Source organism: Devosia sp., from assembly GCF_028290435.1.
Lineage (GTDB): Bacteria > Pseudomonadota > Alphaproteobacteria > Rhizobiales > Devosiaceae > Devosia.
The window spans coordinates 1-115343 of the sequence record NZ_JAQGJV010000018.1; the positions used below are offsets into that span (position 1 = coordinate 1).

At 63.5% G+C, this 115343-nt stretch carries 102 protein-coding genes, 2 pseudogenes and 2 riboswitches (1 of these 106 running past the window's edge); of the genes and pseudogenes, 50 read left to right on the plus strand and 54 right to left on the minus strand.

Annotation, left to right across the window (positions count from 1 at the left end):
* The 5 genes and pseudogenes from JWP26_RS05020 to JWP26_RS05040 form a co-directional block, all read left to right on the plus strand.
* Positions 1–321 (plus strand): annotated as a pseudogene (locus JWP26_RS05020) (spermidine/putrescine ABC transporter substrate-binding protein); the annotation flags it as partial.
* 21 nt (positions 322–342) lie between these two features.
* Entirely contained in the window at positions 343–1338 is a 996-nt protein-coding gene (locus tag JWP26_RS05025; RefSeq protein WP_299724331.1) for an ABC transporter ATP-binding protein, read from the plus strand.
* The gene (locus JWP26_RS05030) at positions 1335–2285 is read left to right on the plus strand and encodes an ABC transporter permease (RefSeq protein WP_299724333.1); all 951 of its coding nucleotides are present in this window, start codon (positions 1335–1337) and stop codon (positions 2283–2285) included. The genes JWP26_RS05025 and JWP26_RS05030 overlap by 4 nt, the downstream gene beginning before the upstream one ends.
* 209 nt (positions 2286–2494) lie before the next feature.
* Positions 2495–3304, plus strand: a complete 810-nt coding sequence (locus JWP26_RS05035; protein WP_299724335.1) for an ABC transporter permease — start codon at positions 2495–2497, stop codon at positions 3302–3304.
* A gap of 12 nt (positions 3305–3316) precedes the next feature.
* Positions 3317–4747, plus strand: a complete 1431-nt coding sequence (locus tag JWP26_RS05040; RefSeq protein ID WP_299724529.1) for a gamma-aminobutyraldehyde dehydrogenase — start codon at positions 3317–3319, stop codon at positions 4745–4747.
* Positions 4748–4990: 243 nt separating this feature from the next.
* Here JWP26_RS05040 and JWP26_RS05045 read toward each other — a convergent pair whose 3' ends face one another.
* The 9 genes from JWP26_RS05045 to JWP26_RS05085 form a co-directional block, all read right to left on the minus strand.
* A complete protein-coding gene (locus tag JWP26_RS05045) occupies positions 4991–5722 on the minus strand; it encodes a FadR/GntR family transcriptional regulator (protein ID WP_299724337.1) in 732 nt (243 codons plus the stop codon).
* Positions 5723–5800: 78 nt separating this feature from the next.
* Positions 5801–6997 (minus strand): aminotransferase class V-fold PLP-dependent enzyme, encoded by a 1197-nt coding sequence (locus JWP26_RS05050; protein WP_299724339.1) that lies wholly within the window; start codon positions 6995–6997, stop codon positions 5801–5803.
* A gap of 1 nt (position 6998) precedes the next feature.
* A complete protein-coding gene (locus JWP26_RS05055) occupies positions 6999–7895 on the minus strand; it encodes an ABC transporter permease (protein WP_299724341.1) in 897 nt (298 codons plus the stop codon).
* Positions 7892–8821: an ABC transporter permease gene (locus JWP26_RS05060; RefSeq protein ID WP_299724343.1), complete on the minus strand. Its 930-nt coding sequence runs from the start codon at positions 8819–8821 to the stop codon at positions 7892–7894. The genes JWP26_RS05055 and JWP26_RS05060 overlap by 4 nt, the downstream gene beginning before the upstream one ends.
* A complete protein-coding gene (locus JWP26_RS05065) occupies positions 8818–10584 on the minus strand; it encodes an ABC transporter ATP-binding protein (protein WP_299724346.1) in 1767 nt (588 codons plus the stop codon). The genes JWP26_RS05060 and JWP26_RS05065 overlap by 4 nt, the downstream gene beginning before the upstream one ends.
* 129 nt (positions 10585–10713) lie before the next feature.
* Positions 10714–12318 (minus strand): ABC transporter substrate-binding protein, encoded by a 1605-nt coding sequence (locus JWP26_RS05070; protein WP_299724348.1) that lies wholly within the window; start codon positions 12316–12318, stop codon positions 10714–10716.
* Between the two features lie 279 nt (positions 12319–12597).
* Positions 12598–13014, minus strand: a complete 417-nt coding sequence (locus JWP26_RS05075; RefSeq protein ID WP_299724350.1) for a curlin — start codon at positions 13012–13014, stop codon at positions 12598–12600.
* Positions 13015–13203: 189 nt separating this feature from the next.
* On the minus strand, positions 13204–13599 hold the full coding sequence (gene csgH / locus JWP26_RS05080; protein ID WP_299724352.1) for a curli-like amyloid fiber formation chaperone CsgH: 396 nt from the start codon (positions 13597–13599) through the stop codon (positions 13204–13206).
* An 86-nt stretch (positions 13600–13685) separates the two neighbouring features.
* Positions 13686–14120, minus strand: a complete 435-nt coding sequence (locus JWP26_RS05085; RefSeq protein WP_299724354.1) for a curlin — start codon at positions 14118–14120, stop codon at positions 13686–13688.
* Between the two features lie 379 nt (positions 14121–14499).
* Here JWP26_RS05085 and JWP26_RS05090 point away from each other — a divergent pair, with 379 nt between their 5' ends.
* Together JWP26_RS05090 and JWP26_RS05095 are read left to right on the plus strand one after the other, a co-directional pair.
* A complete protein-coding gene (locus tag JWP26_RS05090; protein ID WP_299724356.1) occupies positions 14500–14997 on the plus strand; it encodes a 2,4'-dihydroxyacetophenone dioxygenase family protein in 498 nt (165 codons plus the stop codon).
* 2 nt (positions 14998–14999) lie between these two features.
* On the plus strand, positions 15000–15758 hold the full coding sequence (locus JWP26_RS05095) for an SDR family NAD(P)-dependent oxidoreductase (RefSeq protein ID WP_299724358.1): 759 nt from the start codon (positions 15000–15002) through the stop codon (positions 15756–15758).
* Here the strand turns inward: JWP26_RS05095 and JWP26_RS05100 are convergent.
* From JWP26_RS05100 to JWP26_RS05145, 10 genes are all read right to left on the minus strand, one after another.
* Positions 15755–17377: an ABC-F family ATP-binding cassette domain-containing protein gene (locus JWP26_RS05100; protein ID WP_299724360.1), complete on the minus strand. Its 1623-nt coding sequence runs from the start codon at positions 17375–17377 to the stop codon at positions 15755–15757. The two genes, JWP26_RS05095 and JWP26_RS05100, sit on opposite strands and share 4 nt — an antisense overlap.
* 125 nt (positions 17378–17502) lie before the next feature.
* Positions 17503–18408 (minus strand): S1C family serine protease, encoded by a 906-nt coding sequence (locus JWP26_RS05105; RefSeq protein ID WP_299724362.1) that lies wholly within the window; start codon positions 18406–18408, stop codon positions 17503–17505.
* Between the two features lie 240 nt (positions 18409–18648).
* Positions 18649–20454 carry an allophanate hydrolase gene (atzF, locus tag JWP26_RS05110; protein WP_299724364.1) on the minus strand — a complete coding sequence of 602 codons (1806 nt, stop codon included), beginning with the start codon at positions 20452–20454 and terminating at the stop codon, positions 18649–18651.
* Between the two features lies 1 nt (position 20455).
* Entirely contained in the window at positions 20456–23989 is a 3534-nt protein-coding gene (uca, locus tag JWP26_RS05115) for an urea carboxylase (RefSeq protein ID WP_299724366.1), read from the minus strand.
* Positions 23990–24256: 267 nt separating this feature from the next.
* Positions 24257–24859 (minus strand): urea amidolyase associated protein UAAP2, encoded by a 603-nt coding sequence (locus JWP26_RS05120; protein WP_299724368.1) that lies wholly within the window; start codon positions 24857–24859, stop codon positions 24257–24259.
* Between the two features lie 11 nt (positions 24860–24870).
* Complete coding sequence (locus JWP26_RS05125) at positions 24871–25674, minus strand: urea amidolyase associated protein UAAP1 (protein WP_299724370.1); 804 nt, start codon at positions 25672–25674, stop codon at positions 24871–24873.
* Positions 25671–26498, minus strand: coding sequence for an ABC transporter ATP-binding protein (locus tag JWP26_RS05130; protein WP_299724372.1), 828 nt, complete (start codon positions 26496–26498; stop codon positions 25671–25673). The genes JWP26_RS05125 and JWP26_RS05130 overlap by 4 nt, the downstream gene beginning before the upstream one ends.
* On the minus strand, positions 26498–27313 hold the full coding sequence (locus tag JWP26_RS05135) for an ABC transporter permease (protein WP_299724531.1): 816 nt from the start codon (positions 27311–27313) through the stop codon (positions 26498–26500). Before JWP26_RS05135 ends, JWP26_RS05130 begins: the two co-directional genes overlap by 1 nt.
* Before the next feature lie 178 nt (positions 27314–27491).
* Positions 27492–28565: a putative urea ABC transporter substrate-binding protein gene (locus JWP26_RS05140; RefSeq protein WP_299724374.1), complete on the minus strand. Its 1074-nt coding sequence runs from the start codon at positions 28563–28565 to the stop codon at positions 27492–27494.
* Between the two features lie 72 nt (positions 28566–28637).
* Positions 28638–28746, minus strand: a riboswitch (guanidine-I (ykkC/yxkD leader).
* A 130-nt stretch (positions 28747–28876) separates the two neighbouring features.
* Entirely contained in the window at positions 28877–29764 is an 888-nt protein-coding gene (locus tag JWP26_RS05145) for an MBL fold metallo-hydrolase (protein WP_299724376.1), read from the minus strand.
* Between the two features lie 156 nt (positions 29765–29920).
* Positions 29921–30027, plus strand: a riboswitch (guanidine-I (ykkC/yxkD leader).
* Between the two features lie 70 nt (positions 30028–30097).
* Here JWP26_RS05145 and JWP26_RS05150 point away from each other — a divergent pair.
* From JWP26_RS05150 to JWP26_RS05170, 5 genes are all read left to right on the plus strand, one after another.
* Complete coding sequence (locus JWP26_RS05150; RefSeq protein ID WP_299724378.1) at positions 30098–31651, plus strand: ABC transporter substrate-binding protein; 1554 nt, start codon at positions 30098–30100, stop codon at positions 31649–31651.
* Positions 31652–31712: 61 nt separating this feature from the next.
* Positions 31713–32492, plus strand: a complete 780-nt coding sequence (locus JWP26_RS05155) for an N-acyl homoserine lactonase family protein (RefSeq protein ID WP_299724380.1) — start codon at positions 31713–31715, stop codon at positions 32490–32492.
* Positions 32485–34248, plus strand: coding sequence for an ABC transporter ATP-binding protein (locus JWP26_RS05160; RefSeq protein ID WP_299724382.1), 1764 nt, complete (start codon positions 32485–32487; stop codon positions 34246–34248). Before JWP26_RS05155 ends, JWP26_RS05160 begins: the two co-directional genes overlap by 8 nt.
* Complete coding sequence (locus JWP26_RS05165; RefSeq protein ID WP_299724384.1) at positions 34245–35099, plus strand: ABC transporter permease; 855 nt, start codon at positions 34245–34247, stop codon at positions 35097–35099. Before JWP26_RS05160 ends, JWP26_RS05165 begins: the two co-directional genes overlap by 4 nt.
* Before the next feature lie 2 nt (positions 35100–35101).
* Positions 35102–36091 (plus strand): ABC transporter permease, encoded by a 990-nt coding sequence (locus JWP26_RS05170; protein ID WP_299724386.1) that lies wholly within the window; start codon positions 35102–35104, stop codon positions 36089–36091.
* Here JWP26_RS05170 and JWP26_RS05175 read toward each other — a convergent pair.
* Entirely contained in the window at positions 36088–36774 is a 687-nt protein-coding gene (locus JWP26_RS05175) for a phosphoribosyltransferase (protein ID WP_367184075.1), read from the minus strand. The genes JWP26_RS05170 and JWP26_RS05175 overlap by 4 nt on opposite strands.
* 57 nt (positions 36775–36831) lie before the next feature.
* Between JWP26_RS05175 and JWP26_RS05180 the strand changes: the two genes are divergently transcribed.
* Positions 36832–38001 carry a M20 aminoacylase family protein gene (locus tag JWP26_RS05180; RefSeq protein WP_299724388.1) on the plus strand — a complete coding sequence of 390 codons (1170 nt, stop codon included), beginning with the start codon at positions 36832–36834 and terminating at the stop codon, positions 37999–38001.
* Between the two features lie 149 nt (positions 38002–38150).
* On the opposite strand, the gene JWP26_RS05185 is transcribed toward JWP26_RS05180, so the two are convergent.
* The 6 genes from JWP26_RS05185 to JWP26_RS05210 form a co-directional block, all read right to left on the minus strand.
* Positions 38151–39047: a nucleoside hydrolase gene (locus JWP26_RS05185; protein ID WP_299724390.1), complete on the minus strand. Its 897-nt coding sequence runs from the start codon at positions 39045–39047 to the stop codon at positions 38151–38153.
* The gene (locus tag JWP26_RS05190; RefSeq protein WP_299724392.1) at positions 39044–40369 is read right to left on the minus strand and encodes an amidohydrolase; all 1326 of its coding nucleotides are present in this window, start codon (positions 40367–40369) and stop codon (positions 39044–39046) included. Before JWP26_RS05190 ends, JWP26_RS05185 begins: the two co-directional genes overlap by 4 nt.
* Positions 40366–41421: an ABC transporter ATP-binding protein gene (locus JWP26_RS05195; protein ID WP_299724393.1), complete on the minus strand. Its 1056-nt coding sequence runs from the start codon at positions 41419–41421 to the stop codon at positions 40366–40368. The genes JWP26_RS05190 and JWP26_RS05195 overlap by 4 nt, the downstream gene beginning before the upstream one ends.
* Positions 41422–41430: 9 nt before the next feature.
* Entirely contained in the window at positions 41431–42222 is a 792-nt protein-coding gene (locus JWP26_RS05200; RefSeq protein WP_299724535.1) for an ABC transporter permease, read from the minus strand.
* Positions 42219–43043 carry an ABC transporter permease gene (locus JWP26_RS05205; protein ID WP_299724395.1) on the minus strand — a complete coding sequence of 275 codons (825 nt, stop codon included), beginning with the start codon at positions 43041–43043 and terminating at the stop codon, positions 42219–42221. Before JWP26_RS05205 ends, JWP26_RS05200 begins: the two co-directional genes overlap by 4 nt.
* A 199-nt stretch (positions 43044–43242) precedes the next feature.
* Positions 43243–44271 carry a PotD/PotF family extracellular solute-binding protein gene (locus JWP26_RS05210; protein ID WP_299724397.1) on the minus strand — a complete coding sequence of 343 codons (1029 nt, stop codon included), beginning with the start codon at positions 44269–44271 and terminating at the stop codon, positions 43243–43245.
* A 153-nt stretch (positions 44272–44424) separates the two neighbouring features.
* Here JWP26_RS05210 and JWP26_RS05215 point away from each other — a divergent pair, with 153 nt between their 5' ends.
* A complete protein-coding gene (locus tag JWP26_RS05215; RefSeq protein ID WP_299724399.1) occupies positions 44425–46293 on the plus strand; it encodes an adenine deaminase in 1869 nt (622 codons plus the stop codon).
* A gap of 225 nt (positions 46294–46518) precedes the next feature.
* Here JWP26_RS05215 and JWP26_RS05220 read toward each other — a convergent pair whose 3' ends face one another.
* The 6 genes from JWP26_RS05220 to JWP26_RS05245 all read right to left on the minus strand — a co-directional run bounded on the left by JWP26_RS05220 (position 46519) and on the right by JWP26_RS05245 (position 52584).
* Positions 46519–47115, minus strand: a complete 597-nt coding sequence (locus JWP26_RS05220; RefSeq protein ID WP_299724401.1) for an NAD(P)H-dependent oxidoreductase — start codon at positions 47113–47115, stop codon at positions 46519–46521.
* Positions 47115–48515, minus strand: a complete 1401-nt coding sequence (locus tag JWP26_RS05225; protein ID WP_299724403.1) for an FAD-binding oxidoreductase — start codon at positions 48513–48515, stop codon at positions 47115–47117. The genes JWP26_RS05220 and JWP26_RS05225 overlap by 1 nt, the downstream gene beginning before the upstream one ends.
* Positions 48512–49837 carry a cytosine deaminase gene (locus JWP26_RS05230; RefSeq protein WP_299724405.1) on the minus strand — a complete coding sequence of 442 codons (1326 nt, stop codon included), beginning with the start codon at positions 49835–49837 and terminating at the stop codon, positions 48512–48514. The genes JWP26_RS05225 and JWP26_RS05230 overlap by 4 nt, the downstream gene beginning before the upstream one ends.
* Before the next feature lie 2 nt (positions 49838–49839).
* Positions 49840–50631, minus strand: coding sequence for an ABC transporter permease (locus JWP26_RS05235; RefSeq protein ID WP_299724537.1), 792 nt, complete (start codon positions 50629–50631; stop codon positions 49840–49842).
* A 67-nt stretch (positions 50632–50698) separates the two neighbouring features.
* Positions 50699–51457: an ABC transporter ATP-binding protein gene (locus JWP26_RS05240; RefSeq protein WP_299724539.1), complete on the minus strand. Its 759-nt coding sequence runs from the start codon at positions 51455–51457 to the stop codon at positions 50699–50701.
* Between the two features lie 128 nt (positions 51458–51585).
* Entirely contained in the window at positions 51586–52584 is a 999-nt protein-coding gene (locus JWP26_RS05245; protein WP_299724540.1) for an ABC transporter substrate-binding protein, read from the minus strand.
* A 224-nt stretch (positions 52585–52808) separates the two neighbouring features.
* On the opposite strand from JWP26_RS05245, the gene JWP26_RS05250 reads away from it, so the two are divergent.
* Entirely contained in the window at positions 52809–53204 is a 396-nt protein-coding gene (locus tag JWP26_RS05250) for a RidA family protein (RefSeq protein WP_299724407.1), read from the plus strand.
* Positions 53201–53998, plus strand: a complete 798-nt coding sequence (locus tag JWP26_RS05255) for a creatininase family protein (RefSeq protein ID WP_299724542.1) — start codon at positions 53201–53203, stop codon at positions 53996–53998. The genes JWP26_RS05250 and JWP26_RS05255 overlap by 4 nt, the downstream gene beginning before the upstream one ends.
* Before the next feature lie 3 nt (positions 53999–54001).
* Here JWP26_RS05255 and JWP26_RS05260 read toward each other — a convergent pair whose 3' ends face one another.
* Positions 54002–54205, minus strand: a complete 204-nt coding sequence (locus JWP26_RS05260) for a hypothetical protein (RefSeq protein WP_299724409.1) — start codon at positions 54203–54205, stop codon at positions 54002–54004.
* A gap of 126 nt (positions 54206–54331) precedes the next feature.
* Between JWP26_RS05260 and JWP26_RS05265 the strand changes: the two genes are divergently transcribed.
* A complete protein-coding gene (locus tag JWP26_RS05265) occupies positions 54332–55363 on the plus strand; it encodes an Ldh family oxidoreductase (RefSeq protein WP_299724411.1) in 1032 nt (343 codons plus the stop codon).
* Between the two features lie 10 nt (positions 55364–55373).
* Here the strand turns inward: JWP26_RS05265 and JWP26_RS05270 are convergent, their stop codons facing one another.
* From JWP26_RS05270 to JWP26_RS05290, 5 genes are all read right to left on the minus strand, one after another.
* Positions 55374–56681 (minus strand): alpha/beta fold hydrolase, encoded by a 1308-nt coding sequence (locus tag JWP26_RS05270; RefSeq protein WP_299724413.1) that lies wholly within the window; start codon positions 56679–56681, stop codon positions 55374–55376.
* Between the two features lie 8 nt (positions 56682–56689).
* On the minus strand, positions 56690–57643 hold the full coding sequence (locus JWP26_RS05275) for an ABC transporter permease (protein ID WP_299724415.1): 954 nt from the start codon (positions 57641–57643) through the stop codon (positions 56690–56692).
* Positions 57640–58581 carry an ABC transporter permease gene (locus JWP26_RS05280; RefSeq protein WP_299724417.1) on the minus strand — a complete coding sequence of 314 codons (942 nt, stop codon included), beginning with the start codon at positions 58579–58581 and terminating at the stop codon, positions 57640–57642. Before JWP26_RS05280 ends, JWP26_RS05275 begins: the two co-directional genes overlap by 4 nt.
* On the minus strand, positions 58578–60422 hold the full coding sequence (locus tag JWP26_RS05285; protein ID WP_299724419.1) for an ABC transporter ATP-binding protein: 1845 nt from the start codon (positions 60420–60422) through the stop codon (positions 58578–58580). Before JWP26_RS05285 ends, JWP26_RS05280 begins: the two co-directional genes overlap by 4 nt.
* Before the next feature lie 84 nt (positions 60423–60506).
* Entirely contained in the window at positions 60507–62252 is a 1746-nt protein-coding gene (locus JWP26_RS05290; protein ID WP_299724421.1) for an ABC transporter substrate-binding protein, read from the minus strand.
* Between the two features lie 241 nt (positions 62253–62493).
* On the opposite strand from JWP26_RS05290, the gene JWP26_RS05295 reads away from it, so the two are divergent.
* Positions 62494–63408: a dihydrodipicolinate synthase family protein gene (locus JWP26_RS05295; RefSeq protein ID WP_299724423.1), complete on the plus strand. Its 915-nt coding sequence runs from the start codon at positions 62494–62496 to the stop codon at positions 63406–63408.
* Between the two features lie 62 nt (positions 63409–63470).
* On the opposite strand, the gene JWP26_RS05300 is transcribed toward JWP26_RS05295, so the two are convergent.
* Together JWP26_RS05300 and JWP26_RS05305 are read right to left on the minus strand one after the other, a co-directional pair.
* Positions 63471–64700 (minus strand): FAD-binding oxidoreductase, encoded by a 1230-nt coding sequence (locus tag JWP26_RS05300; protein WP_299724425.1) that lies wholly within the window; start codon positions 64698–64700, stop codon positions 63471–63473.
* Positions 64701–64712: 12 nt separating this feature from the next.
* The gene (locus tag JWP26_RS05305) at positions 64713–65426 is read right to left on the minus strand and encodes a GntR family transcriptional regulator (RefSeq protein ID WP_299724427.1); all 714 of its coding nucleotides are present in this window, start codon (positions 65424–65426) and stop codon (positions 64713–64715) included.
* A 218-nt stretch (positions 65427–65644) separates the two neighbouring features.
* Here JWP26_RS05305 and JWP26_RS05310 point away from each other — a divergent pair, with 218 nt between their 5' ends.
* Positions 65645–67462, plus strand: a complete 1818-nt coding sequence (locus JWP26_RS05310; RefSeq protein ID WP_299724429.1) for an aminopeptidase P family protein — start codon at positions 65645–65647, stop codon at positions 67460–67462.
* Between the two features lie 29 nt (positions 67463–67491).
* The gene (locus JWP26_RS05315; protein WP_299724431.1) at positions 67492–68526 is read left to right on the plus strand and encodes a proline racemase family protein; all 1035 of its coding nucleotides are present in this window, start codon (positions 67492–67494) and stop codon (positions 68524–68526) included.
* A 14-nt stretch (positions 68527–68540) separates the two neighbouring features.
* Here JWP26_RS05315 and JWP26_RS05320 read toward each other — a convergent pair whose 3' ends face one another.
* The 6 genes from JWP26_RS05320 to JWP26_RS05345 all read right to left on the minus strand — a co-directional run bounded on the left by JWP26_RS05320 (position 68541) and on the right by JWP26_RS05345 (position 73690).
* Entirely contained in the window at positions 68541–69581 is a 1041-nt protein-coding gene (locus JWP26_RS05320) for a proline racemase family protein (protein WP_299724433.1), read from the minus strand.
* Positions 69581–70693, minus strand: coding sequence for a cis-3-hydroxy-L-proline dehydratase (locus tag JWP26_RS05325; protein ID WP_299724435.1), 1113 nt, complete (start codon positions 70691–70693; stop codon positions 69581–69583). The genes JWP26_RS05320 and JWP26_RS05325 overlap by 1 nt, the downstream gene beginning before the upstream one ends.
* Before the next feature lie 35 nt (positions 70694–70728).
* A complete protein-coding gene (locus JWP26_RS05330; RefSeq protein ID WP_299724437.1) occupies positions 70729–71451 on the minus strand; it encodes an amino acid ABC transporter ATP-binding protein in 723 nt (240 codons plus the stop codon).
* Entirely contained in the window at positions 71444–72097 is a 654-nt protein-coding gene (locus tag JWP26_RS05335; protein ID WP_299724439.1) for an amino acid ABC transporter permease, read from the minus strand. Before JWP26_RS05335 ends, JWP26_RS05330 begins: the two co-directional genes overlap by 8 nt.
* Before the next feature lie 10 nt (positions 72098–72107).
* On the minus strand, positions 72108–72773 hold the full coding sequence (locus JWP26_RS05340; protein WP_299724441.1) for an amino acid ABC transporter permease: 666 nt from the start codon (positions 72771–72773) through the stop codon (positions 72108–72110).
* A gap of 101 nt (positions 72774–72874) precedes the next feature.
* Complete coding sequence (locus JWP26_RS05345; protein WP_299724443.1) at positions 72875–73690, minus strand: transporter substrate-binding domain-containing protein; 816 nt, start codon at positions 73688–73690, stop codon at positions 72875–72877.
* Positions 73691–73983: 293 nt separating this feature from the next.
* Here JWP26_RS05345 and JWP26_RS05350 point away from each other — a divergent pair, with 293 nt between their 5' ends.
* Complete coding sequence (locus tag JWP26_RS05350) at positions 73984–74658, plus strand: GntR family transcriptional regulator (RefSeq protein WP_299724445.1); 675 nt, start codon at positions 73984–73986, stop codon at positions 74656–74658.
* Between the two features lie 45 nt (positions 74659–74703).
* Here the strand turns inward: JWP26_RS05350 and JWP26_RS05355 are convergent, their stop codons facing one another.
* Complete coding sequence (locus JWP26_RS05355) at positions 74704–76437, minus strand: CocE/NonD family hydrolase (protein ID WP_299724447.1); 1734 nt, start codon at positions 76435–76437, stop codon at positions 74704–74706.
* Between the two features lie 139 nt (positions 76438–76576).
* On the opposite strand from JWP26_RS05355, the gene JWP26_RS05360 reads away from it, so the two are divergent.
* The gene (locus tag JWP26_RS05360; RefSeq protein WP_299724449.1) at positions 76577–77197 is read left to right on the plus strand and encodes a TetR family transcriptional regulator; all 621 of its coding nucleotides are present in this window, start codon (positions 76577–76579) and stop codon (positions 77195–77197) included.
* 13 nt (positions 77198–77210) lie between these two features.
* Here JWP26_RS05360 and JWP26_RS05365 read toward each other — a convergent pair whose 3' ends face one another.
* Positions 77211–79199 carry an alpha/beta hydrolase gene (locus tag JWP26_RS05365; protein WP_299724451.1) on the minus strand — a complete coding sequence of 663 codons (1989 nt, stop codon included), beginning with the start codon at positions 79197–79199 and terminating at the stop codon, positions 77211–77213.
* 374 nt (positions 79200–79573) lie between these two features.
* Here JWP26_RS05365 and JWP26_RS05370 point away from each other — a divergent pair, with 374 nt between their 5' ends.
* From JWP26_RS05370 to JWP26_RS05375, 3 genes are read left to right on the plus strand one after another with little or no spacing between them, the layout of a single operon-like run.
* Positions 79574–80542, plus strand: a complete 969-nt coding sequence (locus JWP26_RS05370; RefSeq protein WP_299724453.1) for an SH3 domain-containing protein — start codon at positions 79574–79576, stop codon at positions 80540–80542.
* Positions 80539–80799 (plus strand): Orn/Lys/Arg decarboxylase N-terminal domain-containing protein, encoded by a 261-nt coding sequence (locus JWP26_RS22400; protein WP_367184074.1) that lies wholly within the window; start codon positions 80539–80541, stop codon positions 80797–80799. The genes JWP26_RS05370 and JWP26_RS22400 overlap by 4 nt, the downstream gene beginning before the upstream one ends.
* Positions 80784–81230, plus strand: a complete 447-nt coding sequence (locus JWP26_RS05375) for a hypothetical protein (RefSeq protein ID WP_299724455.1) — start codon at positions 80784–80786, stop codon at positions 81228–81230. Before JWP26_RS22400 ends, JWP26_RS05375 begins: the two co-directional genes overlap by 16 nt.
* 36 nt (positions 81231–81266) lie before the next feature.
* On the opposite strand, the gene JWP26_RS05380 is transcribed toward JWP26_RS05375, so the two are convergent.
* Positions 81267–82025, minus strand: a complete 759-nt coding sequence (locus JWP26_RS05380; protein ID WP_299724457.1) for a sugar phosphate isomerase/epimerase — start codon at positions 82023–82025, stop codon at positions 81267–81269.
* Between the two features lie 11 nt (positions 82026–82036).
* Positions 82037–83203, minus strand: a complete 1167-nt coding sequence (locus JWP26_RS05385) for a Gfo/Idh/MocA family oxidoreductase (RefSeq protein ID WP_299724459.1) — start codon at positions 83201–83203, stop codon at positions 82037–82039.
* Between the two features lie 238 nt (positions 83204–83441).
* Between JWP26_RS05385 and JWP26_RS05390 the strand changes: the two genes are divergently transcribed.
* From JWP26_RS05390 to JWP26_RS05420, 7 genes are all read left to right on the plus strand, one after another.
* Complete coding sequence (locus JWP26_RS05390) at positions 83442–84755, plus strand: extracellular solute-binding protein (RefSeq protein ID WP_299724461.1); 1314 nt, start codon at positions 83442–83444, stop codon at positions 84753–84755.
* Between the two features lie 80 nt (positions 84756–84835).
* Positions 84836–85741, plus strand: a complete 906-nt coding sequence (locus JWP26_RS05395; RefSeq protein WP_299724463.1) for a carbohydrate ABC transporter permease — start codon at positions 84836–84838, stop codon at positions 85739–85741.
* Entirely contained in the window at positions 85741–86622 is an 882-nt protein-coding gene (locus JWP26_RS05400) for a carbohydrate ABC transporter permease (protein ID WP_299724465.1), read from the plus strand. Before JWP26_RS05395 ends, JWP26_RS05400 begins: the two co-directional genes overlap by 1 nt.
* Before the next feature lie 25 nt (positions 86623–86647).
* Positions 86648–87718 (plus strand): ABC transporter ATP-binding protein, encoded by a 1071-nt coding sequence (locus JWP26_RS05405; protein WP_299724467.1) that lies wholly within the window; start codon positions 86648–86650, stop codon positions 87716–87718.
* A 117-nt stretch (positions 87719–87835) separates the two neighbouring features.
* The gene (locus JWP26_RS05410; protein WP_299724469.1) at positions 87836–89221 is read left to right on the plus strand and encodes a substrate-binding domain-containing protein; all 1386 of its coding nucleotides are present in this window, start codon (positions 87836–87838) and stop codon (positions 89219–89221) included.
* A complete protein-coding gene (locus tag JWP26_RS05415; protein WP_299724471.1) occupies positions 89221–89757 on the plus strand; it encodes a helix-turn-helix domain-containing protein in 537 nt (178 codons plus the stop codon). Before JWP26_RS05410 ends, JWP26_RS05415 begins: the two co-directional genes overlap by 1 nt.
* Before the next feature lie 106 nt (positions 89758–89863).
* The gene (locus JWP26_RS05420; RefSeq protein WP_299724473.1) at positions 89864–90427 is read left to right on the plus strand and encodes a cupin domain-containing protein; all 564 of its coding nucleotides are present in this window, start codon (positions 89864–89866) and stop codon (positions 90425–90427) included.
* Between the two features lie 40 nt (positions 90428–90467).
* On the opposite strand, the gene JWP26_RS05425 is transcribed toward JWP26_RS05420, so the two are convergent.
* Positions 90468–91568: an FAD-binding oxidoreductase gene (locus tag JWP26_RS05425; RefSeq protein ID WP_299724475.1), complete on the minus strand. Its 1101-nt coding sequence runs from the start codon at positions 91566–91568 to the stop codon at positions 90468–90470.
* 204 nt (positions 91569–91772) lie between these two features.
* On the opposite strand from JWP26_RS05425, the gene JWP26_RS05430 reads away from it, so the two are divergent.
* From JWP26_RS05430 to JWP26_RS05460, 7 genes are all read left to right on the plus strand, one after another.
* The gene (locus JWP26_RS05430; protein WP_299724477.1) at positions 91773–92801 is read left to right on the plus strand and encodes an MsnO8 family LLM class oxidoreductase; all 1029 of its coding nucleotides are present in this window, start codon (positions 91773–91775) and stop codon (positions 92799–92801) included.
* Positions 92798–94129 (plus strand): LLM class flavin-dependent oxidoreductase, encoded by a 1332-nt coding sequence (locus JWP26_RS05435; RefSeq protein ID WP_299724479.1) that lies wholly within the window; start codon positions 92798–92800, stop codon positions 94127–94129. The genes JWP26_RS05430 and JWP26_RS05435 overlap by 4 nt, the downstream gene beginning before the upstream one ends.
* Positions 94129–95346 (plus strand): M20 aminoacylase family protein, encoded by a 1218-nt coding sequence (locus tag JWP26_RS05440; RefSeq protein WP_299724481.1) that lies wholly within the window; start codon positions 94129–94131, stop codon positions 95344–95346. Before JWP26_RS05435 ends, JWP26_RS05440 begins: the two co-directional genes overlap by 1 nt.
* A 1-nt stretch (position 95347) precedes the next feature.
* Entirely contained in the window at positions 95348–95878 is a 531-nt protein-coding gene (locus tag JWP26_RS05445) for a GNAT family N-acetyltransferase (protein WP_299724483.1), read from the plus strand.
* 130 nt (positions 95879–96008) lie between these two features.
* The gene (locus JWP26_RS05450; RefSeq protein ID WP_299724485.1) at positions 96009–97808 is read left to right on the plus strand and encodes an amino acid ABC transporter permease/ATP-binding protein; all 1800 of its coding nucleotides are present in this window, start codon (positions 96009–96011) and stop codon (positions 97806–97808) included.
* Positions 97809–97937: 129 nt separating this feature from the next.
* On the plus strand, positions 97938–98870 hold the full coding sequence (locus JWP26_RS05455; protein WP_299724487.1) for an ABC transporter substrate-binding protein: 933 nt from the start codon (positions 97938–97940) through the stop codon (positions 98868–98870).
* Positions 98871–98956: 86 nt separating this feature from the next.
* Complete coding sequence (locus JWP26_RS05460) at positions 98957–99298, plus strand: DUF3088 domain-containing protein (RefSeq protein ID WP_299724489.1); 342 nt, start codon at positions 98957–98959, stop codon at positions 99296–99298.
* A gap of 49 nt (positions 99299–99347) precedes the next feature.
* Here the strand turns inward: JWP26_RS05460 and JWP26_RS05465 are convergent, their stop codons facing one another.
* Positions 99348–100550 (minus strand): MFS transporter, encoded by a 1203-nt coding sequence (locus tag JWP26_RS05465; RefSeq protein WP_299724491.1) that lies wholly within the window; start codon positions 100548–100550, stop codon positions 99348–99350.
* 119 nt (positions 100551–100669) lie between these two features.
* On the opposite strand from JWP26_RS05465, the pseudogene JWP26_RS05470 reads away from it, so the two are divergent.
* From JWP26_RS05470 to JWP26_RS05480, 3 genes and pseudogenes are all read left to right on the plus strand, one after another.
* Positions 100670–100786: pseudogene (locus JWP26_RS05470) on the plus strand (hypothetical protein); the annotation flags it as partial.
* A gap of 140 nt (positions 100787–100926) precedes the next feature.
* Positions 100927–101118, plus strand: coding sequence for an SUMF1/EgtB/PvdO family nonheme iron enzyme (locus JWP26_RS05475; RefSeq protein WP_299724544.1), 192 nt, complete (start codon positions 100927–100929; stop codon positions 101116–101118).
* A gap of 36 nt (positions 101119–101154) precedes the next feature.
* Positions 101155–103008 (plus strand): chloride channel protein, encoded by a 1854-nt coding sequence (locus tag JWP26_RS05480; RefSeq protein WP_299724493.1) that lies wholly within the window; start codon positions 101155–101157, stop codon positions 103006–103008.
* A gap of 55 nt (positions 103009–103063) precedes the next feature.
* On the opposite strand, the gene JWP26_RS05485 is transcribed toward JWP26_RS05480, so the two are convergent.
* Positions 103064–104458, minus strand: a complete 1395-nt coding sequence (locus tag JWP26_RS05485) for an FGGY family carbohydrate kinase (RefSeq protein WP_299724495.1) — start codon at positions 104456–104458, stop codon at positions 103064–103066.
* 42 nt (positions 104459–104500) lie between these two features.
* Complete coding sequence (locus JWP26_RS05490) at positions 104501–105286, minus strand: DeoR/GlpR family DNA-binding transcription regulator (RefSeq protein WP_299724497.1); 786 nt, start codon at positions 105284–105286, stop codon at positions 104501–104503.
* A 56-nt stretch (positions 105287–105342) separates the two neighbouring features.
* Between JWP26_RS05490 and JWP26_RS05495 the strand changes: the two genes are divergently transcribed.
* The 8 genes from JWP26_RS05495 to JWP26_RS05530 all read left to right on the plus strand — a co-directional run.
* Complete coding sequence (locus JWP26_RS05495) at positions 105343–106737, plus strand: NAD(P)/FAD-dependent oxidoreductase (RefSeq protein ID WP_299724499.1); 1395 nt, start codon at positions 105343–105345, stop codon at positions 106735–106737.
* Positions 106734–107951 (plus strand): FAD-dependent oxidoreductase, encoded by a 1218-nt coding sequence (locus tag JWP26_RS05500; RefSeq protein WP_299724501.1) that lies wholly within the window; start codon positions 106734–106736, stop codon positions 107949–107951. Before JWP26_RS05495 ends, JWP26_RS05500 begins: the two co-directional genes overlap by 4 nt.
* Positions 107952–107983: 32 nt before the next feature.
* Positions 107984–109261 (plus strand): ester cyclase, encoded by a 1278-nt coding sequence (locus JWP26_RS05505; protein ID WP_299724503.1) that lies wholly within the window; start codon positions 107984–107986, stop codon positions 109259–109261.
* Between the two features lie 331 nt (positions 109262–109592).
* Positions 109593–110831 (plus strand): ABC transporter substrate-binding protein, encoded by a 1239-nt coding sequence (locus JWP26_RS05510; RefSeq protein WP_299724505.1) that lies wholly within the window; start codon positions 109593–109595, stop codon positions 110829–110831.
* 90 nt (positions 110832–110921) lie between these two features.
* Positions 110922–111953: a carbohydrate ABC transporter permease gene (locus JWP26_RS05515; RefSeq protein WP_299724507.1), complete on the plus strand. Its 1032-nt coding sequence runs from the start codon at positions 110922–110924 to the stop codon at positions 111951–111953.
* Between the two features lies 1 nt (position 111954).
* Positions 111955–112839: a carbohydrate ABC transporter permease gene (locus JWP26_RS05520; protein WP_299724509.1), complete on the plus strand. Its 885-nt coding sequence runs from the start codon at positions 111955–111957 to the stop codon at positions 112837–112839.
* A gap of 3 nt (positions 112840–112842) precedes the next feature.
* On the plus strand, positions 112843–113904 hold the full coding sequence (locus JWP26_RS05525; RefSeq protein WP_299724511.1) for an ABC transporter ATP-binding protein: 1062 nt from the start codon (positions 112843–112845) through the stop codon (positions 113902–113904).
* Positions 113905–113913: 9 nt separating this feature from the next.
* Positions 113914–115343, plus strand: the 5' portion of a protein-coding gene (locus JWP26_RS05530; protein WP_299724513.1) for an amidase. The gene runs 148 nt beyond the window's last position; 1430 of the gene's 1578 nt are visible here — the first part of the coding sequence; its start codon is at positions 113914–113916; its stop codon lies off the right edge, out of view.

Consider the following 115343-nt stretch of genomic DNA (forward strand, 5'->3'; position numbering starts at 1 on the left):
GAAGGCGCCACCGGTTGGGCCGACACCACCATGCTCGCGGCTGACGCAGCGCATCCCAATTGCGCCTATGCGTGGATGGAGCACTCGCTCGACCCGAAAGTACAGGGCGACGTCGCCGCTTGGTTCGGTTCGGTCCCCACCGTCCCCGCCGCCTGCACCGCCAGCGAACTTCTCGGCGAAACCGGCTGCGCCACCAATGGCTTCGACAATTTCGACAAGATCAAATTCTGGAAGACTCCGACAGCACAATGCGAAGGGGGCGAGCAATGCGTGCCCTATTCGCGCTGGGTTTCGGACTACATCGCCGTCATGGGCAGCTGACGGCGGTCGGAGGGAGATAGCATGACTTCAGCCGTCTCCCTCCAGCAGGTTTCGCGCCATTTCGGCGCCGTCCGCGCCATGGACAGCGTCGATCTGGAGATCGCACCCGGCGAGTTCTTCGCCATGCTCGGGCCCTCGGGCTCGGGCAAGACCACGTGCCTGCGGGTGATCGCGGGCTTCGAGCAACCGACCTCCGGCCACATCGAAATCTTCGGCGAAACCGCCGAGGGCGTGCCGCCCTATCGGCGCAATGTGAATACCGTGTTCCAGGACTATGCGCTGTTCCCGCACCTCAATGTGCTCGACAACGTCGCCTATTCGCTGATGCTGCGAAAGGTCGACAAGGTCGATCGCCACCGCCAGGCCGAAGACGCATTGGCCTTGGTCAAGCTCTCCGGCTACGGCACCCGCCGCCCCGGCCAGCTCTCGGGTGGCCAGCGCCAGCGCGTAGCGCTCGCCCGCGCCATCGTCAATCGGCCCAAAGTGCTGCTGCTCGACGAACCCCTCGGCGCGCTCGATCTCAAGCTGCGTGAACGCATGCAGGATGAGCTCAAAAGCCTGCAGCGCTCGCTCGGCATCACCTTCATTTTCGTCACCCATGATCAAGGCGAAGCCCTGTCCATGGCGGATCGGGTCGCGGTGTTCAGCGACGGCAAGGTCATGCAGGTCGGCACGCCCGAGGACATCTACAACCACCCCAATTCGCGCTTCGTCGCCGATTTTGTCGGCTCGTCCAATGTGCTGCCGCCCGATTTCACCGCCGCCATTACCGGTCAGCGCGCCTGGGCGAGCCTGCGCCCCGAAGCGATCCGCATTACGCCCTCCGATGGCGCGGCGATGCAGGGCCGGGTGGTCGCCCGCAGTTTCATGGGCTCGACCGTGCGGCTGGGCCTTGACGTCAATGGCGTATCGCTGCACGCCGTCGTCCCAGCCTCGACCAACACCACCGCTATCGGCGATACGGTCGGCGTCGCTTTTGCCCCCGAAGCCCTCCACCTGATGGGGCGCGAAGCATGACCGCGCTCGAAGGCGGCGCCATCCTGCCCCGCCGCGGCGGCATCTTCGGCGCCCTGTCCGATGCGTTCTGGCGTCATCCGAAACTGCTGGTCTTTCTGATGCTGACGCCGCCTGTCCTCTGGCTTGGCATCATCTATCTCGGCTCGCTCCTCGCGCTATTGCTGCAGAGCTTCTACTCGCTCGACGAATTCTCGGGCCTCGTCGTGCCCGAATTCACGCTCAGCACCTATGCCCAACTGTTCCGGCCATCGAACTTCGACATCATCGTCCGGACCGTGCTGATGGCAGCGGTGGTGACCATTGCCTCAGGCGTCGTCGCCTTCCCCATCGCCTATATGGCGGCGCGTTATGCCAAGGGAAAATGGAAGGCCCTGTTCTATCTCGGCGTCATGCTGCCGCTCTGGTCGAGCTATTTGGTCAAGGTCTATGCCTGGAAGCTGATCCTCGCCAAGGAGGGCATCCTTAACTGGGTCTTCGAAGGTCTCCACCTGACGCCGCTGCTCGATGCCTTCCTCGCCATCCCCGTTATTGGCGGCAATTCGCTCTCGGTGAGTTACACCGGCACCTTCTTGGTCTTCCTCTATATCTGGCTGCCCTACATGATCCTGCCGACGCAGGCGGCGCTGGAGCGCGTCCCCGTCAACCTGATCGACGCCTCGGGCGATCTCGGCGCCACCCCCAGTCAAACCTTCTGGCACGTCATCTTCCCGCTGGCTTTGCCCGGCCTCGTCGCCGGCTCCATCTTCACCTTTTCGCTGACCTTGGGCGATTACATCATCCCCAACATCGTCGGCTCCTCCCGCCAGATTATCGGCCAGGCCGTCTACGCCCAGCAGGGCAGCGCGGGAAATATACCATTGGCAGCGGCATTCACGGTCGTCCCCATTGTCATCATGGGGCTCTATCTGTGGATGGCCAAACGCCTGGGAGCGTTCAATGCGCTCTAGGATCATCACCGCGCTTTTCCTCTCCCCATCGGGCAGAGGTCGGCCCGCAGGGCCGGATGAGGGGGAATCTATCCGCAAGCTCAAGCGTCTTGGGCTGTCCACAACACCCCCTCATCCGGCGCTACGCGCCACCTTCTCCCCGATGGGGAGAAGAATAAGAGCCATCTGCGCCGGCCTCTCCCCCCAGGGAGAGGTGAAGGGAGACAACCATGTCCCCTGACACCCGCGCCCCCTGGCCCCTCAAACTCGCCGCCGCTGCCGGCCTCGCCTTCCTGCTCGTGCCACTCCTCATCATCTTCATCTACGCCTTTACCACCGAGGAACGCAGCTTCGCCTGGCCGCCGCCGGGGCTGACGCTGAAATGGTTTGCCGTCGCCTGGGGCCGCACCGACCTGTGGAGCGCACTGACCCTGTCGGTGCAGGTCGGCCTGATCTCAACCTTTATCGCCCTCATCCTCGGCACCCTCTGCGCCGCCGCCGTGTCGCAAACCCAGTTCTTCGGCCGCGAAACCATTTCCCTGCTGGTCATCCTGCCCATTGCACTGCCCGGCATCATCACCGGCATGGCGCTGCGCTCAGCCTTCTCCATCGCCGAAATCCCGTTTTCCTTCTGGACCATCGTGCTTGGCCACGCCACGTTCTGCGTCGTCGTGGTCTACAACAATGCCGTCGCCCGTTTCCGCCGCACGTCCGGCTCGCTGATCGAAGCCTCGATGGATCTCGGCGCCGACGGCTTCCAGACCTTCCGCCACATCATCTTGCCCAATATCGGAACGGCGCTGCTCGCGGGCGGCATGCTGGCCTTCGCGCTCAGTTTCGACGAGGTCATCGTCACCACCTTCACCGCCGGGCAGCAGCAGACCCTGCCGCTCTGGATGCTCGAAGAGCTGATCCGGCCGCGCCAGCGTCCCGTCACCAATGTCGTCGCCATGGTCGTGGTGCTGGTCACCACTTTGCCCATGCTCCTGGCATTCTATCTGACCCGCGACGGCGACCAGATCGCCGGCAGCGGCAAATAAGAGGAGGCTATCCTGGATACCAATATGCTGATCGGCTCATCCTTTGAGGCTGGCACGGAAGCCGAGGAACACATCCTCAATCCCAAGACCGGCGAAGATATCTTGCTGCTGCCCGAAGCCTCGCTCGGCCAGATCGATGCCGCCGTCAACGCCGCCGAACGGGCCTTCACATCCTGGTCGCGCACCACGCCCGGCCAGCGCTCCAATTATCTCCTCAAAATCGCCGACGCCATCGAGCGCGATGCCTTGGGCTTCGCCACGCTTGAAGCCCTCAATTGCGGCAAGCCCATCAATGCCGTCATCAATGACGAAATTCCCGCCATCGTCGATTGCTACCGCTTCTTCGCCGGCGCCGTCCGCTCGATGACCGGCACCGTTGCCGGCGAATACCTGCCCGGCCACACCTCGATGATCCGCCGCGATCCGGTCGGCATTATCGGCTCCATCGCGCCGTGGAATTATCCGCTGATGATGATGGCCTGGAAGCTCGCGCCCGCTTTGGCCGGCGGCAATACCGTTGTCTTCAAGCCCTCCGAACAGACCCCGCTCAGCGCGCTCAAATTCGCGAGGCTCCTCGCCGATACCCTGCCCGAAGGCGTGGTCAATATCGTGCTCGGCCGCGGCGCTACCGTAGGCAATGCGCTGATCAACCACCCCAAGATCAACATGATCTCCATCACCGGCGATATCGGCACCGGCAAGAAGGTGATCGAAGCCGCCGCCAAATCGGTCAAGCGTACCCATCTCGAGCTGGGCGGCAAGGCCCCCGTCATCGTCTATGACGATGTCGACTTGGACAGCGTCGTCTCGGGCCTCCGCGCCTTCGGCTTCTACAATGCCGGCCAGGATTGCACGGCGGCCTGCCGCGTCTATGCCGGCGACAAGATTTACGACAAGCTTGTTGCCGACCTGACTTCGGCCGTCTCCACCATCACGCTCAACGATCCCGACGATACCAAAAACGAAATCGGCCCGCTCATCTCCGGCCGGCAACGCGACCGGGTGGCAAGCTTCGTCAACCGCGCCGCCGAATTGCCCAATATCGAAATCACCACCGGCGGCAAATCGACCGGCGATAAGGGCTTCTTCTTCCAGCCCACCGTGGTCGCCGGCGCTCTGCAATCCGACGAAATCGTCCGCCGCGAAGTCTTTGGCCCGGTGATTTCCATCACCCGCTTCAAGGAGCCGGAAGACGCCGTCACCTGGGCCAATGACAGCGACTACGGCCTCGCCTCATCGGTCTGGACGCGCGACGTCAACAAGGCCATGGCAACCGCCGCGCGGCTTCGTTACGGCTGCACCTGGATCAACACCCACTTCATGCTGGTCAACGAAATGCCCCATGGTGGCCTGAAGCAGTCCGGCTACGGCAAGGACCTGTCAGGTTACGCGCTGGAGGATTACACAGTCGTGCGCCACGTGATGATCAATCACGGCGGGTAGGGGGTCTTGAGGCCACCAGGATCACCCCCTCCCAACCTCCCCCATCAAGGGGGAGGTGTCTGCCGGTGGGTTGAACTGGATCGAGTTCCAAGAGTGGAGAGACACCTCCCCCTTGATGGGGGAGGAGGGAGGGGGTGCTCGGAGCCACAATGTTGGACTGGGCCGCACCCCTCACCCGGCGCTACGCGCCGACCTCTCCCCTGAGGGGCGAGGTGATCCGGTGCCCATTCGCCGTCGAGGTGATTAAACGCCCGAGAGCCCGCCCCCCACGATCGCCTTCACTTCATCCTCGACCGTATCGAGGATCGCATTGATTGCCGCCACCGACCCTTCGACATCCTCCGCCACGATCGCATCCGCCAGCGTGCGGTGGATCGGGAAGGACTCCAACCCGAACGCATCCGCGCCAAACGGCGAATCCCCGCCGCGTTCCAGCGCATGATCGAGATTGGCCAAAATCTGCCCATACATCGGATTGCCCGAGGCATCGTAGATCGCGCCATGAAACGCGTGATCCGCCTTGCGCCACGGCCGCCCGGCATCCACCTCGATCAGCAGCAGCGTACACAGCCGTCCGATTTCCGCCCGCTGGCTGGGGTTCGCGGCAATTACCGCCTTGCGCACCACGTCGTTTTCCAGCGTCCGGCGCACTTCCATCAGCCGCAGTAGCGCTTCGCCCTCGAGCCGCACCATGGTTGGCACCAGCCCGCGCGACGTCTGCACCCGCGCCGTCAGATACGTCCCATCGCCCTGCCGGCGCTTGATGATGCCCAAGCCTTCCCAGCGATTCAGCGCCTCACGCATGGTCGACCGGCCAACGCCCAACGTCGCCGCCAACGACACTTCGGGCGGCAGGCGGTCGCCAATGGTCAGGCCGGCGCTTTCGATCATCGCCGCGAGCGCATCCAGCACCGCCACGCCACGCGTGCGGGTTTCCAGCGGCACGAGATAGCTGAGCGCTCCACCCTGGGTCACCGGCTCGAATCTCCTCTGCGTCGGCGGAAGCCAACGGCGGCACATTCATCATGTTTTTGGCGTCGTGTCAGCCCGGCACTAAGCCGAGCGGTCGGCGCTCTTGTTGAGGTTCAATAGAGTGCTCAGCGCCTCGATCAGCAAATCCATCTGGCCTTTGGAATTATAGCCCTGCACCGAGACGCGGGCGATGCAGCGGTCCTGCCATTTGAACACCGGAATTTCGATGCTGTACTGCTCGAGCAGGGCAATCTTGAGCCAATCCGTGTCGCAATCCGGAATTGGCATCGCCACCATTTGCGGCGCCGAAAATTCCGGGCTGCTCAGCGCCGGCAGTCCCGTAATGTCCGCCAGCCGCCTTGCCGTATCCTGCGCCAGCGCCTGGCAATGGGCCGACACGTCCCACCAGTCATTGTCGCGCCGATAATCCAGTGCCGCAGTCACGGCCAGCCAAGCCGAGGGGTCGCGCGTCCCCTGCATTTCGATCTCGTCGATGAACGGCGAATTGCCGAACGCGCCCTTGGCGCCGGGTTGCTTGGAGTCTGCCGTCCAGCCATGCGAGATTACTAGTGGATTGAGCAGGCCCTGCAGCTCCGGGCGCGCATAGAGAAACGCCGAACCCTTGGGCGCCATCATCCACTTGTGGCAATTGCCGGCATAAAAATCGGCGCCGATGGAATCCAAATCCAGTCTGATATGCCCGGGCGTATGCGCGCCGTCGATCACGCTCCAGATGCCCCGACGCCGCGCTTCGGTGATGGCCGGCTCGATCGGAAACAGCAAAGCCGTTGGCGAGGTGATATGACTAAGGAACAACACTTTGGTGCGCTCCGTCATGCCCGCAATGAGCATATCGGTGAACTGTTCTGCGGTGGTCAAGGGTAACGGAATGCTAACCACAACGACCTCTGCGCCTGTCTTGCGACACACATAGGCCCAGGTCTTTTCCAGCGCCGAATACTCGTGGTCGGTCGTCAGGATCTGGTCGCCCGGCTTGAGGTCGAGCGATTGCGCAACGATGTTCAGTCCCAGCGTCGCATTGGTCAGTCCGACGATATTGTCCGAGCTGGTGCCCAGTTCGTCGGCCAGCGCTACACGCGGGCCGCGCATATTCTCGGTCAGCTTGCGACCAAGGAATTCGACCGGTTGGCCCTCTAGTTCCAGCTGCCAGTTTTGATAGGCAGCGAACACCGGGCGCGGGCAGGCACCGAACGAGCCGTGATTGAGAAAGACGACATCCTCGCGAATGAGGAACTGCCGGGCTAGGTTTTCGGACAATTCAACGCCCTTTCAGGGTGGGATCGAGGGCATCGCGCAGCCCATCGCCGAACAGCGTGGTCGCGAGCACGGTGATGGCCAGCGCAGCAGTCGGAAAAACCGCCATGTGCCAGTAAAAGAACATGAAATTCAAACCGATGCTGATCATCTGCCCCCAGCTCGGCGTCGGCGGCGGCACCCCGATCCCAAGGAAACTCAGGCTCGCCTCCAGCATCATCGCCAAGGGAATCGCCAGCACGAACCCCACGATGATCGGCGAGATCGAATTGGGGATCAGATGCCGCCTGATGATGTACCACGGCGATGCCCCCAGCGCCTGCGCCGCCCGGACAAATTCCTTTTCCCGGAAGGATTTAACCTGCGCCCGCACCAGCAGGCACACATTGACCCAGCCGAACAGCGCCGCGATCAGCACGATGGTGAAAAACCCGCCATGCGTCAGCGTCGCCAGCAGCATCGCGGCCAAGAGAGGCGGCACCACCGAGAACAGCTCGATGACGCGCATGATGAACCAGTCCACCTTGCCGCCATAATAGCCCGCCAGCGCACCCAGCGGAATGCCGATGACAACACTAAACGCCGCCGCCGAAAAGCCGATCGTCAGCGACACCCGCGCCCCATAGACGATGCGGGTATAGAAATCGCGGCCCAGGTCATCGACGCCGAACCAGTGCTCGCCCGAGGGAAAGGCCAGCGCCTGCGTCAGATAGGCCTGAGCCTCCGGGCCGATCGGGGTGATCAGCGGCGCGAAGATCGCCATCAGGATCAGCACCAGCACGATCGCGCCCGCCACCAGCGCCGCCTTGTTGCCGGTAAAGCGGCGCCAGGCGAAATACAGGGGACTGCGCTGCCGGTACTTTGGCGCGATCACTGCGGGGATCAGTGTCTCGGCGGTCATGGCTTGCCTCCGGCGCGAATGCGCGGATTGAGCAGCGCATAGACGATGTCGGAGAACAGATAGGCCAGGCAATACATCATGGTAATCATCAGCATCAGCGCCATTTCCAGCGGATAATCGCGCTTTTCGATGCTGGACACGAAGTAGGCGCCCAGGCCCGGCACGCGGAACATCGCCTCGACAAAGATCGAGCCGGTGGCGGTGCCGATGAACATGGGCAGGAACACCGTGACCAGCGGAATCGCCGAATTGCGCAGCACGTGCTGGAATATAATCCGGCGTTCGCTCAGCCCCTTGGCGCGCAGTACCGTGACGAATGGCCGGTTGAGAGTATCGAGCATGGCCGAGCGGGTGTAGCGCGCGTAGGTCGCCAGCGGGATGGCCGCATAGGCGATGATCGGCAAAATCCAGCGCTCCGGCTTGCCCCAGCCGCTCGCCGGCAGCCAGTTGAGCCAGACCGCGAACACCAGGATCAACATCAGTGAGATGACGAAGACAGGAATGGTCAGCCCCAGCGTCGCGAAGGTCGAGGCGAGATAATCGATCCAGGTATTGCGGTTCAACGCCGCCGCCATGCCGAGCAGCACGCCCAGTGGCGCGCCGATCAAAACGCCGGCGCCACCTAGCACCAGGCTCGGCACCCAGGCACGTGACAACAGGCCAATAATGGTGTCGCCAGGGCTCTGATAAGGCACGCCGAAATCGAAATGCAGCACGCCCCACATATAGTTGAGGTATTGCACATGCAGCGGCTGATCGAGGCCCAGACGGGCCATCAGCTTGGCGCGGACGGCGTCCGATAGCGGCATATCATTGCCGTCGAAGGGGCCGCCGGGAATGGCGTGCATCATCATGAAAATGATGATCGAGACCACGATGAAGGTCACAGCGATCGATATCAGCCGACGCAGGATGAACATGATCATGTGGTCACCACCGCTTCCACGAGATGATTGGGCGCGATGCTCACCAGTTGCGGCGTGGCATTGGGCGCCATCCCGGTCTGGATCACCGTATAGCGCGGCGTCGCCGCCTCGATGTCTGTCGCCGAGAGGAACGTCCGCAGCCGCTTGTCGCGTGGATTGCTGGCCGGGATCGCGTCGAGCAAAGCCCGCGTATAGGGATGCTGCGGATTCTCGAAAATCTGTGCTGTCGGCGCCTGCTCCACCACGCGGCCGCGATACATCACCACCACCGTGTCGGTCAGGGTGCGCACAGTGCCGAGATCATGGCTGATGAACAACATGGAAAGCCCCATCTCGCGCTGCAATTGCTTGAGCAGCCCGATGATCTGCGCCTTTACGGTCACGTCCAGCGCCGAGGTCGGCTCGTCGGCCACAAGCACTGACGGCCCCAAGATCAGCGCCCGCGCAATCGCCACGCGCTGGCGCTGGCCGCCTGAGAGTTCATGGGGATAGCGCTGGCCGAAATTGCGGTCGAGCCCGACTTTTTCCAGCCAGTCCAGCGCCGTCTCGGTCTGCTGCTTACCCGGCGTGATGCCGTGAATATGCAACGGCTCGGCGACGATCTGCGCCAGCGTCATCATCGGATCGAGCGCCGAATAGCTGTCTTGGAATATGACCTGCATGCGGCGGCGAAAGCTCTTGAGCGCGGTCGGTTCCAGCGTCGAGATATCGCTGCCATCGACCAGGATTTGCCCACCGCTCGGCTCGGTCAGGCGTAGCGCCATCATGCCGGTCGTCGTCTTGCCGGAGCCCGACTCCCCGACGAGGCCAACGATCTTGTTGCGCGGCAGCACCAGGTCGACGGTGCGCACGGCACGGAAATCAGCATATTTGCGGGAGAAGCCCTGGCCCTGATGCACGCGGTAAGTCTTGGAGAGTCCGCGTAGTTCCAGAGCCGGTACGGCGGTCTCATCCGCCTCGGCGGCACTGTCCGGCTTGGTCGCGCCAGCCTTAAGGCTCGCCAGCAGCGTCTTGGTATAGGCGTGCTGAGGCGCGTCGAAAATGTCCTGTACCAGCCCTTCTTCCATCACCTCGCCGCCATACATGACCAGCACGCGATCGACCGTCTCGGCGATCACGCCGAGGTCATGGGTGATCATGATCAGCGCCATGCCGAACTCGGCCTGCACCTTCTTGATCAGCTGCAGGATCTGCGCCTGGATGGTCACGTCGAGCGCCGTCGTGGGCTCGTCGGCGATCAGCACTTTGGGCCGGCAACTCAGCGCCATGGCGATCATCGCGCGCTGCAGCATGCCGCCTGAAAGCTGGTGCGGATAATAGTGCAGCACGTCCTTGGCATTCTTGATTTCGACCCGCAGCAGCAACTGCTCGGCTTCCGCCCAGGCCTCGCGCTTGCTGGTCTTGCGATGAACCCGGATGGTTTCCACGATCTGATGCCCGATGCTGAACACCGGGTCGAACGCCGTCATCGGGTCCTGAAAAATCATTGCGGCGGAGCGGCCGCGCAATTGCGCCAGACCTTCTGCATCGGCATCGAGCACGTTGACGCCATCGAGGATCATGCTGTCGGCGCCGATCCTGGCATTGGCGCCGAGCAGGCGCAGCAACGCCATGCAGGTCACCGATTTGCCGGAGCCGGATTCGCCCACAATGCCCAGGCTTTCGCCCTCGTTGAGGTGGAAGCTGACGCCGCGGACCGCTGCGACACTCCCGCCATATTGGCTGAAGTCGACGGTCAGTCCGTTGATTTCGACAAGCTTCATAAGCAGGTTCCGGCGGAGCGTTTCCAGGAAAAGTGCCAAGCGGTTTTCCGGTTCGGAAACGCGACCAACAAGGACTCTTTCAGAGGCGCGCTTCCCGGGGAGGATCCGGGAAGCGCTTTCTTGGGTCGACTACTTCTTGGTCAGGTGGGTGAAGAAGTAGTGGGCCAGCCGGTCAAGCGGGGTGAAGCCCTGCTTGTTGGGTGTAGAGGCATCGCCGCCGAGCTGGTCGGACAGCACTGCGATGGTGATCGGATGCACCAACGGCACGATCGAGGCATTGTCGATCAACACCTGTTCAGCCTGGGCATAGAGCTTGAGGCGCTCTTCCCAGACCGGGTTGCTGTCGGCTTCTGCCACCAGCTTATCGTATGCAGGCACATGGTGGTCATGACGGCCGCCATTGTAGAAAATGCCGAAGAAGTTGGACGGATCGAGATAGTCGTATTCGTAGGGTGCGATGAAGATGTTGTTCTTCTTGTTCAGCAGCCCGTCCATCCAGTCCTTGGTCGGCAACACCTTGATGTTCATGGTGATGCCCAAAATGTCCTTGAACTGAGACTGAAGGTACTGGGCCATCGGCGGCACGATCGCCCCGTTATAGCCACCCTCGTCGCGATACCAGATCTCGATTTCGGGGAAGCCCTTGCCATCCGGGAAACCGGCATCGGCCATGAACTGCTTGGCCTTGGCGGGATCGAACACGGCTTCGGCCGCGATCTCGGCATTGTAGCCAGGATAGCCGGGCGCCAGGATCGAACCGGCCGGGATAGCGATGTCCTTGAGCACGGTCGACGTCAGCTCGTCGCGGTTGACGGCGTAGTAGAACGCCTTGCGCACATTGACGTCGTTGAACGGCGCCGAGTTCAGGTCGAACGAGATATAGGAGACCGCGAACACCGCATTCTTGCGAATGCCATCAGGATAACGCTGGGTCGCTACCGGCACCTGGCCGGTATTGAGGAACGAGTAATCGGCGTCGCCAGCGAGGAAGGCGGGCAGGCCGACTTCAGGCGCACCCAGGGTCGGATCGATTTCGATGCGATCGACTTCGGATTGCCATGGGCCCGTATAGGTCGGGTTCTTGACCAGCACGACCGAGTTGTTCGACTTCTCCCAGCTATCGAGCAGATAGGGGCCCGACGAGATCACAGTGTCGATATTGGTCGCCCAGTCATCGCCATACTTGTCGAACTGGTGCTTGGGCACCGGATACCACAGGCTGACCACGCTCGGCAGATAGGGCTTGGGCGCGCCGGTGGTGACTTCGATGGTCAGGTCATCGACCACTTTGAGGCCAAGCGTCGACACGTCGGCCTTGCCTTCGGTGACTTCCTTCCAGTTCTTGATGCCGCCGGCAAAATCCCAATACCAGTTGAAATCATAGCCAGTGGTGGCGGCGCGTTGCAGCGCGAAGACATAGTCTTCCGCCGTCAGCTTTTCGCCATCGCTCCACACCAGGCCCGGACGCAGGTGAAAGGTCCAGGTCAGCCCGTCCTCGGACTGGTCCCAGCTTTCGGCGCCAAGCGCGGTCAGCGTGAAGTCCTTGTCGAAGCTGGTCAGCGGTATCTGCAGCACTTCGGCATAGGTGGCACGCGCATAGACCGTCTTCATGTAGTCCATATAGGTGCCAGACGTGTTCTGGCCCGGCGCGACCAGCGTCGTCTGGGCCAGTGCCGGCACGGCCAGTCCGACCGCCAGCGCCAGCGCGCCCGCTATTTTGAGCAGTGCGTTCATTCAGCTCCCTCCTTGTTGCAAAGCCAATTCATTTGCGTCCCCTCGCAACATCCGGCGACGATAGTTTGCCGCCCGGCTGCGTTCCCCCAACAGGCACCGAAGTGTGTCAGATGACATATGTCTGACAAATATGGATGGGCTTAGCAAGCGCTTCACGGTGATCTCTGCACAATCAATGTGCCGATACGCGATACGATCAAGGAATGAGCACGATCCTCCGGGCAAAGCAAAACGGCGCCCCGAGGGACGCCGTCGCAAAATCTCGCGATATTGGCTCGATCAGAACCCGAACACGCCGGTAACGCTGGAGCCGTTATCACCATTCTGGACGCATTCGGCATCGGTGTTTTCGCCGAACTGGAACAGGCCGCAATTGTTGTTGTTGCCGTTCTGGTGAATGGTGCCGGTGTGGCCATTGCCTTCCTGGTACACCACGCCGCCATTGCCCGAGCCATTCTGGTCGACGCCGGCCGAGTTGCCATTGCCGTTCTGGCTGACATTGGCACCGTGTGCGTTCATGCCGTTGAAGATCGAGAACAGTTGCAAGCCCGTGCCGAGCGCCTGGGCTTCGTCCGGGTCGGTGGGGGTATAGCTGACGGAAACCTGCCCGTTGGCCATGGCCGGGGCAGCAAGGCCGAAAGCGCCCATGGTGAGGGCGAGGACGGCGACGATGGCGGTTTTGAAGGTCTTGGTCATAATGTCTCTCCTGGGTGCTTAGCGTTAGCGTTGATGCTGGTGTTCCAGCCGATGACCACACATTGGCACCCCCGGACTGAACCGATCTGGAGCGAGGCATTCAGACTTCGTTCACGGTTTTGGCGCGGCCCGTGGCAAAAAAAAGGGCCCCGGTTGCCCGGAGCCCATCGTCGGCGTTGAGATCACTATTCAGGTGCGGCTGGGAATGGTCTGCGAGCAATCCATGTCCATGCCATCGGCGGTGACCTTGAACATCACCTGGTAGGTCGCGCCCTCGTTGATCGAAACCTGGCCGAGCGTGACCGTCTCGTTGGCGGGCGCGGCGAAGGCGCCGCCCTGACTGATATTGGAATTGCCGCCGGGGCCGGAGCTGACCACCTGGAACTGATAGCTGCCGTTAACGGCAACATCGGAGGTGAAGGCGGCCTGCAACGCGATCATGCCGCCATTGCTAGTGGCATTGATGCCGCAGGTCGTGGGGTCTTGGCTTTTGGCCTGGCCGCTGCTGGCGGCGACGCTGACAAGCCCGAGACCAAGCAGGATCGGGACGGCGATAATGCGAAGGCGGGAATCGAAAATGCTCATCTGAGTCTCCTGTGTTCGGGTTGATGTGACTGAGGCCGGGAGGCGCTGTGTCCTCCCGGCCCCAAGAATTTCAAGTGGAGGCCGGATCAGGGGCAGGCCTGAACGAACGCTGCGACATTGCCCGAACCGGACTGGGCGACGTTGGCGGCGCAGTTGTTGCCGACCTGGACGCCAGCGGCGACGTTGCCATTGCCGTCCTGGGTCAGGATCGCGGTGTGGTTGGAGCCGAACTGGCCGACGCCAGCGGCGTTGTTGTCGCCGAGCTGATTGGTTTCGCCGTAGTTGTTGAACCCCTGCTGGCCGATGGCGCCGACATTGCCATTGCCGTTCTGGTGGCCGACGGCCTGGTTCCAGATGCCATCCTGGTGGACGCCGATGGTGTTGCCAGCGCCGATCTGCGCGCCGCCAGCGGCATTGCCCCAGCCGGCCTGGTTGATGAATACGTCATTGGCCATGGTCGGTGCTGCGGCGAAGGCGAGGACAGCGGCGACGGCGGCGGAAATAAGGAAGGTGCGGCTCATTTTGTCTCTCCTGTTGGGGTGCGGCCCGTGTGGCGCCGCTGTTTCGATGACCTGAGACTAGGCCCGCCCAAAGGAACCAGGACTGAACCCGGAGTTCAGAATCCGTTCACCCGATCATTATTTTTGAGGGCGGGCCGGTGGGCCCCTGACACGCAATCTGGCGCTAGATAAGCTCGCCCCGCCAAGCACTTGGCAGCCGCTCTGGCTAGCGGGAAGTCGCCTTCATTCCAGCGCCATGATCATGAAATCGGCCGAGCGCTCGCGGCTCGTGCCAAAATTTGTGCGCTGGCCCGCCATTCAAATGGAGGATGTGCGGTAAGACGGCTATATTGCCGGTGCGACGCCGGAAGCGTCAGCCAACGATAAGAGGAAACGCCGCATGTACCAGAACATGGCCGGATCGGCCCACCCCCTGGCGCCCAGCGAAATCGCAGTGCCGGCCATGCCCGAAGATGAGCGCGTCTGGGTGCCGCAAGCCGAAGGCGTGTGGTTTCGCCCGCTGATGCTCAATACTTTGGCGGGGCAGTGGTGCAATCTGCTGCGCGTGCGCCGCGCCGGTGTGCTGTCGCGCCATCTGCATCCCAATCCAGTGCATGGCTATGTCATCAAGGGCCGATGGTTCTACAAGGAACACGATTGGGTGGCGGAAACCGGCTCCTACGTGTTCGAGCCGCCCGGCGAGGTGCATACGCTGATGGTGCCCGAGGATTGCCCGGAGATGATCACCTTCTTCAACATCACCGGTTCGATGGTTTATCTCGACGAGAACAACAAGCATGTGGGCTATGAGGACGTGTTCACCAAGATCGACATGTGCCGCGCCCATTATGAAAAAGTGGGACTCGGTGGCGGTTACGTCGACCAGTTCGTGCGCTGATTATGACCGATAATCTCGATTATCAATGGGCTTCCGGCTGGTACGGCGGCAAGACCGTGTTGGTCACCGGCGGAACCTCCGGCATCGGCGCGGCCGTGTCGCGCGCTTTCCTGCGGGCTGGGGCCAAGGTCACGGCAGCCGGCGTAGCGCAGAGCGAGGCGGATGCCCTGGCGGGCGATGTCGATTTCGCAAGGGCCAGCCTCAAGCTGCTGGACGTGCGAGATGGCGAGGCGGTGAACGCCCTGATTGCCGGACTGCCATCGCTCGACATCCTCGTCAACTGTGCCGGCATCATCCGGCGTGGCGACGAACTCGATCCGGCCGTGTTCGAGCAGGTCATCGACGTCAACCTCAACGGCACCATGCGCTGCTGCTCGGCGGCCCGGCCGCTGCTGGCGCAATCCGGCAATGGCGCCATCGTCAACCTGGCCTCGATGCTGTCGATCTTTGGCGGCGGCCTGGTGCCGGGCTATTCCGCCAGCAAGGGCGGCATTTCGCAACTGACCAAGTCGCTGGCCATCGCCTATGCGCCCGATGCCATACGTGTCAACGCCGTGGCCCCCGGCTGGATCGCCACGCCGCTGACGCAGGCTCTGCGCGAGGATCCCGCCCGCTCCGACCCCATCCTGGCGCGCACCCCGCTCAAGCGCTGGGGCACCCCGGAGGACATCGCCAATGCGGTGCTGTACCTCTGCTCCCCGGTCGCTGCCTTCGTGACGGGTACTACGCTCGTCGTCGACGGTGGCTATTCGATCAGCTAGCTGCGCAGGCCGGGCGCTTCCTGCCCGGTGCTCTGCACATATTCGGTATAGCCGCCGCCATAAGTATGGATGCCCTCGGGCGTCAGTTCCAGCACACGATTAGAGAGCGCCGCGAGAAAGTGGCGGTCATGGCTGACGAACAGCATGGTCCCCTCGAACTGCGACAGCGCCTCGATCAGCATTTCCTTCGTGGCGATATCCAGATGGTTGGTCGGCTCGTCGAGGACCAAAAAGTTCGGGGGATCGAACAGCATGATCGCCATCACCAGCCGCGCCTTCTCGCCACCCGAAAGCACGCGACATTTCTTGTCGATGTCATCGCCCGTAAAGCCGAAACACCCGGCCAGCGCCCGCAGCGGAGCCTGGCCAGAGGCCGGAAAGCTGTCCTGCAACTGCTCGAACACAGTGCGGTCGCCATCCAGCACATCCATGGCGTGCTGGGCGAAATAGCCCATCTTGACGCTGGGCCCACGCGTCACCGAGCCCGTATCGGGATCGGCAGTTCCTGTCACCAGCTTGAGCAGGGTCGATTTGCCAGCGCCGTTGACGCCCATGATGCACCAGCGCTCGCGGCGGCGAACATGGAAGTTGAGATCGTCATAGATGGTGCGGCTACCATAGCTCTTGCCGACGCCCTTGAGCAGGGCAACGTCTTCGCCCGAACGCGGCGGCGTGCGGAATTCGAACTCCACCACCTGGCGGCGCTTGGGCGGTTCCACCTTGTCGATCTTGTCGAGCTTCTTGACCCGGCTCTGCACCTGCGCGGCATGGCTGGCGCGGGCCTTGAAGCGGGCGATGAAGTCCAGCTCCTTGGCCAGCATGGCCTGCTGGCGCTCGAACTGCGCCTGCTGGTTCTTTTCAGAAATGGCCCGTTGCTGCTGGTAAAACTCGTAATTGCCCGAATAGGTGGTGAGCGAGCCGGCGTCGATCTCGATGATCTTGGTGCAGATGCGATTCATGAACTCGCGGTCATGCGAGGTCATGAACAGTGCGCCGCCGTAATTCTGCAGGAAATCCTCCAGCCAGATCAGGCTTTCCAGATCCAGATGGTTGCTCGGCTCGTCGAGCAGCAGCGCATCGGGCCGCATCAGAAGAATGCGGGCCAAAGCCACGCGCATCTTCCAGCCGCCTGACAGCGCGCCGACATCGCCATCCATCATCTCTTGGCTGAAGCCCAGCCCGTCCAGCACTTCGCGGGCGCGACCATCCAGCGAATAGCCATCCAGTTCCTCGAACTGATGCTGCACTTCGCCATAGCGCTCGATGATGGCGTCCATGTCGTCGGCCTTGTCGGGGTCGCCCATATCGGCTTCGAGCGCCCGCATCTCCGTGATCAGCGCGCTGACCGGACCGGCGCCATCCATCACTTCCGCGACGACACTGCGCCCAGCCATTTCGCCCACATCCTGGCTGAAATAGCCAATGGTGACGCCGCGATCGACCGAGACCTGGCCCTCGTCGGGCTGCTCTTCACCGGTGATCATGCGGAACAGCGTGGTCTTGCCGGCGCCATTGGGGCCGACGAGACCGATCTTCTCGCCCTTCTGCAGGGCGGCGGAAGCATCGATGAAGACGATCTGCTTGCCGTTTTGCTTGCCGATGCTTTCGAGACGGATCATGTTTTTTAAACCTGACGAGAGAGATGGCCGCCCCCTGATCGGGAGGCGGCCATGAAACATGGTGTCCGTAAAGCATCCACGGCGCCTCGGCGCAAGCGCCGACGACGCGGCGCTGCTATGCCGGATTACTGCAGTTGCGGTTTGCGCAGGAAGCTGTTGCGATCGGCCGACTTGACGCGCAACCAGGATTCCCTGCCGTCGCGCACGATCCGCATCGGCACATCCGCACCGGCAGGGCCGCTCTTCCACACCTTGCGGTAGAAATCGGCCAAGCTGTCGATTTCCCCGTCCCCGATATCGGAGATCACGTCGCCCCGGCGCAGGCCTGCTTTCTCGGCCGGTCCATCCTCGGAAACGCTCATCACCACGACGTCGCCATTGCTTTCGGCGGAGAACACTCCAAGCCATGGACGCGGCGGCGTGCTGACCTGGCCGCGCTTCAGCATGTCGTCCAGAATGGGCGGCAACAGGTCGATCGGCACGATCATGTTGATGTCGGTCACCGCGCCATTGTGAACCATCTGTACCCGCAGCGAGCCAATGCCCAACAGCTTGCCATCGGCTCCCACCAGCGCCGCACCACCCCATGACGGATGCGCCGGCGCAATGAAGATCGCCTCGTCCAAGAGGTATTCCCAGTAGCCGGCAAATTCCTGCTTGGCCACGATCCGGGACTGCACCGAATTGCCGGTGCCATCGGTGAACGCCACGGCATCGCCCAAAGCCGCGTCGGCTGAACTGCCCAGCTCCAGCGCCGGCAGGTTGAGCTGGCCCAGCGTTTGCAGCAGGCCAAAGCCGGTTTCCTGATCATAGGCCATGACATGGGCGGGCAGTACCCGCTCGTCATGGGTTGTCAGCCAGACTTCCTCGGCCTCGGTGATGAGATAGCCAATGGTCAGCACAAGTCCGGTATCGCTGATGACGACGCCACTGCCCTCGCGCAAGGTGCCAAGACCTCCCGCCGTGAAGGCATCATCGGGAATGGTAGCGCGGACGGCCACGATGGACTGCAGCTTGGGATCGATAGTCATGCTCTGTCCTGCAAAAAGAGGCGGCGCGGGCCAGAGGTCGGCCGCTCGCCATACCCCATTCACGTATGAAACCAGATGGCAAACCACAAGCCCCGAGCGCTCAATGAGGCCATCGGCAGGCCTCATCCTCCACATGCGGATGCAATTAGCGCAGCCCGATCGCCTTGGCGCGCGCGATCAGACCCTGGACGATAAGGGCACGGCACTTTTTGAACCAGGTGAGCATTTTTATCTCCATGTTCAGGCGCGCGAGGCGACATAGGCGCGCCAGCCGCCGTGATGAGTGACTTCCTCGGCGCCCACCAAGGCGTAAGGTTCGCAGAGAAAGCCGGAGATCGCGCTGCCGTCGTCGAGCGTAATCTTGCCCACGCCCAGCGGTGCCGGAATGCGGGCAACAAACTGACCGAAGGCCGCGGGTGGCAACTCCCAAACTTCGACTGCCAGCCCTTCACCCGCAAAGCCGGGCTCGCGGACCATGCCCGGCTTGGGCGGCACCGTGCCGGGCAGGGCATAGAGCCGATAATCACCAGCCGTGCGGCAGCTTTTGATCAGGCGGCCACCGGGGCCGGTCAGCTCCTTGTTCAGCGGCATCCCGGTCAGGTGCGCACCGACCACGACGATGGGAACCAAACTGCTTGGTGCGGCTGGCACTTTGCTGGCTTCCGGCAGGGTCGCCGCCTTGTCGCGGCCCATGCCCCGCGCGGCGAGGCGATGCAGTGCGTCGGCCAGCGGCGCAAGCGCGTCATCGGTGAAGGCGGGAGCGATCAGCGTCACGCCGGCCGGCAGATGGTCCTCGCTATCGAAGCCCGCGGGAATGGCGATGGCGGCGCAATCGAGCAGGTTGACGAAATTGGTGTAGCGCCCGAAATGGCTGTTCTTGCGCACCGGATCGGCCAGCATCTCTTCGACCGTATAGGTGGTCGGCGAGGTCGGCAGCAGCAGCACATCGGCCTTCGCCCAGGTCGCCTCGGTCTTGCGACGCAACTCTTCCAGCCTGTACTTGCCGTTGAAAGCCTCGACGGCCGTCCTGCCTTTGGCGCCTTCGATGATGCCCCGCACCGTCGGATCGAAATCATCGGCATTGGTGGCGATGAAGCCCTCCACTGCTGCCAGCCGTTCGGCGACCCAGGGGCCGTCATAAAGCAGCGCAGCGGCCTCGCGGAACGGGGTATAGTCGAACGGCACGATGGTCGCGCCGAGGGAACGGATGTTCTCGATGGCCGCGTCATAGAGTTTTTCGACCTCTTCATTGCCGAAGAATTCGCGTTCCGCGCCGTCAAGCACCCCGACTCGCAGGCCGGTGGTGGGCAGCTCAGCCCAATTAGCACGGCGCGAGAACGGATCGGCGGCGTCGAACCCTTCAGCCACCTTGCGCACGGCAACGCCATCGCCCACCGTCGCTGCAAATATCGTGATGCAATCGACGCTGCGGCAGGCCGGCACCGTGCCGATATTGGACAACAGGCCCGGCGTCGGCTTGATGCCGACAAGGTTCTGGAACGCCGCCGGGACGCGGCCCGAGCCGGCCGTGTCCGTGCCCAGCGCGAAGGTGGCAAAACCTGCGGCGACGGTGACGCTCGAGCCGGAGCTGGAACCGCCCGACACATAGGCCGGATCGAACACCGAGCGCGGTGCGCCATGGGGTGAGCGCGTGCCGTTGAGGCCGGTGGCGAACTGGTCGAGATTGGTTTTGCCGATGACGATGGCGCCGGCCGCGCGCAGGCGAGCAACCACCGTTGCGTCGGCCTCGGGGCGGTACTCAAAGGCCGGGCAGGCGGCGGTGGTCGGCAGGCCGGCGACGTCGATATTATCTTTGACTGCGAAGGGGATACCCCAGAGCGGCAGGCTGTTAGGCTGCGGTGATTTTTCCATCAGCGACTTGGCGGCGGCGCGCAGATCGTAATCGCTGGTCGGGGTGATGAACACCGCCTTGTCGGGCCAGGCGGCGCGGCGCTCGATCACCACTTCGATGACGTCGAGCGGGGTCACGGTGCCAGCGGCGTACAGCGCCTTGAGGCTGGCGAGATCGAGAATGATTGGCAGCATGTTAAAGCTCCTCCAGCACGACGATGACATCGCCGGTTTTGACATTACGACCGGGTAAGGCACGGATATCGCGCACCTTTCCGGCGGCATGGGCGGTGACGGTGATTTCCATTTTCATGGATTCGATGATGGCGATGGCATCCCCCGCAGCGACCGGCGCGCCATCTTCGACGAGGATTTTCCAGATGTTCCCGGGAACGCTGCTGGCGACGCCGAAGCAGCCCGCAGGGACTTCGCTGACCTGCACGTCATTGCCGATATCGTCGGCGATAAAGCTATCGAGCCCCTGCTCCTTCCAGCGCTGTCGCTCGGCATCGAAGGCGGCTTGCTGGCCCGTTTTGAACGCCGTGATCGACTCGGCATTGGCCGCCAGATCGCGGGCATAGTCGCCATAGGAGAACTGGGTTTCCTCGATCTTGATCGGGTAGGCGCCATGCGGGAATGCTGCGCGGGCCTCGGTAAGCTCCTGATGATCAACGGGAAAAAACCGGATCTGGTCGAAGAAGTTTAGCAGCCACGGCTTGCCCGGCGTAAACTCCGGCGTCGAGCGCCAAGTGTTCCACACCTGGATGGTGCGGCCGACGAGCTGGTAGCCGCCCGGACCTTCCATGCCGTAGATGCACATATAGGCGCCGCCGATGCCCACGGCGTTTTCGGGTGTCCAGGTGCGGGCCGGATTGTACTTGGTCGTAACGAGGCGGTGGCGCGGGTCCATCGGGGTCGCGACCGGGGCGCCGAGATAGACATCGCCGAGGCCGAGCACGAGGTAACTGGCGTCAAAGACGATGCGCTTGACCGCCTCAGTGCTCTCTATGCCATTGATACGACGAATGAATTCGATGTTATCCGGCGCCCAGGGCGCATTGGGACGCACCAGTTCCTGATACTTCAGCATCGCCACCTTTGCGTCTGGATCATTCCACGATAGCGGAAGATGCACGATGCGGCTGGGCACCGTGACGGCCTCGGCAGGCGGCAGCGTGGCCTCGATTTCGGCCAGCAGGCCGAGGAGGCGCATGCGGGTCAACGTGGTGCCATCGTAGTGGATTTGCAGCGAGCGGATGCCTGGCGTGAGGTCGATAATGCCTTGTAAACGCGAGCTTTTTACGGCCTCCAGCAGCAGGTGAACGCGTAGGCGCAGCGCGATATCGAGTGACATCGAGCCGTATTCGACCAGGAGATTATCATCGCCCTGGCGGCGGTAGACCACTGGAACGGGGCCGGAACTGCTTTGGCCGACGATGGGTGAGCCCAAGTCCGATGGACGGCGGATGGCGGGGCCGGCGATGGGGTCGCCCTCGCGGGCTAAGGGATGGAAGCTGATGGTGTCGCCGGGCTTGAACTGGCCCATTTTCCATTGCTCGTCGCGAGCGATCACTGCGGGGCAAACGAAGCCGCCTAGGCTGGGGCCATCGGGACCGAGGATGATCGGCATGTCGCCAGTAAAGTCAATGGCGCCAACGGCATAGGCGTTGTCGTGCAGGTTTGAGGGATGCAATCCTGCCTCGCCGCCGTCGGTGCGCGCCCACTTCGGAGCGGGTCCGATGAGGCGAACGCCGGTGCGGGCGCTGTTGAAATGGACTTCGTAGTCGGTGGAGAACAGGGTCTCGATATCGCCGGGTTGGAAGAAGTCCGGGGCGCCATGCGGACCGTATAGAACACCCACCTCCCAATGGCGTGTGAGGGGGGCTGGTGAACCAGCATGCTGGATTTCTTGTTGCCTTTGGCGAGCGAGATGCAGCACTTGGCCCGCTTTCACGACGCCAGTGGCGTGACCGCCGAATTGGCCGAGCCCGAATGTGGCGCGCGAGCCGAGGACGACCGGCGCGGCGAAGCCTCCGGCGACGGCGAGGTAACTGCGCTGGCCGGGACCATCGATGGTGCCGATGGCGAGGACCTGGCCGGCCTTGATGGCGATGGCCGCGTCATGCGCCATGGGAACGCCGTCGAGCTTCATCGGCATTTTTGCGCCGGCGAGGGCGACGACCACATCGGCGTGGAACCGGAGGGTCGGGCCGGCCATGGTGAGTTCGAGCGCGGCGGTGAGGTCATTGTTGCCGACGAGGCGATTGGCGTGGCGGAAACTGTATTCGTCCATCGGACCGCTGGGCGGCACGCCGACATGCCAGAGGCCGAGGCGGCCGGGGAGTTCCTGAATGCTCGATTGCGCGCCGGGGGCGAGGACTTCGACCACATCGGGGATAAAGGCGAAGTCGCGCAAAGCGGTGGTCGCGACCTGGCCGCTGGCGAGCAGGTCGGAAGCGGCGATGGCGCGTAGATAGGCGAGGTTGGTCTCGATGCCGGTGATCGAGGTTTGTTTCAGCACCGCGCGGAGGTTGGCGATGGCGGTTGGCCGGTCGATGCCGGCGACGATGATCTTGGCCAGCATCGGGTCGTAGAACGGCGTGACCTCGGTGCCGGTTTCGATCCAGGTATCGACGCGGGCGTAGTCGGGGAATTTGACTTCGGTCAACAGGCCAGCGCTGGGCTGGAAATTGGCATGCGGGATTTCGGCGTAGACGCGGACCTCGATGGCGGCGCCATGGGGGATCAGCGGGCCGGCGGTGCCGATGACATCTTCGCCGGCGGCCTGGCGGATCATCCATTCGACGAGGTCGATGTTGAACACTGTCTCGGTGACCGGGTGTTCGACCTGGAGGCGGGTGTTGACCTCGAGGAAGTAGAAGTCCTCGCGGATGGGGTCGTAGATGAATTCGACGGTGCCGGCCGAGGCGTATTGAACCGCTGAGCCGAGATCGGTAGCGGCTTTGTGCAGGCGGGCACGAACGGTGTCGGACAGGCCCGGGGCGGGGGTTTCCTCGACCACTTTCTGGTTGCGGCGCTGGAGGGAACAGTCGCGCTCGCCCAGGGCGATGACGCGGCCCTTGCCGTCGCCGAAAATCTGCACTTCGACATGGCGAGCATCGGAGACGAAACGCTCGATATAGACGCGGGCGTCGCCGAAGCTGGCATTGGCGGTGCGCTGCACGCTGGCGAAGGCGGCGGCGAGGGCGGGGGAGTCGGCGCAAAGCTGCATGCCGATGCCGCCGCCACCGGCGGTGGATTTGAGCATGACGGGATAGCCAACGGTTTGCGCGGCGGTCAGGGCCTCTTCGGCGCTGGCGAGGAGGTCGGTACCGGGCAGCAGAGGGACGCCGCTGGCTTTGGCCAGCTCGCGGGCGGTGTGCTTGAGGCCGAAGGCTTTGATGTTGGCCGGGGTCGGTCCGACGAAGGCGATGCCCTCGGCGGCGAGGCGCTCGGCAAAGGCGATGTTCTCGCTGAGGAAGCCATAGCCGGGATGGACCGCTTCGGCGCCGGTGGCGCGGCAGGCGGCGATGACGGCGTCGACGTTGAGGTAGCTGTCGGTGGCTGGAGCCGGGCCAAGGCGAACGGCTTCGTCGGCGAGGGATACGGCCTTGGTGAAGCGGTCGGCGTCGGAATAGACGGCGACGGAGGCGATGCCCATGCGGCGCAGGGTTTTTATGATGCGCACGGCGATTTCGCCGCGGTTGGCGATGAGGACTTTGCTGAACATCAGAGGGCTCCCAAGCTCAGACGAGCACGGGGCCGTCTCCCTCCCCCTTGTGGGGAGGGATTAAGGGTGGGGGTATGGCGAGCATTGAGCGGGCGGAGAGAACCCCCACCCTTGGCGCTGCGCGCCGTCCCTCCCCACAAGGGGGAGGGAGACGATGGGGTCGCCGTCTGCGCTGAGCCGAAATACCGGGGCTCTCGACACCCCTCCCTAGCCCTCCCCGTCAAGGGGAGGGTGAACCCGGTGAATGGGGCTAGATCGAGCGAGAAATTATTCATTCGGCCCACCCGAGATCACGACGCGGATGGGGGTGGGGTTGAAGCCGTTGCAGGGGTTGTTGACCTGGGGGCAGTTGGAGATGACGCAGAGGACGTCCATTTCGGCGACGAGCTCGACGTGGTCGCCGGGGGCGGAGAGGCCGTCGACGATGGTCATTTGGCCGGAGGGCTGGATCGGCACGTTCATGAAGAAATTGATGTTGGGCACGATATCGCGCTTGCTCATGCCGTGCTTGGTGACTTCGAGGACGAAGTTGTCGCGGCAGGCGTGCAGGTATTTAGTGTCGTGGCCGAAGCGGACGGTGTTGCTTTCGCATGAACAGGCGCCGGCAGAGGTGTCGTGGCGACCGCAGCTGTCGGCGGTCACGGTCAGCATGACATTGCCCTCGTTGGACATGATCTTGGTGCCGATGCCCACATAGGCATTGCCCTGCACGCGCAGGGTATCCTGGCCGCTATAGCGTTCGGAAAAATCGTCGGCCTTATAGAACAGCGTATCGACGGCCTGCTGGCCCTCGCTGTCGATGATGCGGATGGTCTGGCCCTTGCGGACGATGCCGGACCAGGGCTTTTCGGCGGGGATGAGATGATCCATTTTGTGTCCCCTCAAACCAGTTGCATGGCGTTGTTTTCGAAGCCGCGAACGGCCTCGGCGGTGGCGGTGCGGCAAAGGTCGTCGGCCGCGGGCGCGGCGGCGCGGTAGCGGATGACCTCGACCGGCTGGGGTGCGTAATCCGGGTTCGGATCGAGTGGATGCGGGCAGTTGGAGAGGCCGATGATGAGGTCCATCTCGGCGCGCAGTTCGACATAGTCGCCGGCCATCCGCAGGTCTTCGCGCCAGACGAAGGTGCCGTCATCCAGCACTCGGACGGGGGCGAACAAGGTGAGGGCCGAGGGGATGTCGCGGCGGTCGAGGCCGAGCTTGGCCGCGACGAGGATGAAGTTGTCGCGGGTGTTGCGGGTGTCGCCGGCATATTTGGCGGCATTGGAGGCGCCGGTCGAGCCACCCACCAGGCCGTCATGAGCGGACGAGGCGGCTTCGGTGACCGAGAACATGACCCGGCCCATGTCGGAGAACAGCACGCGGCCTTTGGCGATGGCGGTGGTCCACTGCACCTTGACCGTATCGGGCAGGTTGAGGCGTTCGCTGGTATCGGCTTCGCTCCAGGCGATCATGGACAGGGCCGAAGGACCGCTAGTCTGGCTGAGGCGAATGGTGTCGCCGGCCTTGAGCGTGGTCGACCAGTACCAGCCGCCGGGAATGGTTTCGGCGTGGATCGGGTTGGCGATCGGCGCGGCCGGAATGGCGCTGGGGCCGGGCAGGGCCTTGGGGGCATTTTGCAGGCCCTTGCGCTGATGCTCCTCATAGCGCCCCCGGTCGGCGGCGATCTGCTCTTGGGTGCGGCTCATGGAACAATGTCTCCTTGTGGCGCCAGGTCGTCCTGGCCAAGTCCCAAGGCAATGACCGGGTCGTCCCGGTCGGGGGCAAAAATGCTCGGCTCGCCGGCAATGCGCGGCGGCCAGATATCGATGTCGCGGCTGAGCACGGCGCCGTAGCGCTCGCGTTCCTCCGGGCGGTCGCGGGGGCGCTCGAAGGCGATGACGCGGGTGCCGAGGGTAAAGGCCTCGCGCATGTCGTGGGTGACCATGACCACGGTGAGTTCGGTTTCGTGCCAGAGGCGCTTCATCAGCACGTGGATTTCGGCGCGAATGCCCGGATCGAGCGCGCCGAAGGGCTCGTCGAGCAGCAGCACTTTGGGCTTCATGATCAGCGCTTGGGCCAAAGCGAGGCGCTGCTGCATGCCGCCGGAGAGCTGGGCGGGATATTTGGTTTCGGAGCCGTTGAGGCCGACTTCGGCGATGAGCATCATGGCCTCGTCGATCGCGGCGCGGCGCTCGGCGCCGAACAAGCGGGCGGCCATGGGGGAGCGCTTGAACACCTTGCCGAGCAGCACATTGCCGAGCACGGTCAGGTGCGGAAACACCGAATAGCGCTGGAACACCACGCCGCGATCGGGGCCGGGTTCGGCGATCAGCGGTACGCCATCAAGGGTGATGACGCCCTGGCTGGGGGCTTCCTCGCCCAGCAGCATTTTGAGGAACGTCGTCTTGCCGCAGCCGGAGGGGCCGACCAGCGCCACGAAAGCGCGGGAAGCGATGGTGAGGGAGATTTTCTCCAGGACGATCTGGTCGCCATATTCCTTCCAGACCTTGTCGAGCACGATTTCGCTCATCAGCGTGCCTCCAGGTTGGACCAGGGGAAGACGGCGATGCGCAGGCGATCGAGCGCGAAATTGGTGATCGCGGCGAGCAGCGTTATCCACAGGACATAGGGGAAGATGATGTCCATGGAGAGGTAGCGGCGGACGAGGAAGATGCGGTAGCCGAGACCGGAATCCGACGAGATGGCTTCGGCGGCGATCAGGAACAGCCAGGCGGGGCCGAGCTGGAGGCGGAGGCAGGTGATCAGCCGGGGCAGCACTTGCGGCAGCACGACGCGCAGGGCGATCTGCCATGACGAGCCGCCCAGGGTTTCGGCCTTGATAGTCTGCTCGCGCGGCAGTTCGAGCACTTTGAGGGCGAGGTCGCGGATCATGGCGGGGGCGACGCCGATGACGATCAGGGTGATTTTCGAGGTTTCGCCGAGGCCGAGCACGATGAACAGGATAGGCAGCAGCGCCAGCGGCGGCACCATGGAAATGGTGGCGACGAAGGGGGCGAGCAGGGCGCGGACATAAGGCAGCATGCCGATGACCATGCCGAAGAACAGGGCGATCAGCGTGGAAATGCCGAGGGCGGAGAACAGGCGGACGAGGCTGGCGCCGGTATCGGACCACAGCAGATATTCGCCGGTGCGCGGATCGGGCTGGAACGCCATGCGGTTGACGGCGTCGGTGAGGGTTTGCAGCGCGGGAAGGAGCTTGTCGGCGGGGTTATCGGCCAGGCGCGCGGCCGAGGTGAAGCCATAGGCCACGATCAGCAGCACGAACGGCGCGAGCATCAGCGCGATCTGCGTGGCGCGGGTGGGCTTGGTGTTGATCCAGCGCATGGGCTTGTGTCGCTTGGTTGTGAAGATTTTGAGAGCCACGATCTGATCCCCTCCCCCTTGAGGGGAGGGTTAGGGTGGGGGGAGGCTTGGGCGGGAGTGGAGCGCCACTCGGGGGGAGGATTCCCCCCACCCCGGCCCTCCCCTCAAGGGGGAGGGGCGATGGAGCGGGATGGACCGGTTACAGTGACCCAGCCGCCGCTGCGGCCATATACTCATCGGTGAACCGCAGCTTTACGTTGGCGGAGTCGCCGAGCACTTTCCCATCGGGCAGTTCGATGCCGATGATGTCGGCGGAGGGGGCGCCGGAGCCGAGCAGCCCCTTGTCGAACAGGAACGTGCGGACCTTATCCATCGTCGTGGCCAGATCCGGAGACGACGTGAACGCCACGGCATCGGCCGGCTTGTCGAACAGCTTCGTCGCGGCGAGCTGGGCTTCGAAACCGGCTTGGTCGGTGCCGGAGGCGACGCCCATGGCGGTGCGGGCGGCGGCGCCTTCGGGCGTGTCCGCAGTCATGGCGGCCATGGTGTCGTACCAGATGCCGGCCAGCGCCTTGCCGAAGTTCGGGTTGTCCTTCAGCACATCGGTATTGGCGACCATCATGTCGATGATTTCGCCGGGGATCTTGGTGCTGTCGAACACATTGGTGGCGCCGGGCAGAGCCAGGATTTCCGAAACCATCGGGTTCCAGGTGACCATGGCGGTCACGTCGGCGGTCTGGAAGGCGCCGACCATGTCGGGGTCAGACGTATTGACGACGTTCACGTCGCGCTCGCTCATGCCGGCGCTTTCGAGCGCGCGGGCGAGGAGGTAATGGCTCACTGAGAATTCGACGAGGTTGACCGGCTGGCCCTTGATATCGGCGAGGCTGGTCTTGTCCTTGAGGATGACGGCGTCATTGCCGTTGGAGAAGTCGCCGATGATGACGGCGGTGGTGTCGACGCCGCCGGCGGCGGGGATGGACAGGCCGTCCATATTGGTCAGCGTCACCGCATCAAAGGCGCCGGCGGTATATTGGTTCATCGACTCGACGTAGTCGTTGAACTGGGTGACCTCGATGGTGATGCCGTATTTGTCGGCCCATTTCTTGACGATGCCGGTATCGCTGGCATAACCCCAGGGCATCCAGCCGACATAGATCGACCAGGCGACCTTGAAATCGGTCTTGGCCTGGGCTTGCGCCAGCGTGGTCATGCCGCCCGCGAGGGAAGCCGAAAGCGCCAGTGTGGCGGCGATTTTGGAAAGAAGGTGCATCTCAATTCCCCTTTGCGTGTCTCACAAAAAGGGATCGGCAGAAACCATCGCGCCAATCCCTTGGCTATCGAGGTCTCCCGGGCTTTTGTCCCGCCGTGCATCCGCGCGGATGTCTCCCGCGTGGTGGTAGCTCTCGGACCAGGCACGTTCAGCGAACGCCGGAACCCTAGCTCCTTACTCGGTTAGTACACAGCAAGAGCCGTGCCAGAGCGAAAAGCGCGCGGAATCAAGGGGTTGGAAATCGGGGAATGCCAAGGGTGGATAAAATATGGGCGCGTGACTGTGGTGGTGATGAGAATATAGGCAGCGACTCAGCCGGGCAAAGCCAGGACCGCTTCGACATTGTGGCGATGCACCGGCTCGTAGGCGCCGAAGTAGAATACGCCGCCGGTGGCGAGGACTTCGGCGGCGAAGTCGGTGAGGCTGAGGTTGGCAAGGTCCGGCTCCGCCTTCAGCCGTTGCAGCTTCTGGATGTATAGGCGGGTCGCGGTGATGAACTCGCGACTATAGCCGCCCGACTCGATCATTTCGACCGAGCCGTGATTGGGTAGGATGCGGGTAAAGTCCCAGCTTTCCATGCGCGTCAGGTCTTGCAGGTGGATCGACAGGCGATCGGCCTGGGTCACGTAGGTCACCGTGTCCTCGAGCGTATCTCCGGCCAGCAGCACGCCGAGCGCGGGGAGAAGCAGGACGGTCGCGTCGTGGCTGTGGATGTCGAGCAGCCGCAATTGGACGATGGTGTTGCCCACCCGCAGCTCTGTTTCTGCTTTGAAGATCGAATTGGGCATGATCAGGGGCTTGATCGGCGGATCGTTGTTTTCCAGCCAGTCCTTGTTGTCGACCAAGGCCTGGGCCGTGAGGGTATTGGCGATGATCTCGCAATCGGCGAACACGGCATTGCCGGCGACGTGGTCGGTGTGCCAGTGGCTCAGCACCACGCGCATGCTTGTGACGCCCTGTGCCTCCAGCGAGCGGCGGATGAATTGCGCATGGGGGATCGACATGTGAGTGTCGTAGACCAGAGCCTCATTGCCCTCGACGATCGCGTAGGAACACGTGCCCAGGGTAAAGGCGCCATCGTCGAGCCAGTTCGGGGCGGCAGAGTGGGCCCGAATGCCGGGAATGCGGCCGTCGTAAAATCCCACAATATTGGGATAGGGGCGCAGGATTTGCATCGTCGATCCGAGTTCGAAAGCCACGCTCTGTCCTTCCAGCCTAAAGTTTGTTCGGCTGCGTTTGATGCCTATATTTTGCCCATGGACCGCATCACTGCATAGACTTGCGGCACAAGTCAAACGGATCGGCGTTGATTCATAACGATAATTTTCTGGCACGAAGCTTGCAATTTAGCGGGTGAGTTTGGGGGCTAGGGTTCCGGTGGCATGCCACGTCTGGTCCGAGAGCTACCACCGGTTCGGGAGACATCCGGCCGGACACACGGCGGGAGAAAAGCCCGGGAGACCTCGTTAGCCAAGGGATTGGCTGCGTATGGTCCGTCACCAATCCCTTTTGAAATGCGAAAGGGATGTGACGTGCAAACCAATATCTTTGATCCGAAAGCTTCGATGCGCGGCGGCAAGCGCCTGCTGGGCCTGGCCGCTATGCTGCTGCTATCGGCGGCGCCGGTCCTGGCGCAGGAAACCCTGCGCATCCCCTATTTCACCGATATCGGCTCGTTCGACCCCGATAATGCCTTCGAGGTCGGGGCGCTCAGCGCCATCAACAACGTCTATGAGGGCCTGGTCGAATATAAGCCCGGCACCACCGAGATCGTCGGGTTGCTGGCGAAGTCCTGGGACGTGTCGCCCGATGGGCTGACCTATACGTTCCATCTGGTGACCGGCGCAAAATTCCATGACGGCACGCCGTTCAACGCCGATGCGGTGATCAACTCGTTCACCCGCCGCCGCGATAACGAGCTGGTGCTCAGCTACTTCCTCGCCAATGTCAAAGACATGCAGGCGCCGGACGAGGCCACGCTTGTGCTGACGCTGAACCAGCCCCAGCCCTCCTTGCTCGATGCCTTTTCCAGCCCATGGGGGCCTAAGGTGATCAGCCCGACGGCACTGGCCGAACATGGCGGCGACGATGTCGGCAAGACCTGGCTGAACGAGAATGCGGTGGGCACCGGCCCGTTCAAGCTGACCGAATTCAAGCGCGGCGAGGAATATACCCTGACGCGCAATGACGAGTACTGGGGCACCGAGCCCTTCTTCAGCGAAATCCAGATCCCGGTCATCGCCGATGTCGGCCAGCAGATTCTGCAATTGCAGGCCGACGAGATCGACGCCGTGCCCAACAATTATCCCTGGGCGCAATTGAGCGGCCTGCCGGCCGGCGTCGAAGTCACCGCAATGCCCAGCATGGCGCTGGTCGAGGCTTTCGTGAAGCCAGGCTCGCCACTGGATAATGCCGAAGTGCGCAAGGCGGTGCTGACCGCGATCAACCCGGCGCTTTGGGTCAAGGACGCTTTTGGCAAATACGCGACACCGGCCAAGTCGCTCTATCAAGTGACGATGCTTGATCCCAAGACGCCGGTGGCGTTCCCCTCCGACATGGAGGCCGCCAAGGCGTCGATCACGGCGGCTGGGCCGATCAAGCTGGTGCTGGGCTATTCCAGCGAAGAGGCCAAGAATGTTGGCCGCGTCGCCGACCTGATGATCGCGCAACTGGCGCTGATCGGCATCGAGGCGACTGTCAACGTGCTGCCCTCGGGTGCCGCCTATGCCATGAAGGGCGATGCCAGCGCGCCCGATCTCTATATCTCGCGCTCCAGCCCCGATGCGGCGCATCCGGAAAACCAGGCCACGGTGTTCTATACGGCCGGCGCACCGCTGAACTTCTATGGCGTGGAACTGCCTGCCGCCGATGCGCTGGTCAAGGAGGCCGGCACCAAGACCGATATCCCCGAACGCAATGCGCTCTATGAACAGGCCGGGCAGATGTATTTCGACGCGGGTTTCTTCATCCCGCTGGCCGATGTGCAGGACGTGGTGGTCAGCGCCGAAGGCCTGACCGATCTGGGGCTGCGCCCGGTGTTCCCACCCGGCAATATCGACTTCGCCACGGTCCACTGGGCCAATTGAGCCAGCCTGCCGCGCTGGTGGTTTCCAGCGCGGCACCACTCTCAACAAACAGGGCCGTTTCATGACCAGCGTTAAGCGACTTTTCGTGCTGCTGTGCGGCTTCGAAATCATTCCCAAGACCGTCTCGACCTATCAGATCGGCGCGCGGTTCATCATCTCGGTGCCGATCTCGGCCTATCTGCTGGACACCGATAGCGGCTGGGTGCTGTTTGATACCGGACTGGACGAAGCCAATCTGCGCGATCGCGACAAGCTCGATGCGCTCTATCTGTCCAAGGGCTGGGACCCGCAACCGGTGATCAAGCCGCACCATGAACTGGAGCGCCAGCTCAACGAGATCGGCATCGGCTTTGGCGATATCTCGACGGTGATCCTGTCGCATCTGCATGCCGACCATACCGGCCATATCAAGCACATGAAGCAGGCGAAATTCATCGTGGCGCAGCGCGAGTGGGATTTCGTCAAATCGGGTGAAGCGCCGTATTACTTCTTCGACTCCGACTACGATCTGCCGGGGCTGAACTGGGAATTCGTCAGCGGCGATACCCAGCTCATGGATGGGCTGACCATCATTGCCACGCCCGGCCATTCGCCGGGGCATCAGTCGCTGGTGCTCGAACTGCCCAACACCGGCCCAGTCGTAATCGCCGCCGATGTGGGCGACCTGATGATTAACTTCACCGACGAAATTCTCCCCGGCGGCATGACCGACCAGGCTGAGGCGCTGGCCTCGATCCGTCGCATCAATACGGTGGTGGCCGAAAAGCAGGCCATGCTGTTTTTGACGCACGATCCCGAACTGATCCAGCAGATCAAGCTGGCGCCTGAATACTATGACTGAGCCGGTTCTCACCATCAAAGACCTGTCCGTGGTGCTGAGCCGCGACGGGCGAGCCAATCGGGTGCTCGACGGCATCAGCTTCGATGTGGCGCCGGGCGAGATCATCGCGCTGGTGGGCGAAAGCGGCTCGGGTAAATCCACCATCGGGCTGACGCTGCAAGGGCTGCTGCCCAAGGAGAGCGAACCGAAAATATCGGGTTCGGTGCTGCTCGATGGCGTCGAGATCGTCGGTGCCAAGCCGGGCGTGTTGCGCGCGGCGCGGCGGCAATTGGTGCGGGCGGTGTCGCAGGACCCGATGGGTTCGCTCAACCCGACCATGACCATAGGCCGGCAAATGCGGGAATCTGGGGTGGGCGATATTGTCGATTGGCTGGGCCGTACCGGCCTGCCGGACCCCGAGCGCATTGCCGACTCGTTTCCCCATCGCCTGTCGGGCGGGCAGCGCCAGCGCGTCCTGATCGCCATGTCGATGATGACCGGGCCAAAGCTGCTGATCGCCGACGAGCCAACGACGGCGCTGGACGTGACCATCCAGGCGCAGATTCTCGACCTGCTGCGCAAGCTAGCGCGCGAACAGCAGACCGCCATTCTGTTTGTGACGCACGACCTGAGTGTTGCCGCCTCCTTGGCCGACCGGGTGCTGGTGCTTTATGCCGGGCGGGTCGCAGAAATCGGCGGCGTGCGGGATGTGATCCGCAATCCGGCCCATCCCTATTCGGCGGGCCTCCTCTCGGCGCGCTTCGATTTTACCTCCGACCGGCTGCGGCCGCTGCCGACGCTGCCTGTCGAGCGCTCGCGCCCGCGCGACGCCACTAATGCCTGTGCCTATGCGCATCGCTGCCCGATCGTGCAGGAGGATTGCACGACGATCCGTCCCGCACTGCGGACTGTGGGCAATCATTCGGGCGCAGCGGCGTGCCTCCATGCCGAGCAAACGCCGGCGGCCACCGACACCAGCCGCACTCGTCCGCTGTGGCCGGAATCGGTGGTGCAGCGCAGTGCCGTGGCGCTGGAGCTGTTCCAGATCAGCAAGGGCTTTGCCACTGGCGCCAAGAATTTTTGGGGCGTGCGGGCACCGCGGCCCGTGCTGAAATCGGTCGATCTCACTATTCGGCAGGGCGAGTGCGTGGCGCTGGTGGGCGAAAGCGGCTCGGGCAAATCCACCATCTTGCGCATTGCAGCGGGGCTGCTGAAGCCCGATAGCGGCGACGTTTCGCGGGTCGACAAGATCGCCCCGCAGGTGGTGTTTCAGGATGCCGTCGCCGCGCTGACGCCGTGGCTGAGCGTGGGCGAGCAGATCGGCGAACGGCTGCGCCCGCTTGGCCTGAGTGCCGAGGAAAGTCGCCGCCGGGTTGCCGAAGCGATGGAACTGGTGGGCCTCGATGTGGGGCTGATGCAGGCGCTGCCGTCCGAACTGTCGGGCGGGCAGTGCCAGCGCGCGGTGGTGGCGCGGGCCGTGGTGGTGCCGCCGAAACTGCTGCTCTGCGATGAGCCGATCAGCGCCATGGATGTGTCGCTGGCGGCCACGACGCTCAACCTTCTGGGTGACCTGCGGCGGCGGTTCGGTATGGCCATGCTGTTCGTCACCCACGATCTAGCGGCGGCGCGCATCATCGCCGACCGCATTGCCGTGTTGCAACATGGCGAACTGGTCGAGGATGGCGATCCCGATGCGCTGATCGCGGCGCCCAAGGCCGCCTATACGCGCGCGCTGATCGCCGCCATGCCCAGCCTGCACACGGAGCTGGCCCAATGACCGATATTGCTGTCGTACCGGCCCGTCACCGCTTCAACTGGGCCAACTTTTTCCGCCGCGTGGGCTGGCTTGAAACTGTGGGCATTGCCGGGGTCTTGCTGATTACGCTCGTGGCGCTGTTCGCGCCCTGGCTGACGCCGTTCGATCCGCAATTGCGCGTTGACGCGGCATATCTGCCGCCAACGATGGCGCACTGGTTCGGCACCGACGAGATCGGCCGCGACCTGTTTTCGCGGGTCATTCTGGGCGTGCAATATACCTGGCTGCCGGGGCTGGGCGTGATCGTCTTCAGCCTGGTGTTCGGCTCGATCATCGGTCTCGTCGCGGGGGCTGCGGGCGGGCGGATCGATATGGTGATCCAGCGGGTGATCGAGCTCTTCCTCGTGCTGCCCTCGACGCTGATCGCCCTGGCGGTGGTCGCGGCTTTGGGGCCGGGCCTGTTCAACACCATGATCGCCATCGCCATCTTCTGGTGGCCCTGGTATGCGCGGATTTCCCGCGATGAAATCCGCCGCCTCCAGACGCGCCCGCATGTCGAGGCGGCGCGCGTGGCGGGAGTGCGGGGACCGCGGCTGCTGCTGCGCTACCTGCTGCCGGGCGCCATTCCATCCTTGCTGGTCGCGGCCACACTCGATGTCGCCAATATCATCATGACCATGTCGCTGATGAGCTTTCTCGGGCTCGGCCAGCCGGCGCCTGCGCCAGAACTCGGGGCCATGACCTCGCGGGCGCTCGATAGCCTGACGGTCTATTGGTGGCTGCCCATCCTGCCGGCCGTGGTGATCTTTTTCATGTGCCTGCTCGCTAATCTGGCCGGTGACGGCATTCGCGCCGCGTTGCGGGGAGCTTGAGCATGTTGCCTTATCTCGCTAAGCGCTCCGTCAGCCTTGTCGTCGTGCTGCTGGCGATGAGCTTCATCGTCTTTTGCCTCCAAAGCATCATCCCGGCCGATCCGGCACGCGCCATTGCCGGACCCACGGCGCCGGCGGCGACCGTGGAGGTCGTGCGCCAGCAATTGGGGCTGGATGACCCTATGCTAGTCCAGTATGGCCGGTTCCTCAGCAATCTGGTGCATGGCGATCTCGGTACCTCGGTGCGCACCCGCCAGCCGATCGCCGAGGATGTGCGCAAGTACCTGCCGGCATCAGCCGAACTGGCACTGGTGGCGCTGGTGTTCGGCATCGCTCTGGCTGGGCTCTTGGCGCTGGTGCAGAACACCATGCAGAACTCGGGCTGGGTCAAGCTGGCCATCGTCGCGGCCGGCTCGACGCCGATATTTCTCAGCACATTGCTGCTGGTCTATTTCCTGTGGTTCCGGCTGGGCTGGCTGCCCGGTGCCGGCCGGCTGAGCATCAGGCGGTTTTCGGGGCCGACCGGGTTCAACCTGCTGGATGGGTTTCTGGTGGGGCGGCCCGAAGTCAGCCTGGATGCGCTGCTGCACCTGATCCTGCCGGCGCTGGCACTGGCACTGCCCATTGCGGTGGCGGTGGGGCGCAGCCTCAACGGCGCGCTGCATGACGTGATGAAACAGACCTATATCCGCACCGGGCGCGGCAAGGGGCTGAGCGAAACCGCCATCGTCCTGCGCCACGGCCTGCGCAATGCCGCCTCGGCGCCGCTGGCCATGATCGGCCTGCAGGTGGGGCTGCTGTTTGGCAATCTGCTGATCGTGGAGCGGGTGTTTTCGTGGCCGGGACTGGGGCTCTATACCGTGCAGGCCTTCGCCACCTCCGACCTGCCAGCGGTGCTCGGCGTGTCGCTGGTGTTCGGCACGTTCTACATTTTGATCAATATCGTGGTCGAGGTCAGCCAGTCGCTAGCGGACCCGCGCATTGGGCTTTAATCGGGCAGCCAGTGGCCGTTCGGTGTGCGTGCGAAACGCGGCGAGGCGATTGGGGCCACGATCTTGTCGCGATGGGCGGCGAGCGGGGTGTGCCAACGGGTGCCTTGCAGCATGGCGACGACGACGGCGACGGGGGTGATGCCGGCCTGAGCCAGAAGGGTCAGCACGGCCACTATCGAGGTGCCTGAACTGATCACGTCATCGACCACAACGACGCGCTTGTTTGCCAGGAGCGGCAGGCTGCGCGGATCGAGAAAGATGGTTTTCTGATGCGTTGGGCTGGTGATGGAGGACATCGGGGCGGAAAGCGCGTCGACGTACCAGAATTTGCGCGAGGTTCCCAAGGCCACCATGCGGGGATGGCCGAGGCGGCGGGCGACATTGTTGGCCAGCGGCAGGCCGAGCGTGGGGACGCCGATGATAACTTCGGGCGCGAGCGGCGCGATCAGTTCAGTCATCGCCTGCGACAGCGCATCCTCGACCGCGAAGCTGGCTTGGTTGACGATCAGCGAGGCGACGGCCTGCGTGCCATCGCCGGGCAGGACGCGCAGCGGCAGCAGCAATTGGCGGCCATCGGGGAGGCGGGTCGGATAGCTGTCGGTGAAACCATCGGCTGGGGCGCTGTCGTGGGTGTCGGTGGGATCGATGGTCTGCCAGAAGTGATGCGGTTCAAGCGGCGAAATGGGATGCGTCCTATGGTAGGGATTGGCGTGACTGGATTTTCAAGAGCTTAGCAACCGATGACGGCCCGAGACAACGACCCATTCGAGATCGATACCATGATCGCGCTGCGGCGCGACCTGCATACCCATCCCGAACTCGGTTTCGAGGAAGTGCGCACCAGCGATATCGTCGCGGCGCATTTGGCGGAAGCGGGGATCGAGGTGCATCGCGGGCTCGGCAAGACCGGAGTGGTGGGCACGCTGCGGGTGGGCGACGGCACGCGCGCGATCGCGTTGCGGGCGGACATGGATGCGCTGGCGATGCCGGAATTGTCCGACCTGCCGTACAAATCCGTGGTGGCCAACACCATGCATGCCTGCGGGCACGACGGGCATACGGTGATGCTGCTGGCGGCGGCGCGGCATCTCGCGCGGACGCGGTCGTTTTCGGGCACGGTGCATTTCGTGTTCCAGCCCGCCGAGGAAGGGCGCGGCGGCGCCAAGGCGATGATTGCCGATGGGCTGTTCGAGCAGTTCCCGGTCGATGCAGCCTATGGGTTGCACAATATGCCGGGGCTGGCGGTGGATGAAATGGCGGTGGTTGCGGGGCCGCAATTGGCGTCGTCTGATAGCTGGGAGGTGACGTTCCACGGCGTGGGCACGCATGGCGCCAAGCCGCATCTGGGGCGCGACGCGATGACGGCCGCGGCGCATTTCCTGTCCATGATCCACACCGTGGTGGCGCGGCGGGTCGATCCGCTGCAGCCGGCGGTGGTGAGTGCGTGTGCTATCACGGGCGGTGATTTCCGGGCGCTGAACGTGATCCCCGATGACGTGCGGATCGGAGGCACGGCGCGGGCCTATACGCCGGCGGTGCGCGACCAGCTTGAAGCTGAGATCGGACAATTGGCGCAGGGCGTAGCGGCGACGTTCGGGATTACCGCGGAGTATAGTTTCCTGCGACGCATTCCGCCGGTAGTGAACGATGTGGACGCAACGCGGCGGGCGCTGGCAGCGGCGCAGACGGCAACCGGGACGCGGCCAGTGGTGACCGATTTTCCGCCTTCGACGGCGGGGGATGACTTCGCGTTTTTCGGCGCAGCGGTGCCCGGGTGTTATGTGTGGCTGGGGAACGGAACGGCGGTCGATGGCGCGCTGCACCATAACTCGCGGTATGATTTCAATGATGAGGCGATTTTGACCGGGGCGAGGTTCTGGACGGCGTTGGTGGAGCAGGAGCTGGGGTGAGGCAGTCTTCACCTCTCCCTTGGGGGAGAGGTCGACGCGCAGCGTCGGGTGAGGGGGCCTTCCTCTCGCTCGACAACAAGACAAGGCCCCCTCACCCGGCCCGCAAGAGCGATCCGACCTCTCCCCCAGAGGGAGAGGTGAAGAAGGCGTCAGGCGAGCCCTTGCGCCAACAACCCCAGCACCCCTTCGACATCGACTCTCATGGCGATCTTGACCGATGCCATGCCGGCCACCAGCGCCCCAGCATCCGGCCCATCGCTTAAATCCACCGACACGTTCCGTGTTTCGATGCCAAACAATTCCGGCGCCAAAGCCAGCAGCATCACGCAGGGGTCGTGGAGGGGGCGGCTTTCGTGGCCGTCCTGGAAATAGGCGGAGATCAAATCGGCGGCGGCGTTGCCGGCAATGCCGGTGCGCAACGCCTGCACGAATTCCACACTGGCGCGGACTTTTCGGGTGACGTCGAGCGGGATCAGCGTGACGTCGAGGCCGCTTCGGAGCACGGCGTCGACGGCCTCGGGATCGCAGGCGAAATTGAACTCGGAATGGGGGCCAACATTGCCCTTGTCGTGCACCACGCCGCCCATGACGATCAGGCTGCCGATGCGACGGGCGGCGTCTGCGTGGTCGCGCAGCAAGAGCGCAATATTGGTGAGCGGGCCTAGCGCCAGGATATCGACGCTGCCGGCATGGTTGGCGCGAAGCTGTTCGGCCATCCAGAACGGCGCGTAGCCATGGGGTTTGGCGAGGGGCTCGGGCAGGACCACACCGCCCAGCCCGTCATTGCCGTGAATGCCGGCCTCCTCGATCCCCTTGCGGGCCAGCGGCGCGGCGGCCCCAGTGATGACCGGAATGCTTTCGCGATCGAGCAATGCCAGCAGGCGGCCGGCGTTTTTCGTGGTGATGTTGATGCCGATATTGCCCGCCACTGATGTCAGCCCCAGCACGTCGAAGCGACGGCTATTGAGCGCGAACAGGATGGCGACGGCGTCATCCAGTCCCGGATCGGTATCGATGATGACGCGGCGAGTGGATGGCGCACTCATTGGGGCGACGCGTCGATACGGGTCATTTCGGCCTTGAACTGATGGGCGATCTGCAATGCATCGCGCAGGGTTTTTTGCGGCTCGAGGGTTTGCACCTCGCCGTTCCGCAGCAGCCAGCGGCCGGCCACCATCGTGTCCGTCACGTCGGTCGGCAGGGCGGCGAAAACCAGCATGGCATAGGGATCGTAGATCGGATGCAGGCGCGGTGCGGTCAGGCTGATACGGATCAGGTCGGCCTGCTTGCCGGGTTCCAGCGAGCCGGTCTTGGCCTCAAGGCTGAGCACCTTGGCACCCTCAATGGTGGCCATGCGGATCACGGTGGCTGCCGGCAAGGGCAGGCGCGATTTGCCGCGCAGCTTCGCGAACATCGACATGGGCGCGAGCTGGGAAAATAGGTCCAGCGTATTGCCGCTCATCGGCCCGTCGGTGCCGATGCCGACGGGAACGCCGGCCTTGCGCAGCGACTCGATGCGCGGAATGCCGCGGCCGGCCTTGCCATTGGAGCGCGGATTGGTGGCGATGCGCACGTCGGCCTCGGCGATCAGCTCGATATCGCTGTCGCCCAAATGTAGGCAATGGGCGCCGACCAAGCCGGGTTTCAAGAGACCCGACTGCTTGACCAGCTCGGTCGAAGAGGCGCCGTAGGTCTCACGCGCCCACTTCACCTCCATGTCGCTCTCGGCCAGATGCATCTGCACCACGACATCGGGATGCGCGTCCGACCAGCGGGCGATCTGCCCCATCATCTTGATGCCGACCGAATAGGGCGCGTGCGGCGCGATCGAAGGGGTGACGAGAGGATGGCCGGAAAACTCATCGACCAGTTGTTCAACCCGCTCGAAGCCCTCATCGAAGGTGGCGTGGTCCGGGGCGTTGAAATCGGCTAGGGTCTGCCCGACCACGGCACGCATGCCGGTCTCGGCGGCAACGCGGCCAACTTCGGTTTCGAAATAATACATGTCGGCCACAGTGGTGACGCCGCCCTGGATCATCTCCAGTGCAGACAAAGCCGAGCCGGCGCGCACCATGTCGGGCGTCACATATTTGCGCTCGAGCGGCAGGATATAGCGATAGAGCCGGTCGTCGATATCCTCGGCCAGCCCACGGAATACCGACATGGCCATGTGGCAATGGGTATTGACCATGCCGGGCATGACGATATCGCCGCCGCAATCGACGATCTTGGCATCGGGGATAGTCGGTGGCGTGCCGGAGCCGAGCGCGGTGATCGTGGCGCCATCGATTTGCAGCCAGCCGGACTGGTGGGCGGACATGGCTGGGTCGATCGTGAGCAGCCAAGCGTTGGTGAGGAGGATAGTCATTCCGGTGCCAGGATCGTGCATTGCTCGGGGACCGGCACCAGCTTGGCGGTGGCGCCGATGTCGAGCGGGCGGGTCAGCGGGCCGTTGGCGGTCAAGTGCCCGGCAGGGGTGTCGCATTGATATTGATAGGCGCGGCCCAGATAGGTGCGCAGGCCGAGGGTGGCGGGGATGCCATCCGCGCCAGCCGTGACGGCGAGGCCATCGGCGCGGCAGGCAAGAGTGAAGTTGTCGGGGATGGCGCCGAACTGGTCTTGCGACAGGGTGAGGCGCACGCCGCCGGCGGCTTCGGCGGTCACGCCGGCGCCATCGCGGGCGGCGACGGTCATTGGGATCAGGTTTTCAAAGCCGACGAAGCGCGCGACGAAGGCATTGGCGGGGCGCTGATACAGCGTCTCGGGCGTATCGAGCTGCATGATGCGGCCGGCATGCATGATGGCGACGCGGTCGGAGATCGAAAAGGCTTCTTCCTGGTCATGGGTGACATAGACCGAGGTGGTGCCATTGGCGCGCTGGAGCTGGCGGATTTCCACCCGCATGTCGACGCGCAGCTTCGCATCGAGGTTGGAAAGGGGCTCATCGAACATCAGCAGCGGCGGCTCGATCACGAGCGCGCGGGCCAAGGCGACGCGCTGTTTCTGTCCGCCGGACAGCGCACCCGGCAGGCGATCGCCGAACGGGGCGAGACCGACGCGCTCCAGCATGGCATTGACGCGCTTGGTCTTGGCCTCGCCCGAAATGCCGCGCTGCTTGAGGCCAAAGCCGACATTGTCGGCGACCGACAAATGCGGGAATAGCGCATAGTTCTGGAACACGAGGCCAATATTGCGCTGATGCGGGGGTAAGCGGGTCAGGTCCTTGCCGCCCAGCTCGATCTTGCCCGAAGTCGGTTCGAGAAAGCCGGCGACCAGCCGCAGCGTCGTGGTCTTGCCACAGCCGCTGGCGCCGAGCAGGGACACCAGTTCGCCCTCGGCAACCTCGAGCGACAGGTCCTCGAGCACCTTGGTGGTGCCGTAATGCGCGGTGATTTTTTGGATCGAAAGAGCTTGGGTCACGGCGCTACTCTATTTGGCAAAAAAGGTCAGGCCCAGCGTCCGCTCGACGGCGGCCATGACGGCGACGGTCAGGCCCATCAGCAGCACCGAGACCGACGCCACGGTCGGATCGAAGAACTGTTCCATATGGGCCAGGATCTGGATGGGCAGGGTGGAAATGCCCGGCCCGGTCAAAAAGATCGAAATCGACACATCGTTGATCGAGGTGATGAAGGCCAGGATGAACGCAGCGATGACGCCGGAGCGCACGTTGGGAAGCAGGATGGTGAAGAAGGTTTTGAGCCGCGGCGAGCCCAGGCTGATCGCGGCTTCCTCGATGGAGAAATCGAAGGCCGCGAGCGAGGCGCTGATGACGCGTACGACATAGGGCAGCACCAGCAGCGAATGGCCCAGCACCAGCGACACGAAAATCGGCGCGTGGAATTGGGTGGCGACATTCTTGAGCAGCGAAAAGCCCAGCACCAGTTCGGGCACCAATACCGGCAGGATGAACAGCGTCGAGAGCCAGCCGGGCAATTGGATGCGGTAGCGGTTGAGGGCATAGGCGGCGGGCACGCCGACCAGCAGCGCAATGCCGGTGGAGAGGAACGCGATTTCGAGGCTGGTGACGATGGTGCGCCGGAAGGCCTCGATTTTGAAGATGTTCTCGAACCAGCGCAGGGACAGGCCTTGCGGCGGAAAGGTCAGATAACTGGTGTCGCTCAGCGCCGCGCCCAGCACGATGACCAGCGGGCCGACGAGGAAAATGAACACCAGCACGGTGAGGGCGATCAGGACGGGGTGGATATTGCGGGTCATCAGACGGCCATCGGGTTGAGGCGGCGGGCGACGCGGGTCATCAGGAGCACGATAGCGATGGTGATGACCACCATGATCGCCGCGATGGTGGAGGCCGAGACCCAGTCGAAGGTGACCATGGCCTGCTGATACATCAGCGTGCCCATGACCATCTGCGCCTCGCCGCCGAGCAATTGGGGGGTGGCGTAAGCGGTGAAGCTGCCGGTGAAGACGAGGACGGCGCCGACGATCAGGCCGGGCACGGCGAGGGGCAAAATGACCTGCATGAAGGTGGCCGTGGGTTTGGCGCCAAGCGAGGCCGAGGCCTGCAGCAGGTCATCGGGAATGGCTTCGAGCACGCCAACCAGGGTCAGCACCATCAGCGGCACGAACAGGTAGACCATGGCCGTGATCACGGCCCCCTGGGTGTAGAGCATGCTCAGCGGCTCGGAAATCAGGCCGGTGGAGAGCAATGCCGAGTTGAGAATGCCGTTTTTGCCCAGGATAATTAGCCAGGCGAAGGAGCGCACCACGACCCCGGTCAATAGCGGAAACACCGCCGCGACGATCAGGATGGACTTGAGCCAGCCGGGCGAGCGGGAGACCACATAGGCGGTGAGAAAGCCGATCACCAGCGATATGGCCGTCGTCGCCAGCGATATCTGGATGGTGCGCCACAAGACCGTACGGCGGAAGCCGCTGCCGAAGAAGGTGAGGTAGGGGGCGAACGGCCCCGCCGTGGTGGCGAAGGTTGTGACGATCGTGGCGAGGACGGGCAGGATGAGGAAAACCAGGACCAGGAGGGTCGCGGGAGTGCTCAAAGTCCAGCCGGCGAAGCGTTTCATAAAAGGGCCTTAAGTCATCGATGCGGCAGCGTTGAGTGGAGCAGAGCCCCTCCCCTTAAGGGGAGGGGTTGGGGTGGGGGGACATGGGTTGGAGTGGCGACTGCCGATCCCTAACCCGGTGGCGAGTTCCCCCCACCCTAGCCCTCCCCTCAAGGGGGAGGAGACCGTTCCGCGAATGCGGCGCGATCAGCGGCCTGTACTAGCCCCCGAACAGTTCATTCCACTTTTCGATCCAGCCAGCTTTGGCGGCGTTCATCTTGACATAGTCGACGCGCTGCAGGCCTTCGATCATCTCCGCGCCATAGGTCCAGATCGCGGCCTGTTCGGGGGTCAGTGTCACCGACTTGACAGCGGGGGCATCGACGCCTTCCTCGGCCAGCTTCTGCTGGATGGCGGGGGTCAAAAGGAAATTGATGAACTGGTAGGCCAGCTCCGGCTCAGGCGCGCCGGTCGGGATGTTGACCGTGTTGACGGTGGCGATGGCGCCCTCGCTGAGATCCGCCCACTTGGCGGTCGGTACGGCGGCCTGGATCTGGGCCAGGGTGAAGTCCTGGGCGATCGCGGTGGTGATTTCGCCGGTCGAGAACAGGTTGATCATCTCCGAGCCGGTATTGTAGTTTTTCACGATATTCGGCTTGAGATCGGCCAGCGCCTTGAAGGCCCCATCGGCGTCCGCATAGGCATCGACGCCGGCATGGTCGCCGGCCTTGATCACGGTCATCGGGCCGGCCGTGGTGGTGATGCCCGGCAGCGAGATCGAGGAGGCGAGATCGGCGCGCCACAGGTCGTTCCACGAGGTGATCGGGGTCGTGACCTTGGCGCTGTCATAGACGATGCCGACGCGGCCCAGCGTATAGGCCGGGCCGTAGCCGCCCTGCGGGTCCTTGGCGAGATCGTAAAGACCGGCCAGGTTCGGGATTTTGCTCGGATCGATCTTCTGGAACAGGCCGGCTTCGATACCGGTCTGGCTAAAACTGTCGGACAGATAAATGACGTCGACGCCTTCGCCATTGCGAATCTGCAGCTTGTTCAGCCGCTCGCCGGCATTGCCGGTTTCAAACACCACTTCGCAGCCGCACTGGGCCTTGAATGGCGCGATAAGCAGCGCATCGAGCTTTTCACCATTGAAGCCCCACCAGGAGATGGTCAGGGTCTTGGTTTGCGCAAAAGCGGGCGCGGCCATCAGCGCGGTAGCGGAGAGCGCCAGCGCGATTAGAATCTTCTTCATTGCGATTTCCTTTGCAGCCCGGCGGGCAGGCCAGGCGATGCGGATGACGACGGCTTCCCGACCCCCAGCCTATTTTTGTGGCGTCCCCCATTCAAGCCCAATAGTTGTGCTTTACAGTGCTACTAAAGCTCAAACCAAAGCCTGGATCACGCCATGACCGATGCCTTGCCCGCCGACCTGTTGATCACCGCCGATGACGAAGTGCGGATTCGCCAGCATCTGGCGCTGGTTGCGCTCGGTAAGGCCAAGGCGGACCGGTCATTGCGGGTCGGTCGGCTGCTGGATGTGCATGGGCGGCGATGGCACGAGGATCAGGAAATTGTCATCTCGGGCCGGCGAATCGCGTGGGTGGGGCCGGCCGGGGCCTATCCGGGCGAGGTCGGGGAGCGATTCGAGGAGCTGGCTCTCTCGGCCGTTCCGGGGTTCGGCGAAGTGCATAAGCATATCGAATCGAGCCACCTGACGCCTGAATGGGAGGCGGCGCTGGTGATGCCGCGCGGCTGCACCTGGGTGTGCGAGGCCAGCCACGAATTTTCCAACGTCAACGGGCCGAACAATCTCGAATTCTGGCTGACGGCGCGGCTGGCCGGCTCGCCGATGAAGATTTTTCCGCTGCCGGGCTCGGCCGTGCCGCCGACGGCTTATGAGTGGGGCGGCGGGCACTTTGGCTATGACGAGCAGAAAAGTTTCCTCAAGCAAAGCCTGATGGTGAGCGGGCTCGACGAGGTCATGGACTGGCCCGCCGTGTGGAACACGGAGAACCCATCCCACGAGCGGCTGTGGGGGATGATCCGCGCGACGTTCGAGCAGCGCGGCGTGGTCGAGGGCCATGCGGCGGGGATGCGGGGGATCGACGATATCAACGCCTTCGCCGCTGCCGGCATGGCGTCGGACCATGAGGCGTGGACGCTGGAGGAGGTCAAGGACAAGCTGCGGCGTGGACTGTTCATGGAAATCCGGCCGCATTCGCTGCCCGATATCGTCAAGGGATTGTTGGCCGAGGGCTTTGACGACTGGAGCCAGTTTGCGCTGTGCACCGACGACCGCTCCTGCACCGACACCCTCAAGCTGGGCGCCACCGACCACAATGTACGGCTGGCGATCGAGGCGGGGCTGGCGCCGGAAATCGCCATCCAATTGGTGACCATCAATCCGGCGCGGCATATGCGGCTCACGCCCTGGGTGGGCTCGATCGCGCCGGGGCGGTTTGCCGATATGGTGCTGCTGGATGATGTGGCTAGCCTGTCTATCGCCAAGGTGTGGGCCGATGGCGAACTAGCGTCGGAGGGGAAGAGTTTCCTCAAGCCGGTGCCCAAGATCGATTGGCCGGATTGGGCGACGAAGACGGTCAAAATCGACCGTGAGATGACCGCCGCCGACTTCGCCATCGCGGGGGAGCCGGGCCGAGAGACCATGCAGGCGGCGGTGCTGCGGCCATTCCACTGGGCCGATGATTTTATCACCATGGAACTGCCGGTGCGTGATGGGCAGATGCAGCGCGACGAGAGCCGCAATGTCACGAAGTTCGCCATCGTCGACCGGTTTTCGGGGGAGGGACAGACGTCAAAAATGTTCTGGCTCGGCACCGGGCCGCGCACGCCGGATACGGGGCTGGCGGCTTCGCTGGGGCATGACAAGCACAACATCTGGGCGGTGGGTTCCTCCGACGCAGCGATGGCGACGGCGGTGAATGCGCTACGCGACATCCAGGGCGGCTGGGCGCTGGTGCGCGAGGGCAAGCTGGTAGCCACGGTGCGCTACGAGGTTGGCGGGTTGATGAGCTGCCGGCCGGCTGAGGACTTGGATGCCGAAATGCAGGCGCTTTATGCCGAGGGAGCGAAAGTGGACTGGATGTTCGAGCCCACCTTCTCGCCGCGCTGGTGGCCGGGATTTCCCGAACGGCTGGCGTTCGCGACACTGACCTGTGCGCCATGGCGCTGGGTGCTGGTGGCGCCGTCCCCGTTGGCGCCGGAGGGGTTTGTGAATGTGGCGACGGGGGCGACGCATAGGATCGTGTGGTGAGAGCCGGACGGTATTCGCTGCAAATAGCGCGATGTCGGCGAGCCCCCACCCCGGCCCTCCCCCTTGAGGGGAGGGCCGGGGTGGGGGGAATTCGCGGCATGGCGAAATCCGTTTTTCAGCTCCACTCCCGCTGCGGCTTCCCCCCACCCTAGCCCCCCCCCTCAAGGGGGAGGGGACGGTGCGGTGGCTCTCGAACGGCTGTGAAAACCCGAAGGCTGATCGGGCCTAAAACCGTCCGATCTCCACCCGTACCTTCTCGATAAACCCCGCCAATTGCTCGGCCGTATTATTGTTCATGTCGTACAGCGCCAGGTATTTCGGCGGCTTTGGCGTGCGGAAGGTGACCCAGGCCCAGCGCCTCGCCAGCCGCCGCGGGGGATCGCCCATCACCATGGTGCGCCAGCGATTGCCGCCATAGGTGGTCACGAACGCGACTTTCTTGATGTGCTTGAGATTTGGCAGCAGCTTGCCGCGATCGCCGCCGCCTTCGAGGATGAAGGACACGCCGGGCAGGAACACCCGGTCGAAATAGCCCTTGAGAATGGCGGGGTAGCCGTAGTTCCAGACCGGGTGGACGAACACCAAAGCTTCGGCCGCCATCAGGCGATCGACATAGGGCTTGATTGCCGGGGTCAGATTGCCCGGTACCTCGTGATAATTGAGGCGTTCCTCGCGGCTGAGCGTAGCGCCAAAACCCTCGTCATAAAGGTTGAGCGCATCGACCTCGTGGCCATTGGCGGTCAGCGTCTCGACGACGGTGTTGAACAGCGTGCGGTTATAGCTGGTCTCGACCGGATGGGCATGAATGACATGGACCCGCATCAGGCGGCATTGACCGGATTGAGGCCGTCGAACAGCCAGGCCTTGCCGGCGTTGAAATCGAAATCCGGGTTTTCCCAGGCAATCATCTTGCCGGGATTGAGCATGCCCTTGGGATCGGCCTCCCGCTTGAAATCGAGCTGCTTGAGGTCGGTCTTTTTCATCCCGCCTTCCTCTAGCGTATAGCGGTGCGGATTGAACACGGCGCAGCCATTGTCCTCGTGGATCTTGACGATCTCGTCGAGCCGCGCCTCGGTGGTATAGCGCACCATGGGCAGGCCGGCGAAGGTCACCTGGCCATCCTGCCGGGTCATCTCGATATGCATCGGCAATTCATCGCCGAGCAGGGCGACGATCTTTTCGACATGCGCCAGCGTTGGATAGCGGGTTTGCAGATACGTGATGGTCGGATCGGACTTGAGCGCGCGCAAGGTGGTGTGGTTCCAGGCCAGCTCATAGATGGGGGGCAGACGCTTGAGTTCCTCGGGCGTGGCTTCGTCGGCGCGGTAGAGCATGTCGCCCCCGTGGTGGCCGACGAACAGCGTCATCGCCTCAAGCGCGACCGGCGCGACCATCAGCAGCACGACCGACTGGCCGTCTTTGATATAGGGCTTGTGCCGGTTGAAATAGGCCTCTGGGATCGGCGCGGCGCAGGGGGAAACTTCCTTGACCAGGAGACCATCCTGCAAGGCCACGGCCTCGCCGAAGCGGCAGGCGTCGATGAAGTCATCAAACCCCACCATCATGTCGATCCACTCATAGCTCGTGGTCAGCGGCATCTCGGCTTCGACGATGATGCCATTGGTGCCATAGGCGTGGGCGACCTTGAGAATGTCCTCGCCCTTGAGGTCGAGCTCGCGCGGGACTGCCTCGCAGGTGATGACCTTGAGACCCAGAATGCTGCCCAGGGCGCGCAAGCCGCCCCAGCGCACCGAGCCGACCCCGCCGGAACCGCCGGCGATAAAGCCGCCAAGGCTGGCCATGCGATAGGTCGAGGGATGGAAACGCAACTCGCCGCCAACGGCAGCCTTGGTCTGGTGGTCGATCTGTTCGAGAATGGCACCGGCCTGGGCGCGGACCCGGTCTCTCTTGATCTCGAGCACCTTGTCCATGTTCATCAGGTTCAGCATGGCGCCACCCGCTAGTGGCATGGCCTGGCCGTAATTGCCGGTGCCGGCGCCGCGCGGGGTGATGGCGACATTGTGCTTGTAGGCGGCGGCGAGGACGGTCTTGACCTCCTCGTTGGTGCGCGGCGACACGACGATTTCGGCGGTAACGTGGTCGAGCTTGGCCTTCAGAATCGGCGAATACCAGTAATGGTCGCGGCTGCGCTGTTGCACGATGCGGGGATGGTCTTCGACCGGAATATCGCCAAGGTCGGCGCGGAAGGCGGCAATGCTCATTGTGGGCGTCCCATCAAGTCGTCGAGTTCGCGATAGTCGGGCAGGGTGGTGTCGATCGGCATGCCTTTGCGGATGACGATGCGGTCGCTTTGCGGCCGGCTCATCAACTCGCTCCAGGCGCGGGCGCGGAAGATGACGAAATCGGCCGGTTCGCCAACGGCAATGCTGGCTTTATAGGCGAAGTCGCCATGAGTGGCCGGCGATGCGCCGACGGCTCGGACCCAGTCCCAGGCCTGGTCCTGCGGGTGATCGAACTGCAGGATGCGCGCGCCCTCGCGGAACACCTCGGCGCCGTCCAGGTCGCCATAGGCGTAGAAGGGGTCGCGCGTATTGTCGGAGGCGATGGCGACGGTGGCCCCGGCCGCCTTGAATTCGTTGAGCAGGGTGACCCCGCGCCGGATCGGCGTTCGCACCGCGCCATTGCCGTTTTCGCGATCCTGCAGGTAGATGTTGCACATCGGCAGGGACACGATGGCGATGCCGGCCTCGACCACCTTGTCGATGGTTGTTTTGACGGTCTGCTCGTCCTGCACGGTCAGCACGCAGCAATGGCCGGCCATGACCTTGCCCTTGAAGCCGGTCTCGATCACCGCCTCGGCCAGATGCAGTAGGGCATGGGCGGCGGGGTCTCCGGTTTCGTCGGTATGCAGGTCGAGATCGAGGCCAAGATTGCCGGCCTTTTCCACCACGGCCAGCATCGCCTGCTTGGCGCGGTCATAGACCGCAACGGAGCCGCCCAACAGGCCGCCAGAGGCTTTGACTTGCTGCGCGATGGTGTCGAGGGCAACCGGATCGAGCATGGTATCGGGGCCGATAATGGCCACAGCCTGCAGCTCGATGCGGTCGGCCCAGCGCTCGCGCATCTTCTCGAACAAAGCCCAGCTGATTTCATGCTGCGGCGGCGCCGAATCCAGGTGCGTGCGGATGGCCGCAGTGCCGTGGGCATAGGCACAGCGCAGGGCGAAATCCATGCGCCGCTCGACGTCCGAGGCGGCCCACAGGTTTTCGCGATCCGACTGCACGGCGAGCAGGGCGCCCAGCCAGGTGCCGTTCGGGTTTTCCTTGCGCGGCCAGATATGGCCTTTGTCCAGATGGGTATGGATATCGACGAAGGCCGGCAGCACCAGCCCGTCATCGCAATCATAGACGGTCCCGCCCACGGAGGCATCGATGCTGGGCTCGATGGCCGCGATGGCGCCATTGACCACCGAGATATCGAGCTTTTCGACCCGCCCGCCGGTCCCGCCCATGGCGGCGACCGGGATACGCGCATTCTTGAGCAGGAAGGTGCCGGTGGCGGAAAAGGAGGATTTGTCGGCCACGCTCAGTTCTCCCGCCGAATGGCGCTTTCGTGCCAGCGATGCAGCACCAGCCAGGAGACGAACGAGGTCAGCCCGTAAATAGCGATGCCGGTGCCGCATAACATGATCAAAGCCGCGAACATGCGCGGCAGATTGAGCCGATACTGGCTTTCCAGCAGCCGGAACGCCAGCCCCGAGCCTTGCCCGGCGGAGCCCGCGGCGAACTCAGCCACCACGGCGGCGATCAGAGACAATCCCCCGGCAATGCGCAGTCCGGCCATGAAGTAGGGCATCGAGGCTGGAATCTTGAGATAGAGCAGCGTCTGCCAGCCATTGGCGCCATAGAGCTCGAACAGGTTGAGCAGGTTATGATCGACGCTTTTGAGCCCCTGCACCATGTTGGAGAGGATGGGGAAGAAGGCCACGAGGAAAGCGCAGATCATCAGCGCGCTCTGGGTATCGGGCGCGTAGATCAGGATCAGCGGCGCGATGGCGATGATCGGGGTCACCTGCAGGATGACGGTGAACGGCGACAGCGCCAGCTCCAGCCATTTGGACTGCACGATGATGATGGCCAGCGTCACCCCGCCGACCAAAGCGATGGCCAGCGCCATGACGGTGATGCGCAGGGTCACCCAAAGCGCGGGCCACAGCGTCGATGAGTCGGTGAACAAAGCCACAGCGGCGTCACCCGGGCCGGGCAGGATATATTTGGGAATGCCATTGGCGGTGACGATCCATTGCCAAGCAGCGATGCCCAGTGCCAGCGCCACCAGCGGCACGACGACCTGCATGACTTTTTCATTGCTCGACATGCGCGGCAGCAGCACCGCCACAGCGCTGTCGGTGCCTTTTTCGGCACTGGCCTTGAGATCGGTCATGTCAGCTCTCCGCCGATTGAATGGCGCTCTGCAGCGCGTCCGACACCTTTTGGCAATTGGCGCGGTAGAATTCCGAGACCCGATAAGCGCCGTCGCGCACAGCCGGCTGAGCGATTTCGAGATCGGTGAACACCTGGCCCGGCCGTGCCCGCATCACCACGATCCGGCTCGACAGGTAGGCGGATTCATAGACCGAGTGCGTGACGAAGATCACGGTGATGCCGGTCTGCTGCCAGAGCGTCAGCACATCGTCGTTGAGCTTCTGGCGGGTGATTTCGTCGAGCGCCGCGAAGGGTTCGTCCATCAGCAACAGCTTTGGACGGGTGACCAGCGCCCGGGCGATGGAGACACGCATTTTCATGCCGCCGGACAACTCTCGCGGATAGGCGTCGGCAAAATCCGCCAGCCCGACGCTGGTCAGGTTTTCCATGACCTTGTCGCGCGCCTCGGCCTTGCGCACGCCGCGCAGTTTGAGCGGCAGGTGCACATTGCCGAATACCGTTTCCCACGGCATCAGCGTCGGCTCCTGGAACACGAAGCCGACATCGCCCTCGGGCAGGCCGTGCGAATTGATCTTGGAACTGGGCCAATCGATGCTGCCCGAACTGGCGGCGCCGAGGCCGGCAATGATGCGCAGGGCAGTGGACTTGCCGCAGCCCGAGGGGCCGAGCAGCGAGATGAACTCGCCACCGCGCACATCCAGCGACATGCCCTTGAGCGCCAGCGTGCCGTTGGAAAACACCTTGCTGACATTGTTCATGGCGACGACGAGGCGGCGCTGCGGGGTAACCGAAGACGGGGCTTCGGCAAGAGATAAATCGGTCACGAGCGAACCCACGTTAGGGCTGAACGGCGCGGACAGGATTGCCCGCGCCGATGGTCGTCGGGTTACTTGGCTGTTGCGAGGTCCATGCCGACGCCCTTGCAGACGAACTGGGTCGTATAGGCCTTGGAAATATCGATGCCGGCTTCGTAGACGCCCGCTTCCACCATGCTGTCGTAGAATTCCTTCCAGCGCGCGTCGGTCATGCAGCCAATGCCCTTGGTCTCGGCATCGCCGGAGACCACGATCCCGTATTCCTTCAACTTGGCGATGGAGTACTCGATCTGACCATCGGTCATTTCGGGATTGTCCTTCTTGATCAGGTCATTGGCGGCCTTGTTGTCGCCGTAGAGATAATTGTACCAGCCGATTTCCGTGGCATCGACGAAGCGCTGCACCAGGTCGGGGGTCTTTTCGACAATCTCCTGGCGCGTCTCGATGGTGGTGGAATAGGGTGCATAGCCGGCATCGGCGAGCAGGATAACCTGTGGCTCGGTGCCGGTCTGCTTGCCGATTTCATAGGGCTCGGAGGTCAGGTAGCCCTGCTGCACGGCCTTGGGATCGGCGATGAACGGGGCCGGATTGAAGGTATAGGGCTCGTACATCTCGTCCTTGAAGCCCGGGAATTTGGCCTTCATCCATGGCCAGTAACCGGCAAAGAAGCTGTCCTTGCCCATGATCAGCTTGCTGGCGCCGACCAGGCTGGCGACATCGGTGAAGCCGGCTTCGGGATGGGCCAGCAGAACCTGCGGGTCCTTCTGGAAGATGGCCGCGACGGTAATGCCGGGGATGCCCTGCTTGACGTCGTCGATGGTGGACATGCCGCCCATGTAGAAATCGATCTGGCCGGCGATCAGCAATTGCCCGTTCGGCGCCTGCGGCCCGCCTTGGCGGATGGTCACGTCGAGACCATACTTGGCATAGGTGCCGTCGGCGACGGCTTGGTAATAGCCGCCGTGTTCGGCCTGGGCGAGCCAGTTGGTGCCGAACGTCACCTTGTCCTGCGCGGCGGCGAGGCCAGTCAGGCTCCCCAAGACCAATGTGGTCGTGGCGGCCAGTGTCATGAACTTCATCTCGATCTCCAAAGCTCCGGACGTGCACCCGTCCGGTCGTGGTGAATTCTTGTGCGCCTATGAGGCATGCCCATTCTTTGCGTCATATCGGGGCCATGGAAAGCTAAAAATGCGGCATATGGAAATATTGCCTGCATTGGGTGCAAATCGTGCGCGACGGGCTTGCAATCGGTTTTAGTGCAGCTAACATTCCCGCCTCAAGGAACCCCACCCGCATGGCCACGTCGCTCGCTCCCCCTGATATTCATCCGCCCTTTGCCCCCTATAGCCACGGCATGAGCGTGCCCGCCGGGCAGCAGCTTGTGTTCGTCTCCGGCCAATTGGGGATCGATGCCCAAGGCGTTGTCCCGGTCGATTGTGCCGGGCAGGCGCGCATCTGTTTCGACAATATCGCGGCGGTGCTACGCGAGGCCGGACTGGGGCTGGAACACGTCGTGCGCATCAATGCCTATGTCACCGGCCGCGAGCATTTGAGCGCCTATATGGGCGTGCGCAATGGGCTGTTTGCCGAGCCGTATCCGGCCTCGACCTTGATGATCGTCAGCGGCTTTGCCCGGGCCGAGTTCGTCGTCGAGATCGAGGCAGTCGCCGCTGGTCCAATGAAGGAATAAACATGGCGCGCAAGATTTGGTGGACCGACTTTTCCGCGTCCGACTTCGAGGGCCTCGACCCCAACAAGACCATAGCCATCATGCCGATCGCGGCGGTGGAACAGCATGGCCCGCACCTGCCGGTGGGCACCGACACCATCATCAACCAGTCCATGCTGGACCTGCTGGTCACCAAAATTCCCGACACCATGGACGTGCGTATCCTGCCGGTGCAGGCGGTCGGCAAGTCTAACGAGCATATCTGGGCCAAGGGCACCATCAGCCACAAGGCCGGCAACTTGATCGACGCCTGGACGCAGATCGGGCTCGAAGTCGCCCGCGCCGGCATCAAGAAGATCGTCTTCGTCAATTCCCACGGCGGCAATGAAGAGATCATGGGCATCGTGGCGCGCGAGCTGCGCGTGCAGGCCGGCATGCTGGCCGTCAAGAGCGGCTGGCGGTTCACCCCGCCCGGCGTGCTGAGCGACCTCGAACGCCGCCACGGCATCCATGGCGGCGACGCCGAAACCTCCTTGATCCTGCATTTCCGGGCCGATCTGGTCGACATGTCCAAGGCGCAGAATTTCGTCTCCATCGCCGCCCGCGATGAGGCGGAGTTCAAATACCTCCGCCCCACAGGCGCCTTTGGCCACGTCTATGCTTGGATCGCCTCGGACATCAATCCGGGCGGCGCGGTGGGCGATGCGACCCTCGCCACGGTCGAAAAAGGCCGCATCATCGCCGAAGCCAATGCGGAGGGGATGCTGGAAGTCTTAGCCGAGGTCGAACGCATGCCGCTGCCTGGCACGCGCTAATCCTCATCGGCCCGAGGCGCTAGGCAGTTTGAAGACCTCGATAATGCGCATCATCGCGACCAGATGCGTGTTCTCGGCCGTCTTCGGCTCACGGCATTTCACATGGGTGACGACGGTGAACCGGGCGCCGTTGCGCTCGCCCGAAGCGGCGAATTCGAGCCGCTGCCACCGCTGTGAATATCGCGCCCAGGTTACCTGAAACTGCATGCTTCAGCTTTAGCCAGTCTCCCATCACCGATCAAGGCGATGACAATGGCTCGATGGGTACAGAGTTTGACTGAATGAGATGATTGTGCACAGTGTGTCGACAGTTTGTCGCAATGGAGTGCAGCCATGACCCACCCCGAACAAGAGCAGCGTCTTTCGCTAGCCGATATCGAGACCCTGGCTCGGGATGTGCTGCTTGCCAGCGGGGTTTCATTGGCCCATGCGGATGCGATCGCGCGCAATGTGACGGCGGCCGAGGCCGACGCGTGCCGCTCGCATGGCGTCTACCGTTTGCTCGGCTATGTGAGGGCGGTGGCCAGCGGCAAGGCCGACGGCGAGGCGGTGCCGGTCGTGACCCAGACATCGCCCGCCATCGTCAAGGTGGATGCGGGCCGGGGCTTCGCGCCGCTGGCCAATGAGCTGGCGCGGCCCGCCTTGGTCGCAGCGGCGCAATCATTGGGCATCGCCGTATTGGCCATCAACAATTGCTATCACAATTCGGCAATGTGGGTCGATCTGGAGCCACTGGCGGAGGTCGGCCTGGTGTCGATCGGCCTAACGGCGGGGCAGCGCAGCGTGGCGCCACATGGGGGCAGCAAGCCGGTGTTCGGCACCAACCCGTTCGCCTTTGGCTGGCCACGACCGGACGGCGAGCCTTTCGTGTTCGATTTTGCCACCAGCGCCGTGGCGCGGGGCGAAATCGAGCTGCATCAGCGCGCCGGCAAATCCATTCCCTTGGGCTGGGCCGTCGACGCGGAGGGCCGCCCGACGACCGATCCGGCGCTGGGGCTTGCGGGCGCCATGTTGCCGTTCGGGGGCCACAAAGGCACCGCACTGGCGCTGATGGTCGAGCTGCTGGCCGGGCCGATGATCGGCGATCTCACCAGCCAGGAATCGTTCGCCGAGGACGAAGGACGCGGCAGCCCGCCCCTGGGCGGTGAACTCATCATCGCTTTCGATCCGGTGCGGTTCCTGGGAGACGATGCCGCCGAGCACATGGCCCGGGCGGAGACGCTGTTCTCCAGCATTTCCCAGCAGGACGGCGTGCGCCTGCCGGGCGATCGCCGGCTGGCTGCTCGCGCGCAATCGGCGCGCGAGGGCGTGCTGGTACCCAAGCGTTTGTTTGACGAACTCCAGGCGATCCGAGCCCGCGGTTAGCTGGGCACGATCAGCTTGAGGCGAGGGGACCGCCGCTTTCGGCGACCATGCTGAGCAGCCGCTTGAACACATTGGCGCTCTGGCGGATGCCGTCATGCTCGAACTCATTGGTGATCCAATGGTTGAGGTTGCCCACCTTGCCGGCCGTCTCCAGCGACAGGCCCGCATCCACATACATGTCGTCGTGATAGATGATCGCGGCGACCGGAATATCGTTGGCGGCGAGTAGAGGCAGGTCGTAGAGCGGGCTGAATTCCGCACGCTGCGCCAGGGCTTCGGCCCCGGCCCGGAAGGGCCGTAGCGAACGGATGTCGTCGAGCATCCAGGGGAACATCATTTCGCCCGTAAACAGCAGGGGACGGGCCGTGGTGGCGAACTGGGGCAGCGTGTCGCGCACCCGCTGTGCCGCCCAGGCCGTTGCCCCGGCGCCTGCGCCGTAAATGCTCTCCTGCAGCACCATGAACAGCGGATTGCCGTCGTAACTGGTGGCGTGCATGACCTCGGCGAGGAAATGGTCGGACAGGCGATCGCGGCTCGGCGCGGCGAAGGCCTCATCGACCAGCCAGTGGATGTTTTCGAAGCCCGGCGCCATGCCGAAATCGATGCCCACGGTCTGCAGGCGTCTGACGGTGAGCAGGTCGCCATCAGGCAGGCGAACTTCATTGTTGTCGATGAAGTCGGCGAGGGCCGCGACGGTGGCTGTATCATCGGGGTAGCGCTTGTAATAGCGCCGGTTCTTGGCTTCGACGCGGGGATAGGTCAGCCGATAAACCGCTTCGGCCGATGGCGTGATGCTGGCAAGGCCGCCGGCGACATAGCAGGCGCCCAGGCCATCGGGCGCCTGGCTCAGATAGGTCATGGTCAGGAACCCGCCATAGCTCTGGCCCAGCGATTGCCAGCGCACGCCGTCGAACACGGTTTTGCGCAGGTGTTCGAAATCGGCAACGATGGAATCGGCGCGGAAATGGGCGAGGTAGTCTCCCGCCGCCTGCGGGTTGGCAAAGCCCGCCATGGTGGCGGCATCCACCGGCGTGCTGCGGCCGGTGCCGCGCTGGTCGGGCAGGATCACCCGGTGGGTCTTGAGCGCTTCGCCGAGCCAGGCCGGGCTGGTGGTCGTCGGCCGGGGCGACTTGCCGCCGGGGCCGCCTTGCAGGAACACCAGCAGGGGCAGCTTTTCATCCTTCTTGGTCGGATCGACCACCTCGCGAGCAAACAGCTTGATGGTCGGGCCGTCGCGGTCGCCAAACCAGTCCAGCGGCACATCGACGAGATGGTCGCGGATGTGGCGGCCGGGCATGGTGTATTGCGAGATGAGCATAGCTTCTCCTAGCGCACGCGCGGATCGAGCAGCACGTATAAAATGTCGACGATGATGTTGGAGAGGACGATGAAGAAGCCGCCCAGCAACACCACGCCGATGATGATCGGCCGGTCCTGGTTATTGACCGCCTGCACTGCCAGCGCGCCCACGCCCTGCAGGCCATAGACCTGCTCGATGACGATGGCGCCGCCCAGCAACAGGGCAATATCGGCGCCGAGCTGGGTCACCAGCGGCGTCAGGGTTGCGCGCAGGCCATGCTTGAACACGACCTTCGTCTCGGACAGGCCCTTGGCGCGGGCGGTGCGGATATAGTCCTCGCCCATCACCTCCAGCATCTGCCCGCGGGTCAGGCGCGCATAGACGGCGGCCGTGGTCAGCGCCAGCGTTGCCCAGGGCAGGGCCATATGCCAGGCCCAGATCGCTGGATTGGGCCAGAAGGCCTTGAAGCCGCCGGCAGGAAATAGCGTGAAGCCGGCCTGGCGCGGCAGGAAATAGAACACATAGAGCGACATCATCCCCAGCACGAAAGTGGGAAAGCTCAGCCCGATCAGGATGAACCCCTGTCCCAGCCGGTCGCGGAAGCCGCCGGGATGGCGCGCCGACATGATGCCGATGGGAATGCCGACCGCCAGCCAAAGGATGACGCCGCCGGCCACCAGCGACAGCGTGGCGGGCAGTCGGTTGGCGATCAGCGAGATGACAGGTTGCTGGTTGCGATAGGAAAAGCCTAGATCGCCGCGCACAGCCTTGCCGATAAAGTTGATATATTGCTCGTGGATAGGTCGATCGAGCCCCAGATTGGCGCGGATTTGGATCAGTTGCGCCTCGGTGGCCTTGTCGCCGGCCACCATGCGCGCCGGATCGCCGGGGGCGACGAAGAACAGGAAGAACACGAAGGTGCTGAGGACCAGAAGGATCAGTGCCGCAAAAGCGACGCGGCCGGCGAGAAAGCGGATCACGGTTTCGCTCCCTTCGGCTTGACGCGGATCGGCCGCGCCTTGGGATCGAGCGCGTCGCGCAAGCCATCGCCAAGGATGTTGAAAGAGAGCGTCGTGAACAACAGCGCCAGCCCCGGAAACAGCACCAGCCACCAGGCGACCAGATAGATCGAGTTGGCGCCCGCATCGGCCAACATGCCGCCCCAGCTCGGCGCCGGCGGCACGATGCCGAGACCGAGGAAGGACAGCGTGGCTTCGAACACGATGGAGCCGGGGATCATCATCGTGGTGTAGACAATGATGGGGACGCTGAGATTGGGCAGGATATCGACGATCATGATGGAGAGCGAGCCGGCGCCCAGCGAGCGGCTGGCCTGGACAAACTCGCGTTCCCGCAGCGATTTGACCTGGCCGCGAATGACGCGGCCCATCGTGGTCCAGCTAAAGAACACGATGACGCCGATGCTGAGTGACAGACTGGGCCCGAACACCGAGACCAACGCCAGCGCACACAGCAGGAAGGGCACGCTCATGATAAGGTCCATGGCGCGGCTGAGGACGGCATCGACCCACCCACCCAGGAAGCCGGCGAGCATGCCCACGGTAATCCCGATGAACGCGGCCAGAAGCGAAGCCACGACGCCCACCAGCAGCGAGACACGCGCGCCATAGGCCAGTCGCACCAAAACGTCGCGGCCCAATTGGTCGGTGCCGAGCCTGAATTCGGCGTTGGGCGCGACCGGCAGGCCGGTGGGCGAGAGGCCCGTCTGACGGAATTGCTCGATCGGGGAATGGCCGATCCAGGCCTCGACCAGCGGCGCCGCGGCGGCAAAGGCCACCAGCAGCACGATGAAGATGAAAGCGACCAGGCTCGCCCGATCGCGGATCAGGCGGCGCAGGGTCAGGTCGAGCGAGCTGCGCTGGACGACGGTGGGTGGGGTGGTTGCCGACGTGCTCATGCCGGAGCTCCCCAGATAGTTTCGACCAGTTGACGTGTGCCGCGGCCCTTTTGCGGTGGGGGCACCACCGAGGCGGCCAGCAGGGTGCGCGTATAGTCGTTTTGCGGATCGGTATAGATCGCCTCGGCCTCCGCCAGTTCGACGATCTTGCCCTTGTTCATGACGGCGATGCGGTCGCAGACCTGCCGCACTACGGCGAGGTCATGGGAAATGAACAGGTAGGTCAGGCCCAGCTCCTGCTGTAGCGAGCGCATCAGGTTGAGCACCTGCGCCTGGATCGAGACGTCGAGCGCCGAGACCGGCTCGTCGAAGATGATCAGCGCGGGATTGAGCGCCAATGCTCGAGCGATCCCGATGCGCTGGCGCTGCCCGCCGGAGAATTCGGAGGGAAACCGGTTATAGTGCTCCGGATTGAGCCCCACGGTCTCCATGAGGTCCTGCACCCGCCACTTGCGGTCGGCCCCGCTGGCCACTTGATGCAGGCGGAACGGATCGCCGATGATGGCGCCGACACGCCGCCTGGGATTGAGCGAACCGAATGGGTCCTGGAACACCAGTTGCACGCGCTTGCGCATCTCCTTCCAGCCGGCATGATCGAGGGTCGCCATATCCTTGCCATCGAGCAGCACGGAGCCGCTGGTGGCCGGGATCAGCCCGGCGATGACGCGCGCCAGCGTGGACTTGCCGCAACCGCTTTCGCCCACGAGACCAAGGGTTTCGCCGCGCCGCAACTCGATATCGATGCCCTTGAGCACCTCGTATTTGCCCGCCTTGCTGAAAAACCCACCGGTAGCAAAGCTCAACTCGACATTGTCCACCTTGAGCACGACCGGAGCCGTGGCGTCGGCATTGCGTCCACTGACCGCTGCACGTTCCGCGTGGATCGGCTCGACCGGCGCTTCGAGCCAGCAGAGGGATTCTACGCCGTCGCTGAACCGCCGAAGGGGCGGGCGCTGGGTTGCGCATTTCGGCATGGCATAGGCGCAGCGCACTGCGAAGGCGCAGCCCGCCGGCATGTGCAACAGGCTGGGCGGCCGGCCGGGAATGGCCACCAACTCTTCGCCGGCCGCATAATTGGATGGCGACGAGGCCAGCAGGCCCGCCGTATAGGGATGGCTGGGCGCGTGAAATACGGCGGCACTGGAGCCGAATTCCATGCGGTTGCCCGCATACATGACCATCACCTGGTCGGCCACGTTCGAGAGTAGCCCCAGGTCATGGGTGATCATCACGACCGTGGTGCCGAGTTCCTTGCGCATCTGGTCGAGCAGGGCGACGATCTGCGCCTGCACGGTGACGTCGAGCGCGGTCGTGGGTTCGTCGGCGATAATCAGCGGCGGATTGAGCACCAGCGCCATGGCGATCATCACGCGCTGGCGCATGCCGCCGGAATATTGGTGGGGAAAGCTGTCGAACCGTTCAGCCGCGTTGCCAATGCCGACCTTGGTCAGCATGTCGACGGCGCGAGCGCGCGCGGCCTGCGGGCTGACCTTTTCGTGGGCGTGGATGGCCTCGGTGATCTGGGCGCCGATACTGTAATAAGGATGCAGGCTCGAGAGCGGGTCCTGAAAGATCATACCGATCCGCGCGCCGCGCAATTTCTGCAATTGCCGCGGCGGCAGGGTCAGCAGGTTGCGGCCCTCGAAAATGACTTCGCCGGTGACATCGGCGAAGGGCAGAAGGCCCAGGATGGCCTGCATCATCACGCTCTTGCCGGAACCTGACTCGCCCGCAATGCCGAACAGGCCGCCGGCCTCGACGCTGAACGACACGTCCTGCACGGCGTGAATTGTTCCATCCTCGGTGGGGATGGAAACGCTGAGATGGCGCGCTTCGAGCACTGGCAAAACCGCACCGCTTTCTGCTGGAGGCAAATGAAAACGGCCCGAACCATGGATTGGTCCGGGCCGCGGGAGATTTATCGCTTAGCGCTGCAGCCAGACATTGGTCCAGTCGCCCTGTACGCCCAGGGAATACGGCTGGAAGTTCTGCACGGCCTCGCCATGATAGAGCACGATGAGGTTGGCGATGAGCGGCACCACCGGCGCATCGGCCATTACCAGTTCGTCGACCTGGCCCCAGAGCTTGCCGACTTCTTCGGCGGTCGGGGCATTGATGGCCTGGTCGGCCAGTTCATTGGCCTTGTCGTTGTTGTAGTCGGTGTAGTTGTAGGTCTGATGCGTGCCGTTGAAGGTGAACTGCGGCTGGAACACCGAGCGCGCAGCGCCGCCTGCCCAATCCGGAGTCCAGCCGACGGGCGCGATGTCCCACGTGCCGTCCTTGGTGTTGACCTGATTGGTCATAAACTTCGAATAATAGTCGGCCGGTGCAACCGGGGTGAGTTCCAGCGTGATGCCGGCCAGCGCCATCGAGGCCTGGATGGTCTGCGCGATGGTGGGCTCGATACCCTTGTTGCGGTAGGGCATTTTCAAGGTAATGCCGTTCGGATAGCCGGCTTCGGCCAAAAGGGCCTTGGCCTTCTCGATGTCGCCCTTGTCGCCCTCGGTGGGGTAGAGGTTGAACTCGTGATAGCCGAGCACGCCAACGCCAAAGATGCCGTTGACCGGCTTGGAGATTTCCGGGCCACCCTGTTGCTGCACCACGGCCGCCTTGTCGACGGCATAATTCAGCGCCTGGCGAACGCGGATATCCCGCAAGGCACCCTTGTTGTTGTCCGAGACGGTGTTGATGAAGATGAAGTTGGTATTGCCCGACGATACCGTCATCAGCTTCTCGTCGCCCTGCGCGCTGAGCAATTGCAGCACGGCGGGCGGGATGGTGACGTCATAGGTCATGTCGCCGTCGCCGGACTGCAATTGCTGCATGATGGCGTCGACCGGCAGGCCGAAGGTGAGCTGGATTTCGTCCACATAGGCCTTGCGCAGCGGATCAGTCTCGGCGACCCAGGCCGGGTTGCGTACGAGCTGCAGAGCGCTGTCCGGCGTATAGGCGGCCGGCGTATAGGGGCCGCTGGCGATGAAGTTGGTGCGGTAATCGGGGCTATCGGGCAGATAGTCGAGCGCCTCGATCGGCTCGGGCGACGAGGTGGGCAGCGACAGCATGAAGATGAAGTCGCCGGCCCGCTGGGTCAGCTTGATGACGATGGTTTCGTCATCCGGCGTTTCGATGCCGGCAATGTCGTTGCCTTCGATATAGGCCTTCATGGCTTCGACCGTCGGCTCGACCTTGGCGAACCCCTCGCAGAAGGCGGAGAGGCCAGTGATGAGGTCGGTATAGTAGGTGAGCGCTGCCGAACCCAAAGCCGGGTTGCACATGCGTTTGACGCCGCGCTCGAAGTCCGCCGAGGTAATCTGGCGCGGACCCGCTGGCGTGTTCCAATTGGCGCCCTGGCGCAGCTTGAACGTGTAGGTCAGCCCGTCATCGGTCGGCTGCGGCACTTCGGTGGCCAGATCGCCGGCGGGCGTTACGCGCACCAACTCGTCCGTCGAGGCCGCATATGAAATGAGCTGCCGCGTTGTCGCGCGCAGGAAATTGTTGGTCGTAACCAGCGCCGCGGACGTGGGATCGAAGTGGTCGAGATCTTCGGTGCCCAGAATGCGCAGCGTGCCGCCGGGCTGGCCTTCCTGTGCCTGAATGGCGGGAATACCGGCCAGAGCCGTCGTGGCAACCAGTGCCCCCACAAAGGCAAGTTTTTGGAATTTCCTGATCATGAACGCTCCCTCCGAGCAATTGCAGTCTCGTCGTTCTATCCGCCCGAGAGCGGCTGTGGTCGCATTGACACAAAACAAATCCTTGCTGTCAACCCATTTGTCGACAGTTTGGCGACAATGAAATAAGGTCATGAGGCTCACCAAAATCTCTCTGTGCAGAGATATGATTTTCTTGTCGACAAACTAAATACAAGACGCTAAACATGGCCTCAAACACACACCCTGCGGCATGGAGAATTTTATGAACAAGAGCGACTTCAAGGGCGTCCTCCCCGCGATCACCACCAAGATGACTGCCGACCAGGAAGTGGACCTCGCCGGCGTTCGGGCCGACGTGGCCTTTCAGATTGAAGCGGGCGTCGATGGCATCATCGTGTGTGGCTCGCTCGGCGAGGCATCCAGCCTGATTGCCAGCGAGAAGCTAGCGATCGCCAAGGCCGCGATCGAGGAAGCCGCCGGTCGCGTGCCCGTGCTGCTGACCATCGCTGAAGACTCCACCCGCGCCGGCGCGGCGCTGGCTGCCGAAGCCGAAAAGATCGGCATCAAGGGCCTGATGGTCCTGCCGGCAATGCGCTATCTGGCCGATGACCGCGAAGTCGTGGCCCACTATCGCGCCATCGCGGCGGCGTCGAGCCTGCCGATCATTGTCTACAACAATCCCCTGGCCTATGGCATCGACATCAGCGAAGCCATGCTCAAGGAAATGGCCGACGAGCCCAAATTCGTCGCCATCAAGGAATCCACCGGCGACACGCGTCGCATCAATGAGACCATCAAGGCTCTGGGCGACCGCTACCAGTTGCTGACCGGCGTCGACGACCTGGCGCTGGAAAGCCTGATCCTGGGCTGCAATGGCTGGATCGCCGGTCTCGTCGTGGCCTTCCCCAAGGAAACCGTCGCCATCTACAAGCTGGTGCAAGAGGGCCGCATTCCCGAAGCGCTGGAAATCTACCGCTGGTTCCTGCCGCTGCTGCACCTCGATATCGGGGCAAAGTTTGTGCACAATATCAAACTGGCCGAGCACATCGTGCGCGGCACCTCGCCCGTCATGCGTGCACCCCGGCTTGAGCTGGTGGGCGCCGAAGCCGCCCATATCCGCGCAGTGGTCGAGGACGGGCTCAAGAACCGTCCGAACCTGGCCAAGTACGGCTTCTAGTTTACGGATTTACGCATTCAAAGGGACGGCTTCGGCCGTCCCCTTTTTTCGTTTCGGCAGGTCTACTGGAAGCGCGCGATGGAGAGCGCCGTCGGGGTCGGGCTGGTTCCGCCAATGGCGTCGGCAACCAGGCGCGCGGTGACCGCGCTGAGCGTGAGCCCCAGATGCCCGTGCCCGAAGGCCAAGACGATCCGATTGTCGTCCGGATGCCGGTCGATGACGGGCAGCGAGTCGGGTGTGGACGGCCGACGACCCATCCACTCGACGCCGCCTTCGGGCAGGGACGGCACATAGCGCCGCATCTTCTCGCGCATCGCCTTGGCGCGGCCAAAATTGGGGCTGGTGGCCGGCTTTGCCAGTTCCACGGCGCCGCCGATGCGTAGGCCATCGATCAGTGGCGAGGCGATGAAGCCGTGATCGGCAAAGCCCACCGGCACGGCGAGATTCCAGCCTAGCCCCGTATAGGTGGTATTGTAGCCGCGCTCGGCTTCGAGCAGCACCCGCAATCCCATTCCCCGCACCAGCTCGCGCGACCAGACGCCAGCCGCGACCACGATCTTGTCGAACACCTGCTCATTCTGTCCCGCGACGCGCAGCGCAATCCCATCACTGCGCCGCTCGACGCCCGTGACCTTGCCGTCCACCAGGCGGCCGCGGCCCCGGACGAAATCCTGGTACTGGCGCAGCACCGTCAGTGGATTGGAGACCATCCAGTAGCCCGGCTGATGCATCGCGCCAAAGAATTGTCCCTCCAATTGCGGGACCATGTTGCGCGCCGTTTCGGTGGAGATGGCCTCATAGTCGTAGCCGAGAACCTGCTTGACGGACTGCGCTTCGCGTAGCGCACCATCGAGGCTGGCCTGGCTGTCATGCAGGGAGATAAAACCGGTCTGGCGCAGATGTCCCGCTATGCCGGCAATCCGGGCCAGCGCTTCGTGATCGGCCAGCGCGGTCTGCATCAGGCTCGTCAGGGCCAGCCGGGCGCGCGCCCCTCGGGCCGGGGTCGATGCGGCCAGAAAAGCCAGCAGCCATGGAGTCAGTGCCGGCAGGTCCTGCCACCGCAGGGTGAGCGGCCCCAGCGGATCGAGCAGCCATTTCGGCACTGCCGTGAGCATGCCGGGGCTCGCAATCGGCGCGATTTCGGGCAGGGCGATCAGCGCGGCATTGCCAGCCGAGGTCGGCAGGCCTGCCGGGTCGGCATCGAACACGGTGACCTCATGGCCATCCCCGATCAGCCAGGTGCCAATCGCCGCGCCGATAATCCCGGCACCTACAACGCCAATGCGAGCCATGCGGATGTCCTACTAGAGCTTGATGCCGGCGACGGTATCGCGCGCGATGTAGCTCTGGATCTGCCGCACGATCTGGGCCGCATGGGTTGCCGCCAGCGCGTCGGCCAGGTCGGCATCGCCGGCATCGATGGCCTGCACCATGCTGCCGTGTTCGTCGACATATTGGTGGGGCAGTCGATCATCGAACGACTGATAATAGATGCGCAGGATGCGGCGGCCCTCATCCAGCAACCGGGAGAACAGGTGGGTGAAATAGCTGTTGCCGCCGGCCTCGGCGATGGCGACGTGGAAATCGCGGTTGGCCTGGATCATGTCCAGCGCATCCCGGCGCATCACGGCGTCCGCATAGGCGGCCTCGAAGCTGCGGATGGCCACCAGATGTTCGGCGCGCCGGTTGACGGCGGCGGCGCGGGTGGTCACGCGATACATCAGCGTCAAGGCTTCGAAATAGACCGGCAATTGGGCGAAATCGATGGTCGCGACCACGGTGTTCCGGTTCGGCAGCGTCTTGGCTAGGCCCTCGGCCACGAGGCGCACCAGTGCTTCGCGAATGGGCGTGCGCGACATCTTGAACTGCTCGGACAGCGTCACTTCGTCGAGCGGGCTACCCGGCTCGATGGCCAGTTCCAGAATGGACTGGCGCAACTGCTGGTAGACCGTCTGCGCACCCGAGCCGCGGGTCCGATCGGGCTTGCCCGGCTGCTCGGCCTTCGTCGCTTTGTCCACTGCGTCTCGCGTTTTCACGTTGTGGTTCCCCAATCGGCACGGCCGCAATTGCGACCGAATTTGCTCGGCCGCCGCGCGCTTCGGCCCACCTCAATTACCCGTTCGAGCCCGCGCAGGCCAGCACATTGCAATTTCGATGTCGCTATGCAAGGTAGATGGTATTCAATTTGTCGACAAGATCGATTGAGCCACGAATCTTCAATTTCGGAAGTGTCCACATGTCGTCCAGTCCCGCCGCAATCGAGCCCGGTCAGCGTCTTGCCGCGTTGCGCGCCGCTCTCCACACCGCGGGGCTCGATGGCGTGATCATTCCCCGTTTCGACGCGTATCAGGGCGAGGTGGTTGCGCCCCACGATGAGCGGCTGGCCTATGTGACAGGCTTCACGGGATCGGCCGGGATAGCGCTGGTCACCGCCGACCGCGCAGTCGTGTTCGTCGATGGGCGCTATCAGGTGCAGGTGCGTCGCGAGGTCGACCTTTCGGCGTTCGAAATCGAACATTTCTACGATGCGCCGATCGAACAATGGCTCGAACGCCACGCCGCGGCGGGGCAACGGTTCGGCATCAATACCATGCTGGTGCCCGGCAAGCTCTTCGACTTGCTCCATACCGGGTTGTGGCGTGCCGGTGGCGAACTGGTGGGGCTTGAGGCCGATCTGATCGACACCGTCTGGCCCGATCAACCCGAGCCGCCTCTGGGCGCCATCAAGCCCTTTCCCCTCGCCTTTGCGGGCGAGGATAGCGCTACCAAACGGAACCGGATCGCGGCGGCGCTGGAGCGGATCGGGGCCGACCTGCTGGTCGAGACCCAGCCGGACAATATTGCCTGGCTGCTCAATATTCGCGGGGGCGACATTGCTCGAACCCCGGTCGCTCATTCGACGCTGCTGCTAGACCGGACAGGGGCTGCCGAATGGTTCGTGGACGAGCGTAAATTGCCCAATGATCAGGGCGAGATTCTGATTGACGGCCTGTCGCTGCGTCCTGCCGACGGGCTGCTTGATGCTATTGCACAGCGGGCGCGGGACGTTGTCGTCGCTGTGGATCCTGCCTTTGCACCGGTCGCGGTACGGCATGCAGTCGAAGTGGCGGGTGGCGCGGTACTCTCCCAGTTCAGCCCGGTCACGCTGGCCAAGGCGGTCAAGAACCCGGTCGAGCTGAGCGGCTTCCGCCAGTCCCATGTTGAAGACGGCGTGGCCTGGGTCGAGTTTATCGCCTGGCTGATGACGGAAGGCGCCCAGCGCCTTGCGGCCGGCAATCCGGTTACTGAAATGGAGGCCCAGGCCGAATTGCTCAAGTTCCGCCAGCAGCGCGAAAACTTCGTCGAAGACAGCTTTGCCCCCATCGCGGCCGCCGGCAGCAACGCGGCCATGTGCCACTATTCGTCCAAGCCCGAGACGAACGCGCCGATCACGGGCGATCTGCCGTTTCTCCTCGATACCGGCGGCCAATATTTCGGCGGCACCACCGACGCTACGCGAACCTTCATGCTCGGAAAGCCCAGTGGTGAAATCCGCCGTGCCTATACGGCGGTGCTGCAAGGCTTCATCGCGCTGATGACGGTCCAGTTTCCGACCACCGCCACGGGCCATTATCTCGATGCCCTGGCGCGCCGACCACTCTGGGATCTGGGGCTCGACTTCGATCACGGCACCGGCCACGGCGTCGGGCATTTCCTCTCGGTGCACGAACATCCCCATCGCTTCGGCAAGGTGGTGAACCCGTTCACCTTCGAGCCCGGGGTGATCATGACCATCGAGCCGGGATATTATTCTGAAGGCGGCTTCGGCCTGCGTGTCGAGAACCAGGTCGAGGTCGTTGCGGGTGCGCCGGGGTTCCTGCGTTTCGATACGCTGACGCTGGTGCCCATCGATCTGTCGATGGTGGATGCAGAACAGTTGAACCGCAGCGACATCGCGTTCCTCGACGCCTATCATGCTCGCGTCCGCGCCGCACTGGCGGGGCGCCTCTCGCCGCGCGCGGCCGCCTATCTCGAAGCTGCCACCGCGCCGCTGCATCAGCAACTCGCGGCCTAGACACTCATCTGCTCGGAAAGGACAGGCGCATGCGCTGGTCAAAAACGGTTACCCTTGTCGAAGCGCATGCCGAGGGCGAAGTGGGGCGCATCGTCACCGGCGGCGTCATCGACGTGCCGGGCGCGACCATTGCGGACAAGCTGCGTCATCTCAACGAGGTCGATGACAGCCTGCGCCGCTTCCTCGTATTCGAGCCCCGCGCCTCGGCGCAGATGAGCACGTGCCTTATCTTTCCGCCCACTCGCCCCGACGCCGATATCGCCTTCATCATCCTGCAGGGCGACAAGGCCCATGCCATGTCCGGGTCCAACAGCATCTGCCTGACCACGGTGCTGCTGGAGACCGGGATGTTGCCGATGGTGGAGCCGGAAACCATCGTGCGGATCGAGACCGCTTCTGGCCTCGTAACGGCGCGCGCCACCTGTCGCAACGGCAAGTGCGAGCGCGTGACGCTGACCATGAACCCGTCCTATGCCGACCAGCTCGATGCGGTGGTGGACGTGGAAGGCTATGGCAAGGTCAAGGTCGATATCGCCTATGGGGGCATTTTCTATGCGCTGATCGACCCGGCGCAGCTCGGCCTCGAAATCCGCCCCGACCAGGCCAAGAAGCTCGTCGAGGCCGGCAGCGCCATTCATCGCGCCGTCAATGCGCAACTGACCATCGCCCATCCTGAGATCGAGGCGATCAAGGGCATTTCCTATACGATGTTTGTCAGCCACAACGCGGCGGGCGAACTTAAGGGCGCCACCATCATGCCACCGGGCCGCATCGATCGCTCACCATGCGGCACGGGCAATTCGGCGCGCCTCGCTGTGGCGGCGGCGCGTGGTCTTGCCAAGCCCGGCGATCGCTTCACCGCGCGCTCGATCATCGATTCCACGTTCGAGGTCACTTATGCCAGCGACACCACAGTCGCCGGCCGGCCCGCCGTGCAACCGATCATTTCAGGACGCGGCTGGATCCACGGCATCCACCAGATCGGCGTCGACCCGACCGATCCTTATCAGCTCGGCTATTCAGTCTCGGACACTTGGGGCGACGCGTTTGATCTGATGAACTGAGCGGCTAACGCCGCTCAGAAGCGCCCCTCCATGGGCCAGGTGTCCGACAGGCGATAGCCTGTGGGATAGGGGTCCATGGGGTCCAGCATGTGCTGGTGCGTGCCGGTGATCCAGGCGCTGCCCGCGATGATCGGCACGATCGCCTTGCGATCACCGAGCATGATCTCGCTATCGATGCGGCAATCGAAGCGCGAGCCGATGATCGAGCGCCCGATAAAGGCCTCACCCACTTTGAGCTGGCCCTTGGCATGCAGCACCGCCATGCGCGCCGAACAGCCGGTGCCGCAGGGCGAGCGGTCGATCTTGCCGGGGCGGATCGCCACCGCATTGGCGGCGGTCAGCACGCCATTCTCGTCGCGTGTCACCGGCGCCGCCACCTGGCAGAACGAGAAGTGGTTCCAGTCGGCATTGGTCGGATGGTTGAAGCCAAGCTGCTCATTGGCCGCCTTGGTGATTTTCATCCCCGTCAGCGCGATGTCGCGTGCCTCATCGGGCGTGATGGCAAAGCCAAGCGCATGGCTGTCGACGATGACGAAGCTGTCCCCGCCATAAGCGGTATCGACGGTCAGCGTGCCGATCCCCTCGACCTCAAGAACAGCGTCGAGCTTGTCGGCGAACGAGGGATGGTTCTTGATCGCGACCCGCTCCGCCTTGCCATTGCGGCATTGGGCGACCACCTCGATCAGCCCGCCCGGCGCTTCCAGCACCATCCGGGTTTCCGGCTCGGTCATCGGAATGATGCCGGCATCGAGCAGGACGGTGGCCACGCACATCGAATTGGAGCCCGACATCGGCGGGGTATCCTGCGGCTCCATGATGATCCAGCCCATCTGGGCCTTCGGGTTTTTGGGCGGCACCAGGAGGTTGACGTGCCGAAACACGCCGCCGCGCGGCTCCTGCAGCATGAAGTTGCGCAGGGTCTCGTCGTTGGCGATGAAGGTGCGCTGCTCCCAGATGGTGTCGCCGGGCGGTGGAGCCACGCCGCCGGTGATGACGTCGCCCACCTCGCCCTCGGCATGGCAGGAAATGGTCTGAATGATCTTGCTGGTACGCATCAGGCGGGGTTTCCGATAATCATGACGGGCTCGCCCAGAACGTCGAACCTGGGGGTGATGCCAAGGCCGGGCTCGTTCGACGCGGACATGTTGCCATTGACGCGCTGCGGCGCGCCTTCGGCGATTGAGACGGTGCCGTAGGAATTGAAATCGGTGGCCGAGAGATAGAATTTCTCCGGCGTCGAGGCGGCCAGGTGTGCAATCGTGGCGGTAACGATATCGCCGCCCCAGGTGTCCTCGATGGTCATGGGAATGCCCGAGGCCACGCACAGATCGCGCATCAGCTTGGCCTTGGTCAGCCCGCCAACCTTGGAAATCTTGAGGTTGATCGCATCCATCGCGTCTTCGGCAATGGCCTTGAGCAAGCTATCCGCACCACCGATCACCTCATCCAGCACGAAGGGCAGGGTGGTGCGGCGGCGGATGGAGAGGCTTTCCTCGTAGCTCATGCAGGGCTGCTCTATATAGACGTCGAGATCACGCACCGCGTTCACCACCCGCGCTGCATCGGCCATGGTCCAGCCGGTATTGGCATCGCACACGAGAATATCGGTGGGCTTGAGGATATTCCGGCAGGCGCGGATCCGCTCGATATCGTCATTGGCATTGCCGCCGACTTTGAGCTGGAATTTGGTATAGCCCTCGGCCCGATAGCCATCGATCTTGCGGGCCATGATCTCAGGGTCTTCCTGCGAGATGGCGCGATAGAGCGCAATGTCCCGTTGCTCCAACCCGCCCAGCAGTTTGTAGACCGGCAGGCCCGCAACCTTGCCCAGAATGTCCCAGCAGGCAATGTCGATCGGCGCCTTCACATAGGGATGCCCGCGCAACACCGCGTCCATATGCCGGTTCAGCGGGCCAAGGTCGGTCGGGTCCATGCCGATGAGCTTGGGGCCGATTTCGCCCAGCCCGGCGCGTACGCCCAGCGCGTAGCTCGGCAGGTAGGCCGATCCCAGCGGGCAGCATTCGGCATAGCCGGTGATGCCCGCATCGGTTTCCACGGCGACCACGGTGGTGTCGAACACCTCCATGTAATTGCCGCCCGACCAGCTATAGCGGCCCTCCTTGAGCGGCAGGTCGACCTGCCAGGCGGTAATCGCGGTGATTTTCATTTGAGTCTCTTCAAGCCTGAGAGAAGGAAGGTCGCCTAAAGGACGGAGGCGAGGAACTGCGCAGTTTCCGGGCGCTGCGGATTGCCGAAAATCTGATCGGGCGTGCCGATCTCGTGCATCTTGCCGGCCTTGAAGAAGGCGACGCGATCGGACACTTCGCGGGCAAACGCCATTTCGTGGGTGACGAGGATCATGGTCATGCCCTCCTTGGCGAGGAGCCGCATGGTGTCGAGCACTTCGCCCACCAATTGCGGATCCAGCGCCGAGGTCACCTCGTCGAACAGCATGTATTTGGGGCTCATGGCGAGCGCCCGCGCGATGGCCATGCGCTGCTGCTGGCCGCCCGACAGCTTGCCCGGATAGACGTTCAGCTTGTCGCCCAGCCCCACATGTTCGAGCTGTTTGCGCCCGATGGCTTCGGCCTCGGCCTTGGATTTCCCCAAAACCTTGCGGGGTGCCAGCGTCACGTTTTCCAGCACCGTCAGGTGGGGAAACGCATTCCATTGCTGGAACACGATGCCGATATTGGTGCGCAACTTGTTGATATTGGTGCCCTTGGCGTGCACCTCGACGCCGTCGACCGTGATCTTGCCGCCCTGGATGGCCTCAAGCCCATTGATGCACATCAACAGCGTCGATTTGCCCGATCCCGAGCCGCCGATGATGGAGACGACTTCGCCCGTCTGGACGGTTAGGCTCACATCGTCGAGCACCTTGAGCTCGTTGTAGGATTTTTGAACGTTCTCGATCTCAATCATTTTCGCGCCATTTTCTTTCCAGCCGCGCGCCCAGGCGCGAGATCGGGAAGCTGATGATGAAGTAGATGAGTCCGGCGACGGTGAGCACGAACAGCGGCTCCTGAATGCGGGTGACGATGATCTGCGAGGTGCGCAGCAGCTCGATAATGCCGAGCCAGGATACCAGCGCCGTATCCTTCATCACCCCCAGCGTCAGGCCGATCCAACTGGGCAACATGATGCGCAGCGCGATCGGGTAGACGATCTGGGTCATGTCCTGCCACCAGGTCAGGCCGAGCGATCGCGCCGCGCGCCTTGTGGTCAGCGGCACCGCCGCGATGCCGCCCCGCACCAGCTCCGAGCAATAGGCCGAGGTATAGAGCGCCAGCACGACGCAGGAGACCATGAAGGCGCTGACATTGAGGCCGGCGATAGCCTGGAAGGCATTGACCAGCACCAGCTGGATCAGCAGTGGCACCGAGCGGAAGATATCGAGCACGAAGGCCAGCGGCGCCGTAGCCCACCAGGGCGTCGTAGCGCGGAACACGCCGAAAACGATGCCCAGGATGGTGCCCCCCAGCATGGCCCAGAAGGTGATGAGCAGCGTGACGCCCGCGCCCTGCGCCAGGAAACCGAGATCGTTGAGGCTGAGACTGGTGTGAAACATGATCCGCCCCTCAATACCGGAACAGGCGGTAGGCAAAGGCCCGCGCGCCCAGAGTGACGGCTTTGGCGATGAGGTAGTACAGCACCGCGGCGAGGGCGAAATATTCGAAGGTCCGGAAGGTCTTGACGTTGAGCTCCTGCGTCACGCCGGTCAGGTCGGTATTGAGCCCCACGACGACACCCAGCGAGGTCATCAGGATGGCCCAGACCATCTGGTTGGTCATCGGGTAGAACACGGCGCGGAACATTTGCGGCAGCACGATCAGCCGGAACGCACTGACCGAACCCAAGCCCAGCGAGCGCGCGGCGCGCACCTGGGTCGCCGGCACGACGCGCAGGCCACCACGGAAGGTCTCGGCCAGATAGCCGGCATTGTTGAAGGCGATACCGGCCAGCAGCGCCACAAAACTATCGAGGTGGATGCCGAACTGGCCGAGGCCGAAATAGGCCATGTAAATCTGGAACAGCGCCGGCGTGTTGCGGGCAATCTCGATCCAGGTGCTGGCAATGCCGCGGAAGATCTTGTTGCCCGAGCCGCTCATCAATGCCAGCAGCACGCCGATGGCAACCCCGATGATCATCGACAGGATGGCGATCTGCAGCGTCACCACTGCGCCGCTCAGCATATGCGGCAGGGCCTGGAAGGCAGGGCGCCAATGGAAGGTATAGTTGAACATTAAGGGCGCGTTCCGTGGATCGAGGCGATATCAGGATGCAGCGGCTTAAAGGTTTGCCTGATGGAGAAGGGAGCGTCCCGAAGGACGCCCCCAGGCTCAGATCAGTAGTACACGCCCGGCACGGTCAGGTTCGGCGCTTCGCCATCGCCAACCCACTTCTTGTAGAGCTCGGCATAGCGGCCGGTGCGGATCTGCTGGTTGACGAACAGGTTGAGATAGTTGAGCAGGCCCTGTTCTTCGCGCAGCGCGATCAGGCCGACATAATCGATCTCGTAGGGTGCCTTGCCGCCCATGACGAAGCCCGGGAAATTGCCGGTGGCGATGGTCGAGCCGGCGACGGTGGAGGTCACCACGGTGGCGTCGATCTGGCCTTGCGACAGAGCGAGCATCACGTCGGCCTGGGTCTGGTAGGAGCGGAACGAGCCGGCCGGATCGGCCCATTCGTTGACGCTCTTTTCGAGCGCGATGGCCTCATAGGTGCCCGAGGTCGAGCCGACCTTCTTGCCCTTGAGGCTGTCATAATCGGCGATGCCCAGGCCGTCCTTGGTCAGGACCACCATTTCGAAGGCAAAGTAGGGGATCGAGAAGCCGACGGTCTTGGCTCGTTCCAGGGTGTCCGATGTCGAGGCGACACCCACATCCACGCGGCCGGAAACCAGCGCAGGGATACGGTCGGGGAACGGCGTTTCGACGATTTCGGCGGTTACGCCGAGCACCTTGGCGAGGTCGTTGCAGGTATCGACGTCAAAGCCGATCGGGTTGTTGTTGGCGTCGCGCGAACCCATCGGCGGGAAGTCCAGCACCACCGCGCAGCGCAGGGTGCCGGAGGCGATAATGTCGTCCAGCTTGTCCGCAAATGCAGGCAGAGCGGTCGTTAGCGAGGCAAGCGCCACGGCGGCGGTCAGCAAGAGTTTCATAGTGTCCCCTTATCGTTGAGCCGAGCACGACACTCGACTTTTCGTATACGATATCCTAAACCGAAGAGAAACGTATACCATCTCTTAACGCCGTCAAGCCCTCTGCCGCACATTGTGCGCAATTTGTCGACAGGAATGAATGTGGGATGTGTGAGCCCCATGGAACTGGTCGGCCGGTGCCTGAGCACGAGGGCGACAAAAACTCGCGCAGCGGTCGTGTTTTAGAGCTGCCGACTCTCGGGCTAACCCAGTATTGCTGCACCGCAGCCTGAAATTGTTTTGGAGTATTGACCGTGCCTCTACAGGGCTTGGAAACCCCCGATCTGGGAGCCGCGCCGACCACGTCCGACGTTATCGCCAATCACTTGCGTGATGCGATCGTTTCGGGCGTGCTGGAGGAGAATGATCCGATCCGGCAGGACGATGTCGCCAAGCTGTTCAACGTCTCGAAAATTCCGGTCCGCGAAGCGCTCAAGCGTCTTGAGGCGGAGGGCCTCGTGCTGTTCCAGCGCAACAAGGGCGCCGTGGTCACCAGCATGAGCGACACCGAGCTGGCGCAGATTTTCGAAATTCGCGCCATGCTGGAGTCCAACGCCATTCGCCTGGCCGTGCCCCACATGACCGAGGCCACGTTTTCACGGGCCGAGGCGATCTGCGACGAATTCCAGGCTGAATCCAATGTCGGCCGCTGGGCCGAGTTGAACTGGAGTTTTCACTCCACGCTCTATCAGGACGCCAACCGCGCCTACCTGATGAACCTGATTCGTTCGGTCAACGACCGGATCGAGCGCTATATCAGGTTGCAGCTCACCCTCTCGCACGGCGAAAAAACCGCCGATAGCGAACATCGCGCCATTCTGGCGGCCTGCAAGGCCGGGGACGGCGAATTGGCCGCCCGCTTGCTGAGCGAGCATATCGTTGCCGCCTGGCAATCGCTGCTGGCCAACCTGCCGCAACAGAGCAAGTGACCGCCGATCCGGATGCGGGCGCCGGTAGAGCGCCCGCATCGACCATCAAGCGGTCTTGATGGGAAGCCGCAGGTAGGACGCGTGCTCGCCACCGGTGTGGATGACATGCTGTCCCTTGTTGCCGGGCTGATACTCGGCCTGGCCAGGCATCATGGCGCCCAGCGTCTCCGTCGCACTGACGACCAGCCGCAATTGCTCGCCAGGATAGACAACCAGTCCGAGCGGGCTGAGCGCGACCTCGACTTCCACGATCTGCCCGGCCGCCAGCTTCTCGGACCGGGCAAAGCTCTGCACCGGCACCGCGTCGGTGGACTGGGTTTCATCCAGGTGCCGCAGCGACACCCGAACCCGGCCGTTGGGCCCCTTGTACCGCATGATCGATGCCCCGCGATCGGTCAGGTCCATCATCATCGACCCCTGATTGGGAATGGTGAAGGCCCAGAGCGGATTGCCGCCGGCATCGAGTTTCTGCACGACGAAGAACAGGTCCATGTCGTCGGTCCCCTTGGCTTCGACAAACAGGCTAAGCTTGGGATAGCCCACCAGTTCGGTTTCCTTGTCGAACCGGATCGTGAACGAGGCGAGGCCCGGATAGGTCTCGGCGTTATAGGCTGCGGTAGAAGGCGAAGCCGGGGTTTCGGTCTGTAGCGCCCGCATGCGGCCGTCGAGGTAGAACTTGGTGTCGACCACACCCTGGGGCGGGAAGTCGGCAGCAGGCAGGTTGACGCGATCGCCGCCCTTGAGATCGAGCACCGAATAGCGCACGCGGGGCGTCTCGTCCCAGCCGTTGTTCTGGCCCTTGAGGAAACGATCGAAGAACCGGCGCAGGTCTTCGCGGTTCGTGTCGTCGTAATAGTCGGGCCATTCCATGCTGTTGTGAATGCGCAGCCACCTTTCGGCGGAGGCGATCGACCGCCAGCCCCGGAACGTGCCCGGCGTATGCAGCGTGTTGCTGTAGCTGGCAACGATATAGGCGGGGACGTTGATCTTTTCGAGCTGCGCGACCTTGCTGTCCCAAAGATCGTTCACCAGTGGATAGCGCACGGCTTCGGCAATCGCGTCCTCGCGCCGGTTCTTGCCGGCATAATTGGTTTCGAGCACACGGAAGAAGGCATGGTCGGGCATGCCGCCGCGCTGTACGAGGTGACGATAGATATCGTTGAAGCCTTCCACCGGATTGATCGCCGCCAGGTGCGGCGGCTGCTCGGCTGCGGTGTACCACTGCGCAGCCGCCAGGTACGAGGTTCCGGTCATGCCGACCTTGCCATTGCACCAATCCTGCACGGCGAGCCATTCGATCAGGTCGTGGCAGTCTTCGCCCTCCTGGTGTCCCAGCACGGCGATGTCGCCCTCGGACTGGTCGATGCCGCGGCTGTCCGGATTGCACACCGCATAGCCCTGGGCGACCCAATATGCGGGATCGGGACCTTCGAATTTTTCGAGACCGGACAACTGGCCGGGCTTCATGCCGAGCGAGGCGAACAGTGCCGGCGTGAAGGTGCCGGTTCCGGCCGCCTTGCCATAGGGGCTCCAGGCGACGATGACCGGCACCTTCTCGGCCCCCACAGGGCGCAGCACGTCGACATAGATCGTCTTGCCGTCACGCATGGTGACCGCCACGTCCTTCTCGAAAACGATGTCGACGGGAATGGCCTTGAACTGCGGCTTAGCCTGCCATCCGGCGGGCAAGACGCGCGTACCGGGCTCGAAGGGGACAAACAGGCCATCCGATTTCTCGCTCTTTTCAAAGGCTGGGACGAAAATGGGTTCGGTCTTCATCGGTGGTTCCTTTCATGGCAACGGACGTCGCGGCCGGCGTCTGAAGGCAGATATATGCCTGCCCATCCAATAACTCAACACCCGATGAGTTAAAAACTCACCACTTGTTGAGAAAAGGTTTCTAATGTAAGAACGCAGCATGTCCAAAGATGTAAAAAACGTTGCCGCCGCACCCCGTCGGGGTGGCCGGCGACCCGGATCAAGTGTGACGCGCCAGGCGGTGCTCGAGGCGGCCCGGTCCCGGTTCTCGCAAGACGGCTATGCCGCGGCGACGATCCGCAAGATCGCAGCCGATGCGGGCGTCGATGCGTCCCTCGTTATTCAGTTCTATGGATCCAAGGACGCCCTTTTTGCCGCCGCCATGTCGCTTTCGCCGACGGCGCTCACACACTTGTCGCAAGCCTTTGACGGGCCGCCGCCCACCCTTGGTGAGCGTGTCACCAATGCGTTCCTCGATCTTTGGGAGGGCGAGTCGCAGGTCTCGGAGCCGCTGCTGGCAATGTTGCGGGCCGCCATTTCCAACGATCAGGGTGCGGCCACACTGAGGGAGTTCATCCAGACACGCCTGTTGGAACAGCTCAGCCCGAAGCTGCCAGATGGCCACGATGCCGCCGCACGGGCAGGGTTTGCGGCGGCGATGCTGATCGGCATTGTGGTCGGACGCGGCATTGTCAAAGTGCCCGTGCTTGTCGGCACGGATAGGGAGAGTGTGATCCGCCTCGTGGCGCCCGCAATCCAGGCCGTCCTGGTCGGCGTTTAGGGCTTCATCGCGTTCACGGCTTGGCGGCCGCCTGGCCCACCCAGGGCGCGATGTAGAACGTAGGGGTCAGGCTCCTGGCGCAACTGTCGTCGATCCGGCGCATCGGATTGTTGATGAAGGCCACGCCCATGTCCGCCACGCAGGGTTGGTAGAGCACGGCTCCGTGCCCCGCCTCGGGAATGAGCACCGACTGGCCGTTTGCCAGCGTCGAAGCCGCCAGCGCGGCCCAGCTCGAAGCCGTCTGCACATCCCACGCGCTGCCGATGGCAAGGGTGGGAATGTCGCTGACCACTGGATCGTGGAATCCCTGCCGGGGCTGCGGCGGTACCTTGGCGCAGATGCCGAAGAAGCTGTCGATGGTCGATTGATAGACGGCCGCCAGGCCCGGGAAATGCAGCGTCGGCGTCACCGCCGCGAAGCCGGCTGGGGAGTTGAACGGTATGCTTTCCTGGCAAGCGTAAAGTGCCAGGTGGGTGCCGAGCAGGAAATCGGCCTCGGCATCATGTGCGCTGGTGCCGATCAACTGGAACGATCCTTCGATCTCGCTCTCGCGCATCGCCTCGATCAGCGCCCGCAGCCGGCTTTGCGATGCGCCGGTAAAGTACTTGTCCACGAAGCCCAGCAGCGCCTCGCGCGACGGCTGGGCATTCTGCAGGCCGATATAGTCGGCCACCATGCCGGTCAGCGTCGCCACCGCCTTGTCCTTGCCGTCGGCCGCGGCCAGCTCCTTGGTGGCCCCGGTGAGCTCGGCATCGAACAATTGTACGATCGGCCCATAGGCATCGGCGCGGTTGGCGGCGAACAGGTCCCACAGCGCCTGCTGCAGGCTGGTGCGTGCGGCAATGTCGGCGGCAAAGCCGGAGAGCGCGTCGGCCACCAGCTTGCGCTGGTCGACGGGCAGCACGGATGCCGCTTCAGTCACCGCAGCGGCATCCGGGGCGGGCAGGGTGAAGTTCTTGGCGTCCAGCATGTCGATGGTGGGGGTGGCCGCCGAGGCGTTCTGGGTGCCGCGATAGATTTCGTAGATATAGGCGGGGATATAGGGGGTGAGGCTGCCCATGTTGCGCTGGCCGTTTCGCGCCAGGATCGGTTTGACGATGACGCTGGGCGGCACCGCAGTGCCCCCGAGGATCAGGGTGCCGGCGGCCGCCTTGTCGAGCAGCTCGCGGGTAATCCTGCCCAGGTCGGGATAGGCCGCATTGCAGGCGGCATCGGCGGCGCATTGCTCGGTCACCAGATGAGTGGCCTCGTCGGCCGGCACGGCGGTGGTGTCATAGTCCTTGACCTGAGCCGGGACCACGCCATCGATGATGACCGCGCGCAGGCCTTCGGGCGCGGAGCGCATGACTTCGAGCGCCAGCTTGGTGCCATAGGAAATGCCGTAGAGATTGTAGCTGTGGTAGCCCAGCGCCTTGACGATGCTGCTGACATCCAGGGCATTCTGGGTGGTGTTGTAGGCCGCCAGGTCGACGCCGGCCGCCTGCAGTTCGCCGATGCAGTCGGCCATCGCCTGGTCGCTGCTGTCGCTCTGGCCCGGCAGCGCCAGGATGCTGGGTGCATCGCGGCCCAGCGCCTGGTAGCAGGCCACTGAACTGCCCGAAAGCCCGGCAGCGCGCTGGTCAAACAGCACGATGTCGCGCGTCTTGCGCCAGGGGTCGAAAATCTGCGCATAGCCGGCAATCTGGTCCACGAGGCCCCCGCCGGGACCGCCATGCAGCTGCACGAGCGGATCGGGTTCGGGGTAGCTCGAACTGGCCTTGAGCACCGCAAACTTCAGCTCAATCCGCCGTCCGTCGGGCGCGTCGTGGTTTTCGGGGACGTTGACCGTGCCGCAAATGACCGTCCGGCCCTCGATTTCCTCATAGCCCAGGGGCTGCATGCAATGCTCGATGGTCACCGGATAGGCCGGATCGGCGCCGCCTGCCTGCAATTGCGCAAACGCTGTGGTGTCCGCATGCCCCGACAGGGCGGCGATAAGTTTCAGCAGGTGTGCAAAATCCATGTCCGGCTCCGATGGCTGATTGACCCTGTTGGCTAGTCGCCCTGTACGGTGATCTCCGAAGCGGTTTTGGCATCGAGCCCTATGGTCAGCGTGAAAGCGCCGGCACCATCAACCCGTCTGCCTGGGTCCAATTATTCAGCGCATTGGCGGGGCGTCAACAAAAAGCGCTTCTCCCATAAACATTTAACGGTCGGAGGCAAAACTGCCCCCTCGACTCCCGCAATCCCAGGTGCCAAATTATTGCTCGGCTCCTAAACCGTCGTTGGACGGAATGAACATCGCATTCTCATGGCGCTCGGCGCGGGGATAGTGGCGATATGCCCGGCACAGGGGCTGCCTGTAGTGGCCGGCCAACAATCGAAGCGAGACACGAGATGAATGCCATCAAAATCGTTTTCCGCCTGATTTTCACGATGATCGTGCTGCTGCCCGGGGCAGCCTTGGCGCAGGATGCGCGCAGCGTCGACGTCCGCTTTCCGCGCGGCGCCTCCGGGACCACCATCAATGGCAGCGTGAGCGGCTACCAGAGCGTCAACTATCGGATCGGCGTTTCCGCCGGCCAGCGCATGAGCGTGCAACTCGATACCAGCAATGCCAGCAACTACTTCAACATCACCGGGCCCGGCGCGTCCCAGGCCCTGTTCAATAGCTCGATTTCGGGCAACAGCACGAGCGTGGTCATCCCCTCGAGCGGCAATTACGTCGTCAGCGTCTACCTGATGCGCAACGCCGCCCGGCGCAACGAAACCGCCAGCTACCAGCTCAGCCTCTATGTCGAAGGGGCGGCGGCGGCTGCACCCAGGCCGACGCCGCCCGCGCCCGATTTTGCCGACGGGCTGCAGGGTGGCCCCGACTATTGGCAGGTTCAGGGCCTGGCGGGCGGCGACACGCTCAACGTGCGGTCCGGCCCCTCCACGGGCAACGCCGTTATCGGCACCGTTCGCAACGGCGATGTGCTGCAGAATTTCGGCTGCACCATGAGTGGCAGCACGCGCTGGTGCCAGGTGCGCATGCCAAATGGCTCTCGCGGCTGGGTCGCCGGCCGCTACCTGCACGAATCCTTCGGCGCCTCACCGCGCCCCACGCCCCGGCCGACGCCGCTTCCCGTGCCGATACCATCCAGCCCGCCCGCGAACGGCGTATCGACCAGCCAGATGCCACGCTTCTGCGCCGGCGAGGCCTCCGCCGAATACGGCGTGCGCCCGCAGGACATAACCACCAATATGGCGTTCCGGAGCGGTAACCAATACGTCTCCCAAGGCTCGTTCGATAACGACAACGACAGCAGCACGTTCTTCAATTGCTGGTTCAATCTCGACGGCAGCTTCGACAGGGTGGATTGATCCACCAGGCTGCATCAAAGCCGCCGGCGCGAAATGCCGGCGGCGAGAAGCAACCAACACGTGCGGAGCCCACATCACGGCCAGTTTTCCTGCTCCTCGAACGCGGCTCGAGCGCCTCGGTGCCCATCAAGGTCATGCGGCAGGTCGATGAAATCGTCTGGCTCTTGGAGGACACGCCGCTTTTCGTCGCCGGGCGCATCAGGGCGGCCACGGAGCGTTATATCAGGGCCATCGTGCCTCCATGCTGGCCGATCTGATCCGCTGCAACGACGTGCATGAATATTCCTGGCACACGCCGGGCCATACCGGCGGCACCGCCTTTCTCAAGACCGCAGTAGGCCGCATCTTCTACGACTATTTCGCACTGGTCGGCGATGACGGTACTGCTGCTCCGCATCACCTATATGCTGGTCTTCGCCGCCGTCATCCGCCTGCGCTATACCCAGCCCGATACACCCCGCGCCTACCGTATTCCCGGCGGCGTTGCGGTGTCTGGATCGTGGGTGGCGTGGGCTTCCTCGCCACGGCCTTCGCCTTCGTGGTGGGCTGCCTCCCCACGAGCGATGCGGGCATGTCCGCCCCGGTCTACATCGCCATCATGCCCCGCGTCCCGCCCTCAGCCCGTCCCGCCGCCTGGAGCCTGTTTTCCCGCAGGTCGCAGCCGGCATTGCAACCGCGACCGAACTGAAGTGCCCGCAGCGCCGGCGCGATCCCCGCGGGTCGGTCAGGCGATAAGGGCGCGAATATGATCTATCGAACGCCTGGCCAGCACTTTCCAGTCAGACGGGTTATCGTGCTCGACCACCAAGGTCGTGGCTTTCGTGTTCCCGAAGAGCGGATAGAGCGCCTTCCAGTCGATGATGCCGTCGCCGGTGGGCACCCAGCCCTCGTCCAGTGCAGTCCCGGCCGGGGCTGTGTCCTTGAGCTGGATCGTGGTGATGCGATCGGCGTATTTCACCAATTCCTGCGCCGGATCGGCCCAGCCGCGCACCACCCAGCCGATATCGAGCTCTAGTGTCACGTCGGGGCCGGCCGCTTCCATAATGTGGTCGATCGGTCGCGTCCGGTCCTCGAGTTTCACATATTCGAAGTCATGGTTGTGCCACTCGACGCGCAGTCCCTCGGCCTTGGCGCCCTCGGCGCCCCTGCGCAGGATTTCGCCCACCGATTGCCAGAACGCGGCGGTCGGGCGTCGCTCCGCCTGTGGGACATAGGGCGGGATCAGCGTCGTAGTGCCCAGCATGTGGGCATAGTCAAAGAACCGCTTGGGCTCCTTGTCGAGACCAGTCAGGGGCATGTGGATGCCCGAAACCTTCAGGCCCACCGCGTCGGCCTGTCGCTTGAAGCCGGCGGCATCGTGCTCGTAGTTGGGCAGGAACAGTTCCACCGCGTCGTAGCCGACTTCGGCGAGGTAGGCCAATTGCCCCTCTGCGGCGAACAGGCGCGAGGAATACATCTGGAACGAAACGTCGTAGCGCGACATGGCTGGCCTCCTTAGCCGGCAAATGCGAGGGGGGCGTTTGCGGCCTTGAACGGCGCCGCATCGGCTTCGGCCAGCAGGGGAGGGCGCTGGACCGTACTGGTGATATCGACGAAGCGGCCCTCATCGGCGGAACGGATAATGCCCAAGAGGATTTCCAGCACATGGCGGGCGAATAGCCCCGATGCCCGCGGTTGGCGGCCCTTGTCGGCTGCGTCCAGCAGGTCGACCAGGCCGAGCCCGCGATAATTGCCGACCACGTTGCCCGATGGCCAGGTCCAGTTCTGGCGCCCGAAGGTGGTCTCCTCGACGTTCGAAATGTGACTTCCATCGGCATCGATGATCTGCAATTGGCCGCCGAAGAAATTGGGATCGGGCACCATCAGCGACGCCTTGGTGCCATGCAGCTCGATGGGATTGGAATGCCCATGGCCCCAATTGTCGTAGCTAACGGAGAAATGGATTTGCGCGCCCGAAGCGAATTCCAGCAACGCCTGGCTGGTGGTCGGTGTGCCGACCTTCACGACGGTCCCCTGGTTCGGTCCCGCAGCGGTGACCTCTCGCTGTTCGAAGAACTTGGACGCCAAAGCGACCACGCGCTTGACCGGCCCCAGCAGGTTCACCAGCGCCGAAATGTAGTACGGGCCCATGTCCAGCACCGGTCCGGCGCCAACCTGATAGTACGGGGATGGATTGGGGTGCCAATCCTCCATGCCGTGATTCATGAAATGGGCACTGCCGCTCTTGATCGTGCCGATGCGGCCCTCGTCGATCAGCCGCCGCGCCATCTGGTGCGCGCCGCCGAGGAAAGTGTCCGGCGCGAAGCCGATCAATAGGCCTGCCTTGTCGGCCTGCGCCAATAGAGCGTTCGCATCCTCAAGGCTCAGTGCCAGCGGCTTTTCCGAATAGGCGTGCTTGCCTGCAGCCAGGATCGCCCCCGTCACCGCCGCGTGGCTGGCGGGATTGGTCAGGTTGATCACCGCGTCGATATCCGGGCGTGCCAGCAGCGCCTCCATGCTCAACGCGTCGAGCCCGTATTCCGCGCCGCGGCGCTGCGCCGCCGCCATGTCGATATCGGCGCAGGCCACCAGCTTGATCGGCGCGAATATCTTTGCCAATCGCGCATAGGCGTCGAAAATATGCCCGCAGCCGATGACGCCCACGTTCCACTGCTTGCTCATATCTCGCTGCTCCTCGCATGGCCTTTGGCCTTGATTGAGCGATACCGGCCCGACAGCGGATTGAACACGAAGATTTGCCGTGGCGAGTCCAGCCTATGGGACAAAGCAACCGGCTTCTGCATTTGCCCCTTTGACACTAAGGCGCTTCTCTGTTGGCCTAGGCAGTGTCGTCATTTGGCCATGGCAACAATAGCAGTCCTCGAAGACTGCGCCGGCCGACGCCCCTGAGGAGGAAAGATTGGAAAAAGATAGTAAGCGCATGACGCTCGATCGCCGGCAGTTCATGCAGGCCGCCGGCGCTGGTCTTGCGGCCACGGCCGTTGCCGGCCTGCCATTCGCGGCGGTCGCGCAGGACAAGGTTGAACTGCTGCTCTGGGCCTGGACCCCCGATACCCAGGTGCAGGCCGACATGTTCACCAAGAAATACCCCAACATATCGGTCAAGGTCGAGAATGTCGGGCAGGGTGGCCCGCACTACGTCAAGCTGCGCAACGCCATCCAGGCTGGCACCGGCCTGCCCGATCTGGCGCAGATGGAATTCAACTCCATCCCCAGCTTCAAGCAGCTGGGCGTGCTCGCCGATCTGGGCGCCGCCGCCAACCCGGTCAAGGACCAGTTCATCGACTGGACCTGGAAGGCCGTCAGCGACGGCGACAAGGTTTATGGCATTCCGTGGGATAGCGGCCCGATGGGTCTGCTCTATCGCAATGACGTGTTCGAGAAGAACAAGATCGAAATCCCCGGCACCTGGGATGCCTATTCGGAAGCGTCCCTCAAGCTGGCGACCGATGCACCCGGCACCTACATGTCCAACTTCGGCGTCTCCGATGCGGGCTGGGTGGCGGCGGTATTGTGGCAGGCGGGCTGGCGTCCGTTCCACACCGAAGGCACCGATATCCAGATCAAGCTCAACGACGACATCGCCAAGAAATGGGCTGGCTATTGGCAGAAGCTGATCGATGCCAAGGCCGTCGATACCAAGCCGATGTGGACCACCGAATGGTTCGCCGCGCTCGATGACGGCGTGCATGCGTCCTGGGTTACAGCGGCCTGGGCACCGGTGCTGATGCAGAACTCGATGAAGAAGAGCGTCGGTCTATGGCGCGCCGCGCCGATGCCGCAATGGACTGCGGGCGGCACCGTCACCTCCAACTGGGGTGGCTCGACCTTCGCGGCTATGACCACCACGCCGCACCCGGAAGAAGCGGCTCTGTTCGCCACCTTCATGGGCAGCGATCCGGAAGCGGCGGCACTGTGGAACTCCAAGCAGTTCCTGTTCCCGGTGCTCAAGAGCCTGATCGACGACAAGGCCCTGATGGGCGCGCCGAACGCGTTCTACGGCGGCCAGGCGGTCAACGAGGTGTTTGTGGTGTCCGAAAACCAGGTCGATCCGAGCTTCGAGTTCGCCCCGTTCCAGGATTTCGTCAACCAGACGATGCAGGACGAAATGTCGGCTTCGATCGCCGGCACCGGCACCCTCGCCGATGCCTTCGATCGCCTGCAGGACAAGGTCGTCGCCTACGCCACGGACCAGGGCTACACGGTCTCCTGACCCCATTGATCCGGCGCGTAACCCTCCCGGGCGCGCCGGATCAACCTTCGTTTTCGTCAAGCCACGTCCAAGGATCGCTCATGCCGGATGCCGTCGCGACCAGGCGGCGCGGACGGGTCTATGTGACCAAGTCCGTTGCCCCTTACCTGTTTCTGCTGCCCTTCATGGCCTTGTTCATCGCGTTCCTCATCGCGCCGCTGTGCTATGCCTTCGGCCTCAGCCTGTTCAAGACCACCATGGTGGCTGGCACCCAGTTCGTCGGCGCCGCCAACTACCTCAAGGTGTTCACCGATCCCTCGTTCTGGGACGGGGTCGTCCTGCTATTCAAATTCGGCCTGATGCAAATCCCCATCATGCTCGGCCTGGCGCTGCTCTATGCGCTGATCCTCGACAGCGGCCGCGTCTATGGGCGCAATTTCTTCCGCATCGCGTTCTTCATTCCCTATGCGGTGCCCTCGGTCATCGCCGCGCTGCTCTGGGGCTATCTCTATGGCCCGTCCTTTGGCCCGTTCGGCCAACTGGCCGAATTTTTCCACCTGCCCAAGCCGCAATTCCTGCTCGACGGTACCATTCTGGGCTCCATCGCCAATATCGCGGTGTGGGAGTTCATGGGCTATAACCTGATCATCTATTTCGCCGCGCTGCAGGCCATTCCGCAGGACTTGGAAGAGGCCTCGTCTGTCGATGGCGCGACCGGGCTGCAATATGCCCTGCGCATCAAGCTGCCGCTGATCATGCCGACGGTGATCGTCACCATCATTTTCTCGATCATCGGCACGCTGCAATTGTTCAGCGAGCCCTATCTAATGCGCAATCTGGCGCCGGGCATCATCAACAGCCATTACACGCCCAATTTCTATGCCTACACGCTGGCCTTCACCAACCAGCAATACAACTATTCGGCCGCCGTCTCCTTCGTGCTGGGCGGGGTCGTGGCGGTGGTGTCCTATGTGTTCATGCTGCTCGCCAACCGTAGGGCCGCATAATGGCAATCGTTTCCAAGACCGCCAATTCGGCTTCGTTCCGCAACAGCCGCCGCTGGCTCACCGTCGCGCTGGCGCTGTATTTCATCTACACCTTCATCCCGATCTTCTACGTGATCGTGTCCTCCACCAAGTCCAATGCCGATCTGTTCGGCACCTTCGGGCTGTGGTTCTCGGGCGATTTCCATTTCTGGCAGAACCTGCAGGACCTGTTTACCTATCAGGATGGCATTTTCTCGCGCTGGCTGCTCAATACCATCCTTTATTCGGTGGTGTCGGGCGTGGGCGCGGCGCTGTTCGCCACCTTTGCGGGCTATGCCTTCTCCAAGTTCGAATTCGTCGGCAAAAAGCTCAGCTTCGCCCTGGTGCTGGGTGCGGTGATGATCCCGCAGACGGCGCTGGTGATCCCGATTTTCCTGCTGCTGTCCAAGGTTGGGCTGGTCAATACGCCCTGGGCCGTCATCCTGCCCTCGCTGGTGTTTCCGCCCGGCGTGTTCCTGATGAAGGTCTATGCCGATGACGCGCTCAGTAACGAGCTGATCGAGGCCGGTCGTGTCGATGGGGCCGGGGAAGTGCATATCTTCTTCAACATCGCTTTCCGCCTGCTCACGCCGGGGTTTGCGACAGTGCTGATCCTGGCCTTCGTGGCCACTTGGAACAATTACTTCCTGCCGCTGGTGCTGCTCAATTCCTCGGACAATTTTCCCGTCACCGTGGGCCTGTCGCAATGGTATGCGCTGGCAACTTCGGGCAGCGGCGGTGCGGTGCTGTTCAGCATCGTCATGGCCGGCTCGCTGGTCTCCATTGTGCCGGTGATCGCCGCCTTCCTCATCATGCAACGCTATTGGCAGGGCGGCCTTGGCGCCGGCGGGGTCAAGGCGTGATGCACACGACAATCTGGAGTCCATCATGGCGGTAATCGAACTCAAGGGCGTCGAGAAGAGCTTCGGCTCGGTCAAGGTGATCCGCGGCGTCGATCTCAAGGTCGAGCATGGCGAATTCGTCGTCTTCGTCGGCCCCTCCGGCAGCGGCAAATCCACGCTGTTGCGGCTCGTCGCCGGACTTGAGGAAACCAGCGGCGGCACGATCCTGATCGATGGGCGCGATGTCACCAATCTGGGGCCCGCCGAGCGGGAGCTGGCCATGGTGTTCCAGTCCTATGCGCTCTATCCGCACAAGACCATTCGCGGCAACATGTCGTTCGGGCTGGAGGTCGCTGGTTTCCCCAAAGACGAAATCCGCCAGCGCGTCGATGAGGTGGCGCGCCTCCTCCAGCTCTCGGATTATCTGGAACGCAAGCCGCGCGAACTCTCGGGCGGGCAGCGCCAGCGCGTCGCCATTGGCCGCGCCATCGTGCGCGAGCCGGTCGCCTTCATGTTCGACGAGCCGCTGAGCAATCTCGACGCCGGGCTGCGCGTCGATATGCGCATCGAGATCACCAAGCTGCACCAGCGCCTCGGCGCCACCATGATCTACGTCACCCACGACCAGGTTGAGGCCATGACTTTGGCCGACCGAATCGTGGTGCTCGACAAGGGCATCATCCAGCAGACCGGCTCGCCGCTCGAACTCTATGAGCACCCCGCCAACCTGTTCGTCGCCCAGTTCATCGGCTCGCCCAAGATGAATGTGCTGCCAGCGGCGTTCAAGGAGGGCAGGATTTCCATCAATGGCGGCGTGGGGATCGAGGCGGGCAAGATGACCGGCACCGACGTGGCCAATGTCGGCATCAGGCCGGACGACATCGAAATTTCGCCCGATGGCACAGGCCTGATCCACGGCAAGGTCGATGTCGTGGAGCGGCTGGGTTCGGATACGTTCGCCTATGTGGCAGTGCCCGGTGCCCATGCGGTGACGGTGCGAGCGCCGCGCGACTCCGCCGTTGCCATCGGCCAGGATGTCGGGCTGACCTTTAGGCCGGAGCGGCTGCAAATCTTCGCCGTCGATGGTACGTCGCTCCGCCTGCGCCCGGGTGTGTAGGGCGCGGAGGAATTCCCGGTCAATTTCGCGAGCGTGGCTCTGCATTTGAGACGGACGAGTTGACTTGGATGGCGTTCGGGAATCTCGTGGCTCTCAGCTGAAGTCTCTGGGAGGAGAATGATGCCGGGAACGCAGCGCAGCGGTGTCGATGCCGCCATAGACCTCATCATTGCGCTGACGCGACGGGGCGGCAGCGCCCGCAATGTCGAACTTGCCGGCGAACTCGGCATTCCGCGCGCCAGCTTTCACCGCATCGTTGGCATGCTGGCCGATCAAGGGGTACTGACCCGGATGCGGGGCCGCATTGCGATCGGCCCGGTCGCGGCGGGCCTCGCTTCCGCTTTGGCCAAGGCGGGCGATGAACAGGATCGCAGGCGCGAACGGGTGCTCGGCGAAGCGGTCCGCCCGATCGTCAATCCATACACCGTTGGTCGTGCGCGCGCGCCCGAACTCACCAGCCCGTTCATCAAGCCACCGCGCCGCCGCTTTCGCATCGCCGTTTCCAACGGCGCCATGGACAATCCCTGGCAGGTCGCGATGCTGCACAGCATCGAGTTTGCCGCCTCGCGCCTGCAGGGGGAGCTGGAATCCGTCACCGTGGTGCACGCGCATGGAGACGCCCGCAAGCAGGTCGACGACATCGAGGACCTCGCCGCCAGTGGCGTCGACGGTCTTCTGATCAGTGCAGTATCGCCGCGCGCGCTGGTCGGCGTCTCCAATCGCATGGATGCTGCCGGCCTGCCGGTGGTTTTCGTCGAGCGGGGCGGCAACGCCGACCTGGCCTGCGCCAGCTTCGTCACCTCCGACAATACCGCCATCGGGCAAATTACCGCGCAATGGCTGGCCGATACCATTGGCCGCAAGGGCACCGTGCTGATGCTGTACGGTCACGCCGATGCCGAGATGACCCAGAGCCGGCAGGCCACCGCAATGGACATTTTCGCGCGCTTCCCCGGCATCAAAGTGGTCAACACCGACGCCACCCGCTTCAACCGCGAACTGGCCTACGCGACAGCCGCCGATGCCATCGCGCGCCATGGCGAGGCCATATCGGGCGTGTGGTGCGACAGCGGGCTCAATAGCGCCGGCTCCATCCAGGCCTTCCTCGGTGCAGGGTTCGAGCCGGGACATATCCCACCCCACACAGGCGGCGACCTCAACCTGTCCTACAAGCTTGCCGTGCGCCAAAAAATCCTCATGGCCTCCATCGATTATCCACCCGCCATGGGCATACGGGCTTTCGAGGTCCTGCTCGCGGCGATCAACGGAGCGTGGGTGCCCAAGCAGATTAGCATGGCATCGCGCTTCGTCGCCTCCCGCACCTCGGCGAACAACCCCCTGCGCGCGCAGTTATGGGCCGAGGATCACGTCCGCTGGGACATGCCGGACGACCTCGTATTCGGCGCTGGCCTCGGACCCGCCTACGATCCGCGCGCCTTCCGCGTCAGTTATCCGGGCAACAGCTATAACCGGTCCGCCGCAAGCCTGGGGACTGCCACCTGATGAGCAAGGACCAGTCGGCCGGCGTGGCGACGCTCGGTCTGATTCTGTCGCGCATGGCGACGGGGGAGCCCCTGAGCGTCGGCGCCCTCGTGGCTGATGGCGGTGTGGCGCGCTCCACGGCCTTTGCGGTGGTCAAGCGCATGGTCGAGGCTGGGCTCGTCAGCAAGCAGCCTGATGGACATCTCGTCCCAGGGACCGCCGCCGGCGCTTTTGCCTATGCGGCCAGTAATCTGGCGCCCCTCCACGGCCGCGCGGCCCCGATCCTGACGTGGTTGCGCGACCAGACCAATGCGGGGGTCGAGCTGCAAGCCTGCCACGGCGCGACTTACCAGACGCTGGCCCGTTTCTCCGCATCGCCGGGGAGCGAAAAGCCCAGCGGCAAGCCGTTGCTGTTCACCGTCAGGCGAGCCGACAAGGAAGCCGCGATCCTGCGAATGTTCTGCACCGAGGCGAGCATCGAGGAGGCGACCTGCCGAACACTGGCTGCCGAGGCTGTCAGCCGGCTCGAGCACATGCTGGCCGTCGAACAGGCGTAGCGCCTTCGACCGCAATGGCTCAAATACTGGATTGGATAAACAATTTGCCGGCTTTCCAAAGCCGATGAGCGCCTTATGGTTCACTCAAAACAAGAGAGGAGACGCCATGTCCAAAACGGACCCTGAACTGCATTGGTCAAAGCCCAAGGGAATGCTCCCGAATAGCCGGTTCCCGCTGCTGGTCTACCGCGGCGCTGTCGCGGGCGGCGGTGTCGAGGCCGTGCGTACGCGCCTTCGCACCAATTCCTGGCTGAACAACTGGCAATATCCGGGCGTCTACACCTACCCCCACTTCCATTCCACGACGCATGAATGCCTCGCGGTGGCCACGGGATGGATGGAACTGGAACTGTTCGGTCGCGGCGGTATTCGCGTGCGCGTTGAAGCGGGCGACATCGTTGTCATGCCCGCCGGCGTCTCGCACATGATGGTGGGGCAGTCCGACGACATCATGATGGTCGGCGGGTATCCGGACGGGCGCGACTGGGACAACATGCAGGAGGACCACCTAACCGAGGAGAGCCGCCGCGCTGCCGCCAAGCGCATCATGATGCTGCCCATTCCGTCGCGCGATCCGGTGACCGGCGAGCCCATGCAGCAGTGGATCGATACGCCCTCATCGGTTGATGCCGAGCTCAATGACTTCCGCGACGGGCTCGACCCGGTCTGACCGGGCTCGCGCCTCCGCCCGGCGTAGCGCGCCACCAGCGTCAGCCTCTCGCTGCCGCCCAGGCCGGAATTTCTCCGGCCGGGCGCGCGCCTACGATCGCATCAGCCAGTCCCGATGCAATCACCGGGCCGAGCTTGAAGCCATGGCCCGAACAGGCGCTGAGTACCCAGCCGGCGCCGCCAATTGGCTCGACCACGAAGCGTTCATCGTCGGTGACCGTGTAGTAGCAGACCTTGGTTTCGAGCGTCTCATAGTCGCCGAATTGCGCCAGGATGCCCTCTGCGGCCGTTCGTACCGGCGCAATATCGGCGGCGGTGGCGATGCGATCGTCACCGCCCGTGCCGATACGGGTGAAGGTATGGTCGCCAATCTTCAGCCGGGTGCCGTTGCGCGGCGGCAGGATATAGGCGCCGTGGCCGCTTCCCTGGTCAACGATCACCGGCGCGTTCGCCCAGGCGTTGGCAAACGCCGCCGGTGGCTTGAGATAGAGCAGCGTCTGCCGCGACGGCACTATGCGGCCGGCCGCCGCCGGATGGAGTTCCTGCAGCCAGGCACCCGCGGCGATCACCACCACATCGGCGTCGTGGCGCACGCCATTGGCGATCAGATATCCAGCATCCGGATCGACTTGTTCCACCCGGCTATGCGGATGCAGTTCAACCAGATGCTCTTCCAGCCAGCGCGCCAGATCGGCAACGATACGACCGGCAAACAGCATGCCAGCGCCACCCGCCTCGAAGGCGCTGACAATGCCCTCCTGCCGGATCATTGGCAGGCGTTCGGCAATCTCGCCCAGGGAAAGCGCCCGATGGCTGATCTTGAGGCGGTCGAGTTCCTCGGCAGCCGCCCCGTGCCAATCCACATCCGTGCGGGCGATATAGGCCATGCCCGTGGGCAGGTAGTGCGTGACGCCGAGATCGGCCCACAGCCGGTCATAGGCCGCAAAGGCATGGGGCATCAAATCGCCATAGCCCGTCAGGCTGCCATAGGTGTGGCGGGTGATGCGGTGGTCATCGACCGAAGACGAAACCGGATTGGGTATCGCCCCCTGATCGAACAGCGATACCGCCACGCCGCGCTTGTTCAGCGCCCAAGCCAGCGACAACCCGGCGATCCCCGCCCCGACAATTGCAACTTTCATATTCGTTTCCCGTCCAAATGCTCTCAAACGAGAACGAAACCGCCCGCAGCGACACATCCTTAGCCGTGCATTCCTTCCGCGTCAGCGGGAGGGAAAAACTCTGCCTAATAATGATGCAGTGAGGCAGCGGCCATTGTCTATAGTTTTAGTAGTATATAGATTTTGCCGTGTCGAGTTGCCTTTTGGCATGGATCGGAAGCCCACATGAGCTATGCCCTGAGTGTTCTGGACAAGAGCCCAATCGTCCGCGGCGAAGCCGCCAATGCTGCATTGCAGCGCACCGTCGCCCTGGCGCAACGCGCCGAAGCGCTGGGCTTCCATCGCTTCTGGGTTGCAGAGCATCACAACACGCCTGATCTGGCGAGTTCCTCGCCCGAGGTACTGATCGCGTTTCTTGCGGCGCACACCAAACATATCCGCATCGGCTCCGGCGGCGTGATGCTGCAGCATTACAGCCCCTACAAGGTCGCGGAGAATTTCAACCTGTTGGCGTCGCTGGCGCCCGGTCGGATCGATATCGGCATCGGCAAGGCGCCCGGCGGGCTGCCGCTTTCGACGCGGGCATTGCAGGGCGCTCAGGACCCAGCGAAAAAGCCGGCTGTTGCCCAACAGCTTTCGGAGCTAAACGCCTATCTGGCGGAGGACGCCGTCGGCCGCACCGAAGGCCTGGACGCCACGCCGCGCCCAGCCACGAGCGCCGAGCGCCACCTGCTGGGCGCCAGCGTCGAAAGCGCCAAACTGGCGGCTGAACTCGGCTGGAACTTCGTCTTCGCCCGTCACCTCAATGGCGACGACGCGACGCTGACCGCAGCCGTCGATGCTTTCCGCAGCGCCACGGGCAGGGCGCCCATCGTCGCCGTGGCCGCGATCATTGCCGAAAATGGCGACGACGCCCGCAGCCAGGCCGAAGTTTTCACGCCCTTCAAACTGCATATTCCCGGCGCGCAAAGCGTCACCGTCGGCAGCGAGGCGCAGGCCGCCGAATATGCGCGGCAGGCCGGCGTCACCGAATACACGGTGGAGCGCAAGCCCTCGAGCGTCCTGGCAGGATCGGCCCATGACGTGCTGGACGCGCTGGATGACCTCGCCGGCCGCCATGCCATCACCGAATTCATCATCGATTTCGCCAATGCGGGCGCCACGCGTCTCACCGCATTGGATCTGCTGGCCGAAGCGCAAGCGCGACCTTCGGCTCGTGGCCTCGGCCTAACTCATTTCAGGAGACAATCATGAGCAAGCGCATTCCGTTCGGCATCATGCTGCAGGGCCCCGGCGGCCATATGAACGCCTGGAAGCATGAGAGCGTCCCAGCCGACGCCAGCGTCAATTTCGATTACTACGTGCGTACCGCCAAGCAGGCCGAGGCCGCCGGCATCGCCTTCGCCTTCATCGCCGATGGGCTCTACATCAACGAACAATCCATTCCGCATTTCCTCAACCGCTTCGAGCCCATCGCCATCCTCGCGGCGCTGGCGGCGGCGACCGACAAGATCGGCCTCGTCGGCACGCTCTCGACCTCCTACAGCGACCCCTTCACCGTAGCCCGGCAGTTCGCCTCCATCGATCTGATCAGCAAGGGCCGCGCCGGCTGGAACGCCGTGACCTCGCCGCTGGAAGGTTCGGCCAAGAACTACGGCCGCGACAAGCACCCCGACCACGCCCTGCGCTATGAGATCGCTGGCGAACACATCGAAATCGTCAAGGGTCTCTGGGACAGCTGGGACGATGACGCCTTCATCCGCGATCGCGAGACCGGCCAATTTGCCGATTTCTCCAAGCTGCATCGCGTCAACTTCAAGGGCAAGTTCCACTCGGCCGAGGGCCCGCTCAATATCCAGCGCAGCCAGCAGGGCCAGACCGTGCTGTTCCAGGCCGGCGGTTCCGACGATGGCATCACACTGGGCGGCCGGCACGCCGACGCGATCTTTGCCGGTGCGGCCTCGCTGGAAGAAAACCGCGAGCTGGCATCCAAGCTCAAGCAAAGCGCCATCGCCCATGGTCGCGGCGCCGATGCGATCAAGATTTTCCCCGGCATCGGACCCATCGTCGGTTCCACCGAGGAAGAGGCGCAGCGCAAATACGCTGCCATCCGCGATCTCGTGACCGTGCGCGAAGCGCTGCTCTATCTCGGCCGCTTCTTCGATCACCACGATTTCACGCAATACGACCGGGATGCGCCGTTCCCCGAACTAGGCGACATCGGCAAGAATAATTTCCGCTCCGGCACCGACCGCATCAAGCGCATCGCCAAGGAGAAAAACCAGTCCCTGCGCGAAGTGGCGCTGGAATCGGCAACCCCGCGCAGCAATTTTGTCGGCACGCCCGAACGGATCGCCGACGAGATCGAAGCCTGGGTCGATGGCGGCGCGGCCGACGGCTTCGTGCTAGGTTTCCCGGTGATCACCGAGGGGCTCAACGATTTTGAGCAACATGTGCTCCCCGTCCTCGAAGCGCGTGGCCGCCACACGCGCGACCAGATCGGCAGCACGCTGCGCGACCATCTCGAACTGCCCTTCCGCCAGAGCCGTTATACGCTGGGCGACGAGAAAGCGGTCGGCTGATGACGGTTCAAGGCCCCTTGGCGATCGATCCCGTCGCCACGGCGATCGCCGGCTTTGCCGACGAATTCGTCGCCCTGCGGCGCAAGCTGCATGGCGCACCGGAGCTAGCCTATAACGAGCACAAGACCAGTGCCCTGGTCGCCGACTATCTCGAATCCTGGGGCTACGAAGTCGCGCGCAACGTCGGCAAGACCGGCGTTGTCGGCACGCTCAAGGTTGGTCCCGGCGAGCGCTCCGTTGGCATTCGCGCCGATATGGATGCCCTGCCGATCCTCGAAGCCACCGGCCTCGATTATGCCAGCCAAACCCCCGGTGTCATGCATGCCTGCGGCCATGATGGGCATACATCCATCCTGCTCGCCGCCGCGCGGCAATTGGCCGAAACGCGCAACTTCTCCGGCACGCTGCGGGTCATCTTCCAGCCAGCCGAGGAAAACGGCGGCGGCGCCCGCACCATGATTGCCGATGGCCTCTTCGAACGCTTTCCAGTAGACGCCGTCTTCGGCCTGCACAACTGGCCCGGTGTGCCAGCCGGACAATTCGGCTTCTTGCCCGGCCCGGCCATGGCCTCGGTCGATCTCGTGATCATCAAGGTCATCGGCAAGGGCGGGCATGGCGCCAAGCCACAGCAGACCGTCGATCCGGTCGTCGCCAGCGCATCGCTGGTGATGGCGCTGCAAACCGTGGTGTCGCGCTCGGTCGATCCGCTGGAGATGGCAGTGGTCACCGTCGGCTCGATCCATGGCGGCATCGCCCCCAATGTCATCCCCGACAGCGTCGAGCTTCAGATCACCGTGCGCACCTTCAACGGCGCCGTGCGCGAACAGATCAAGGCGCGCATCATTGCGCTGGCGGACGCTCATGCGCAAAGTTTCGGCGCCCGGGCGGAGGTGAACTATCCGCGCGGCTATCCGGTGCTGGTCAACGACGCGGCGCAGACCGAGTTTGCCCGCCAGGTCGCCATCCGCCACTTCGGCGAGCAACGCATCCACGCTGAACTGCGCCCGATTACCGCCAGCGAGGACTTTGCCTTCATGCTGGAAAAGCTGCCGGGCGCCTATCTCTTCGTCGGCAATGGCGATAGTGCGGACCTGCACAGCCCGAACTACGATTTCAACGACACCATCCTGCCCGATGCCGCCCGCTATTGGGTGCGGTTGGCACAGGATTATCTGTCGGCCAATTCAATCGATCACAATGCCGGGGAGACCCTTTAGCATGAGCGACCAGTTCCACTACACCACCCCGCACGACCCGCTGTCGCAGCCGCTGATCGAGCAACTGACCCACGAATACCAAAGCCGCTACGGCGACTATTTCGGCGAGTCCGCCGGCACCGAAATGAGCCGCTATCCGGCCGAACTGTTCGCCCAGCCCGATGGCGCCTTCCTGCTGCTGCTGCGCGATGGGCAAGCGATCGCCGGCGGCGCGTTCAAGCGCTATGACGAGGCCACGGCCGAGTTCAAGCGGGTCTGGACCCATTCCGATTTCCGCCGCCAGGGCCTCGCCAAGCGCGTCCTGGTCCAGCTGGAAGCGCAGGCCGCCCGCCAGGGCTACAGCCGGATTTACCTGACCACCGGCTTCCGCCAGCCCGAGGCCTCAGGCCTCTATCTCAGCACCGGCTACACCGCCCTGTTCGACGTCAATGTCGATCCCGAAGTCTATGGCTCGCTGCCATTCGAGAAGGATATTTCGGCGCTGGCGCTCCAAATCCAGCCGCAGCACGAACGGGTCGCCGCTTCGCGCTGAACGCGCAAATTATTCTCCGCCGGCCGCAAGGACGCAACGCGGCCGCATTGCCCCGGGCGTCCTGTAACTTTAATGTCTACAAATCTTATATACTAAAGCGCGTTTGCGCCGCCACATCAGGATTTCCGCCATGGCTTCGACCACCGATATCGGACTTGAGCAGGACAGCGCACAACCGGCTTCCTCACGCGATTATGCGCGCTATCGTATCATTCCGGCGCGTCATCCGTGGCGCATCGTCGGCACCGTTGTGGCAGCCTTTGTCATCCTGGTCTCGCTGCATTCCACCTTCACCAATCCCCGTTGGGGTTGGGATGTGTTTGCCAAATTCTTCTTCTCCGAGCCGGTCCTGGTCGGACTTGGCCGTACGCTGTTGCTGACGCTGCTCGCCTCGGTATTGGGCTTCCTGATCGGCGGGCTGCTCGCCTTCGCCCGGGTCTCCAAGTCGCCTCTGCTGTCGGGGCTGTCCTGGGGCTATATCTGGCTGCTGCGCTCCATCCCGCTGATCGTGCTGCTGCTGGTGCTGAACAATCTGGGTTATCTCTATGAGAGCGTGAACCTGGGCGTTCCCTTCACCAATATCCTGTTCGCCCAGTTCAAAACCGTCGACATCCTCAGCCCGTTTTCAGTGGCAGTGATCGGCCTCAGCCTCAACCAAGCCGCCTTCTCCGCCGAAATCATCCGCGGCGGCATCCTGTCGGTCGATCAGGGCCAGCACGAGGCCGCGGCCGCGCTCGGCCTGTCGCGCCGCCGGCAGGCGCTCAATATCGTGCTGCCGCAGGCGATGCGCGCCATCCTGCCCAGCGGTTTCAACGAGATCATCGGCCTGGCCAAGGCGACGTCGATTGTCTACGTGCTGGCGCTGCCGGAGTTATTCTACACCGTCCAGGTCATCTACAAGCGCAACCTCGAAGTCATCCCGCTGCTGATGGTCGCGACGGTCTGGTACCTGATCATCATGATCATCCTGTCACTGGTGCAAGCCGTGGTCGAGCGCTACTACGCTCGTGGCACCCGGCGCGAGACGCCCTCCAATATCATCGATCTGGCGCTGGCCTATCTGCGCCCGAGTGCGCCAAAGCCCGCCGTGGTCAGCGCCGCGCCGATCACTGCCACCAAAGCACCAGCGCGGCCCTTCATTGCCCCGCGCACCGATATCGTCCGCGGCCGCGTGGGACATGTCGAAATCCATGCGGTATCCAAGAGCTTCGGCAGCAACAAGGTGCTCGACGCCGTCAATCTCGACATCCGCCCCGGCGAGGTCACCGCCATTCTCGGGCCGTCGGGTGCCGGAAAATCCACCCTGCTGCGCACCATCAATCATCTGGAGCGCGCCGATGCCGGTGTCGTCACCATCGATGGCGAACTGATCGGCTATAAGCGGCAGGACAATGCCCTGCAGGAGCTCAAGGAACCGGCGATCCGCCTCCGCCGCGCGTCTGTCGGCATGGTGTTCCAGAACTTCAACCTGTTCCCCCACCTGACGGCGCTGGAAAATATCATCGAAGCGCCGGTGGCCGTGCAGGGCGTGCCGCGCGACGAGGCCATCGCCCAGGCCCGCGACCTCCTCGCTCGCGTCGGCCTTGCCGAAAAGGCCGATGCCTATCCGCGCCATCTCTCGGGCGGTCAGCAACAGCGCGTCGCCATCGCCCGCGCTCTGGCGCTTAAGCCGAAGGTGCTGCTGTTCGATGAGCCAACCTCGGCGCTAGACCCCGAACTGGTCGGCGAAGTGCTCGACGTGATCAAGGAACTCGCCACCTTGGGCACCACCATGATCATCGTGACCCACGAAGTCGGTTTCGCCCGCGAAGTCGCCGACAAGGTGGTGTTTATGGAAGCGGGCAGGGTGCTCGAAGTGGGCGCCCCCGCCCAGGTGTTCAACGCCCCCAACCACCCGCGCACCGCCGAGTTCCTCGCCAAGGTGCTCTGACCCGATCCACTTTCCGGCCCGCCGCCGCCCGCGTGGACGGTGCACGCCACCGGCTTGCCCAAAGCTTCCGCCAGCGCCAACGAGGGCAGCGCCGGCGCCTCCTCGCCCTCTTGAACAGATGAGCTAACCATGACCCATAGAGCCAAACTGCCATTCATCGCTGCCGGTCTGCTGCTTGCCACGCTCGCCGGAACCACCCTGCATGCCCAGGAATTCGACCTCAGCCCCGCACAGGCCGGCCGCGTCCACGCCCAGCCCAATCCCGAGGCGATCGCGCTGCTGTCGCCCGATTTCCAGTGGGCCAAGCCCGACACGCTCACCGTCGCCGTCTCGGTCGGCGAGCCGCCGCTGGCCGCTTTTGCCGACGACTCTACCACCATCATCGGCGCCGATCCCGATGTCGCGCTGCTGATTGGCGAGGCCCTCGGCAAAAAGGTCGAGCTGGTCTCCGTCGCCTGGGCCGATTGGCCGCTGGGCGTGGTGTCCGGCAAGTATGACGCCGTCATCTCCAACGTCACCGTGACCGAGGAGCGCAAGGAGCGGCTGGATTTCTCCACCTACCGCAAGGACGTACTCGGCTGGTATGTGAAGTCCGACAGCCCGATTACGCAGATCAAGGAGCCCAAGGATATCGCGGGCCTCAAGGTCATCACCGGCGCCGGCACCAACCAGGAAAAAATCCTGCTCGAATGGGATCGCCAGAACGTGGCCGCAGGCCTCGCGCCGGTCGAGGTGCAGTATTATGACGACTCCGCCGCCGCGCAACTGGCCATCCAGTCGGGCCGCGCCGATGCCCAGTTCAATCCGAACTCAAGCCTGGCCTACGCTTCCGCCGTCAATGGCGGCACCAAGTTGGTCGGCACGCTCAGCGGCGGCTGGCCCGTCAATGCCGATATCGCGGTGACCACCCGCAAGGACGCCGGTATCGCTGCCGCGATTACCGCAGCGATCAACGGCCTGATCAAGGACGGCACCTATGGCGAGGCGCTGAAGCGCTGGAACCTGTCGGCCGAGTCCATCGATGTTTCGGCCACCAATCCCCCCGGCCTGCCCCGGACCTGACCGCATCACCGGCGCGGCGGCCTGTGGCTGCCGCGCCGACCATCCGATCTCAGATTTCCGCCAACCCAAAAACTGAAAGCCTCCTTATGGCCCGCGATACCCTCTTTCTGCTGCAGCCCGGCTTTGCCGATCCCAAGCGCCCCGATGGCCCCTTCATCTGTCCGCATTGCAACCAGATCGAGGGATTCCTGGCCAGCTTCCCCGAACTGGCAAAAGGCATCGACGTGCATCGCCTGCCATTCCCGCGGCCGCGCCAGCCGGTGATTGATCTGGTGGGCGAGGATAACCAGGGCCTGCCGCTGCTGGTGCTTGCCGGCACTGCGCCGGATGACGCCAAAGCCCATGGCGAGGTCCGCTTCGTTTCCGAAACCCGGCGCATTCTCGAGCTATTGTCCGAGCGGCACGGCTTTCCCAAACTGCATAGCTAACCAGCGCTCCGCCTTCGGGAAACCACGAGCGGCGGCAGCGATCAGTAAGCTATCGCACCTTGCCCATGTCCGGCAGGAACACGGTCAGCAATCCGGCCAGCGGCAGGAATGAGCACAACCAGAACACATGTTCGATGCTGGTGAAATCGGCGACTGCCCCCAGGGCGGCCGCCGCAATGCCGCCGGCCCCGAAGGCAAAGCCGAAGAAAATGCCGGCAATCAGGCCAATCCGGCCCGGCATCAATTCCTGCGCGAACACGACGATCGCCGAAAAGGCCGATGAGAAGATCAGGCCGATGATGATGGTGAGGATCACCGTCCAGGTCAGGTCCGCATAGGGCAGGGCAAGCGTGAATGGCAGCACGCCCAGGATCGAGAACCAGATCACGAACTTTGCCCCGAAGCGGTCCCCGATCGGTCCGCCCATGAACACGCCAAGCGCCGAGGCGCCGAGATAGACGAACAGCAGCAATTGCGCGTCCTGCACGCCGACTTGGAATTTGTCGATCAGGAAGAATGTGTAGTAGCTGGAAAGGCTTGCCATATAGGCATTCTTGGTCAGCGTCAGGACGGTGAGCACGATCAACGCGATCATGGTCGTGCGCCGGCTGAAGATCAGCGCCTTGCTGGCAGGGGCTTTGCCGGCATTGTTCCGCTGGTGCTCCGCATACCAGTTCCCCACCCGCCACAAAATGAAAATGCCCACCAGTGAGCCCACCGCAAACAGGCTGACGCTCCATTGCCCGCGCGGCAGCACGATAAACGCGGCCAGCAGCGGCCCGATGGCCGAGCCCGCATTGCCGCCAACCTGGAACATCGATTGCGCCAGACCATGCCGGCCGCCCGACGCCAGCCGCGCCACGCGGCTTGACTCAGGATGGAAGATCGCCGACCCCAGCCCTACGAATGCAGCGCCGATCAGCAACAGCCAATAGGTCTGCGCCATGCCAAGAACGATCAGCCCCACCAGGCTCGCCGCCATGCCCACCGGCAGCGAATATGGCAGCGGACGCTTGTCGGTATACATGCCGATCGCCGGTTGCAGCAGCGACGCCACGCACTGGAAGGTCAGCGTCAACAGCCCAATCTGCACATAGTCCAGCTGATAATTGGTTTTGAGCAACGGATAGATGGCCGACAGCATCGATTGCATCACATCATTGATGAGATGGCAGACGCTCACCGCAACGATGATCGAGAGTGTGGTCTTGCCGGCAGCATGGCTGGCCGGCGCGCTGGCTGTGAGGCTCAATTGGTAGGGTCCAAACGATACGGCATCAAATTGGCCCGTTCGTAACATGTCAGGCGCCGCCTGTCGTTATCGCTTATGCCAAAAACGACCAGATCGATCGATGGGGGCGCCAAGTGGGAGTGCAGTCAGCCCTAAAAGCTCCCGATGATCCGCAGGATGGAGAAGGACCCCGCCGCCCCGTCAAGCTGCCGGCATTTTCCCTCGAGGCCACCAGTGTGACCAACGAGCGCTTCGCCGCTTTCATTGACGCCACCGGCTATGTGACCGAGGCGGAGCGCTTCGGCTGGTCGCCGGTGTTCCGGCTGCTGCTCCAGAATGGTGACGACCTTGCCCCGCCGCGGGCAATGTCTGGGAATGGACGGCCGCTCCGTTCAGGATCCGCTCGCTTTCGCGTCAGGCTCAGGCGCGCAACGACAATGCGGCCAGCACGCAGGAAAAGGTGCTCAAGGGGGGCCCCTTCCTCTGCCATATCAGCTATTGCTATTGCTATCGCATCGCCGCCCGTTCTGCATTGACCGCCGAGTCCTCGGCCAGCAATACCGGTTTACGCATTGCCTATGACACGTGAAGGTGTCCGGCCGCTCCAGATCGGTCGGACCGGACCATGACTGAAGATAAAGACCGCGACCGTCGCGTTTCCTCGAGCATGCATGCCGCCTTGGTGCAGCTCGGGGCGGCCATCGCTCGGATCGCAGGCTGGTGGCGCGTGCATGTGCAGGACGTGGGCATTCCCGCCCGCCTGCGCAGCATGGTGCGCCGGCGTGAGGCTTGGCTGGCGCTGCTCGGCGGGCTGGTCGGCGCGCTGGCCGGGCTGATGGTTACGGCGCTGCACGAAACGGCCTATCTGATCCAAACGCTACTCTATCAATTGCCGCCAGAGCAGAGGTTGAGCGGACTGGGGACATTGCCATCCGATCAGGCGCTGATCCCGGCCATCGGCGGGATCGTGCTGGGCGTGCTCATGCTGGCATTGCGCAATCGGCGCTCGCGCTATGTCGATCTTGTGGAGGGCAACGCGCTGCATGGGGGCAAGCTCTCCATGGTGGACAGCCTGATCATCACTTTGCAGACCGTTATCTCCAACGGTTTTGGCGCGTCGGTCGGGCTGGAGGCCGCCTATACGCAAATGGGGGGCGGCGTCGCGTCCAAGCTCGGCGATCTTTTTCACGTCCGCCGCGCCGATCTGCGACGGCTGGTGGGATGCGGGGCAGCCGGCGCCATCGCCGCGGCATTTGGCGCACCATTGACGGGGGCCTTCTATGCCTTCGAGCTGATCATCGGCACATATTCCATTGCGACCCTGGCCCCAGTCGTCGCCGCCTCCATCGCCGCGGTGCTGGTGACGGGTCTGTTCGGCCATGGCGAGCCCATCGTCACCGTCAGCCACGCGGTGGCCATCACCTTGCCGCAGGTTCTGCTGATCCTGCTCTGCGGTCTCGTGACCGGGGGCCTCGGGATTGTGCTCATGAGGCTTGTGGGGCGGGTCGAGGCGGCTTTCGTGGCGCTGCGTGTGCCGGTCTGGCTGCGACCGGCGATTGGCGGAGTGCTGCTGGGCGGGTTGGCGCTCATTTCGCCCATGGTGCTGTCGGCGGGCCACGGAGCGCTGGAACGCGTCTTTGCCTCCAGCCCGATGCCGATCTGGCTGGCGCTGTTCATCATCCTGCTCAAGATCATGGCTTCGGCCATATCGCTGGGCTCGGGCTTTCGCGGCGGGCTGTTCTTCGCATCGCTGTTTCTCGGCGCGATGATGGGGCAGGTGTTCTTTTCGCTGATGCAATGGGTAAGCCCGGACATCTTCCCCGATCCGAGCATACCCATGCTTGTCGGCATGGCGGGCCTAGCCGCTGCGGTGGTCGGCGGACCATTGACCATGGCGTTCCTGGCACTGGAAATTTCGGGCAGCCTGCCATTGACCATCGCGGTGCTGGCCGCCGCGGTTGCATCCTCGATGCTGGTGCGGGAAACCTTCGGCTACTCGTTTACCACCTGGCGCTTTCATCTGCGTGGCGAAACCATCCGCAGCGCCCATGACGTTGGCTGGCTGCGCAACCTCACGGTGGGCAAGATGATGCGGCGTGACGTGAAATCGGTGACATCGGGAACGACGATCAAGGAGTTCAGACGGCTCTATCCGCTGGGTTCGGCCACGCGCGTCATCGGCACACACGCCGGTGAGCGCTATGCCGGGATGATCGAGGTCGCGGATGCCTATGCGGAGGCCATTTCCGATGACGGCACGCCGATCGACAGTCTGTTCAAGCTGCCGAACGTCATGCTGCATCCGGCCATGGGCGCAAATGACGCCGCCCGCGTTTTCGAGCAATCCAACGCCGAGGCCCTCGTCGTCGTGACCAATCTGGCCGATCCGAAATTGCTGGGCACCCTGACCGAGGCCCACCTTATGCGTCGCTATGCCGAGGAGTTGGAAAAGGCGCGTGTAGACCTGGCGGGGACATAGTCACCGCCTAAGGAGTGCTCAGCGGCTGCGCCGGCAAGGGGCAAACTGACAATGTCTACCGCCAGTGGAGCGATCGCAACAACGCGGAGTCAAACAGCGGTCGGAAATCGGGCAGGCCTCTGGCGGGGAAAGTCAACGATGGCTCATCCAGGGCAATGTCGATCATGCCTCCCGCAGCGAGTTGGGCTAGCCCAACGCCAGTAAGTTCTGAAAAAGCAGCCGCGGCCACTGTCCGGCCAGTCGCATTGGACAGCATCTGGCAGAAATAGCGGCTTTGCGAGAGCCCGCCGTCGATCGAGATTTGGTCACCGACGGGGGTTTGGGCATCCAGCGCGGCAATGACGTCGGCGGTAAGGAAAGCCAATCCCTCCAGCAATGCCTGGCATAAGTCGCGCTTGTCGGTGTCCGCCGTCATGCCGATGAACAGGCTGCCCGCGCTGCGGTCCCAATGGGGGCAGGCCAGACCCGATAGGGCCGGTACACAGGCGAGCCCCCGGCTTATGGCCGGCGGGCGGTCAAATTCGTCCAGCTCGCCGAAATCCTCGAACAGCCCAAGGCGCTGCGCCCATTCCAGCGCTGATCCGGCATCGTACACCCCGCCATCGGCGGCTCGAACTATCCCGCCCAGACCCGACCAGCCAATCGTGGGCAAAATGCCAAGCTCGGGCGCCCGCACCAGCGTGTCTCCGGTGACCACAAGCGCAAAGGCCCCGGTGCCGAACGTCACCTTGGCGTCGCCCGGCCTGCGGCAACCATGGCCATAAAGAGCCGCCTGCTGATCGACCACGCTGGCCCGAACGGGCACGCCGTCAATCGTCCCGAAATCGCCCATGGTCGGCACGATGGTGGGTAGCGTCTCCACGGGAACGCCGTGCAAGGCGCAGAGCTCTGCATCCCATTCAAGGCTCGCGATATTCATCAGCCCCGTGCGCGAGGCCGTGGTCACGTCGGTCACGCAGTGTCCGGTGAGGTTATGCAGAAAGTAGGCATCGGTGGTGCCAAGGCGCAGTTGACCACTCCGATGAGCTTCAGCAACGGTCGCGTTGTTTTGCAGCAGCCAGCCCAGCTTGGACGCGGAAAAATAGGCATCCGCGGGCAGGCCGGATAGCGCCAGCATCCGGTCCAGTTGCGCGGCCGGCAAAGCCGCCAGGGCATTGGCGGTGCGCATGTCCTGCCAGACGATGACCGGTGACAGCGGCTCGCCGGTGGTCGCGTGCCAGGCGAGGCAACTCTCGCCCTGATTGGCGATGCCGATCGCATCCACCGCACCCGCTTCGATCAGACACGCGCGGATATCGGCCAGCAATTCGGCCGGCTTGTGCTCCACCCAACCGGGATTGGGATAGCTCTGCCGGTGCCGCCGGCGGCCCATGACGATGGGCGCGCAACCGGTCTCGACCAGCAGGGATCGCGTCGACGTGGTGCCTTGATCGATAGCCGCAATCCTCACGGCAGGCTCCTGCGTGTCCGCTTGGCCAACTCCTGCGGCCGTTCAGTCATCGCTGACCTCCGCCACGATCATCTCCACTCCGGCCTCTCGCAAGCTTGCGGACAGTTCAGCGCCGGGCGCCGCATTGCTGACCAGTCGGTTGATCTTGCCGAGCGGCGCTATGGGAAACAGCGCATGCTGCTCGAACTTGCTGTCATCGGCCAGCACGGTGACCACGCGGGCCTGGCGCAGCATGGCCCGGGCAATCTGCGCTTCTTCAAGATTGAAATCCTGTAGGCCCGTCTCGTTGACGGCGCCCACCGTCAACACGGCATGCGCGGCATGAAACGTGCCGATCTGGTCAACGGCAAGCGAGCCCAGCGTTTCGGACGCATCCTCGCTGAACGCCCCACCGAGCAGATAGACCGCATGCCCGTTTCCCGCGCGGCCCATGATCTGGGCGATACCAAGCGAATTGGTGATCACCGTCAGCTCGTGCCGCCGCGCCAGTTCCTCCGCAAAAGCCAGGGTCGTGGTCCCCGTATCGACGAACAGCGTATCACCCGGCGAGAAGAGCTCGGCCGCCCGCCGGGCTATGGCGCGCTTTTCCGCGGCACGTTCGCCCATGCGCACCGCAAAGGCGCCTTCCCCCTGCAGTTCGGGGAGCGTGGCACCGCCATGCACCTTTCGCAGGAGGCGGCGGCCCGCCAATTCGGTCAGGTCGCGGCGGATCGTTTCGCGCGAAATATCCAGGCTTTCCGCGAGTTCATCCACGCTCACGCTGCGCCGCGCGCGAACGAGATCCACAATCCGCTCTCGTCTGTCCTCAGGCCGCACTGAACTCTCCATTTGACAATTCGGTCATCAGAACTTACCGAATAGTCATTCTTGTTGTGGAAGTGAACGTGGCAGACCCGGCAGCAAAATGCAATTCCTACGATGTCGCCGTTATTGGCGGCGGCGTAGTCGGATGCGCGGTGGCGCGCCGCCTGACGCTGGACGGGGCTCGCGTTGTTCTCGTCGAGAAGGGGGGCGACATTCTATCGGGCGCCAGCAAGGCCAACAGCGCGCTGCTGCATACCGGCTTCGATGCTCCCCGTGGCAGCCTCGAACTCGCCTGCATGCAGCAGGGTTATGCCGAATATCTCGCCATTCGTGCCGAACTGAACCTGCCTCTGCTTGAAACTGGCGGCATGGTCATTGCCTGGACGCAGGAACAGCAAGCCAAGCTGCCGTCCATTCTGGCGCAGGCGCATGTGAATGGCGTTGCCGATGCCCGCCTGATCGATGCGGACGCTATCCATGCCCGTGAGCCAGCGCTCGACAGGCGAGCGTTAAGCGCCGTGCTGGTCCCCGGCGAGCATGTCATCGACCCCTGGAGCGCGCCGCTCGCCTATCTCACACAGGCGGTGGCCAATGGCGCCGACTTCCGGCGCCGCACTGAAGTCATCGGCGGCCGCTTCGCAAACGGCGCCTGGTCCCTCGACACCACCACAGGTCCGATAGCCGCACGCTACGTGGTCAATTGTGCCGGCCTGTTCGGCGACCGGCTGGAAGCGGCGCTGTTGGGCGATGCCAGCTTCACCATCAAGCCGCGCAAGGGTCAGTTTCTGGTCTTCGACAAGATGGCGGCGCGCATGCTGCGAACCATCATCCTGCCGGTGCCCACCGAACGCACCAAGGGCGTGGTGCTGGCCCGCACCGCATTCGGCAATGTGCTGGTCGGTCCCACCGCCGAGGAGCAGGACGATCGGGAACACGCCACAGTCGAGCAGGACACGCTGGAAGGCCTGCGCCAGGCTGCCATCGCCATGGTGCCGGCCCTGGCCGACGTGCAGGTCAACGCCGTCTATGCCGGACTGCGCCCCGCCAGCGAGCAAAAACACTACCGCACTCGCCGTGACGATGAGCGCAATTTCCTGAGCCTGGGCGGGATTCGTTCCACCGGGCTCACCGCCGCGCTGGGCCTCGCTCAATATGCCCGCGGCCAGCTCGCTCAGATGGGACTCGACGCGGTGCCACTTGCGGCGCCTGCCATCACACCCGTTCCCAACATCTCCGAAATGGCGCCGCGCGACTGGCAGGCCGATGGGCATGGCGCCATGGTCTGCCACTGCGAACTGGTGACCGAACGAGAAATCGTCGCCGCCTTTGCCACGCCGGTTCCCCCCGGCGAGCTGGGCGGTCTGAAGCGGCGCACCCGCGCCTGCATGGGCCGCTGCCAAGGCTTTTATTGCAGCGCCCAGGTGGCACGCCTCAGCGAAGGTCATCTGACCCCGGCCATGGCGGTGGCATCATGAGCACCGCCAGGCACGTCGATGTCGCCATCGTGGGTGGCGGCCCGGCCGGGCTGGGTGCCGCGATGGCCCTGCGCCGCGCGGGCATCGAAAGTGTCGTGGTCATCGAACGCGAGGCCGAAGCCGGCGGCGTACCACGTCATTGCGGCCATCCCGCCTTCGGGGTCCGTGAATTCGGCAGGCCGATGAGCGGGCCCCGCTACGCCCGTGCCCTGGTCGGCAAGGCCCGCGCGGCTGGCGTCGAAATATTGACCCGCCATTCGGTGGTGGCGCTCGAGCCCGAAGGTCGCTTGCTCATCGCCAATCCCGACGGCGCGCTGACCGTCACCGCCCGCCGCGTCATCCTCGCCACCGGCGCCCGCGAAAGCACGCGCGCCGCGCGCCTCGTCAGTGGCGATCGCCCATTGGGCGTGGTCAATACCGGGGCTTTGCAGGCCTATCTCTACCTGCAGGGACTGACGCCGTTTCGCCGCCCGGTCATCGTCGGCACCGAATTGGTTAGCCTCTCGGCAATCTGGACCTGTCTCGCCCACGGCATCCGGCCTCAGGCGGTGATTGCCGAGGGCGACCGTGCCGTGGCGCGCTGGCCGATGGGCCTGTTCCCGCATCTACTCGGCATTCCGGTGCACTACAATACGCAGGTCGAGGCCATCACCGGCACCGGCCGTGTCGATGGCGTCCGCGTCTCGCGCAACGGCCGGCCCTCGATCGAGATCGCCTGCGACGGCGTACTGCTGACCGGCCATTTCGTGCCCGAGGCCAGCCTGATGCGATCCGCTCATATCGCGGTGGATCGCAACAGCGGCGGCCCGGCGGTTGACCAATTCCATCGCTGCTCCGACCCCAGCTATTTCGCGACCGGCAACCTGCTGCGCGGCATCGAAACCGCCGGCTGGTGCCATCGCGAGGGCCTGGCCTTGGGCAGGCGCGTCGCGGCCGACCTTTCCGCCACTCCCGCACTGGCCGCGACCATCCCGATTACCGTCGCCCCGCAGCTCAAATATGCAGTGCCGCAGCGCCTCGCCCCTGGCATCTCCGGCAATGCGCCGGCCCTGCAGTTGCGGCTTTCCGAGCCGTTCTCCGGCGAACTCGTGGTGACCAGCGGCAGCCGCGAACTGCTGCGACGTCCCCTGCGCAGCCGCCCCGAGCGCCGCATCCTGGTGCCCTTGTCAAACCTGAGCGGCGCCGACGACCCCATTACCATCCGTCTTCAATAGAACACCTCACACCATCGCGAACGAGAGAAGCCATGGCTACCGATCCCAAAAAACCCTCCGAGACCGCCGTTACGCCAGTGTCCATGTCCAGCAAGCGCGAACAGTCCAAAGCCACGCCCGATCGTCTCGCCAATTGGGGTAATCAGCCCATGGAGGGTTGGATTCCGCCCGCCGACCTTGCCCGTGCACAGATAAGGGATCTGATCCCCAACCCGCTTAACCGCAAAAACCCGACCGATTATTCCATTTCGCTGCGCGGCCGCATGAGCACCGATCAGCAATTGCTCTATCCGGGCGAGCGCCGCCAATCCATGCGAGGGTTCGAGGACCATTATACCGACATCGTGGACTTCACCATTCGCGGTACCCACCGCGCCTGGGAAGAAAAGGACATCGGCTATGTCTATGATTTTTACTGCAACAACATCCTGATCCAGGACGAATTCGGCACCCGCTCCGGCCGCGACGCGGTCATTGCCGGCTCGCTCGGGCTGATGAACGCTTTCCCGGACATGCGCTGGATTCCCAGCGAAGTGATCTGGGCCGGCGACGACGAGAATGGCTTTCACACCTCCCATCGCAGTTTCTTCGTCGGCACCAATACCGGCTGGAGCGAGTTCGGTCCGCCGACCGGGCGGCGCTGTACCTGGTGGGTCGTCGCCAATTGCGTCTGCATCGGCAATGAATATTACCAGGAATGGGTCATCGAGAATTCCGCCAGCCTGGTCCAGCAACTCGGCCTCGATGTCCGTGCCGTGGCGCGCGAAAAGGCGAACCTGCTCGACACCGATAGCTTCGCCCAGATCGGCGCGGGCGAGCCCGATCGTCTGCGCGGGCAGGGCAAGCCCGTCCATATGGCACCGGCGCCCGAAGGCCCCTTCGATCCCGAAGACTTCGTGCGTCGCATGCTGCACTATGTGTGGAACTGGCGCCTTATCGGCTCCAGCCGTGAGTTCGTCGCCCCCAATGTGCGCAGCTTTGGTCCGAGCGGTCGTCAACACTACGGCATCGGCGACTACATGCAGAACATCGTCGCGCGCCTGGCCATGTTCCCCGACCTCGCCCACTCGGTGGACGATGTCTACTGGATGGGCAATGACGCCGAAGGCTACCAGGTCTCGGTGCGCTGGTCCTTGATCGGGACCCACACTGGCTATGGCATCTACGGAACGCCTAGCGGTCGCCGGGTACGCATGTGGGGCATCAGCCACTTTGCCATCGAAGGCGGCAAGATCGTCGAGGACTGGACCATGTTCAACGAGTTCTTCGTGCTCCAGCAAATCCTGCGAGACACGGCGTTCAGCGCGTAGCTCATGCCCGAAGGTTCCGCTCCACCAAAGCTCCTGCGAGATCGCGGGACGCTCTGGCATGGCGTACGAAGTTCCGCAAAAACCTGATACATTTCAATATATTAGAAAGACAAACAAATTTTGGCAGCGGGAGTTGCACCCGGCTTGATAGTGTGGTTAGCTATTTTGCATACGAATGCAAAACGGCATTCGTGAGCAGTCAGGCTTCGGTTTGCTGCGAGGGGCGCCGGGCAGTCCATCCGCTGGAAGGCTGCCGCAAGTGAATTGGAAACCGGGTTTCGATCTGTCGAGCCCGGGCAGGGGGCGGCGAGACCGTCAGCAGGAGAGAACGATGAAAATGATGTTGAAGACGACGGTTTCGCTCAGCGTTCTGTTGCTGACGGCCAGTGCAGCCTTTGCCGATTGCGGGATTGCCAAGGGTTCGGTCCGCATTCTGTCCAATGACTTCGAGGCGCTGCGCGTCATCGAGACCGCGACCCAGGATTGCGTCGCCGCTGGTGTCACCGTCACCGCCAATGCCACCGCGGAACACAAGAACCTGCAGGTTCCGGCGTTGACCATCAACCCGGCCGAATACACCGTGGCCATGGTCGCCAACAATTCGATCGTGCCCTTGCTGAATGACGACCTGATCCGCCCGCTCGACGATCTGGTTGCCAAGTATGGCCAGGATTTGCAGCCCAATCAGCTGATCAAGATCGACGGCAAGATCATGGCGATTGCCTTCATGGGCAATTCCCAGCATCTCTTCTACCGCAAGGACATCCTGGAAAAGGCCGGCATTGCCAAGGCCCCGACCTCCTACGAAGACGTGCTGGCCGCCGCCAAGGCGATCAAGGACGCCGGCATCATGGACTATCCGCTGGCCGCTTCCGATAAGCCCGGCTGGGATCTGGCCGCCGAATTCGTCAACACCTATCTGGGCACCGGCGGCGACTTCTTCGCGCCCGGCTCCGCCGAACTGGCCATCGACAATGCCAATGGCCAGAAGACGCTGGAAATCATGAAGGCGATGACCGCCTACATGAACCCGGACTACCTGACCTTCGATGCCAATGAACTCAACAAGGTCTGGGACGCCGGCCAGGTGGCCATGATGAACCAGTGGGGCTCGCTGGCTGGCGCCGCCGTCGATCCGGCCACCGTTCCAGCCGATATCGTCAGCAACACCGTCTTCGCTGCCGCGCCCACCATTGCGGGTGGCACCACTCCGGCCGCGGCCCTGTGGTGGGATGGTTTCACCATCGCCAAGAACATCTCCGATGAAGATGCCGAAGCCTCCTTCCAGGCCATGATGCATGGCATCAGCCCTGCCACTATTGCCGCCAATCCCAATGCTGCCACCTGGCTGGTCAAGGGCTACACTCCGGGCCCCGCAGCCGTGGGCGTGATCGCCACCGCCAATGGCGGCGCCCGTGCCTACCCGATGCAGCCCTATATGGGCCTGCTGCACACTGCGCTCTCCACCGAACTGGCCGAATTCATCGCCGGCAAGGAAGACGCAACCCAGGCACTGGCGGATGTGAAAGCCGCCTACGACACCGCTGCCAAAGAAGGCGGCTTCCTCTAGTATCTCACCTCACCCCTCTCCCCCAAAAGGGAGAGGGGGCGACGCGGCGATATCGCGCTCCATATACGCATCAAAAAACGGGAGGCAGGCATGCCGCACAAGACATTCTTTGCCTTCATTCTCCCCTCGCTGATCGCCATGGTGCTGTTCATTGCCCTGCCGATCGTCTCGGTGGTGGTGCAATCCTTCTACGTCGAGCATAGCCGCGTGCTGGTCGAAGTGGAGAACTGCCAGCCCTTCGGCGGCTGCACCAAGGAAGTGCGCGTCGACTCTGCGGCGACCGCCGCGCTCAAAAAGGAACAGCCTTTGGGCCAGTTCAACGGCTTTGGCACCTATCTCAATCGCGGCCATCTCGCCGTTGCCGAAATTGGCCAAATCATCAGCACCAGCAAGGGTTTTGGTGACGCTGTCGCCCGCATCTACAACCTGCCCTTCTACAAGGCCCTGGCCTTTACCCTGGTGTTCTGTTTCGTCGTCACCCCGCTGGCCATGGCCCTGGGATTTGCCATCGCGCTGGGCGTCAATGCGCTGCCCAAGATCGTCAAAGGCCCGACGATCTTTTTCTCGCTGCTGCCGATGATCATCACGCCACTGGTCGGCTCGTTGATCCTCTTCTGGATGATCAATCCGCAGGGCATTATCGGCGCCACCATCCAGCACATCTTCAATGACCCAACGCTATCACTGCGCGCTTCTCCAGCCCTGACCTGGGCGTCGCTGCTGTTTTACGGTGTGTGGACCAATGCGCCATTCTCCTTCGTGGTGTTTTACGCCGGCCTGCAGACCGTGCCGGGCGATACGCTGGAATCGGCGATGATCGATGGCGCCTCGCGCTGGGAGCGCATCCGCTACGTCATCATCCCACATCTGGCACCCCTGGCGACCTTCGTTGCGCTGGTGCAGTTGATGGATAATTTCCGGGTCTTCGAGCCCATTGTGGGCTTTTCCGCTGAAGCCAACGCCACCTCGCTGAGCTGGCTGATCTACAACGATCTGTCGGGCGATACCCAATTGTTCGGCTCGGCCGGCGCCACCTCGGTTCTGACCATTGCGGGCGTCATCGTGCTGCTGATGCCGGTTCTGGTGCGCACCTGGCGCGAATTCAACCGCAAGGTGATCTGAGATGTCGGAATCGCTCGCCCAAAAACGCCCGCTGGCGCTGCAGACGCTGATCACCATGCTGATCGTGCTCTGGGTCGTCGTTGCCGCCTTTCCGTTTATCTGGACGGTGTGGGGCTCGTTCAAGGTCGAAGTCGACTTCTTCTCGCGGGAGAGCTGGTGGAATGCCATCTTCGGCACCAATACGCTCAAGCAGACCGGCTCGACCTTCACGGGCGCCGGCTATTACGGCGCCTGGGTCACCCGCGAATTCTGGCGCGCCGTCGGCAATACCGCCATCGTCACGGTCTCCGTCACGGTGATTTCGCTGACCCTGGGCACGCTGGGCGGCTATGCGCTGGCCCGCTCCGGCCAGCGCTACGCCTTCTGGATATTGATCGCGGCGCTGGTCTTCCGCGCCATGCCCCACATCACCCTGGTTTCGGGCTATCTGCTGCCCTTCTTCCAGCTCAATATCTGGGGCGTGCTCCCCACCTCGATTATCGTGCTGGTGGCCATCAACCAGCCGTTCACGCTGTGGATGCTGCACTCGTTCTTCCTCAGCATCCCCAAGGATCTGGACGAAAGCGCCATGGTCGACGGCTGCACGCGCTTTCGGGCCTTCCGCATGGTCATCATCCCGGTGATGTGGCCGGGGGTAGTGACCACGGGCCTGTTCTCGTTCCTGCTTGCCTACAATGACTTTGCCACCACCTCGATGCTGCTCAGCGCCGATAACCAGACCATGGTGCCGAAAATCGCCAGCTTCCTCGGCTCGGTGCAGGAACAAGGCAAGGTTATGTTCGCCGTCGCCGCCGTGGTCTCGGCCACCGTGCCGCTGTTCATCCTCGTGCTTTTCTTCCAACGCCAGATCGTCAGCGGGTTGACCGCCGGCGCAGTGAAAGGCTGACCCATGGCTCAGATCCGCCTCAAGAACGTTTCCAAGCGCTGGTCCAATTTCGTTGGCGTCGATAACTTCAACCTCGATATCGCCGATCAGGAATTCCTCGTGCTGCTCGGTCCCTCGGGCTGCGGCAAGACCACGACCATGCGGATGATCGCCGGGCTTGAGGACATCACCGAAGGCGAAATCTGGATTGGCGACCGCCTGGTCAACAAGCTCGAGCCCAAGGACCGCGACATCTCCATGGTGTTCCAGAGCTATGGGCTCTATCCGAACATGACTGTCTACGAAAACATCCGCTTTCCGCTCAAGGTCCGCAAGATCCCGCAGAAACAGCATCATGAACGCGTCATGGCCGCGTCCAAGATGGTGGAGCTGGATGATTTCCTGCAGCGCCGTCCGGCCGCGCTTTCTGGTGGCCAGCGCCAGCGCGTTGCCCTAGCCCGCGCTATCGTGCGCGAGCCCAATGCCTTCCTGATGGACGAGCCGCTATCCAATCTCGATGCCAAGCTGCGCGTTTCCACCCGCGCCCAGATCAAGAACCTGCATCACACGCTCAAGCGCACCACCATCTACGTCACCCACGACCAGATCGAGGCCATGACCCTGGCCGACCGCGTGGTAGTGATGAGCAAGGGCCTCGTGCAGCAGGTCGGCACGCCAATGGAAATCTACGACCGGCCGGCCAATACCTTCGTCGCGGCCTTTATCGGTTCGCCGGCAATGAACCTGGTCAATGGCGATATCGTCGATGGCGTCTTCACAGCCGAAAACATGAAGGTCTCGGGCCTCAGCAAATCGGTGTCCGGTCCCGTGACGCTGGGCTTCCGCGCGGAGGATGCCACGCTGGCGGACGACAACGCCCAGATCGAAGCGCCAATTTATACCGTCGAGCTCTTGGGCGATGCGACCATGATCGCCGTACGCGTCGCTGGAGCGCTGGTGTCGATCAAGACCAATAAGGACTATCGCGCCGATATCGGCGACGTCGTGCGCATCAATATCCGCCCCTCGATCTGCCATCTGTTCGACCGGGCCTCGGGTGCCCGGCTCGATTTCGTGCCAGCATAGGCGCCTCAGGTGAACAAGCGCCAGGAACAGCCAGTGTCGGACCGCAGCAAACTGGGCAAGCCAGCTTTCCAGGCTGATGTCGCCGCGCATGGGCTCAGCCTGCCGGCTGCAGACGCCGAAGGCATTTATGCTCTCGCCAACTGGCTGCATGCGGGCATTGACGGCCTGCGCGCCGTTGTCGGCACAAACGAGCAGCGTCCGGAAGCGCCGGTTCAGGACGAATGGGCCGACCTTCCCATCATCGAAGCCGCACAGCGTCTGCGCGACGGCAGCCTGACCTCGCTCGGGCTCACCAACGCGCATCTGCAACGCATTGCGCAATGCAATCCGACCTACCGGGCCTTTTACGCCGTCACCGCCGAGCGGGCGCTGGCCGATGCCGCGCGTGCCGACGCCGAACTGGCCGCTGGGCAGGATCGCGGTCCCCTTCACGGCATCCCGATCGGCCTCAAGGACCTGATCTACACCGCCGGCATCCCCACCACCGCCGGCTCGCGCCAGCATGAAGGCCACGTCCCGGCTGAAGACGCTGCCGTGGTTCGCACCCTTGCCGAAGCCGGCGCCGTGCTGATCGGCAAGCTCGCCACCTACGAATTCGGCACTGTCGGTCCTGCCTTCGATACGCTCTATCCACCGGCCCGCAATCCCTGGAATCTCGATCACATCACCGGCGGCTCGTCATCGGGCTGTGTCAGCGCGGTGGCGGGCGGCCTGCTGCGCACCTCGCTCGGCACCGATACCGGCGGCTCGCTGCGCGGCCCCTCCAGCTATTGCGGCGTCGTCGGCCTCAAGCCAACCTTTGGCCTCGTGCCCAAGACCGGCGTGTTCGGCCTCGCCGCCAGCCTCGATCACATCGGCCCGATCAGCGCCACCGTTGCCGATGCGGCGGTGACGCTCGACGTCATCTCCAATCGCGTCAACCAGCCCGCCGCCGCATCGGCCCATCTCGGCCAGCCCATCGCGGGTCTGCGCATCGCCTACGCCCGCAACTGGTTCGCCAAGGATGCACAAACCGCGCCCGCCGTCGTCGCCGCAATGGACGCGGCCGTCTCCCAGCTCTCCCTGCTGGGGGCGATCATCACTGCCGTCGAACTGCCGCCCTACGAGCATTTCGAGGCCGCCGCCGCCGCAATCCTGCATGCCGAGGCCTTCGCGCTGCACGCCGAGGCGCTGGCCGAACAGCCGCAAAGCTACGGTCGGATGACCTTCCAGACGCTGGCCGCCGGCGTATCGCTGACCGCTGCCGAAGTGGCCGAAGCGCGCCGCGCCGGCTCGGTGCTGCGCCAGCAACTCGACGATACCGTCTTCGCCGATTTCGACGCGCTGGTCACCGTGTGTGCCCTGACCACCGCATTGCCGGTCGCCGCCTTCGGCAAGTCCGCCGTCTGGACGCCAATGCGCACCATCGGTTTCAACCTCACCGGCCATCCGGCGCTGGC

Coding starts and splice junctions, on each gene's coding strand:
- JWP26_RS05455 (WP_299724487.1), top strand. CDS start 97,938: ATGACCCATAGAGCCAAACTGCCATTCATCGCTGCCGGTCTGCTGCTT.
- JWP26_RS05525 (WP_299724511.1), top strand. CDS start 112,843: ATGGCTCAGATCCGCCTCAAGAACGTTTCCAAGCGCTGGTCCAATTTC.
- JWP26_RS05165 (WP_299724384.1), top strand. CDS start 34,245: ATGACCGATATTGCTGTCGTACCGGCCCGTCACCGCTTCAACTGGGCC.
- JWP26_RS05490 (WP_299724497.1), bottom strand. CDS start 105,286: ATGGAGAGTTCAGTGCGGCCTGAGGACAGACGAGAGCGGATTGTGGAT.
- uca (WP_299724366.1), bottom strand. CDS start 23,989: ATGTTCAGCAAAGTCCTCATCGCCAACCGCGGCGAAATCGCCGTGCGC.
- JWP26_RS05370 (WP_299724453.1), top strand. CDS start 79,574: ATGAATGCCATCAAAATCGTTTTCCGCCTGATTTTCACGATGATCGTG.
- JWP26_RS05085 (WP_299724354.1), bottom strand. CDS start 14,120: ATGAGCCGCACCTTCCTTATTTCCGCCGCCGTCGCCGCTGTCCTCGCC.
- JWP26_RS05130 (WP_299724372.1), bottom strand. CDS start 26,498: ATGAGCGAAATCGTGCTCGACAAGGTCTGGAAGGAATATGGCGACCAG.
- JWP26_RS05135 (WP_299724531.1), bottom strand. CDS start 27,313: ATGCGCTGGATCAACACCAAGCCCACCCGCGCCACGCAGATCGCGCTG.
- JWP26_RS05430 (WP_299724477.1), top strand. CDS start 91,773: ATGAGCTATGCCCTGAGTGTTCTGGACAAGAGCCCAATCGTCCGCGGC.
- JWP26_RS05395 (WP_299724463.1), top strand. CDS start 84,836: ATGCCGGATGCCGTCGCGACCAGGCGGCGCGGACGGGTCTATGTGACC.
- JWP26_RS05140 (WP_299724374.1), bottom strand. CDS start 28,565: ATGCACCTTCTTTCCAAAATCGCCGCCACACTGGCGCTTTCGGCTTCC.
- JWP26_RS05330 (WP_299724437.1), bottom strand. CDS start 71,451: ATGATTGAGATCGAGAACGTTCAAAAATCCTACAACGAGCTCAAGGTG.
- JWP26_RS05225 (WP_299724403.1), bottom strand. CDS start 48,515: ATGAGCATTGCCGCCTTCCGCGCCGACCTTGGCGATATTCCGGTCGAA.
- JWP26_RS05310 (WP_299724429.1), top strand. CDS start 65,645: ATGTCGTCCAGTCCCGCCGCAATCGAGCCCGGTCAGCGTCTTGCCGCG.
- JWP26_RS05440 (WP_299724481.1), top strand. CDS start 94,129: ATGACGGTTCAAGGCCCCTTGGCGATCGATCCCGTCGCCACGGCGATC.
- JWP26_RS05410 (WP_299724469.1), top strand. CDS start 87,836: ATGATGCCGGGAACGCAGCGCAGCGGTGTCGATGCCGCCATAGACCTC.
- JWP26_RS05320 (WP_299724433.1), bottom strand. CDS start 69,581: ATGCGTACCAGCAAGATCATTCAGACCATTTCCTGCCATGCCGAGGGC.
- JWP26_RS05385 (WP_299724459.1), bottom strand. CDS start 83,203: ATGAGCAAGCAGTGGAACGTGGGCGTCATCGGCTGCGGGCATATTTTC.
- JWP26_RS05380 (WP_299724457.1), bottom strand. CDS start 82,025: ATGTCGCGCTACGACGTTTCGTTCCAGATGTATTCCTCGCGCCTGTTC.
- JWP26_RS05060 (WP_299724343.1), bottom strand. CDS start 8,821: ATGATCATGTTCATCCTGCGTCGGCTGATATCGATCGCTGTGACCTTC.
- JWP26_RS05400 (WP_299724465.1), top strand. CDS start 85,741: ATGGCAATCGTTTCCAAGACCGCCAATTCGGCTTCGTTCCGCAACAGC.
- JWP26_RS05180 (WP_299724388.1), top strand. CDS start 36,832: ATGACGGCCCGAGACAACGACCCATTCGAGATCGATACCATGATCGCG.
- JWP26_RS05515 (WP_299724507.1), top strand. CDS start 110,922: ATGCCGCACAAGACATTCTTTGCCTTCATTCTCCCCTCGCTGATCGCC.
- csgH (WP_299724352.1), bottom strand. CDS start 13,599: ATGAGCATTTTCGATTCCCGCCTTCGCATTATCGCCGTCCCGATCCTG.
- JWP26_RS05270 (WP_299724413.1), bottom strand. CDS start 56,681: ATGCTCATCTCGCAATACACCATGCCCGGCCGCCACATCCGCGACCAT.
- JWP26_RS05105 (WP_299724362.1), bottom strand. CDS start 18,408: ATGACTATCGATCCCAAGCTGCAGTCCATCGTGGCCGTCCGCGCTACC.
- JWP26_RS05075 (WP_299724350.1), bottom strand. CDS start 13,014: ATGACCAAGACCTTCAAAACCGCCATCGTCGCCGTCCTCGCCCTCACC.
- JWP26_RS05435 (WP_299724479.1), top strand. CDS start 92,798: ATGAGCAAGCGCATTCCGTTCGGCATCATGCTGCAGGGCCCCGGCGGC.
- JWP26_RS05425 (WP_299724475.1), bottom strand. CDS start 91,568: ATGAAAGTTGCAATTGTCGGGGCGGGGATCGCCGGGTTGTCGCTGGCT.
- JWP26_RS05030 (WP_299724333.1), top strand. CDS start 1,335: ATGACCGCGCTCGAAGGCGGCGCCATCCTGCCCCGCCGCGGCGGCATC.
- JWP26_RS05290 (WP_299724421.1), bottom strand. CDS start 62,252: ATGATCAGGAAATTCCAAAAACTTGCCTTTGTGGGGGCACTGGTTGCC.
- JWP26_RS05055 (WP_299724341.1), bottom strand. CDS start 7,895: ATGACCGCCGAGACACTGATCCCCGCAGTGATCGCGCCAAAGTACCGG.
- atzF (WP_299724364.1), bottom strand. CDS start 20,454: ATGCTGCCAATCATTCTCGATCTCGCCAGCCTCAAGGCGCTGTACGCC.
- JWP26_RS05095 (WP_299724358.1), top strand. CDS start 15,000: ATGACCGATAATCTCGATTATCAATGGGCTTCCGGCTGGTACGGCGGC.
- JWP26_RS05235 (WP_299724537.1), bottom strand. CDS start 50,631: ATGTCGAGCAATGAAAAAGTCATGCAGGTCGTCGTGCCGCTGGTGGCG.
- JWP26_RS05025 (WP_299724331.1), top strand. CDS start 343: ATGACTTCAGCCGTCTCCCTCCAGCAGGTTTCGCGCCATTTCGGCGCC.
- JWP26_RS05125 (WP_299724370.1), bottom strand. CDS start 25,674: ATGAGCCGCACCCAAGAGCAGATCGCCGCCGACCGGGGGCGCTATGAG.
- JWP26_RS05360 (WP_299724449.1), top strand. CDS start 76,577: ATGTCCAAAGATGTAAAAAACGTTGCCGCCGCACCCCGTCGGGGTGGC.
- JWP26_RS05445 (WP_299724483.1), top strand. CDS start 95,348: ATGAGCGACCAGTTCCACTACACCACCCCGCACGACCCGCTGTCGCAG.
- JWP26_RS05480 (WP_299724493.1), top strand. CDS start 101,155: ATGACTGAAGATAAAGACCGCGACCGTCGCGTTTCCTCGAGCATGCAT.
- JWP26_RS05120 (WP_299724368.1), bottom strand. CDS start 24,859: ATGGATCATCTCATCCCCGCCGAAAAGCCCTGGTCCGGCATCGTCCGC.
- JWP26_RS05460 (WP_299724489.1), top strand. CDS start 98,957: ATGGCCCGCGATACCCTCTTTCTGCTGCAGCCCGGCTTTGCCGATCCC.
- JWP26_RS05265 (WP_299724411.1), top strand. CDS start 54,332: ATGACCCACCCCGAACAAGAGCAGCGTCTTTCGCTAGCCGATATCGAG.
- JWP26_RS05420 (WP_299724473.1), top strand. CDS start 89,864: ATGTCCAAAACGGACCCTGAACTGCATTGGTCAAAGCCCAAGGGAATG.
- JWP26_RS05335 (WP_299724439.1), bottom strand. CDS start 72,097: ATGTTTCACACCAGTCTCAGCCTCAACGATCTCGGTTTCCTGGCGCAG.
- JWP26_RS05155 (WP_299724380.1), top strand. CDS start 31,713: ATGACCAGCGTTAAGCGACTTTTCGTGCTGCTGTGCGGCTTCGAAATC.
- JWP26_RS05500 (WP_299724501.1), top strand. CDS start 106,734: ATGAGCACCGCCAGGCACGTCGATGTCGCCATCGTGGGTGGCGGCCCG.
- JWP26_RS05520 (WP_299724509.1), top strand. CDS start 111,955: ATGTCGGAATCGCTCGCCCAAAAACGCCCGCTGGCGCTGCAGACGCTG.
- JWP26_RS05090 (WP_299724356.1), top strand. CDS start 14,500: ATGTACCAGAACATGGCCGGATCGGCCCACCCCCTGGCGCCCAGCGAA.
- JWP26_RS05340 (WP_299724441.1), bottom strand. CDS start 72,773: ATGTTCAACTATACCTTCCATTGGCGCCCTGCCTTCCAGGCCCTGCCG.
- JWP26_RS05185 (WP_299724390.1), bottom strand. CDS start 39,047: ATGAGTGCGCCATCCACTCGCCGCGTCATCATCGATACCGATCCGGGA.
- JWP26_RS05315 (WP_299724431.1), top strand. CDS start 67,492: ATGCGCTGGTCAAAAACGGTTACCCTTGTCGAAGCGCATGCCGAGGGC.
- JWP26_RS05220 (WP_299724401.1), bottom strand. CDS start 47,115: ATGCGGGTCCATGTCATTCATGCCCATCCGGTCGAGACCAGCTATAAC.
- JWP26_RS05240 (WP_299724539.1), bottom strand. CDS start 51,457: ATGAACAATGTCAGCAAGGTGTTTTCCAACGGCACGCTGGCGCTCAAG.
- JWP26_RS05070 (WP_299724348.1), bottom strand. CDS start 12,318: ATGAACGCACTGCTCAAAATAGCGGGCGCGCTGGCGCTGGCGGTCGGA.
- JWP26_RS05065 (WP_299724346.1), bottom strand. CDS start 10,584: ATGAAGCTTGTCGAAATCAACGGACTGACCGTCGACTTCAGCCAATAT.
- JWP26_RS05280 (WP_299724417.1), bottom strand. CDS start 58,581: ATGAGCACGTCGGCAACCACCCCACCCACCGTCGTCCAGCGCAGCTCG.
- JWP26_RS05345 (WP_299724443.1), bottom strand. CDS start 73,690: ATGAAACTCTTGCTGACCGCCGCCGTGGCGCTTGCCTCGCTAACGACC.
- JWP26_RS05405 (WP_299724467.1), top strand. CDS start 86,648: ATGGCGGTAATCGAACTCAAGGGCGTCGAGAAGAGCTTCGGCTCGGTC.
- JWP26_RS05415 (WP_299724471.1), top strand. CDS start 89,221: ATGAGCAAGGACCAGTCGGCCGGCGTGGCGACGCTCGGTCTGATTCTG.
- JWP26_RS05100 (WP_299724360.1), bottom strand. CDS start 17,377: ATGATCCGTCTCGAAAGCATCGGCAAGCAAAACGGCAAGCAGATCGTC.
- JWP26_RS05205 (WP_299724395.1), bottom strand. CDS start 43,043: ATGAAACGCTTCGCCGGCTGGACTTTGAGCACTCCCGCGACCCTCCTG.
- JWP26_RS05325 (WP_299724435.1), bottom strand. CDS start 70,693: ATGAAAATCACCGCGATTACCGCCTGGCAGGTCGACCTGCCGCTCAAG.
- JWP26_RS05450 (WP_299724485.1), top strand. CDS start 96,009: ATGGCTTCGACCACCGATATCGGACTTGAGCAGGACAGCGCACAACCG.
- JWP26_RS05250 (WP_299724407.1), top strand. CDS start 52,809: ATGGCCACGTCGCTCGCTCCCCCTGATATTCATCCGCCCTTTGCCCCC.
- JWP26_RS05505 (WP_299724503.1), top strand. CDS start 107,984: ATGGCTACCGATCCCAAAAAACCCTCCGAGACCGCCGTTACGCCAGTG.
- JWP26_RS05215 (WP_299724399.1), top strand. CDS start 44,425: ATGACCGATGCCTTGCCCGCCGACCTGTTGATCACCGCCGATGACGAA.
- JWP26_RS05375 (WP_299724455.1), top strand. CDS start 80,784: ATGCTGGCCGATCTGATCCGCTGCAACGACGTGCATGAATATTCCTGG.
- JWP26_RS05355 (WP_299724447.1), bottom strand. CDS start 76,437: ATGAAGACCGAACCCATTTTCGTCCCAGCCTTTGAAAAGAGCGAGAAA.
- JWP26_RS05190 (WP_299724392.1), bottom strand. CDS start 40,369: ATGACTATCCTCCTCACCAACGCTTGGCTGCTCACGATCGACCCAGCC.
- JWP26_RS05170 (WP_299724386.1), top strand. CDS start 35,102: ATGTTGCCTTATCTCGCTAAGCGCTCCGTCAGCCTTGTCGTCGTGCTG.
- JWP26_RS05510 (WP_299724505.1), top strand. CDS start 109,593: ATGAAAATGATGTTGAAGACGACGGTTTCGCTCAGCGTTCTGTTGCTG.
- JWP26_RS05365 (WP_299724451.1), bottom strand. CDS start 79,199: ATGGATTTTGCACACCTGCTGAAACTTATCGCCGCCCTGTCGGGGCAT.
- JWP26_RS05295 (WP_299724423.1), top strand. CDS start 62,494: ATGAACAAGAGCGACTTCAAGGGCGTCCTCCCCGCGATCACCACCAAG.
- JWP26_RS05160 (WP_299724382.1), top strand. CDS start 32,485: ATGACTGAGCCGGTTCTCACCATCAAAGACCTGTCCGTGGTGCTGAGC.
- JWP26_RS05300 (WP_299724425.1), bottom strand. CDS start 64,700: ATGGCTCGCATTGGCGTTGTAGGTGCCGGGATTATCGGCGCGGCGATT.
- JWP26_RS05210 (WP_299724397.1), bottom strand. CDS start 44,271: ATGAAGAAGATTCTAATCGCGCTGGCGCTCTCCGCTACCGCGCTGATG.
- JWP26_RS05035 (WP_299724335.1), top strand. CDS start 2,495: ATGTCCCCTGACACCCGCGCCCCCTGGCCCCTCAAACTCGCCGCCGCT.
- JWP26_RS05245 (WP_299724540.1), bottom strand. CDS start 52,584: ATGACACTGGCCGCCACGACCACATTGGTCTTGGGGAGCCTGACTGGC.
- JWP26_RS05260 (WP_299724409.1), bottom strand. CDS start 54,205: ATGCAGTTTCAGGTAACCTGGGCGCGATATTCACAGCGGTGGCAGCGG.